Source organism: Hyphomicrobium zavarzinii ATCC 27496, assembly GCF_000383415.1.
In the GTDB taxonomy this organism is placed as follows: domain Bacteria; phylum Pseudomonadota; class Alphaproteobacteria; order Rhizobiales; family Hyphomicrobiaceae; genus Hyphomicrobium_C; species Hyphomicrobium_C zavarzinii.
In genome coordinates this window covers 599,348-714,690 of sequence record NZ_KB911256.1, presented here as the reverse complement: position 1 = coordinate 714,690, position 115,343 = coordinate 599,348, and the positions used below count along the sequence as shown (strand labels likewise).

Genomic DNA, 115,343 nt, shown 5'->3' with positions numbered 1-115,343 from the left:
CTGAGCGCGTGAGCGGGCAGTAGGCAGTAGGCAGTAGGCAGTAGGCAGTAGGCAGTAGGCAGTAGGCAGTAGGCAGTAGTGAAGGGCGGGATCAGCCCTTGTTCAAGAGCAGCGTGAGTCCGATCAGCGTCTCGCTGAAGAACTGGATCTCCACCATCTGCTTCGTATCTTTCACGATGATGTCCATGTTCGCGGAAAGCTCGGTGCCCTTGGTGCCCTTGACCGTGACGCGGAACCCGCGCGGCGTGACCTCGCCGTCCAGCACGCCGTTGACGTTGTACATCTGCTCAGTCCACTCGCCGCTGAGCTTGCCGTTGCTATGCGCGACGGTGCTCTTCACCTCGATCTTTCCGCTCCCGGAAGCGCAGCGGATCGTCTGCTTCAGCGTGTTGGCGTCGCCTTCGATGATGTAGGTGGCGCGGCATTTGACGTCTTCGTTGCGGCCGTCCTTGAAGCGCAGGCGGCCCGCACCGCCCCACCAGCCTTCGAGGCTCGCGAACGGCCCCACGGCTTGAGGCGCCGCGTCGACCGCGGGCGCCGTCGTGACGACGAGCGTCATCGCCAGCGCCGCAAGGCTTCCTCGCGCAAACCCGCGCCTGACCACTGCCCAAACGAGGTTCATGTGTCCTCTCAGAGAACTATCCGGCCGAATCCCTCGTCCAGGTTGCCGAGACGCTTCGCGCTTGCAACAGGCGGCGGTCAGCCGAACACAGAAATCTGACAGCGTGTGTCAGCAAGGCCGCAGCGCTCACGCGGGCGGTTTTCGGCCGGAAGCCGCCAGGAGGGACACAGCCCGGCTCTGTCAGAGGCCGAGCTTCGTCTTCAGGATCTCGTTCACGGCGGCGGGATTGGCCTTTCCGCCCGTGCTCTTCATGACCTGACCGACGAACCAGCCCAGCATGGAGGGCTTGGCCTTGGCCTGCTCCACCTTGTCGGGGTTGGCGGCGATGATCTCGTCCACAGCCTTCTCGATGGCGCCGGTGTCCGTCACCTGCTTCATGCCGCGCTTCTCGACGATCTCGGCGGGATCGCCGCCCTCGGTCCAGAGAATCTCGAACAGATCCTTGGCGATCTTGCCGGAGATGGTGCCGGCGGAGATGAGATCGACGAGGCCGCCGAGTTGCGCGGATGAGACCGGGCTGTGCTCTATGTCCTTGCCTTCCTTGTTCAGGCGGCCGAACAGCTCGTTGATGACCCAGTTCGCTGCGAGCTTGCCGTCGCGGCCCCTGGCGACCGCCTCGAAGTAATCGGCGTTGTCACGCTCGGCGACCAGCACACTCGCGTCGTAGGCAGAGAGCCCGTACTCCTTCACAAAGCGGGCGTGCTTCTGGTCCGGCAGCTCCGGCAGATGAGCGGCGAGATCGTCGACGTAGGACTGATCGAACTCGAGCGGCAGCAGGTCGGGATCCGGGAAGTAGCGATAGTCGTGCGCCTCTTCCTTCGAGCGCATGGAGCGCGTCTCGCCCTTGCCGGGGTCGAACAGGCGCGTCTCCTGGTCAACGGCGCCGCCGTCCTCGATGATGTCGATCTGCCTGCGGGCCTCGACCTCGACGGCCTGGCCGATGAAGCGGATCGAGTTCACGTTCTTGATCTCGCAGCGCGTGCCGAGCTTGTCGCCGGGCTTCCTGACCGACACGTTCACGTCGGCGCGAAGGTTGCCCTTCTCCATGTCGCCATCGCAGGTCCCGAGATAGCGCAGGATCGTGCGCAGCTTCGTGACATAGGCCTGCGCTTCCTTCGCGGACCTCAGGTCCGGCTTCGAGACGATCTCCATCAGGGCTACGCCCGAGCGGTTGAGATCGACGTAGGAGTAATCCGGGCTCTGGTCGTGGATCGACTTGCCAGCGTCCTGCTCGAGGTGCAGGCGCTCGATGCCGACGCGCTTCGTCTCGCCGTCGACGTCGATCTCGATCTCACCCTCGCCCACGATCGGCTGCTTGTACTGGCTGATCTGGTAGCCCTGGGGAAGGTCGGGATAGAAGTAGTTCTTGCGGTCGAAAACGCTTTTCAGGTTGATCTCGGCCTTGAGGCCGAGCCCCGTGCGAACGGCCTGTGCGATGCACTCCTCGTTGATGACGGGCAACATGCCGGGCATGGCCGCATCCACCAGGGAGACGTGGCTGTTCGGCTCGGCGCCGAAGGCCGTGGACGATCCGGAGAACAGCTTCGAGGCGGAGGCGACCTGGGCGTGCACCTCCATGCCGATCACGACCTCCCAATCGCCGGTCGCGCCCGCGATCAGGTTGCTCGCTTTGGATTTTCCGCCGCTCTTGGCCGCGTCCCGCATCTTGAATTTCTCCTCTCAGCGCGTCCCGCGGGCGCGCAGGCTATACGCGAGCGCCGCCCAGACCAGGCCGAATACGAATTGAAGCATGAAGATCGCCGCTTCGCCGCCGATGGCATGAATGGCGAAAACCCCGATCTGGCCGCCGATCCAATAGAGCGCGAAACCCGCGAGCGAGGCCGCGAAGGCGGCGACCGGCAGCTTCTGCCACTGATCCGCGCTGCGGCCCATGATCATGGCAACGGTGATCACCGCCGGGTTGGCCGCCGCCAGCAGGATCAACGTCATAGGGTCGAACGAGTTGATCGCAATCATTCCCGCGGCCCGCCGCTGCTCGCTTCCTGCTTGCGCAGCTTCTCTTCCTCGTACTGGACGAACCAGCCAATCATGTTGCGCCACTGAGCGCCGACCATGTCGATCATCTCGGCGGGCAGGCCGCGCTGGCGCGCCTGGGTCTTGACCTTGTCGATCACCTGCTGGATGCGCCAAGGCACACTGGCCTCACTCGGATCCTTCTTGAGCTGCCAAGCACGCTCGACGTAGCCGAAACGCTCTGCGATGAGATCGACCAGCGCGGCGTCGATGCGGTCGATCTCGGAGCGGACCTGACTCATGTCCGCGCATTCCCAGGGTCGCTTCGGATCCATCTCACTTGCCTCCCGGCTTCTTCTTGGCGCCTGAGCTCGGCGCGGCCCACCATCGATCGCCCACAGTGAAGCGTCCCGCCGCATCCTCGATCGCCTGCGCGGCCTGGAACAGCGTCGCCTCGTCGAACGGCTTGCCGATGAGCTGGAGCCCGAGCGGCGTTCCTTCCGAGGAGAGACCGGCCGGCACGGAGAGGCCCGGCAGGCCCGCCATGTTCACCGTCACCGTGAAGATGTCCTCGAGATACATGGCGATGGGATCGCCCGTCTTCTCGCCGAACGCGAAGGCAGGCGAAGGCGTCGTCGGCGTCAGCACGACGTCCACCTTGCTCCAGGCCTCGTCGAAATCGCGCTTGATCAAGGTGCGGATCTTCTGCGCCTTGAGGTAATAGGCGTCATAGTAGCCGGCCGAGAGCACGTAGGTGCCGATGAGGATGCGCCGGCGCACCTCCTTGCCGAAGCCTGCGGCGCGCGTGTTCTCGTACGTGTCGATCACATCCTTACCGGGCACGCGGAGGCCGTAGCGCACGCCGTCGTAGCGGGCGAGGTTCGACGACGCCTCGGCGGGCGCGACGATGTAATAGGCGGGCAGCGCGTACTTGGTGTGCGGCAGGCTGATCTCGTGAATGGTGGCACCGGCTGCCTTCAGCCATTCGATGCCGTCGCCCCAGAGCTTCTCGATCTCCTTCGACATGCCCTCGACGCGGTATTCCTTCGGCACGCCGACGCGCAGGCCCTTCACGCCCTTGGCAAGGGCCGCCTCGTAGTTCGGCACGGGCGCGTCCACCGAGGTCGTATCCTTGGGATCGTGCCCCGCCATGGAGCCCAGCATGATGGCGGCATCGCGCACGGTCTTGGCGATGGGACCGGCCTGATCGAGCGAGGAGGCGAAGGCCACGATGCCCCAGCGCGAGCAGCGGCCATAGGTGGGCTTTATGCCGACCGTTCCCGTGAGAGCCGCGGGCTGGCGAATGGAGCCGCCGGTATCGGTTGCGGTTGCCGCGAGGCAGAGGTTGGCCGCGACGGCCGCCGACGAGCCGCCCGACGAGCCGCCGGGCACGAGCTTGTCCGTCTTGCCGGTGCGCCGCCAGGGCGAGACCACGGGGCCGAAGGCGCTGGTCTCGTTGGACGAGCCCATGGCGAACTCGTCGTTGTTGAGCTTGCCGAGCATCACGGCGCCGGCATTCCAGAGATTGGCGCCGACGGTCGATTCATAGGTCGGCGTGAAGTCGCCCAGGATCCTGGAGCACGCGGTGGTACGGACGCCGTTGGTGCAAAAGAGATCCTTGTTGCCGAGGGGCAGGCCTTCGAGAGGGCGTGCCTCGCCCTTGGCAAGGCGCGCATCGGCTTCCTTGGCCTGAGCCAGAGCGTGCTCCGGCGTCGCCAGCACGTAGGCGTTCAACGCCGGATTTGCAGCCTCGATGGCCTCGATGTGGGCTTTCGTCAGCTCCGTTGCAGAAAACGATTTGGCTTTGAGGCCATCGCGCGCTTCCGCCAGCGTCAGGTCAGTGAGATCGCTCACAGTCTAGTTCCCTATATTGGCGTCGCAGCGCTTGTAGGTCTCGGGTGCTTCCTCGCGGTTGGAGTGAGACACCTCGAAGCCGTCCTCGTTCTCGTGCTTGGTGAAAACGTAGGTCTCGGGCGTGATAGACGCGCCTTCGCTGCAGATCATGAACGCGAGCCACGAGCTGCCCGGCTCGTGCTCGAACACCTTGGTGAACTCGCAGCCGCCTTCCCAGCTGTGAAAGCCTTCGGCATCGAGCAGCTCGGGCACGGTGCTGACGTTCTTCTCCGTGCCGGACTCGATCTTCCTCAGTTTCGCGCACTGCTCGTCAGTGGCGTACTGGCCAGTGAGAAAAGTAGCGCGATCTTTGGCTTCGGCAGCCGCCGTTGCGAAGACGGCAAGGGCGAGCGTGAGGAACAGTGTGCGGATTTTCATGTGCGGATCAGATCTCATCAGACCGAGCGGCCTCTCTCGGCCTCGGCGCGGGCTTTGTTGATGTGGTAGGAGCGGCGAGAGTAGTAGAGGCTCACGAGCCCGAAGAGGATCGAGAGCGGCGCGTTGACCTGCTCGGCCAACTCGCGGGCGCGGAGCAGATAGGCGGGGGTGTCGCTCACCGCCTGGGGCGAAAGCGAGCGAGCTCCGGTGCTGCCCTCCTCGCGGGGGACGGCGAGAACCAAGAGACCTGTCGCGATCAGAGCGACGGCGAGCAACGCAAATATCTTCGACATTTCCGAGTCTCCGCTTTGTTCTCCTGGGACGCGCGCGCCGGGAAGCGGCCGTTCCGCTATTCGACGACCTTCGGCACGACGAAATAGTGGTCATCGACCATCGGCGCGTTCTTCACGATCTGGTCGGCAATCTCGCCGTCGGTCACCCGATCCTCGCGCTTCTTGAGCTCCTGCGCCACGACCCGGGTCATGGGCTCGACGTTGGAGGTGTCGATCTCGTCTAACTGCTCTACCCAGTTCAAGATTCCGGACAATTCCCCCTCAAGGCTCTTGGCTTCCTCGTCGGTGATCTTGATGCGTGCCAGGCGCGCGATGCGCCGCACGGTCTTCTCGTCAACCTGCATGGGTTCCGCTCGAGTTATTCAAGGAACGGCGGCCGGGCAGCCGCGTGTTCCTCATAGCGGGCTCGCCCTATCCATGCAACATCGGCCGATCCCCGCCCGGCCGGGCCTGCTTCCGGTCAATCCCTAGTGCCGCTTGCGGTATTGGGACAGGAAGGGACCCAGAACATCCGAGGAATCGTCCGTCCAGGGCCTGAGCGTGGGCTCGGGAAGATTGCGCGCGCCGGGAATTGCCCGGAACTGATCCACAGCCTGCCAGCTCTTGCCGAACACCACCACGGTCGAGCCGGTCATCCGGTAGCCGTCGTCCGAAGAGTCCTCGATCACGAGGCCATGCAGCCCGCCGACCGTCGGCAGGGTGGCAGCGAGCACCTGCTCCAGATCGAGATACCGGTTGGAGATGTGCAGCACCACCACGCCATCCGGCTTGATCTTGGCGGCGTAGAGGCGCAGCGCCTCGGCCGTCAGCAGGTGCATGGGAATGGCGTCGGAGGAGAACGCGTCCACGATCAGGAGATCGTAGCTGTCGTCCTGCTCCCTGGCGAAGGTGAGGCGCGCGTCGCCCAGCACGATGTCCGCGTTCGGCTGGCAGTTGAGGAGGAAGGTGAACGACTTGGACTTGGCGATGCCGACGACCACCGGATCGATCTCAAAAAAGCGCCACTTCTCCCCCGATGCGGAGTGACAGGCGAGCGAGCCCGCGCCGAGACCGATGACACCGAAGCGGGCTTCCCGCTGGGTGATGGCGGCGAGCATCCCCGTAAGGCGCACCGCCGAGGCCATGGGGCCGCGGGCATGGTAGTACGTGGCGGGCGTGGTGCTGGCGACGACATTGCCAGCTTCATCGCGAATGCGTTGGGCGCCGTGCAGCGTGGTTCCGTGCTGAAGCACGTTGAACTGGCCATCGTCGGACTGGATCACCCTGTAGACGCCGAAATAGCTGCGCTGCGCCTCGCCCCGGTGCACGCCCGACGGCAGCAGCGTCACCACCAGATAGAGCCCCAACGCGATCGCCAGCAGATGCGGGGGATAGCGAACGAGGATGACTGCCAGCACCGCGAGCGCGGCCGCGATGCCGGCCGTGGATCCCCAGCCGCCGAATCCGATCTGATAGGTGTAGGCAACAGATGGCCCCCAGGCGATCAGCGCAGCAATGACAGCGACGACCACGAGCAGCAGCACCTGCGATTTACGGCTTTGCGTCGCGAGGTCGAGGGCGCCCGGCCGGCAGGCGAAGCTGAGGGCCAGCAGCAAGGGATATTCGAACACCTCGGGGAAGATCTGAGGCGCGATAAGGGCGGCAAACACGCCGCCAAGCACGCCGCCGAGCGACATCAACAGGTAGAATTCTGTCAGATGGCGGGCGTCGGGACGCGCCTCGTAGAGCGTGCGGTGGGCGACGAGTGTCGCGGTGACGAACGCCGCGATTCCGAAGCCTGCGGCGTAGAACCAGGTTTCCTTCTCCGTCTGCGCGAGTTGCAGCAGGGCCAGGACGACAGCCACGGCATGAAGAGCGAGCAGGAGCGGCCGCGGGATCAGCGCACGCTCGCGGAAGACGACGACGAAGGTCGCGAGATAAAGCGCGAGCGGAATGACCCAGATGAGCGGCGCGGATGCGACATCGGTCGCCACGTGCGTCGTGAAGGCAGTGAGCAGCGCGGACGGCACCAGCGCGAGGCCAACCCACGAAAGGCGGGTTCGCCACGTAGGCTCGGGACGCGCGGCTGCGACAGGCGCGGCCACCTCGACGTGCTGTCCCGCAGAGGGCACAGCTTTACGCACCATCACGAAGCACACGGCCAGCGCGACGACGAGGAAGGCAAAACCGAAGGCCCAGAGCGTCGCGAGCGCGCGGAGGCCGAAGGCCGGCTCGAACAGGAAGGGATAGCCGAGAAGCGCCAGCAGGCTTCCGAGATTCGATGCGGCATAGAGAAAATAGGGATCGGCGCTGTCGCTGCGGCCCGTTCTCGCGAACCAGGCCTGGAGCAGCGGCGCGTTGGCCGAAACCGCAACGAAAGGAAGGCCGATGGCGACGGCAAAAAGGCCGAGCTGCCAGAGGTACGGGTCACCCGCCGGCGGCTCCGACCATCCCGCCGGGATCGCGATCGGCAGGGAGAGGAAGGCGAGCGCCGAGATCGCGAGATGCACGAAGCCGGTTGATTGCGCGGGCACATGGCGCACCAGGAGATGCGCGTAACCGTAGCCGACCAGCAGGGCGCCCTGGAAAAACAGAAGTGCCACGGCCCACACCGACGGCGCGCCACCCAGAAGCGGCAGCACCATCTTGGCAAACATCGGCTGGATGGAGAAAAGCAGGAAAGCGGACAGGAACGTGGTCGCCGTGAAGATCCAGCGCACGCCCCACGCGGACTTGCCGGAGCTTTCGGGTTCAGAGCCGGCCGCGTGGCTTTCGGAAGCTGTCGTCACAATCCCTCCGGTCCGGTGTCCAGTCGCGGCGGACCATAGACGGGAAGCATCCGTCTGTCAGGGGGCGCGGCTGAACGGTCTTTCCTTACGGGAGGCTTACCGTTAACTGAAGCGATCGCAACCGCCGCCGCAGCGCCCCACCGCGCGCAGCACACTTCGAGGCTCATTCATGACCGATGACGGCAAACCCGCGCAGAGGGGCGTCACAGTAGGCGACGTCGAGGCTTTCGCGGATCTCATCGTGCCGGGGCGGCTAATCGGCATCGACGCGGGCACCAAGACGCTCGGCCTCGCATTGAGCGACGTGACGCGCACCATCGCGTCGGCGCTCGAAACGATCCGGCGCACGAAGTTCAGCGTGGACGTGAAGCGGCTGCTCGATCTTGCGAGCGAGCACGCGATTGCCGGTTTCGTGCTCGGGCTTCCGGCGAACCTGGATGGAAGCGAGGGCCCCCGCGCACAGGCGACACGGGCCTTCGCGCGCAATGTCAACGCGCTCTCGCCGCTTCCCATTCTGCTTTGGGATGAGCGCCTTACGACGGTGGAAGCCGAGCGCATGCTGATCGAGGCGGATACCAGCCGGAAGCGGCGCGCTGATGTGATCGACAAGCTCGCCGCCACGTTGATCCTGCAGGGCGCGCTCGACCGGATGCGGCGCATACCGCGCTGATCCGGCGCACTCATCCACTTCGGGGGGCCGCACCATCTCATGTTGGTCAAAGTCGGGTCGCACCTGCGCCGCAATACTTGCGGACAGTGTCACCCGAACCGGAGCCCGCGCGTGCTGCGGGCTGCTTTCCGGCTGGATGACCACCGATGCGCAGCAAAGCAAAGCCTTCGGACCTCTCCCTCGGCACTCCGTTGGCGGGCGTAGACCGCGACATCGACATGCTGGTGGACCGCTTCGACGCCGCGCGCCGCCGCAGCGTGCGCCGTCTCGTTTCAACCTCCCCCCGCCTGGCGGATCTCGCCATTTCGTTTCCCGCCGCCGTCTATGCGCTCGCAAGCCGGCAAGGGGCACAGCGGCGGCGGCAGAAAGCGCTTCAACTCACGATCGAAGGCGCGCCGCTTCGCGATGTCGCGGTAGCGCTCGATCTGCCGTTGTGGCTGCGGCGGCTTCCGCCGGAAGCCTTCGCGGGCCGTTTCGGCGCTCTCCCGCGCTCTGACCTCTTCGCGCGGCGTATCGCGAACCACCTTCCCACCTCCGCGGAAGACAGCGCGTTCTGGCTGAGGTCGGTCATCTTCGGCGTACAAGCTTGTGACGACTACTTTGCGCTGTGGCTCGCCCAGCAAGCCGTGTTCATGGAGCCCGCCGATCCCGCACATCTGTTCGGCCTGCTGGCTGCTTACGCGTGGTTTTCCAATTTCGACCAGTCGCGTGCGCACGGCCTCATCGTTGTTCCGTGGCGCCCGGAAATGGCCCTCGACACAGCGGCTTGCGCGGCAAAGAGCTGGCTCAACCGCATGCGTCTCGTGCTGCAACTCCGCAAGGGCGTGCTGACGGATCCGTGGCTCGAGCCGGGCGAAGCGCGCGGCTACACGTTCGTGCCGCTGCTCGATCACAGCGCCATCCTGGCGGAAGCACATGCCATGCAGAACTGTGCGGACCAGTATGCCGACCGTCTGGCTCGCGACAAATGCCGCCTTTTCTCGGTGCGCAGACGCGGCACAAGGATCGCTACGCTCGAGATCGGCCCGCACCCGAGAGAGGCCGGCGTGCTTGCAATCTCGCAACTGAAGGCCCGCCATAACCTGCCCGCCAGTACCGAAACCTGGCAAGCGTCGCACGCATGGCTCGGCTCACAGAAGGATCTCAAACGCATGACGAATGGCGCCGCGCCGGAGCGGCCATTCGATGCGGATGCCTGGAATGCTCTTATTGCGGCATATCGCCTGAGAAAAGACGGCGCACCTTGGCTTCCCGATCATCCGAGTAAAGAAACTTTTGCTGCGGTTGAAAGTGGCATCGCGGAACTCGCGCGGCGCGCAGGCATTACATCCTGGCTGTTTACTTGACGAAGTTCACATCGACGACGATGTCGCAAAACACTGCATTTGCAGTGCACGTGACCACTCGTCACGCAGACAAACATCTCGAACAATTGTCTTCGTGTGCCCATTCTTCGAAGCGACGTCCCAATGTGGGTACGGACAGACGTTCAATCAATAGCGAAAGGGACCGAAAGCTCCCTCACCTTTCGTCCTATTCAAGATGATATTCTGCGGGAGCATATTCAGGTTCGTGAGTTTCCAGGAACGTACGACGTGCACGACCGATCCTGCATCGCGCGGGATTTTCTGCATGTGAAGCTCCCCGTCGTCCTCGAATCCCACAACCCCAGCAAGAAGGACTGGCAAGGAAATGAAACACGATGCTGGAGACGACAAAATGTCGTCGGCACTGCACTTACTGCATCGAGCCGGGCAGTGTGCAGATGAAATGTTCGCCGTGAGCGTTGGCGAGGTGGGTCTCACGCCCCGCCAGTATGCGGTGATGACGGCAATTGCCAACAGCGAAGAACCGAGCCAGACGACGCTCGTCGAACGCACGGGTATCGACCGTTCGACGATGGCCGACATCGTGCGCCGCCTGACGTCGCGCGGTCTCGTTCAGCGCCGCCGCACGCGCCGCGACGCTCGCCGCTATGCCGTCCGCCTTACCGACAAGGGCGAAGGCGCGCTCCGTCTTGCCGAGCCGGCCGCGCGCTCCACCGACGAGCAGATCCTGTCTGCCCTCGCTCCCACCCAGCGCGACGCATTCCTGCGCTCGCTGACGCGCATCGTGCTCGCCGTCGAGCCGCAGAGCCCTTCGCGGGGTGGCCGGTAAGGCGTGCTTCGTCCGACGTGCGCGGCATCATCGGGGCCCGCGCACGCTGCCGGACCAAGAGCGGCGTCGAGGACGTGAGCCGCACGTTTCCAGCGCGTTTCGCGCATCCGGGCTTGCCGCCCGCATCGTCCTCTAGAGATTCAAAATTCTGAACTTTGCATCGGTCTCGGGTCCATGTGTCCTGGGACCGCGCAAGCGGGGGCAGGCTTCGTCAGACGCTGGCTCCCGGCCACCTTTCTCATCGGAAACCCGCTTCACACTTTTCCGGAAGCACGTGTTCACGCCCGTGCTTCTTGCCGGAAAACCGCTTCACACTTTTCCGGAAGCACGTGTTCACGCCCGTGCTTCTCGCCGGAAAACCGCTTCACACTTTTCCGGAAGCACGTGTTCACGCCCGTGCTTCTCGCCGGAAAACCGCTTCACACTTTTCCGGAAGCACTCTAGCTTTGCCCCACTTTTCAGGGGTGATACGGGGCGGGCACATTATGCTCAGACATGTCGGCGTCCTTTCGTTCGGCAGCGCCTTGCTGGCGTGCCTGGTGATGGCGGCTCCGGCTGCCTTCGCGGGCGGCGCTGGCGGCAACACCGTCCTGATCCCCCCGCCGCTCTCTACGACCGAAACCGCCACCGCGTATCTTCTGCCGACCATCGTGGGCTACCTGCTGGGGTCCATTCCCTTCGGGCTGCTGCTCACGCGCTTGGCCGGACTGGGCGACATCCGCTCCATCGGCTCCGGCAACATCGGTGCGACCAACGTATTGAGAACCGGCAACAAGGGGCTTGCCGCGCTGACGCTGCTGCTCGATGCGCTGAAGGGCACCGCCGCCGTTCTCCTGGGCTACCGGCTCGGCGCGCGGTTCGGGCTCGCGATTGACGGCGCGCTGCTTGCGGGCCTTGCCGCGTTCCTCGGCCATCTCTTTCCCGTCTGGCTCGGCTTCAAGGGCGGCAAGGGCGTCGCGACCTACATCGGTGTCGTGGGGGGCCTGTTGTGGCCCGGAGCGTTGATCTTCTGCGCAGTCTGGCTGCTCACGGCCTTTACGACGCGCTACTCCTCCCTTTCCGCGCTTGCCGCGAGCGTCATCACCCCACTCGCCTTGTTCGCGCTCGGCCATGTACCCGAGGCCCTGTTCGCGTTGCCGATGTCGCTGTTGCTCATCTGGAAACATTCGGCCAACATCAGCCGGCTTCTGAAGGGAGAGGAGCCCAAGATCGGTGCCAAAGCGTGATACGCCGACGCTCTTCACTCCCGCGCCGTTACCCGTCTCGCGGCTCGACGACGCGGAACGTCTCGCGTGTCTGCGCCTCATCCGCTCGAGCCAAGTCGGCCCGGTCACGTTTCGCGAGCTGATCAACCACTTCGGCGGCGCCGCAAATGCGCTCAAGGCGTTGCCGTCTTTCGCTCGGCGTGCGGGGCGAGCGGTCGAGATCTGCCCCGAGGAAGACGCCGTTGCCGAGCTTCGGGCTGCACGGAAAGTCGGTGCTCGTCCGGTGTTCACGATCGAACCCGGCTATCCGCCCGCGCTCGCCGCCGTCGATGCGCCCCCGCCGCTGCTCTACGTAAAGGGACGGCCGGAGCTGCTGGCTGCCCCGTGCGTCGCAATCGTCGGCTCGCGGCAGGCTTCGGCCGCCGGCACGAAGCTCTCCCGCCTCTTTGCACGGGAGCTCGCGGAGGGCGGCCTCGTCATCGTGTCAGGGCTTGCACGCGGCATCGACGCGGCCGCGCACGAGGCGAGCCTGGCCTACGGCACTGTTGCCGTGCTCGCGGGCGGCGTGGACATCATCTATCCGCCGGAGCACGAGACGCTTCAGGCCCGCATCGGAGAGGAAGGCTGCCTGCTGACAGAGCAGCCGCCGGGCTTCGTTCCCCGCGCCAAGGATTTCCCGCGCCGCAACCGGCTGATCTCCGGCATCTCGCTCGGCGTGATCGTCATCGAAGCGGCGCGGCGTTCGGGCACTCTGGTCACGGCACGCTTCGCGGGTGAGCAGGGCCGCGAGGTCTTCGCCGTGCCGGGACACCCTCTGGATCCCCGCGCAGAGGGCACGAACCAACTCCTCAAATCAGGTGCGACCCTCGTCACCGAGCCGCGTGACGTGCTCGATGTGCTGGCCCCTCAACTCGCACGACAACACAAGGGGTTGACGGAAGATCGCCTGGCCAGCTTCACCCCTGAACCCGCGCCCGAGCCTCAGACGACGCGCGCATCCGAGCCTGGAGATCGGGAACGCGAGCGGGTGCTGGCCGCACTCGGCCCCAACCCCATCGATATCGACGAGGTCGTTCGCGCGACGGCGCTTGACGCTCGGGAGGTGCGCATTGTCCTCATGGAACTGGATCTTGCCGGCGAAATTGCACGCCATGGTTCGCAAATGGTGTCACGGGCCGTCAGGTAGGCGCCCGTGTCTACCGCGCATCCTTGGCGCGCAACCGGGCTTCGGTATTGGCTAAATCGAGCAGTCCCGCCAAGGTTTCGAGCCTGTTGTTGCGCGCCATATCTCTCAACTCTATAATAAGATCAGCCATGTACTCAATCTGCGCTCTAATTTGAGATGCAGACCCTCCATTGGCGGGTATTTTTTCACTGTGGCTAATCTTCAACGGCGTTCCCCTACTTGCCGATCGTCTTCTGAATTTTAAGTTCCCGCGCGAGACGTCCAACACGTTAACGCAACTTTAGGGCGAATCAAGATCATTTTTATGCAATCTTAGATTTTATACAGGTTGCCTCTCCCGCCCGCCTTCGCCCCCTCCTCGCCTTGACACTCCGGCGTGCTGACCTCTAGAACCCCGGATCGTCTGGCACTCCACTCGTTACAGTGCCATCGACAGATCGCGCTGAGCCGCGCGGCCTCCCCCAAGCCCCTACTGGAGTTCAAATTTCTCATGAAGTTTCGTCCCCTGCACGATCGCGTCGTCGTCAAGCGCGTGGATAGCGAAACCAAGACCTCGGGCGGCATCATCATCCCCGATACCGCGACCGAAAAGCCCCAGCAGGGCGAGGTTCTGGCCGCCGGTCCGGGCACGCGCGACGAAACCGGCAAGCTCGTGCCGCTCGACATCAAGGCGGGCGACAAGGTGCTGTTCGGCAAGTGGAGCGGCACGGAGGTGAAGATCGACGGCACAGACGTCCTGATCCTCAAGGAAAGCGACATTCTCGGCGTGATCGAGAAGTAAGCGCGACGCCTGCGCAACCTCGACGGCAAGGGCCCCGAACACTCGCGGCCCGCCGTTCGTTTTCGGCCTTTTTCCGTTTCCCTCACATCGGAGCTTGCCATCATGGCTGCCAAAGACGTCCGCTTTTCCGCCGATGCCCGCGAGAAGATTCTGCGCGGTGTCGACATCCTTGCCAACGCCGTCAAAGTGACCCTCGGCCCCAAGGGCCGCAACGTCGTGATCGAGCGCAGCTTCGGCGCGCCGCGCACCACCAAGGACGGCGTCTCAGTCGCCAAGGAGATCGAGCTCGAGGACCGGCTCGAGAACATGGGCGCGCAGATGGTGCGCGAAGCCGCCCAGAAGACCAACGACCTTGCCGGTGACGGCACCACCACCGCTTGCGTGCTGACCCAGGCCATCGTGCGCGAAGGCCTCAAGGCGGTCGCTGCGGGCATGAACCCGATGGACCTGAAGCGCGGCATCGAGAAGGCCGTCGTGCAGGTGATCGAGGAGATCGGCAAGAAGTCGAAGAAGGTCAAGAACTCCGCCGAGATCGCGCAGGTCGGCACCATCTCCGCCAACGGCGAGAAGGCGATCGGCGAGATGATCGCGGAAGCGATGCAGAGGGTCGGCAACGAAGGCGTCATCACCGTCGAGGAGGCCAAGAGCCTCGAGACCGAGCTGGACGTCGTCGAGGGTATGCAGTTCGATCGCGGCTACCTCTCGCCCTACTTCATCACCAACGCCGACAAGATGATCGCGGAGCTGGACGACCCCTACATCCTCATCCACGAGAAGAAGCTGTCGAGCCTGCAGTCGCTGCTGCCGGTGCTCGAAGCCGTCGTTCAGACCGGCAAGCCGCTCCTCATCATCGCTGAAGAGGTCGAGGGTGAGGCGCTGGCCACGCTCGTCGTCAACAAGCTGCGCGGCGGCCTCAAGATCGCGGCCGTCAAGGCTCCGGGCTTCGGCGATCGCCGCAAGGCCATGCTGGAGGACATCGCCGTTCTCACCCGCGGCCAGACCATCAGCGAGGATCTCGGCATCAAGCTCGAGAACGTTACGCTCGACATGCTCGGCCGCGCCAAGCGCGTCTCGATCACGAAGGACAACACCGTGATCGTCGACGGCGCTGGAAAGAAGAAGGAGATCGAGGCCCGCGTCAGCCAGATCAAGGCGCAGATCGAGGAGACCTCGTCCGACTACGATCGCGAGAAGCTGCAGGAGCGCCTTGCGAAGCTTGCCGGCGGCGTGGCCGTCATCAAGGTCGGCGGCGCCACCGAGGTGGAAGTGAAGGAGCGCAAGGATCGCGTCGACGACGCGCTCAACGCGACCCGCGCGGCCGTCGAGGAAGGCGTGGTGCCGGGCGGCGGCGTGGCCCTTCTCAAGGCCACGAACGCCATCTCGGTCAAGGGTGACAACGACGACCAGACCGCGGGCATCGCCATCGTGAAGCGCGCGCTGCAGGCTCCGATCCGCCAGATCGCCGAGAACGCCGGCACCGAAGGCTCCATCGTCGTCGGCCGCGTGCTGGAGGGCAAGGGCGCCAACTTCGGCTACGACGCCCAGGCCGACGAGTACGGCGATCTGATCGAGAAGGGCATCATCGACCCGGCCAAGGTCGTGCGCACCGCTCTCCAGGATGCCGCGTCGATCGCGAGCCTCCTCATCACGACGGAAGCGGCCATTGCCGAAGCACCGAAGAAGGACGCGGCCCCCTCGGCTGGTCCGGTCGGCGGCGGCTTCGACATGTAAAGCGCACTCGCGCCACCTTACGGACAAAACGCCCGCGGAAGTTCGCTTCCGCGGGCGTTTTGCTGTCTGAGACATGTCAGGAAAACCAATCCTTAAGATCAGTTTTTCTTATCGTATTTATTCGACAATAATATTTGTTCTTATGTCATCGGTGCGCTACTTGTCTGGAACAACTCTAAACAGGCGAGTACATAATGAGGAAGCCAACGCCGACGACGCGCGCCGATGCGCCGGTCGCGGATATTCGGGATGTGCGGACCATGGCTCCGCTCCGCCCCTCCGCTTCCAGGACGATGGAACGCTCGATCGTCAGCGCCGCCAGCGCATCAGGGAGCACCACCGTCTAAAGCCCCCCGTGATGAGCTCGTCATGACCGCCGTCACCCTGCCACGGCAATATCGCCGAAGAGCCTTTGCCTAGACCCGCGCGAAGGACGGCAGCCTGGATTTCGCACCAACTCCAACAGACTTACCGGACACGATCGGAGAAAAACATGGACGCAAAAACGGATGACAAGGGCCCGGGCAAGTGCCCGGTGGCACACGGGGCTAGCCTCGCCTCAAGCACCGCGATGAGATCGAACCGGGACTGGTGGCCGAACCAGTTGAACCTCAAGATCCTCCATCAGCACTCCGCCCTCTCCGATCCCATGGGAGAGGCTTTCAACTACGCCGAGGAATTCCAGAAGCTCGACTACGAGGCCCTGAAGAAGGACCTTCGCGCGCTGATGACGGAGTCGCAGGACTGGTGGCCGGCTGACTTCGGCCACTACGGGCCCCTCTTCATCCGCATGGCCTGGCACAGCGCCGGCACCTACCGTACCGGCGACGGGCGTGGCGGCGCCGGTGCAGGCCAGCAGCGTTTCGCGCCGCTCAACAGCTGGCCGGACAACGTCAGCCTCGACAAGGCCCGGCGCCTGCTGTGGCCGCTCAAGCAGAAGTACGGCAAGAAGATCTCGTGGGCCGATCTCATGATCCTCGCGGGCAACGTCGCGCTGGAGTCGATGGGCTTCAAGACCTTCGGCTTCGCGGGCGGTCGCGCGGACGTGTGGGAGCCCGAGGAAGACGTCTATTGGGGCAGCGAAACCGCCTGGCTCGCGACCAGCGACAAACCCAACAGCCGCTATTCGGGCGACCGTGACCTCGAGAACCCGCTTGCCGCCGTGCAGATGGGCCTCATCTACGTCAACCCGGAAGGCCCCGACGGCAATCCGGACCCGATCGCAGCGGCCAAGGATATCCGCGAGACCTTCGCGCGCATGGCGATGAACGACGAGGAGACCGTCGCGCTCATCGCGGGCGGCCATACGTTTGGCAAGACCCATGGCGCGGCCGCGGCCTCCCATTGCGGCCCCGAGCCCGAGGCAGCCGGCCTTGAGGAGCAGGGCCTCGGCTGGAAGAACAGCTTCGGCACCGGCAAGGGCGGCGACACGATCACCAGCGGTCTCGAGGTCACCTGGACCACGACGCCGACGAAGTGGAGCAACAATTTCTTCTGGAACCTGTTCGGCTACGAATGGGAGCTGACGAAGAGCCCGGCTGGCGCGCATCAGTGGACGCCGAAGCATGGCATGGGCGCCAACACGGTGCCGGACGCGCACGACCCCTCGAAGCGTCATGCGCCGTCCATGCTGACCACGGACCTCTCGCTGCGCTTCGACCCGGCCTACGAGAAGATCTCGCGGCGCTTCTTCGAGAACCCGGATCAGTTCGCGGATGCCTTCGCGCGCGCCTGGTTCAAGCTCACCCACCGCGATATGGGGCCGCGTTCCCGTTATCTCGGCCCGGAGATTCCGGCGGAGGAACTGGTCTGGCAGGACCCCGTTCCTGCGGTCGACCACGCGCTGATCGATGCGAGCGACGTCTCCGCGCTCAAGGCGAAGATCCTCGCATCGGGCCTCTCGATCTCGGATCTCGTCTCGACGGCGTGGGCATCTGCCTCGACCTTCCGCGGTTCCGACAAGCGCGGCGGCGCGAACGGCGCTCGCATCCGTCTTGCTCCGCAGAAGGACTGGGAGGTCAACCAGCCCGCTCAGCTCGCAACCGTGCTGCAGAAGCTCGAAGCGATCCAGAAGGAGTTCAACGCCTCGCAGTCCGGCGGGAAGAAGGTCTCGCTCGCCGACCTGATCGTTCTCGGCGGCAACGCCGCAGTCGAGCAGGCCGCGAAGAAGGCCGGGCTCGCCGTCGACGTTCCGTTCACGCCCGGGCGCACCGATGCGTCGCAGGAGCAGACGGATGTCGACTCCTTCTCCGTGCTCGAGCCTATCGCGGACGGCTTCCGCAACTACCTCAAGGGCAAGTACACGGTCTCGGCGGAGGAGCTTCTGGTCGACAAGGCGCAGTTGCTGACGCTCACGGCTCCTGAGATGACGGTTCTCGTCGGCGGCCTGAGGGTGCTCGGCGCGAATGCCGGGAAGTCCACGCATGGCGTCTTCACCAAGCAGCCCGAGACGCTGACGAACGACTTCTTCGTCAACCTGCTCGACATGGCAACGGCGTGGCAGCCGGTTTCGGACGCCCGGGACCTTTACGAGGGACGCGACCGCGCGACGGGCGATCTCAAGTGGACGGGCACGCGCGTGGACCTGATCTTCGGCTCGCACTCCCAGCTTCGTGCGATTGCAGAGGTCTACGGCTCGGCCGATGCGAAGGACAAGTTCGTGAAGGACTTCGTGGCGGCGTGGAACAAGGTCATGAACGCCGACCGCTTCGATCTCGCCTGATCCCTGGCGAAAGACTCAACAAATGCGGAGCGGCGTTTCGAGATCGAAACGCCGCTCTTTTCTTTTGCGCCGCTTTCCACGCTGCGACGATTGCCCCCGATCGCGAGGCGCGACGGCGATGTCGCAATTCCGGGCGGATCTGATATGATGGCGTCGTCATTGGAAACGGGTGCCATGCCTTACGTCACCGTCCCGCCGCGGGACCTCAATCCAGGCTGTCTCATCGCAGGTGCTTAGCCCTGGCCGGGCCTTCGCGCGCCGAGGCCAGGGATACCCGTTCTCTCACCCCAATCTGAACATTACCGAGGCCGGGCCGCAACGCGCCCAGGCCCGATTGAGGTTGCCTATGACAAGCCTGCAATTGATCTCCAAAGACCACGTCTATCTCGAAACCCTGCTCCACGCGCAGCAGCGTGACACGCCGTTCTCCCAGCTCTTGAGGCGGAAGCTCGAAACGGCGGAGGTGGTGCTTCCCGAGTTGCTCGATCCCCAGACGGCCACCATCGACAGCCAGGTCACGTTCAGCGTCGGCGGGGGAAGCAGCGAGCATCGCGTGCTGACGCGCCAGGAGCAGGATCGCGCGCCGGGGCCGGCCGTGCCGCTTCCGGTCACGACGATGCGCGGCCTCGCACTGCTCGGACTCAAAGCGGGAGATATTTTCGCACTCAGGACGGAGAGCGGCATCATCGAGCCGTTGCGTCTCGAGAAGGTCATCCAGCCTTTGCAGTGGAGCCTCGGCCGCCAGAAGAAGGACAAGTCGGTCGTGGCGTTCCCGCCGCCGACGGCTGCGATGCGCCATCCGGCACCGACTACTGAGCCCGAGGATGACGATCCGGGCCCTCAGGCGGCCTGAGGCTGCTCCCTCGAGCCTTTTAGCGCCCTATTCGGCGGCGTCCTTGATGAAGCCGCCGGATTGGCGTGCCCAGAGGCTTGCGTAGATGCCACCTTTGCGAAGCAGTTCCGCGTGGGTTCCCTGCTCGACGATGCGGCCGCTGTCCATGATCACGAGGCGGTCCATGGCGGCGATGGTCGACAGACGGTGCGCGATGGCGATGACGGTCTTCCCCGCCATCAGCTCATCCAGGCTCTCCTGGATGGCGGCCTCGACCTCGCTGTCGAGGGCGCTCGTGGCCTCGTCGAGGATCAGGATCGGCGCGTTCTTCAAGAGCACGCGCGCAATCGCGATGCGCTGGCGCTGGCCACCCGAGAGCTTGACGCCGCGCTCACCCACTTGCGCGTGGTAGCCGGTGCGTCCGCGCATATCCTCAAGGCCAGCGATGAAGTCATGGGCATGGGCGCGCTTCGCCGCAGCGATGGCGTCGGCCTCCACCGCCTCGGGGCGGCCGTAGAGGATGTTTTCGAGCACCGAGCGGTGCAGGAGCGACGTGTCCTGCGTCACGAGGCCGATGTTGGCGCGCAGGCTTTGCTGCGTGACGCCCGCGATGTCCTGGCCGTCGATCATGATGCGACCGGCCTCCACGTCGTAGAAGCGCAGCAACAGGTTCACGAGCGTGGACTTGCCCGCGCCCGAGCGTCCGACGATGCCGACCTTCTCGCCCGGCGCGATCCTGAGCGTCACGTCCTCGATCACGCTTTTGGTCTTGCCGTAGTGGAAGCGGACGTGATCGAACTCGATCTCGCCCTTGCTCACGACGAGGTCCTTCGCACCCGGCCGATCGGTGACCTCGTAGTCGCGCGAAATGGTCTGCATGCCCTCGTGCACGATGCCGATGTTCTCGAACACGCCCGAGACGGTGAACAGGATCCATCCCGACATGGCGATGATACGGATCGCCAGCGTCATCGCCGCGGCGATGGCGCCTATGGTCACCGCATCGTTGCTCCAGAGCCAGAGCGCGAACCCTGAGACGGAAACGAGCAGCGCGCCGTTGAGCGCGTAGAGCACGAACTCCATCACCGTGAGGTTTCTGAGAGAGGCCTGATGGCGCCTCAGATGCTCCGCCATGGCCTCGCGCGCGTAGCCCTCCTCGCGCTCGGCGTGGGCAAAGAGCTTGACGGTCAGCACGTTCGTGAAGCTGTCGACGACACGTCCGGTCAGCCAGGAGCGGGCCTCGGAGGCCTCCGTCGAAAGCTTCTGGATGCGGGGTACGAACACGGCGACCACGACGACATAGAGCGCGAGCCAGACGAGAAGCGGCACGACGAGGCGCGCATCGGCCTCCCAGAAGATGTAGAGGGCGCCAAGCACGTGGATCGTCATGTACCAGATGGCATCGACCGCCTGGACCACGGACTCGCGAAGGGCGGGGCCCGTCTGCATGATCCGCGTCGCGATGCGGCCTGCGAAATCGTTCTGGAAGAAGGCCAGCGACTGGCGAAGGACGTAGGTGTGCGTCTGCCAGCGGATGCGCGTCGTCACAGCCGGGCTGATCATCTGGTTTTTCACCAGATCGTGGATCGTGGAGCAGGCCGGGCGGGCGATCAGGGCGATGAACGCCATGAACAGCAACGTGCTGCCGTGGTCGGCGAAAAATGCCCTCGGGTTGGCAGCGTCGCGCATCATGTCGACGAGGCTGCCGACGAACGCCATGAGCATCACCTCGATCAGAGAGCCGAGGAAGCCCACGACCAGCAGCACGGCGAAGGGCGGCCAAACCGGGCGGATGTAATGCCAATAGAAAGCCGCTATCTTCTCGGGCGGGCGGCTGCCATCGCCTGGGGCAAACGGGTCTATCCGGCTCTCAAACCAACGGAACATGGGCTCGTTCTTGTCTCTCTTTGCAATCCGTGAGCCCGCTGCCGCTGCAAGCGCCGCAAACCCCTTCTCGTTTCTTCTGGATCGCGCTATGCGCTAACCCGCTATCGTGCCGGAAACAAGGCACCCCTTCGTCCACCCGACGCCCCTGAGAGATGGGCGCCTCACCAGGAAAAGACAACCATGGCCGAGACGGCAAGCGACATCGAGGCCCGCAAATCGGCAGCCGAGGCTTGGTTTCAGCAGCTCCGCGACGAGATCTGCGCGCGCTTCGAGCAGCTCGAGACAGATCTTCCCGCCACCGCCCAGCTCGGGGGTGAGGCGCCCGGCCGCTTCGTGCAGACGCCGTGGTCGCGCAAGGACCATACCGGGGCGCCGGGCGGGGGCGGCAAAATGAGCGTGCTGAAGGGCCGCGTGTTCGAGAAGGTGGGCGTCCACACCTCAACCGTATTCGGTGAATTCGCGCCGGAGTTCCGCAAGCAAATTCCGGGCACGGAGGAAAACCCGCAGTTCTGGGCGTCCGGGATCTCGCTGATCGCGCATCCCCAGAACCCGAACGTGCCGGCCGTGCACATGAACACCCGCATGGTGGTGACGAGCAAGTGGTGGTTCGGCGGCGGCGCCGACCTGACGCCCGTGCTCGACCGGCGGCGGAAGGAGGACGACGCCGACAGCCTCGCCTTCCACGCCGCCATGTATGGCGCCTGCGCGGCACACGAGGCCATTGCGGACTATGAAAAGCTGCGCAAGTGGTGTGATGAGTACTTCTACCTGCCGCACCGCAAGGAGCCGCGCGGCATCGGCGGCATCTTCTACGACTACCTCACTCCCGAGGAGGACAAAGGCGGATGGGATGCCGCGTTCGCGTTCACACAGGACGTGGGCCGGGCGTTCCAGCGCGTCTATCCGATGCTCGTGCGCGGCAACTATTCGATGCCTTGGACGGAGGCGGACCGCGAGGAGCAGCTCATCCGGCGCGGCCGTTACGTGGAGTACAATCTGCTCTACGACCGCGGGACGGTGTTCGGTCTCAAGACCGGCGGCAACGTGGACAGCATTCTCTCGTCGCTGCCGCCTGTGGTGAAGTGGCCCTAGAAAGAATGTCTAGGGCGGCCCCTCCTCAGCGGCCCGACGCGACCTCACGCGAGACCTGACGGAATGCTTCCGCGAACTCGATAGCACCCGCGTTCGTGAGGTTCTGGTCCATGCGCTTATCCAGCGCGACCAGAAGCTCGGCGCTGGTCTTGTCGCGGACGATGGTGTTGCGGAAGTAGGCGCCGCGCTCGAAGAAATTAGGCGTGGGCGCATTGCGCGCCGCCGGGCGCATCATCTCGAGGCCGGTGCCGGGGCCGGCGAGGTTCATCAGCTCGATCTCGGCGCCCGTGAGCGCTGCGATGCCCGCTTTCTCCGCCATGTCCTTAAGACCGTGCAGCTTCACAACCTGCAACCAGGGGCCGATGTCGCCGTCGAGGTTGATAGCATGGATGCCCATGCCCTTGCGCGTGCGCGCGAAGGCGACGTGGGCATCCCAGCGATGGGGCACGGAGCGCGCCGACTTCAGCATTGTAGCGAGCTTGTCGTGCTTCTCGGCTAGCGCGCGGCGGCGGGCGGGATCATAGTTGCGGTCGCTCGCCATCGCCTTCAGGCGGGCGAGGAACTTGGGACCGTGCTTCACCAGCTCGTCCGTGGTGTTGGCGACGAGGAGCTGGGCGTAACCGATGGCCGTCGAGATCGGCGTTCCGGTCTTCTTGATGGGATGGATGCCCGAGACCATGTCGGCCGTTCCGAGGCCGCTCGTCTCGAGCGCGTATACGCGCACAACCTGATCGCCCGTCAGCCCGAGCGCGGTCGCCTCACGCGCATAGCGCAGTTTGAACTCCGCCTCGGGAATGCGCTCCGGAGTGAAGGCGTACTCCTCGCGGGCGAAGGCGAGGAACTCGGCGACGCCGGGCTTGGGCTTCGGCGGCTCCTTGTCCTTCTCCTTCTGATCCTGCTCCTGGAACGCGGCCCAGCGCTTGGCGAGCGCCGCAGGCAGCTCCGGGCCGTCGTACTTCGGCGGGAAGGTCTTGACGTAGTCGCGGCTCGTGATCTCCTCGCCGCGGCCCTTCTTGCCGCGCCTCAGAGCGCGCTTGTCCGTCACCTCACGCCAATAGGCATCGCTCTTGAAGTCATGCACGGCCTTGGCCGACAGATAGTCCTCGAACAGCTTGCGGTCTGGGGGAGACAGCGACTTCAGGAAAACTTCCTGGCTGCGCGGCGCAGCGACGGCATCGCCCGGCGCCATGAGGAGCCAAGCTCCCGCGATCGCCAGCAAAGCGGATAGAACGGGGCGCAGACCGCGCGCACACGCAGGACAAAAGGTCGGGGGGCTCATCATCCTCGAAACGCGCATCATCGCGTTGGATTCCTCCGAAAGGGGCGCGCGGCGCGCCGAATTGCTGAAGGCGATACTTGCGGACCTCTGCGTCCGGCCCTTCACGCCAGCACATGAACGAAACGCAGCACGCATCGGAGCGTAGGTCTGGTCCCGTGGCCCGGGATCGCGCTCCGTGGCCCGAGGCCGATAGCTCACTAACAAGATCTAGGGCGAACAGGTTTCCAGTTCGAAAATACTCTGATGGCACCAAAATGGGGCGTTAGCGTGAGAATGCGGCATTTACCTGCACCGCTTCTCACGATACGGCCGGCCGGGAGTTCGAAGCCTTGACCCGAGGGGAGCGTCATGGCCAGCCCCTTGAGGAGACTCATGTTTTGGCTCACGAGCTGCTAGGGTCCAAAGCAATGAATGAGTTGCCGGCCCGACGGCGATCCTGGAATAAACCCCAATGCTTCAATCGACGACCTCCGATTTTCATGTCTTTACGCCCGAAGGTTTCCGGGACCTGACGCAACGGGTGCTGAGCCCGCCTCCGGTGGCCTTTCTCGTGGCGGACGGCACCCTTGGGGAATCGCGGCGCGAACCCAGCGATTTCGACCTCAATCCCGAGCTTCTGCCCGAAGCGGCGGGGCCCGGCGTCGACGCCTTGCAGGCGGCGCGTCCGGCGGCCGTCCTCATTCCGGCGATCGCGCGACCCGAGATCACGCTCCTCTTCACGCAACGCACGGCCCATCTGACGGCGCACGCGGGGCAGATCGCTTTTCCCGGCGGCAAGACCGAGCCCTTCGACGTCGATCCGCTGGCAACGGCGCTGCGCGAGGCGCAGGAGGAGATCGGCCTCGATCCTGCGCTGGTCGAGCCTCTGGGGACTCTCGACCGCTATCTCACGGGGACAGGGTTTCGCATCACGCCCGTGATCGCGCTCGTGAGCGCGGAAGCCAAACTACGGCTCGACGAGAACGAGGTTGCCGATACCTTCGAGGTTCCTCTGCCATTCCTGATGAATCCGGGCAATTATCAGCGTCACACACGCACGATCGGCGGCCGCGAGCGGCATTTCTTCGCCGTTCCGTTCGGCGATCGCTTCATCTGGGGCGCGACTGCCGGTATCCTTCGCAACATGCGCGAGAGGCTCTTTGCACAATGATCCGAACGGTTATCGAGAACCTCCTGCTGTTCCTGCTGCCGACCCTGCTCTACGCGGCCTGGGTGCTGTTCTCGCGCTCCAAGGCCGAGACCGGTGACGAAACGGACGGGTCCCGGTCGTTCTCGGGCATTCTCGATGACGCTCCGCTCCTCTGGCTGTTCGCGAGCGGGGCCTTGCTCGTCATCGTCACGCTCGCGATCTTCGGGACGTCCTCGGGCGGCAAGCCCGGCCAGCACTACCAGCCCTCGATCATGAAGGACGGAAAGATCGTCCCGAGCCATATCGAGTGAGCATACGATGAGCAGCGACACGCGTGATCCCGTGCCCCCGAGCCTCGCGGGTGCTCCGTGGCTTTCGAGCGCAGGCACGCGGGCCGTGCTCGGCGCGCTCGAGCAGGGCGGATACGGCGCGCGCGTCGTGGGCGGAGCGATCCGCAACGCACTGCTCGGGAAGCCCGTGAAGGACGTCGACATCGCCACCACTGCGCTCCCCGACGACGTTATCCGGATCGCGGAAGCGGCCGGGCTCGGCGCCGTGCCGACCGGCTTGGCGCACGGCACTGTCACCGTCATTGCCCACCATCAGCCGATCGAGGTGACGACGCTCCGGCGGGACATCGAGACCTTCGGGCGAAAGGCGCGCGTCACGTTCACCACGGACTGGGCCGAGGACGCGCAGCGGCGCGACTTCACCATCAACGCGCTTTATTGCGACGCGAGCGGCACCGTTCACGATCCGCTTGGCGGATACGAGGACCTGCTCGCACGCCGCGTTCGCTTCATCGGCAATGCCGAGGACCGTATTCGCGAGGATTATCTGCGCATTCTGCGGTTCTTCCGCTTCACGGCCGAATATGCATCGGGCCGGCCCGACGCCGACGGCCTCGCCGCGTCGATCGCGCTCGCGTCCGGTCTCGATCAGCTTTCGGCCGAGCGCATCCGGGCAGAACTGCTTCGGCTGCTCGCGGCACCCCATGCGGTGGAAACTGTTGCCGTGATGGCGGACGCCGGTCTCGTGCAGAAGCTCGTCGGTGCGGAGGGCGACGTGCCGACGTTCGCCAAGCTTTGCGCTATCGAGGCCGGTCTTTCCCGCGACAACGATCCCGTGCTCGGGCTCGCGGCTCTCGCGCATCCGAGGCCGGGGCGAGTGCTTGCAGACTTAGCCGCAAGGCTTCGCCTCTCGAACGCGGAGGCGGACCGGCTCTCGCGGCTCGCTCTCCCTGAACCTGCCTTTCACCCAGACACGGCGGAGCGCGAGGCACGCGCCTATCTCTACCGGTTCGGTGTCGAGGCTTTTCGCGACGGCGTTCTTCTCGCGTGGGCACGGAGCGGAGCAGCCGCGGACGACTCCGGGTGGCGCGGACGCTTCGTGCTGCCGAACCGATGGCGGGTTCCCACGCTTCCGGTTCGCGGCGCGGACCTGCTGAAGGTGGGACTCTCCGAAGGTCCGGCCATCGGGCGCGTCGTGCGCGCGTTCGAAGACTGGTGGATCTCGGAAGATTTTCCGAAAGACGAGCTTCTGCTTGCGCGTGCGCTTTCCGACCTTGTCAAAGCGAATAGAACGTAGGCCGCAGGCCGCGGACTACTTCGCGCGCGGGCCCTGAAGGCGCAGCATGGCCTGCTCGATCTTGCGCCAGGTCACAGCCTGCTCCGCCGCACCCTGCTCCTCGAAGGTGCGGGCTTTCTGCGCGGCGTCGGCAATGGCCTTCGGGCCCTGCACTTCCATCAGCTTGCGCGCGTGCTCCTCGATCTCGATTGCGAGCATGGTGACCTCCCTTTGCTCGTTTCAGATCTCACTGACTTTGGCATGTGGGGCTCCTGCCCGCGATCGCAAGAGGGCCCAAGAACGTCAAAAGGCCGGAGCGGCGAACCGCTCCGGCCTTCATTCGCATCGCAGCGAGGCGTGAACTTCCTTAAATTAGAAGTCCATACCGCCCATGCCACCCATTCCGCCGCCGCCCATCGGCATGGCGGGCGCGTCCTTCTTGGGCTTGTCGGCAACCATCGCCTCGGTGGTGATCAGGAGGCCAGCGACAGAGGCCGCGTCCTGAAGCGCGCAACGGACGACCTTGGCGGGGTCGATGACGCCAGCCGACACGAGGTCGACGTACTCACCCGACTGAGCGTTGAAGCCGAAGTTGTACTTCGAGTTCTCGAGGATCTTGCCAACGACGACCGAGCCGTCCTCGCCCGCGTTCTGGAAGATCTGACGGGCCGGAGCCTGAAGAGCGCGGCGCACGATGTTGACGCCGACCTTCTGATCCTCGTCCTCGACCTTGAGCGCGTCGATGGCCTTGATCGAACGGAGCAGGGCCACGCCGCCGCCCGGAACGATGCCTTCCTCGACAGCCGCGCGGGTGGCGTGGAGCGCGTCGTCGACGCGGTCCTTCTTCTCCTTGACCTCGACCTCAGTGGCGCCGCCGACCTTGATGACGGCCACGCCGCCAGCGAGCTTGGCAAGGCGCTCCTGCAGCTTCTCGCGATCATAGTCAGACGAGGTCTCCTCGATCTGAGCCTTGATCTGCTTCACGCGGGCCTCGATGTCGGCCTTCTTGCCCGAGCCGTCGACAATGGTGGTGTTTTCCTTGTCGATCGACACGCGCTTGGCGCGGCCGAGCATGTCGAGCGTCACGGTCTCAAGCTTGATGCCGAGGTCCTCGGAGATCACGGTGCCGCCGGTGAGGATCGCGATGTCCTCGAGCATGGCCTTGCGGCGATCGCCGAAGCCCGGAGCCTTGACGGCCGCGACCTTGAGGCCGCCGCGCAGCTTGTTGACGACGAGCGTGGCAAGCGCCTCGCCCTCGACGTCCTCAGCGATGATGAGGAGCGGCTTGCCGGTCTGAACCACAGCCTCAAGCACGGGCAGCATGGCCTGGAGGCCCGAGAGCTTCTTCTCGTGGATGAGGATGTACGGGCTGTCGAGCTCCGCGATCATCTTGTCGGCGTTGGTGATGAAGTAGGGCGAGAGGTAGCCGCGATCGAACTGCATACCCTCGACGACGTCGAGCTCGGTCTCGAGGCTCTTCGACTCTTCGACGGTGATGACACCCTCGTTGCCGACCTTCTTCATGGCCTCGGCGATCTTGGCGCCGATCTCGGTGTCGCCGTTGGCGGAGATGGTGCCGACCTGGGCGATCTCGTCGTTGGAGGTGACCTTCTTCGCCTTGGCCTTGAGCTCGTCGACGACGGCCTGGACAGCGAGGTCGATGCCGCGCTTCAGGTCCATCGGGTTGGCGCCGGCTGCAACCGACTTGGCGCCTTCCTTGACGATCGCCTGAGCGAGAACGGTGGCGGTGGTGGTGCCGTCGCCAGCGAGATCAGCGGTCTTGGACGCGACCTCGCGCAGCATCTGCGCACCCATGTTCTCGAACTTGTCCTCGAGCTCGATCTCCTTGGCGACCGTCACGCCGTCCTTGGTGATGCGGGGGGCGCCGAAGCTCTTCTCGATCACGACGTTGCGGCCCTTGGGGCCGAGCGTCACCTTCACCGCGTTGGCGAGGATGTCGACACCGCGCAGCATGCGCTCGCGAGCGTCCTGCGAAAACTTTACGTCTTTAGCTGCCATCTTTGGCACTCCGTTAGAAATTTGGGGGGATTTCGATTAAGCAGCCTTCTTGGCCGACGACTTGCCTTCGAGAATGCCGAGGATGTCGCTCTCCTTCATGATGAGGAGATCCTCGCCGTCGATCTTGACCTCGGTGCCGGACCACTTGCCGAACAGAACGCGGTCACCGGGCTTCACCTCGAGGGCAACGATCTTGCCCTGGTCATCGCGGGCGCCAGGGCCGACAGCGACGACTTCGCCCTGCTGGGGCTTTTCCTTGGCCGTGTCGGGAATGATGATGCCGCCAGCGGTCTTGGTGTCCTCTTCGACGCGCTTCACGACAACGCGGTCATGCAAGGGACGGAACTTCATGGGTAAACCCTCATGATACGAAATTGTTGATATTGTGCAGAAATTCCGCGGACGGTCGGGTGTCGCCGCCTGGAAGGTTGCACGCGCCAGCGTCCTGTCAGGGAGGATCGCCCGTTGCGCAGCGCCTATATGAGGACGGGTACTAGCAGTGTCAAGCGGTGAGTGCTAAACGTTCTTTCGAGAGCCCTACCGGCGGTCCCCGCTTCGGCGTTTCCGGCCTGCTTGAGCCGGCAATGCGCGAGCCCTGGGTGGGGTGGATCAGATCCGAAATGGGCGCGGCCGAAGTATGGCCATCTCGCCTTGTCGGCGGAGTAAAAAATACCCGCGCTTTTTATGCTCCAACCCGTCCTTTATTTCGGAGTCCTTGTATCCGCAGCCAGCCCTGCCAAGGGGGTGGCCAATCCGAGAGCAACTCGACGGCTCCGCAATGTTCCTTATGCGTCCAATCGCCGCGAGGAGCCGCATTAAAAGCGACGCGCCGCCGACCTTCGAATGAGGTTACGGCGGCGCACGTTAAATCTCTTCTACGACCAAGAAAAATCAGACAGCGAAATCGGTGATTTTCGCACCCTTGCTCAGCTTTGCCACCAGCCAATTCGGCTTGCGGCCACGGCCGGTCCAGGTCTCGGAGCGGTTGTCGGGGTTCATGTACTTAACGGCGACGGCCTTGCCGCGGCCGCGCGCACCGAACAGCTCACCAACAGAAAAGCCCGCATTTTCAGCCAAAGACGCAATCTTGTGCTTCAGCTCGGAGCGCTCTCGATCCTTTGCCGCGTTCAGCGCCTTCTGCGCGCGCGCAATGTGATCCGTCAGCTCCTTCACCGACATCTTATCGTAGTTGATGCTTGCCATTAGTTACTCCGTTGATGCGTCGTCCAGGCCGCACAAAGGCTGTTCGATAGGCGCTTTATAGAGCGACAAATTCCGCTACGCATGCGAAATCTGCAAAATGGATAAAAAGCTGTCCTTGATGAAAGGGACGCCCACAAACTTTCGCAACTTGCGCGGGTGAGAAATACGTTGCGACCAAGCAGAGTGTTCTGCCGCATCGCAGTGCCGTTCAGTAAAAGATTTCCGGCGGTTTCGTCAAGGCGAAGAAGAATAGCAAACCGCTCTATTCGCTTCGCAGCGCATCAATCGGATTAAGATGGGCGGCACGCCGCGCCGGAAACAATCCGAAACATATTCCGGTTGCCGCCGCCGCGGCCATGGCGCCGCCGAGCACCGCCGGGGAGACGAGAACCGGCCAATCCGCCACGAAAGCGATGATGGTGGAGGCGGAAACGCCAATGGCCACGCCGATCAGCCCTCCCAACAGGCAAAGGGAAACGGCTTCGACCAGAAACTGGAGCAGGATATCCCGCCGGCGGCCTCCGACCGCCATTCTGAGGCCGATCTCGCGCGTGCGCTCCGTCACCGACACCAGCATGATATTCATGATGCCGATACCACCGACGATGAGCGAAATGACGGAGGTGGCGGCCAGCAGGTAGCTCATCGTGGTGAGCACCTCCGTTCTCGCCTTCATGGTTTCGGAGAGATTGCGGACAGAAAAGGTATTCTCGGCGCCACGCGTTGTTTTGCGGCGCTGCCGCAGCAGGTTTTCGATATCCTCCTGCGCGACGGCCAGATCGCTATCGGTGTCGATTTTCACATAGATCTGCCCGACCCTGTCGTTTTGAATCTGGCTCTTTCCGGAAATGCGGGCGCGGGCCGTCGAAATGGGAATGAGGACGATATCGTCCTGGTCGCGACCCATGGCCGATTGACCTTTGGACGTGAGAACGCCGACCACCTCGAAGGGAACGTTCTTGATGCGAACGGCCGCCCCGACCGGGTTCTCGCCGGCGAAGATCTCCTGGGCAACCGTCTTGCCGATGATCGCCACCTTGGCTCCGCTCCTGACGTCGTTCGCCTCGAGCTCGCGGCCGCTTTCCACCGGCCAGTCGCGAATGAAGCCATACTCCGCATGAACGCCGCTGATCGTCGTGGTCCAGTTGGTGTTGCCGCGCACGATAGGGGCGGTTTCGGTGATCTGGCCCGAGACGGCCACGACGCCCGGCACCTTGTCGCGGATGGCCGTCACGTCTCCCTCCGAGAGCGGGATATCGGTGCCGGCGCCCTGGGAGCGCCCGAGCACGCGGCTCGATCCCGGAAAAACCACCAGCATGTTGGTGCCGAGAGCCTTGATCTGGCGGTCCACCTCGCTGGATGCACCGGTGCCGACGGCCACCAGGATGATGACGGACGCCACGCCTATGACGATGCCGAGCGTGGTGAGCACGGAGCGCAGAAGATTGACGCGCAGCGCGTTGACGGCGATCAGCACCGAGTCCCACATGTTCATTGCGGCTGGCCTCCGGCTGGCGGAGGTGCGGCTGCGGTGATCGGCGTCTGCCGAACGTCGTCGATGATGCGGCCATCGCGAAACGTAATGCGCCGCCCGGCCCAGAGCGCGATCTCCGGCTCATGGGTGACAAGAACGACGGTGATGCCTTCTCGGTTCAGCGCCGTGAAGACCTGCATGATCTCTTCCGACGTCTTGGTGTCGAGGGCGCCGGTCGGCTCGTCGGCAAGCAGGATCTTCGGATTGTTTACGATGGCGCGCGCGATGGCGACGCGCTGCTGCTGGCCGCCTGAAAGCTGGCGTGGCGTGTGGTCCATGCGGCTTGCCAGCCCCACCTGCTCCAGCCGGCGGCGCGCCATCTCCTCCATGTTCTCGGGACGGGGGTGCGCGTAGAGAAGCGGCAGCATGACCTGTTTCAGTGCGCTGGTGCGCGGCAGCAAATTGAACTGCTGGAAAACGAAGCCGATCGAGCGGTTCCTGAGATCGGCAAGCTCGTCGGCGGAGAGGCTGCCGATGTCGCGTCCGTCGATCACGAGGTTTCCAGAGGTCGGCACGTCGAGCGCGCCGATGAGGTTCATCATGGTCGACTTGCCGGAGCCGGAGGGCCCCATGATCGCCACGAAATCTCCAGCCGCGATATCGAGCGACACCTTGTCGAGGGCAACGAGGTCCTGCTCTCCCACCCGATAGATCTTGCTCAGGTCGCGGGCCGAGATGAGGGGCGTTGCGGACGAAGCCCCCTCGCGCCCCGGGACCGATGACGGAGATCTTTCGATCACGGTCATGACTTCACGTCCCGGCCACGCAAGATGACGGGCTCGCCTTCCTTGAGATCGCCGCCCAGAACCTCGATGAACTGGTCGTCGGCAATGCCGGTGCGGATGTTGCGCCGCTCGGGCACTCCAGTCTTTCCGAGCACCCATACCGTTGCGAAGCGGGCAGTCTCGCGGCCGTCCTTCCAGCGCTGGAACTTGATGCGCTGATCCTCAGTCATCGTGGGGCCGAGCGCCTGCTCGATGCGCGCGGTCGCCTTCTGGCGGAACACGATCGGATCGCCGGGGCCGGACATGAGACCGCCGCCCTGGGCGCTGTCGCGCGTCTCCTGGCCGAGCTTGGCGAGTGCGTCCTTGACGGCCGTCTGCTGCTCGTCGGTCAGGCCGACCTCGGTGTTGAGGCGCTCCAGCATGCGGCCGGTGCGGTCTCCGCCGCCCGAACCGCGATTGGCGCCGCGGCCCTGCGTATCGGCACGGGGGATCTTGGGCTTGAAACGAAGCGCATCGTTCGAGACGCGCAGCACGCCATCGCGGGTGGCGGAAATGATCATAACGTTGGCCGTCATGCCGGGAAACAGCTTGCGGCCATCGTTGGCGGCTTCGATGATCACGGTATAGGTGACGACGCTGCTGATTTCGGTGGCGGCTAGGCGCACCTGGGTGACGCGGCCTTCGAACTGCCGATCGGGATAGGCGTCGACGGTGAACGTCGCTGCATTGCCTTCCGCGACGGCACCTACGTCGGCCTCGTTCACCTGGGCCTCGATGCGGATGCGGGAGAGATCCTGGGCGATCTTGAACAGCTCGGGCGCCTGCAGGCTCGCGGCAACCGTCTGGCCGGGATCGACGGTGCGGGAGATCACCGTGCCGTCGATGGGCGAGCGAATCTCCGCACGCTCGAGATCGATGGACGCCTGATCGAGGGCGGCCTTGCGCTGCTGGATGGTTGCGCGTGCGCTCGCGACCTGCGCCTCGGCCACGGCGATGTCCGCCTTCGCGACGTCGCGGTCACGCAACGCCGTCTCGTAGGTCAGCTGGGGCGACAGGCGCTTCTCGGCCAAGGCCTCCTGGCGCGCGACGTTCGTTTCCGCAGCCTGCAACACGGCCTTGGATTTCTGCATCGCCGCTTCCTGGTTCGCAAGCGCGGCCTCTGCGGCGGCGAGGTCTGCCTTGGCCTGCTCGACCTTCGCCGCGAACGTCTTGGAATCGAGCGTTGCCAGGATGTCGCCCGGCTTAACCTCGCTATTGAAATCGACCCGGACGTCGTCGACCTGCCCGGAGAGCTGCGAGCCGACGCTCACGGTCACGAGGGCGCGCACGGGACCGGAGGTGGAGACGATCTTGCGGATCTGTCCCTTGGAGGCAGGCACCGTATCGTAGACGATATTGCCGGCGGTGCGCGTGTTGAGGCCCAGCATCCATACAACGGCAAGACCGAGCGCGGCCACGGGGACCGCAAGGGTGAACAGGGAGCTGAAAGGTCTTTTCATCGCTTTGGCCGGTCCGACTGATATATGTGCCACTAGTCCTAGTGGAAGACGGACTGGGACGAAACTTCCGTCGCGCCCGCGGGGCTTTCTGCCGCTTTGCAGCCGCCGGGCCCAAAATCGCCACAACAATGAACCGCAGGTGAATGCGCCATTCAGAACCGGTTCAGCGGACGGGGGCTAACGTGCCCTTACCCTGAGATCCTATCTTCCCCGGCGTGATCCACGGGGGTGCACCGTTCAGGGTCGGTGCACCCCTATCTTTTTGGGCCCAACAGGGGCCTTCCGGTCCGCCGACCGTATTCTCCATGACAAAGCTTGAATGGAACCTCCTGAGCCGGTAGGCATTGGGCGAACTGAACGCCGCCAAAGGCTGGTCCGCTCCTTCTTCCCTGAATGGCGTGCCGGCCCCACGTCCTTACTTAATGTCGTGCTCCTTTTCGGACGCGCCCTAGACGGAGTATCCCGCCGTGACTTTCAAGCTCCCCGAACTTCCCTACGCGTATGATGCCCTGGCCCCCTATATGTCGGCCGAGACGCTGCAGTTCCATCACGACAAGCATCATCAGGCCTACGTGGACAACGGCAACAAGCTGATCGTCGGGTCGGGCCTTGAGGGCAAGTCGATCGAGGAGATCTGCAAGGCCGCTTATGACGGCAAGAACCAGCCGCTCGTGAACAACATTGGCCAGCACTACAATCACATCCACTTCTGGAAGTGGATGAAGAAGGGCGGCGGCGGCAACAAGCTTCCGGGCTCGATCCAGAAGCTGGTGGACGGCTACGGCGGCTTCGACAAGGTGCGCGCCGACTTCATCAACGCCGGCGTGACGCAGTTCGGCTCGGGCTGGGCCTGGCTCGCCATCAAGGATGGCAAGCTCGAAGTGACCAAGACGCCCAACGGCGAGAACCCGCTGATGCACGGCGCGCAGCCGATCCTCGGCGTCGACGTGTGGGAGCACAGCTATTACATCGACTATCGCAACGCGCGCCCGAAGTATCTCGAGGCCTGGTTCGACAATCTCGTCAACTGGGAGCACGTGGAAGAGCTGGCCGGCTAACGCGCAGGGCCGCTTCCTTCGTTCTGAAGCGCGGGACCCGAAAGGGCCCGCGCTTTTTCTTTGTCCGCTCAGCGGCGATGCCAGCCAGCAAGCGCGGAGACGAGGCTCTCACCTTGCGGAACCCGGATTTCGATCCCGAAGCGGCGATCCGGCAGCGCCACGGGCGCCGGCACGCCGTGATGATCGCGCAGGAGCGCCGAGATCCTCACCACGAGCTCATAAGGGCCGGCCGCGCGCGGCGTGACGAGCCACGCCCAGCGCCCAAAGGTCGCCGGATCACGAACGGACTGCGCGTATCTCGTACTGACGAATTGGGTGCGCTCGGACTGACGCTCGATCTCGAACGCGTCCGCATTGCCGTAGAGGCTGACTGACAAGGTCTCAACGCTCTGGCGGTCCTCGCCAGCGATGCCGCCGTGCCCGACCTCCGCCTGCATGAGGCCCGCGAGAATGTCTCGCCCCAGCGTCAGCTCGACCGTCGTGGGCACGCCCAGCCACATGGCCTCGGGGATATGGTAAACGAGCAGGCCGTTGTCGACCGCCTTCGCCAGATCCTCGGCCGTGACGACCGGAGCGGTGGGGCGATCCTGCGGCGCACGCGCGACAGGACGCTGCGGGGGAGCCGGATCGCGGACGCGCGGAGGCTCCAGCGCGAAATCTCGCCGCGGCACGACGGAGGCAAGATCCGCCTCGACCTCCGGCAGATCGAACAGAGGCCGGGCGCGCCGGGCCATGGCGGGCTCGACGATGGGCTTTGCGGCATAGCGATCGGAAGAGCCGCCGGCGGCGGTACGATCCGGCGCCTTCGGGAGAGGCGGCGGACGGGCGGAGGTACGCGGCTGCTCGGGCGCGTGCTGCGCGGGGGCGGCGGAGCGCCTTATCTGCTCGCGCTCGGCCATGTCGCGCAGAGACGAGGCCGCCGTGCTCAGCCGCGCGACAAGGCGCGCGATGCCATCGACATCGCGCGGGGCCAGCATATTGAGCTTGCGGAACATGAGCGGCAGCCGCGACGTCTCCAGATCGTCCGCGCGGACGGGGATCAGGAGATTGAGAGGCAGCGTCTCACGCGCAATTTCCGCCAGGCCGTTGCTCTGGGCGGAGGTTTCCGTCCAGACGACGATCACGGCCTCGAACTGCCTGAGACGCGAGGCGCGCTCCGGGCGCAGCGTGTCAGGCTCGCCATCGAACGAGACGAAGTGACCGCGCCCCATGAGCGCGGCTCCCAGGTCTCTGGCGACGCTTCCGTCTTTTGGCACATGACAGATGAGGATGCGTGCCATGTCTGTTTCCTCGAGCCTCGCAGCTTAAACGGCGTCTCGACGCCCTTGCTACGCAACCCACTCTCCTCGTTCGCGCAGCCTCTCTCTCAGCGGCTGCGGCCCGTAATCGACTTCACGATGATGTTCTTGATCGTGGTGGCGATGGTCCGCGATATCGAGCGCTGAAGATCCCGCCCGATCATCTCGCCCATGCCCTGACGCGGACGGCCCTTTCCGGTGCCGCCCGATCCGCTCGCGCCGCCGCCACCGAAGATGATGTCACCCCATCCTCCGCCGCTGCCGGCGCCGGCTTCCTCGGCCGTCTTGTCGGCGCGCTTGGTGAGGATCTCGTGCGCGCTCTCGCGATCGATCGCCTCCTCGTACTTGCCGTAGACTGGGCTGTACTCGACGACGCTCAGCCGCTCGTCGGCGGAGACGGGGCCGACGCGGCCTTCGGGCGGACGGATCAGCGTGCGCTGGACGATGGAGGGCTCACCCTTGTTTTCGAGAGTCGAGACCAGCGCCTCGCCGACCTTAAGCTCAAGGATCACGCGCTCGGTGTCGAGGGCGGGGTTCTTGCGGAACGTTTCGGCGGCTGCCCTCACCGCCTTCTGCTCCTGGGGCGTGAACGCGCGCAGTGCGTGCTGGACGCGGTTGCCGAGCTGGGCCGAAACCGAGTTCGGCACGTCGAGCGGGTTCTGGGTGATGAAATAGACGCCGACGCCCTTGGAACGAATGAGTCGCGCAATCTGCTCGATACGTTCGAGCAATGCCTTCGGCGCCTCGTTGAACAGCAGATGCGCCTCGTCGAAGAAGAAGACGAGCTTGGGCTTCGGCAGGTCGCCCGCCTCGGGCAGCGTCTGCCACAGCTTGGTCAGCATCCAGAGCAGGAACGTGGTGTAGAGGCGCGGCTTCTCCATCAGCTTGTCGGCCGCGAGAATGCTCACGACGCCGCGACCGTCGGGCGCGACGCGCATGAAATCCTTGATGTCGAGCGAGGGCTCGCCGAAGAACTGGTCGGCGCCCTGCTCCTCCAGCACCAGCAGGCGGCGCTGGATGGCGCCGACGGAGGTCGTCGCCACGTTGCCGTATTTCTGAACCAGCTCCTTCGAGCGCTCGGCGACATTCGAGATGATGGCGCGGAGATCCTTGAGGTCGAGGATCGGGATCTTCTCGTCGGCGGCCACGCGGAAGGCGATGTTGAGCACGCCTTCCTGCACCTCGTTGAGCTCCAGCATGCGCGACAGCAGGAGCGGACCCATGTCCAGCACGGTGGCGCGGATCGGATGGCCTTCCTTGCCGAACACGTCCCAGAAGATGGTGGGGTAGGCGCGCTGCTTCCAGTCGCCGTCGAGGCCCACCTCGGCTGCGCGCTTGACCAGGAAGTCCTTGGGCTCGCCGACGGCGGCCAAGCCCGAGAGGTCGCCTTTGATGTCGGCCGCAAAAACGGGAACGCCGGCGGCGGAAAACCCTTCCGCCAGAACCTGCAACGTTACCGTTTTACCGGTGCCGGTGGCGCCCGTGATGAGGCCGTGGCGGTTTGCGAAGCGCAACTCGAGGTATTCGGGCTTCGTGCTCTTGCCGATAAAGATCTTTCCGTCCGCAAGCACCGACTGGCTCATCCCGCTCTCCGAATTGACATCCGCGACCGGCGCAAACCCAACTTCAGCCAGAACGCCGGTCGGCCGACTCGGGTCCCTCTGCACCTTTGGCCCTCTTTGCATGGCTCTGGTCTCATTGCAAATTCAGTTGCATGAGCCTCCTCGTCAAGCTGGGGAAATTCCGTTGGCGCGGTTGCTCCGGGCACCGCAAGATCGCTAATTCAGGCGCGCCGAACCGTCGCGGTTTCGTCACAAAAACCGCTTTCTGCGTGCGCGCGCGAACGCTTTTCCCTATAGAAATCACGCAAGGAAGAGACCCCACCGCGGTGCTTCAGAAAAAACCCGCCCGATCAACGGAGGACCGAAATCCACATGACGGCCGCTAACCCTGCCCAGGGCGTTTCTGCAACACCCCTTGCGTCAGATTTCGAAGCAGCAACCCGCGAGCAGTGGCTGGCCCTCGTCGATAAGGCGATCAAGGGCGCCGATTTCGAGAAGAAGCTCGTAACGCGCACCGCCGACGGGATCAGGGTGGAGCCCATCTACGTGCGCAGCAACGGCGTTCCCGAGCTGCAGGCGGCGATCCCCGGCCAGGCGCCTTTCACACGCGGCGCGGCCTCCACCGTTCGCGGCCTCGGCTGGGAGATCCGCCAGCGGATCAGTGCGCTGGATCCCGCACGCGCCAACACGCAGATCCTCACCGAGCTCGAAGGCGGCAGCAACGGCATCCTGGTCGACGTCGAAGCCCCCGGGCAGACGGGCTGCCGCGTCAAGAGCGCGGCCGACATGACGACTCTCCTCTCGGGGATGCGCCTCGATCTCGCGCCGGTGGAGCTCAACGCCGGACTCGGGGCTCCCGATGCCGCCCGCCATCTGCTCGCATCGCTCTCCGGCCTCGGCATCCCTGCGCAATCGGCGCAGGTGCTTTTCGGTCTCGATCCGATTGGCTCGCTCGCCCGCTGGGGCGCGCTGCCCGTTTCCCTGGAGCAGGCGCTCGCCGATGCGATCGCGCTCGCGCGCGAAGCTGCCGCAAAGGCGCCGCTGTCGCGCACCGTGCGCGTGGACGCCACGATCTACCATGAAGCCGGGGCGACCGAGGCTTACGAACTCGCCGCGCTCGGCGCGACGCTCATCGCCTATCTCCGGGCGTTCGAGGCTGCCGGCGTTTCGCCGTCCGAGGCGCTCAAGCAAATCTCGTTCGCCGTCTCCGCCGATACCGACCTCTTCGCCACCGTCGCGAAGCTGCGCGCCGCGCGCCGCCTCATCTGGCGCATCGCGGACGCCTCGGGCGCAGGCGACGCGGCTGCCAACCTGCACATCGCGGCGCGCGCCTCGTTCCGCGTGATGGCGCAGCGCGATCCGTGGACCAACATGCTGCGCTCGACGCTCTGCTGCGCGGGCGCGGTGCTTGGCGGCGCGGACGCAATCACGGTTCTGCCGTTCACCGCCGCGCTCGGCGAAGCAGACGATTTCGCGCGGCGCTGCGCCCGCAATATCCAGATCGTGCTGCAGGAAGAGTCGTGGCTCGGCCGCGTGCTCGATCCGATGGGCGGCTCCTGGTACATCGAATCCCTCACGGACGAGGTGGCCAAGACGGCGTGGGGCCTGCTGCAGGAGATCGAGAGCAAGGGCGGTATCCTCGCCGCGCTCGAGCAGGGCTTTGTGCAGGACAAGATCGCGGCCGATGCCTCGGCGCGTGCCAAGGCAATCGCGACGGGCCGCTCCGATCTCACGGGCGTCTCGGCGTTCCCGCTGCTGGGCGACGACGGCGTGACCGTTGCGCCGCGCGAGGCGGCTTCGCCCGTCACGTGGAAGCAGGCCGTGCGCCCCCTCGCACCGCACCGCCTGGCTGAGCCGTTCGAGGCGCTGCGCGATGCCGCCGATGCCTACACCAAGCGCTCCGGCAAGACGCCGGTCGTGTTCCTGGCGAGCCTCGGCCAGGTGATCGACCACACGGCGCGCTCGACGTGGATCAAGAACTACCTGGCCGCGGGCGGTATCTCCGTTCTGACGACCGATGGCTATGCCTCGGCCGAGGAAGCCGCCAAGGCCTTCGCCGCCTCCGGCGCAACGACTGCCTGCATCTGCTCCTCCGACGCCCTCTACGCCGAGCACGCGGAGGCGACCGCCAAGGCGCTCAAGACCGCCGGGGCAAAGCTCGTGCTGATGGCCGGGCGGCCGGGCGACAAGGAAGCAGCGCTCAAGGCTGCGGGCGTCGACCAGTTCCTGTTCTCTGGCGCGGACGCCGTGCAGACCCTCACCGGCCTTCAGCAGAAGCTCGGCGTCACGTCATGAGCAGTCTCGAGGCAACGACGGCGCGGACATCCGGCGGCCGAGCGAAAGAAGGCGCGCTTCAGCGTCTCGCCGCGGCGGCCGTGGCCTCGCTCGCGGCTGGCGCGACCGGCCTCCTGCTCGTGTTCGGGCAGGGACTGTTCGAGCTTCCCGGGCTGATCCCCGCCGGGCTCGCCTATGCGCTCTTGCCCGGGATCCCGGCCCTGCTCGCAGGGCGCCACCTGCTCGGCGGGCGCCGCGGCCCAACCGGCTACGTTGTCCTCGGGGCGCTCGCCGCTGTCCTGTGGTTTGTGCCCTTCATGGGCGTTTTCGCGCCCTCCGACCTCGCTCTCGTCGCGGCGGCAATTGCCAGCATGAGCGTTTACCACGCGCTTTCGGGCGCGGCCGGCGGACTGGCGTTCTGGCTATTGGCCGGACGCGGCGCTCCTCTCGGCGAAACCCGAGGTTCAATCCTGCCGCCGACTTGATTAGACTTGTCGTCGCCCATTGCCCTACTGAGCCCAGCAAGAGATGGCTAAAGGTATGATCACCATTCCGGATTTCACCAAGATCGCGCTCGAAGGCACCCGCACGGCGGCTGGCCCGGCTGAAGCCGCCGGCGAAGGCGAGGTGTTCACGACGCCGGAAGGCATTCCGGTCAAGCAGGTCTATACCGAGGGCGACACGGCCGGACTCGACTTCCTCGACACCTGGCCGGGCATCGCGCCGTTCGTGCGCGGCCCCTACCCCACCATGTACGTCACCCAGCCGTGGACCATTCGCCAGTACGCGGGCTTCTCGACGGCCGAGGATTCGAACGCGTTCTACCGGCGCAACATCGCGGCCGGACAGAAGGGCCTGTCGGTCGCCTTCGATCTCGCGACGCACCGCGGCTACGATTCCGACCATCCCCGCGTGCGCGGCGACGTTGGCATGGCGGGCGTCGCCATCGACAGCATCTACGACATGCGCACGCTGTTCGACGGCATCCCGCTCTCGGAGATGACCGTCTCCATGACCATGAACGGCGCCGTGCTGCCGGTGCTGGCGCTTTTCATCGTGGCGGGCGAGGAGCAGGGCGTGCCCGCCTCTAAGCTCGCGGGCACCATCCAGAACGACATCCTCAAAGAGTTCATGGTGCGCAACACCTACATCTATCCGCCCGAGCCTTCGATGCGGATCGTGTCGGACATCTTCGCCTACACCTCGGCCAATATGCCGAAGTTCAACTCGATCTCGATCTCCGGCTATCACATGCAGGAAGCGGGCGCGACGGCGGACCTCGAGCTCGGCTACACCATCGCGGACGGCATCGAGTATGCGCGCGCGGGCGTTGCAGGCGGCCTCGACATCGACAAGTTCGCGCCGCGCCTTTCGTTCTTCTGGGCGATCGGCATGAACTACTTCATGGAGATCGCCAAGATGCGGGCCGCGCGTCTGCTCTGGGCGGAACTGATCAAGAAGGAGTTCGCGCCCAAGGATCAGCGCTCGCTTTCGCTCAGAACGCACTGCCAGACCTCTGGCTGGAGCCTGACCGCGCAGGACATCTTCAACAACGCGACGCGCACCTGCATCGAGGCCATGGCGGCGACGCAAGGCCACACGCAGTCGCTGCACACCAATGGCATCGACGAGGCGATCGCGCTGCCGACTGACTTCTCGGCGCGCATTGCCCGCAACACGCAGCTTCTCATCCAGCAGGAGAGCGGCACCACGCGGCCGATCGATCCGTGGGGCGGCAGCCACTTCATCGAGCGGCTCACCTACGAGCTGGCGCTCAAGGCCAAGAAGCACATCGACGAGGTGGAGAAGCTCGGCGGCATGGCGAAGGCCATCGCGGCGGGTATTCCCAAGATCCGCATCGAGGAAGCGGCCGCCCGCACGCAGGCGCGCATCGACAGTGGCAAGCAGACGATCGTCGGCGTCAACAAGCTGCTGACGACGGAAGACCTCAAGATCAACCTGCTCAAGGTCGACAACAACTCCGTGCGCGAGCAGCAGATCGCCAAGCTCAAGCGGCTGCGCGGCGAGCGCAACGAAGCCGAGGCGCAGGCGGCGCTGCAGGCGCTGACCAACGGCGCGGCAGGCAACGCGAACCTGCTCGACCTCTGCGTGAAGGCGGCGCGCGCCAAGGCGAGCGTCGGCGAGATGTCGGAAGCGATGGAGAAGGTGTTCACCCGGCATCGCGCAGAGGTTCGCGCCATCTCGGGCGTTTACAGATCGGAGGCGGGAGCCATGAACGACGATGTCGGCTCGGTGATCCAGATGGCGGCGGCATTCGAGAAGCTCGACGGGCGGCGCCCGCGCATTCTCATCGCCAAGATGGGCCAGGACGGCCACGACCGCGGCCAGAAGGTGATCGCCTCGGCGTTCGCCGATCTCGGCTTCGACGTCGATATCGGGCCGCTGTTCGCAACGCCCGACGAAGCCGCGCGCCAGGCCGTCGAGAACGACGTGCACGTGATCGGCGTCTCGACCATGACGGCGGGCCATCTGACGCTCGTGCCTGAGCTCAAGCGCGCCCTCGCCAAGGATGGACGCGAGGACATCATGGTGGTGGTGGGCGGCGTGATCCCGCCGCACGACTACGAAGAGCTTTATGCGGCGGGCGCGGAAGCCATCTTCGGCCCGGGCACCAACATCCCGAAGGCCGCCGCCGACCTCATCAACAAGCTCAACGAGAAGTACGGGTACACGAAGGCCGCGGCGGAGTAATCACCCTGCAGACCAGTCGCTGCCGCATAGTCCGGCAGCGGCGTCCTCATGATCGGCCGGCTGCGTTTTCGGCCTTTGGTGCAGGTGGCAATAAGGGTGGGGGCAACCTACGTCTAGGCTTTCGGGAGAGAAACGCCAAAACGGGGATACCCTTTACATGAAAGCCATCAAAGTCGGGCGGCCGCAGAACCTCGACCACCTGAAACTCGCCGAGATCGAGGACCCGGGGCAGCCGGGCGCGGGGCAGATCCGCGTCAGGCTCCACGCGAGCTCTCTCAATTATCACGACTACGCGGTCGCGGCCGGCGCCATTCCCGTGCCCGACGGGCGCATTCCGATGTCTGACGGCGCGGGCGTCGTCGAAGCTATCGGCGAAGGCGTGACCGAGTTCGCGGTCGGCGATCACGTCATCTCCGGCTTCTTTCCTCTCTGGCTGGACGGCACCGACCCGCACGGCAACTTTTCCTACGTTCCGGGTGACGGCATCGACGGCTATGCCCGCGAGGCCGTGGTGACGCCCTACCAGTGGTTCACGCACGCTCCCAAGGGCTGGAGCCACGCGGAGGCTGCCACGTTGCCGTGCGCGGGCCTGACGGCTTGGCGCGCGCTCGTGGTGGAAGGCGGCATCAAGGCCGGTGACAGCGTGCTGCTGCTCGGCACGGGCGGCGTCGCGATCATTGCGTTGCAGATGGCGAAGGCCATGGGCGCGACGGTGGCCATCACCTCCTCGTCGGATGCGAAGCTCGAGCGCGCGCGGTCACTCGGGGCGGATTTCACCGTCAACTACAAGTCCGATCCCGAGTGGGGCCGCACGGTGCGCAACTGGACCGGAAAGCGCGGCGTGGACCATGTGCTCGAGATCGGCGGGCCGGGCACGCTCGCGCAGTCGATCGTGGCGAGCCGCATCGGCGGACACATCTCGATGATCGGCATCCTGACCGGCGTGAAGGGCGAAGTGCCGACGCTCGCGCTGATGGCCAAGCAGATCAAGCTGCAGGGCATCATCGTGGGCAGCCGCCAGCATCAGCTCGACATGGTGCGCGGCCTCGATGCGACCGGCATCCGGCCGGTGATCGACAAGACGTTTCCGCTCGCGGGCCTCGCGGATGCCTTCCGTTACGAGGAGACGCAGCAGCACTTCGGCAAGATCTGCGTCGAGATCTAGCGGCCTGCCAAACGAGGACTACGGCGCTGTTGGCGTCTCAAGGTCAGAAATGAAAAACGCCGCGAAGCCCAAGCTTCGCGGCGTTTTGTTTGTGTGGCGGAGGAGCGTTCTACTCCTCCTTCTTCCTCGGCACGCTCGGGACAGCGCCGCCGGACGAACGGGAGGCCTTCTCCTTCTTGTCCTTCGGACCGGGAAGCGCCTTGCGGGGCGGCGTAGCCTCGACAAGGGCCGCTTCGGTCGGCTCGTCATCATCCTCGTCCTCGTCGTCCTTCGGACGCGGCTTCTTCGAGGGATCGGCTGGCACGACCTCGAGCGTGAGCTTGCTCTCCTCGCCCTTGCCTTGCACCAGCACCTTCACGGTGCCGCCATTCTCGAGCTTGCCGAACAGAAGCTCATCCGCCAGCGGCTTCTTGATGTGCTCCTGGATGACGCGGGCCAGCGGCCGGGCGCCGAACTTCTCGTCGTAGCCCTTCTCGCCGATCCACTTCTGGGCGCCTTCCGACAGCTCGATGGTGACGCCGCGATCCGCGAGTTGCGCCTCGAGCTGGAAGATGAACTTCTCGACCACCTTGGCGATGACCGACGGCGGGAGGCCGGCGAAGGGGATCACCGCATCGAGACGGTTGCGGAACTCGGGCGTGAACAGACGGTTCACGGCCTCTGTGTCCTCGCCCTCCCGCTTCTCGCGGTTGAAGCCCATCGGCGGGCGCGCCATGTCGCTCGCACCGGCGTTCGTCGTCATGATCAGGATGACGTTGCGGAAGTCCACCTGCTTGCCGTTGTGGTCGGTGAGCTTTCCGTGGTCCATCACCTGCAGCAGGATGTTGAACAGATCCGGATGCGCCTTCTCGATCTCGTCCAGCAGCAGCACGCTGTGCGGATGCTGGTCGATGCCGTCGGTCAGGAGACCGCCCTGATCGAAGCCAACGTAGCCGGGAGGCGCGCCGATGAGCCGCGAGACCGTGTGCTTCTCCATGTACTCCGACATGTCGAAGCGCAGCAACTCGACGCCCATGAGGGCGGCCAACTGCTTGGCGACCTCGGTCTTGCCAACGCCCGTGGGACCCGAGAACAGGTAGCAGCCGATGGGCTTCTCCGGCTCGCGAAGGCCCGCGCGTGCGAGCTTGATCGCGGCGGAGAGCGCCTCGATGGCGTTGTTCTGGCCGAACACGAGACGCTTCAGATCCTTCTCCAGGTTGGAGAGAACCTCGGCGTCCGACTTCGTCACGGTCTTGGGCGGGATGCGCGCCATGGTCGCGACGGTGGCTTCGACCTCCTTCACGGTGATCTTCTTCTTGCGCTTGGCTTCCGGCACCAGCATCTGCGAGGCACCCGTCTCGTCGATCACGTCGATCGCCTTGTCGGGCAGCTTGCGGTCGTGGATGTACTTCGCCGACAGCTCCACGGCGGCCTTGATGGCCTCGCCCGTGTAGCGGAGCTTGTGGAACTCCTCGAAGTAGGGCTTGAGGCCCTTCAGGATGGCGATCGAATCCTCGATCGTGGGCTCCTTCACGTCGATCTTCTGGAAGCGGCGGACGAGCGCGCGATCCTTCTCGAAGTGCTGGCGGTACTCCTTGTAGGTCGTCGAGCCGATGCAGCGCACCGTGCCCGACTGAAGCGCGGGCTTCAGCAGGTTCGAGGCATCCATCGCACCGCCCGACGTCGCGCCCGCACCGATGACGGTGTGGATCTCGTCGATGAACAGGATGGCGCCCGGATAGTTCTCGATCTCCTTCATCACCGCCTTCAGGCGCTCCTCGAAGTCGCCGCGATAGCGCGTGCCGGCGAGAAGGGCGCCCATGTCGAGGGCGAAGATGGTGGCGTGCTTCAGGACTTCCGGAACCTCGCCGCGCAGGATTTTGCGCGCAAGGCCCTCGGCGATGGCGGTCTTGCCGACGCCAGGATCGCCGACGAACAGCGGGTTGTTCTTCTGGCGGCGGCACAGCACCTGGATGGTGCGAAGCACCTCCTGCTCGCGTCCGATCAGAGGATCGATGCGGCCTTCCCGCGCCTTCTTGTTGAGATTGACGCAGTAGGTGTTGAGCGCATCCTGGCCGGGCTTCTTCTCCTCGCCCGCCTCGCTCGCCTGCTCGTCGTCCACGCCGCGCACTCCTCTCGGCTCCGTCATGCCAGCACGCTTGGCGATGCCGTGACTGATGTACTGAACTGCATCGAAGCGCGTCATCTCCTGCTCCTGCAGGAAGAACGCGGCATGACTTTCGCGTTCGGCAAAGATGGCGACGAGCACGTTGGCGCCCGTGACCTCCTCGCGTCCGGAAGATTGCACATGAACGACGGCGCGGTGGATCACGCGCTGGAAGCCGGTGGTCGGCTGCGCTTCGGCGGTGCCCTTGTGCACGAGGTTGCCAAGCTCGGTGTCGAGGTATTCGCTCACGCGGGCGCGGAGCTGGTCGAGGTCCACGTTGCACGCACGCATGACGGCCGCGGCGTCGCGGTCATCGATGAGGGCGGCGAGCAGATGCTCGAGCGTCGCGAATTCGTGGTTGCGCTCGTTGGCGAACTCGAGTGCGCGGTGCAGAGAGGATTCAAGGCTCTTCGAGAAGGATGGCACGTTCGACCTACTCTTTCTCCATGGTGCATTGTAGAGGATGGCCATGCTGGCGTGAGAAGTCCATAACCTGCGTCACCTTCGTCTCGGCGACCTCATAGGTGTAGACCCCACAAATGCCGACGCCCTTGTGATGCACGTGCAGCATGATGCGAGTCGCTTCCTCGCGCCCCTTGCTGAAATACTTCTCCAGCACGAGCACGACGAATTCCATCGGCGTGTAGTCGTCGTTGAGGATCAGAACTTTGTAGAGAGAGGGCTTCTTGGTCTTGGGCCGTGTCTTGGTGACGAGGCCCGTTTTGCCTTCCTCGCCTCCCCGATCGTTCCCGGCGCCGTTCTTGCCCGCCATTCTCAGTCCTAGTGTCATCATACCCGTCGTTTGATCGGTTCCGTGCCCCCGTGGGGGCGTCCCATGTTCGTCTCACTACATGTTACGCAGCTAGCTTGCGCCAGCAATGCCCTTCGCAACCTCCCGAGGGCGAGATGCAAGGTCCATGAAGCTGATCAAACCAATCGGGCGAAATGAAAGTAGGGTGCCTCGGCAAATAAAAAAGGCCCAGGGCTGAGCGCCTGGGCCTCTCATTTCGTCGCTGCGGAGCCGGAAACCGACGTCCATGAGCCGCCTTACCTGCCGTTCTGGAAGGCCTTCTCGACGGGCTTGTACGCGTCCTTGGCAATATTGGTGTACAGGCTGCCAATCTTAGTCATCTGATGGATGTAGTCGTCATAGGCGCGCTTGGCGAAGCTCGCCTGAATCTCGAAGGCCTGCTCGACGGACTTGGCCGCGGCGAGCTTCTCGAAGGTGGCCGTGCCATCCTCGAACGCGCGCTTGGAGTAGTCGGTGATCTCGGCGGCAATTGCCTGCCAGCCCTTGTTCCAATCGCCGAAAAACTTGAGGGCAGTGTCGACGTTGACCTGGCCGAACTTCTGGAAGTCCTGGAAATTGTTCGTCATTAGGATGCCTACTGCTGCTAATCGGTTGAAGAAGCCGCGATATTCGGCGGACGACGTCCTATTACGTTAGGCGCACCGCACCATTCTTTCAAGTCTTTTTGTTGCGTCGCAACATAAGGGCTAATCCGGTGGTAAGCGTGACCGAGACGTTAACTTTATCGAAGCAAGCCTCGGCTAGGTTGGCAGCCCATTCTATCCACGGGGGATTTTGCCCTGCCGTGGACGGAAGCCGGCCGTAAAGTGGCCCAGAAGAATAGGCATTGAGGCCCGGTTCAGATATGGTTGAGGCTCCGGCATCGCGCCGCGCCGGCTTCGACCTTTCGACAACGAGCGACACGGGAGAAGGGGGGCTCATTGGCGACTGTCGTCATCCGATCGATGCTCCTGCTGCTCGCCGTATGTGGACTGGCCGTCCTGCCGGCCGAGAGCGCTCGCGCCCAGAACAAGGCCGCGTCCATGGTGATCGATGCCAACACCGGAAAGGTGTTGCACGAGCAATTCGCCGACGCGCCCCGCCATCCGGCCTCGCTTACCAAGATGATGACGCTGTACATGGTGTTCAGCGAGATCGAAGCGGGCCGTCTCAGCTACGACACCAAGATCAAGGTCAGTACCAAGGCCGCCGGCGTGGCGCCGTCCAAGCTCGAGCTGGAAGCGGGCGACGAGATCGAGGTGCTCGACGCGGTCAAGGCGCTCATCACGAAATCCGCCAACGACATGGCGGTTGCTCTTGCCGAACATATCGGCGGCAACGAGGTGGCCTTCTCGCGCATGATGACAGAGCGGGCGCGGCAGATCGGCATGCGCTCGACGCTGTTCTTCAACGCCTCGGGCCTGCCGGACCCCCGTCAGATCACGACGGCGCGCGACATGCTCACGCTGGCGCTCAGGCTTCAGGACGATTTTCCGAAGCACTACCGGCTGTTCTCGCTCACGTCCTTCACCTACCGCGGCAAGACCTATCGCTCGCACAACACGCTGATGCACGGCTTCCCCGGCATGGACGGCATCAAGACCGGCTACACGCGTGCCTCTGGCTTCAATCTCGTCTCCTCAGTGAAGACAGACAACAAGCACATCGTGGCTGCCGTGTTCGGCGGCAAGACCGCAGCGGCCCGCAATGCGCATATGCGCATGCTGCTTTACCGGGCGCTCGAGGGCGCCTCGACGGAGCGCACGCGCAAGGGCTCGCAGATGCTCGTCGCGTCGGCTCGTCCCGTGATCAAGCAGACCGCGGTCGAAACGATGGACGTCGCGTGGTCGACCGAAACCAAGTCCACGGAAACCAAGGCGCCCAAGAAAGCCGCCGAGAAGCCAGTGAAGCCCCCGGCCAAGGCCGCCGCGAAGGTGCCTCCGCCCACCCCTGCAGTTCGCCCGGCCCCGCCTCAGGTCGCAGCCGAGCGTAGCGCGCCGCCCGCTGGGCGAGACCAGATCGCGCAGGTGCTCTCCAACAGCGCCCCGCCTTCGGCGCCGCCCGGAAACGGCGGAACCGTAGTGGCCGCCGCGCAGCCGCTCGCCTCCCCGCCGCGCCTCGATCTCGAGGCCCTGCGTGAGGCGATGTCCGAGGAGAACGAACCCCAGGGCGACGCGTCCGCAACGGCGGCGGCCCCGCCCGTCCAAGCGTCTGCCGCGCCCGGCCCGCAGGACATCGCGAGCCTGATCCGCAATTCCATCGTCGAAGGGGCGCCCACTGCGCGCACGCTTCCCAACCCGCAGGCCGACGCAGCGACCGCGCGGCCGCCGTCCACGCTCGACTCGCAGGCAAGTGCGCTCACGGCCGCCTATCGTGCGCCGGCCCAGGACACGGGATCTCTGCGGGTTGCCGATGCCGGTCGCACCGCTTCTCCGCCTCCGGGGCTTCCACCCTCTCATCTCCAGGGGCCTCAGGCCGCGCGCGCTCCCGCTGGGTCTGCCTATGAGATCCAGATCGGCGCCTACAGCACGGCAGTCGAAGCGCAGACGAAACTCGAAGCCGTGCGCACGCGCGCAAACGCCCTGCTGCAAGGGCACACGGGCGTCACCATTCCCGTGCAGCGCGCGGACCGCCAGATGTACCGGGCGCGTTTCGTGAACTTCAACGAGCAAGCCGCGTCCAACACCTGCCTCGAGCTGCGGCGGCTTGCCATCGACTGCTTCGTGATGAAAGCGGAGTAGCGGGCGCCGTGGACAGCGTGCTGGTGCAGAGTTGGCTTTCGACAGCCGGTATCGCCATCGATCTTATGGGTTTCGTGCTGCTGCTGCGCGAGTGGTGGCTCGCCTTCTTCCATGAAACCGCGACGCTCGAATACGAGAAGCAGCGCTCGTGGGAGCGCTCGCTGCGCCATCATCACCATACGCATGCGTCCGAGCAGCTCCGGTCGCACCTCGATGCCTCGGCTCGCATTCACGACGAGATGGCCGAGCGCAGCGCCCGCGACCGGCATGTGGCGACCTTGAGGTCCCGCAAGCAGGTGTTCGTGCTGGCTACCGCGCTGATCGTGCTCGGCTCCTTGCTGCAGCTCGCAGGCGCGCTGCCGGGGCCGATCTTCTCCCGCCTTCTGCCGTGATCGCGCTCAGGAGCGCTGGTTGAGCAGCACGTCCTTGGCCTCGTTCACCTGAGCGGCGAGATACGTCGAGCCGCCGCGATCGGGATGGAGCTTCAGCATCAGATCGCGATGAGCCCGGCGGATCTCCTCGTCGCTCGCGCCTGGAGCGATACCCAGGATCTCGTAAGCCTCGGCGGGCTGCATGCGCCCGTCGTGGTCGCGCATGGCGCGCTCGCCCCGCGAGACGTCCTCTCGCCAGGTCGGATGAATGCGATCGAGATAAGCTTCCAGAAGCTGAGCGGACTGGGGATCGACGAAGCGGCAATCGTGCCAGAGAAGGGCGACCTCGGCGGGCTTCAAGCTGTCGAGGTCACGGCCGGTGAACAGGCCCTTCAGCACCTTTCCCGACATGGCGCCGCTATCGTGATCGAGCTCCATGGCGAGGTGCTCGGTCGTCACTTTCGACATCTGCCCCGACGACTTGGTGGAGGAGCCGCCGCCCCAGCGCGGGGTCTGGCCGTTCCATCCAAGGAGCCACGAGCCAAGCATGCCGAGCAGAGCCGCGGGCCCCGCCATCCCGCGCACCAGCAAGATCGTCGCCGCGCCGAGGGCCAGCGCGCCGCCAGCCAAACGCATCTGGCGCGCCATGACCGCCGGATTGGCGCGGGTGAAGCCTCCGACCGCCAGCAGCGCCAGGACGAGGGCGGCAAGGCCGAGTAGAAAAAACTGCATCAGCGCATCACTCTCGGCAAAGTCTCATCCGGTCTCTGTCTGAACCGGCGCATCTCGTAGACGGATCCGGTCACTTCCATCCGACGCAACCCTGGCAGATTTCGGTCGCGGCCGCGCCGTATCCGATCAATCGCACGCGAGAATCTTGGCCTCAACAAGGATTTAGCGGCCCATCTGTCCGAGGAGGCGGCGGGCGCCCTCTCCTTCCGGCCGCCCGAGCAGGGCCTGGAGGGCCTTCTGGCCGCCCGCCGCGTAGACGGCAACGGCCGTCAGCAATGCGCGCAGCTCGGCCGCCGAGCCAGGCCCGAAGCGGCAGTGCGCGCCTTTTGTCAGGCGGGCAATCTCCCTGAACGCGCGCGTGGCGTTCGCGTCGTCGCCTTCCTGGAACAGGAAGGCCGGGACGCCGAGCAACGCCAGTTCGCCTGCGCGCCCTGCCAGATCATCGATGGATTCCTCGACCGCGTCTCCAACGTAAACGAGGGCGCTGATCTTGGCCTTCTCCGACTCGCGGCGTGCGTGCGCCAGCACTTTGCCGATCTGGGTGAAGCCGCCGTGGCAGGCGACCTGACGCATGAGGCCCGCGAGCGCATCCGCATTCGAGACCCAGCGCGAGGCGCGCGCTTCTCCGGCGCCGCGGAAATACATGAGCTGCACTTCGAGCGAGCCGATCTCCTTCACCGCACGGAACATCTCGGACTGGAGCGCCAGCGCCATGTCCCAGGTGGGCGCACGGCTCATGGTGGCATCCATCGCGAACAGGAGGCGGCCGCGGGCCGCTCCGCTGGCGGGGCCGAGGGCCTTCACCTTGGCCACGAAGGCGGCCACCTCGGCGCTGGTGGCGGAGGCAGGTGCGCGGGCGGCACCGGCTTCATTGGCCGGCGCTTTTCCCTGCTTGATGTCAGGTCCTTGCTTGATGTCAGGCGTTTTGGTTTCGCGCGTCATGGCCTCGCGTCGCCGGCTCCCTGGATCGGACACTCCACCTTAACATGGAGCACCGTGCACGGCGCGACAATGGCCCGGGCCGCGAGATCCGCTCTAGTCGCTGCTCGCGACGCCGTCCGTGAGGAGGCCGACGTTGCCGCCCGTCGCGGTGATGTCGGTCGTGCGGACGCGCTCGGCGGCGAAGCGCACCAGATAGTTCGGGCCGCCCGCTTTGGGGCCGGTGCCGGAGAGGCCCTCGCCGCCGAACGGCTGGACTCCCGGCACGGCGCCGATCTGATTGCGGTTGACGTAGAGGTTGCCGACGCGCGCGTGCTCGGCCACGTAATCGGCCACGTTGCCAATGCGGCTGTGAAGACCCAGCGTCAGGCCGTATCCCGTCGCGTTGATGGCCTCGACCACCTTCGGCAAATGGCCGCCTGCGAAGCGGACCACATGCAGGATGGGACCGAATACCTCGCGTTCGAGAAGCCCCATGCGCTCGATCTCGTAGCAGGCGGGCGTAACGTAGGTGCCGGCGCGGCAGTCGTTAGGCAGCCGCAGGTCGATCAGCTCGCGGCCGTCGCGCTGCATGCGGACCTTGTGGGCTTCGAGCGTATCCTGAGCCGCCTCGTCGATCACGGGGCCGACGTCGGTCGCGTAATCGAAGGGATCGCCGACATCGAGCGCCTCGATGGCGCCTGTCAACATGCGGAGCGTCCGGGTCGCGATCTCCTCCTGCACGAAGATCACGCGCAGCGCGGAGCAGCGCTGGCCGGCGCTGTCGAAGGCGGAGCGGACGGCATCGCGCACCACCTGCTCGGGAAGCGCACTCGAATCCGCGATCATCGCGTTGAGGCCGCCGGTCTCGGCGATGAAGGGAACGATGTCGCCACGGCGCTCGGAAAGCGCCTTCTGGATGGCCCAGGCGGTGTCGTTGCCGCCAGTGAAGGCCACGCCCTTGATCTTCGGCGATTTGACGAGAGCAGCGCCCACAGCGCCGCTTCCGGTGAGAAGGTGCAGCACGTCCCTCGGGACGCCCGCCTCATGCAGGATGCGCACGGCAAGCGTGGCCGTGATCGGCGTCTGCTCGGCAGGCTTTGCGAGCACGGGATTGCCGGCTGCGAGCGCGGCGGCGATCTGGCCGACGAAGATGGCGAGCGGGAAATTCCACGGCGCGATGCAGGCGAAGGGGCCGCGGCCGTGCAGATCGAGGGTGTTGCTCTCGCCCGTCGGTCCCTTGAGGGATACGGGCACGCTCATGAGACGGCGGGCCTCGACCGCATAGTAGCGGAGCAGGTCGGCGGCTTCGCGCACCTCGGCCAGGGCCGCGGGCAGCGTTTTGCCGGCCTCGCGCACGAGCACCGCCATGAGGCGGGCGCGGTCGCGCTCGATCATGTCGGCAGCGAGGTCGAGAATTTTCGCGCGTTGAGGCCCGCCGAGCTTGTTCCAGCCGTGGGCCGCCCGCTCGGCGCTCGCGAGCGCGGTATCGACGTCGCGGGGCGTCGCGATGCGAACGCTGCCCAGGCGCTCGCGCCTGTCGTGCGGGCACGTCAGCAAGGCCGCCTGCGGGCCGCCGATCGTCTCCACGCCGTCGACGATGGGACCGGCGTCGAACGGGTGGACGAGCGCCGCCTCCATGTCCGCCACAAGCGCCCTGCGCGCGGTGCGGTCCGTCAGCGCCACGCCGAACGAGTTCTTGCGCTCCGGCCAATAGATGTCGCGCGGGCGCGGCAGTGGTTTCGCGGTGCCGGGATCCTGGCGCTCCCGCTCGGCGATCTCCACGGGATCGCGGATGATCTGGGCGATGGGCGCTTCGTCGTCCGCCAGACGATTGACGAACGATGTGTTGGCGCCGTTCTCGAGAAGGCGGCGGACGAGATAGGACAAGAGGTCCTCATGCTCGCCCACGGGCGCGTAGATGCGGCACGGGTGGATGAGCTTGCCGGGCGCGGAGACTTCCTCGTAGAGCGCCTCCCCCATGCCATGCAGGCGCTGGAACTCGAAGGCCGTCTGCCCGGCCGCGACCACGGCCGCGGCAACGGTGTGGGCGTTGTGGGTCGCAAACTGCGGATAGAAGGCTTTGGAATCCGACAGGACGAGCCGCATGCAGGCGAGATAGGAGACGTCCGTATGCAGCTTGCGGGTGAACACGGGATAGTCGGCGAGGCCGCGCTCCTGCGCCCATTTGATCTCGCTGTCCCAGTAGGCGCCCTTCACGAGGCGGAGCGGGATGCGCTTTCCACCCGCTTCCGACAGCCGGCGCAGCCAGCGGATAGTGGGGATCGCGCGCTTTCCGTAAGCCTGAACCGCGAGACCGAGCCCGGTCCAGCGCTCGAGGGCCGGATCGGTGTAGGCGCGCGCGAAGAGGTCGAGCATCAGCTCGTGGCGATCCTGCTCCTCCGCGTCGATGGTGACGGCGAGGCCGCGTGCTTCCGCCGCCCTCAGCAAGGCGAGAAGACGCGGGTAAAGCTCGTCTGCGAGGCGGGCTTCCTTGCCGGGCTCGTAACGGGGATGGAGCGCCGAAAGCTTCACCGAAAGGCCCGGGCGCGCGATCAGCGCATCGGGATGGGAAAGCGGATTGGGACCGGCTGCTTCCCCCACGGCCTCGATGGCGCCCATGTAGCGCTCGAAATAGCGCTCGGCATCCTTCGCCGTCTTCGCCGCCTCGCCCAGCATGTCGTAGGAGAAGCGGAAGCCGCGCGCCTCGTAGGGCGCCGAGCGGGACAAGGCATCGCGAATGGAACGGCCCAGCACGAACTGGTCGCCGAGCACCTTGACCGCCTGGCGCACCGCCTGCCGGATGACGGGCTCGCCCGAGCGCGCGGCGAGGCGCTTCAGGGCCTCCCACGGATTGGAGCCGCGGGCCTCCCGAAGCTTCACGAGACGGCCGGTGAGCATGAGCGCCCAGGTCGACGCGTTGACGAGCGTGCTGTCGGAATGCCCGCGATGGCGCTCCCACTGGCCGCCCGCGATCTTCTCGGCGATGAAGCGATCGGCGGTTTCGGAATCGGGAATGCGCAGCAAAGCCTCGGCGAGGCACATCAGGATGATGCCTTCCTCGCTCGAAAGCCCGTACTCGCGCATGAAGGCGTCGATGCCGCCGTGGTTGGCGACACCGGCGCGCGCAGCCGTGACAAGCGTGCGCGCGATCTCGGAGACGCGGCGGCGCTCCTCGTCTGTGAAGACGGCGCGCTCCACCAGACCGCCTACGAGGCGCGTCTCGTCCGAAAGGTAATGGGCCGCGATCTCATCGCGCGGCGGAACCTGGACCTCGCCGGCGGTTGTACCAGCGAACTCGGATTTTCTCAGCGCGACCATGAAGTCCCCTCTTCTCGACGGGAGCACACCTGATTCTTCCGGCCATTGCACTGTAGCAGATGGAACTTGGCTGTGAGTTGTACAACGCCCCCGTGCCTCTGCGGCCCCGGATGATGCGGTATTTTCCGGGCCTCGGCCGCCCGATTGCCCGCTCGACCGATCTCCGTGATCGCCCCCTCATGTTGCGGCGCGGAATGCCTGATCCTGCAATTTCTTAAATTTATATGATCCATCAGTTGTTTACGACTTGAAGATAAGATGACACCGCAAGCCAGGGAGGCTTCGTGAAAAACCGGGACGAGTTCTCGGGCGCCGTCGGCAAAGTCCTACCTGAGGATCCTGCGCCGGCTTCCGGCGCCCCCACAAAACGCCGTCGTGTCTGGAGCGGAAAGATCCACCGGGTCTATTTCGTCCTGGCGGCCATCGATCTCCTCGTCATGGTCGCGAGCCTGTCGCTCGCCCATCACGGCAACACACTGCTCTATGGGGCCGTCCAATCCACGCTGACGCGCAATGCGCTACTCGCCAACATCGACGAGCTGCGCACGCTCGCAGGCCGCGTCAGCGCTCCCGGCAACGACGTGTTCCAGAGCAAGGAGCCCACCCGCGAGGCAGCCCAGCTCAAATCGGCCATCACGGAGACGCGTCACCACATCGACAGCCTGCTGACCGGGCTCGCGAATAACGACGAGGAATGGCTGCTCGCCCAGCAGCGCGTCCACATCCGGAAGATCGACGATCTCATCCTGGGGCTCGCCGTCCAGGCGAGAAGCGTGCTCGGCGCGTACCAGGCCGGCGACATCGATACTGCGCTCGCGCGCAGCGCGCGGCTCAACCAGCAACTCCGTTACGTTCATTTCACCATCGGCAAGGCCGCAGAGGCCATGCGCAAAGCCGAAGCCTCCGAGAAGGTCTCGCGCCTCGAGATTTCGCATGAGCTGAGCTACATCGAGGCGATGCTGGCTATCATCGTGCTCTCCGTGGTCGGCTGCGTCACCATCTACGGAAACCGGCTCGCGCGCCTGTTCCAGGCTCAGAACGACGAGCTCGCCAGCTTCAACGATGCGCTCGAAGCGCGCGTTGCGGACCGCACGGCAGAGCTCGCAGCCGCGAACGTACGAACCCAGGCTCTCAATTCCGAGCTTGCCCTCAAGGTGCGAGAGCTTCGCGATGCGCAGGCGGAGATGATCCGAAAGGATGAGCTCATCCTTCAGAACGCTCGGTTCGACGCCGCTTTGCAGCACATGCCGATCGGCATGTCTTGGTTCGATTCCGAGAGCCGCCTCGTAACCTGTAACCGGGCCTACCTGGAGGTTTACGGATTCGCTCCCGAGATGGCACAGGCTGGAAGCTCTATCGACGCACACTTCAGAGCCATCAAGGGGCTTATCCCACGCAACGAAGATCCGCGCCGCGCCGAGCTGCTCGACGAGCACCTGACGCAGCACCGCGTGGAGATGGACTCGGGCGGGCGATGGACCACCGAGAGCGAGCTTTCCGAAAGCAAGATCGTGCGGGTCACCTCAGGCCCAATCCCCAACGGCGGATGGATCTTCATCCATGAGGACATCACGGACGAGCGCCGCCGTGCCGCCAAGATCGAGCATTTGAGCGGGCACGATTCCCTCACCGACCTGCCGAACCGCATGTTGCTGCGCGCGCAGCTCGACAGGCTTCTCGCGTCGCTCCCGGCGCATGGGCATGTCTGCGTGCATCACCTGGACCTCGCCCGCTTCAAGGACGTGAACGACACGTTCGGCCATGTGGTGGGCGACGAGGTGATCCGTCAGGTCGCTGATCGCCTTCGTGCATGTATCGGCGACGGCGACATGGTGTTCCGCATCGGCGGCGACGAGTTCGTGCTGCTGCAGACCGTACACAACACCGCCGAGGACGCTCCGCGCCTTGCGAACCGCATCCTGGAAGTGGTCGGAGAGCCGTTCGAGATCGGCGGGCAAATCGTGAAGATCGACGGAAGCGTCGGCTTCGCCATCGCACCCGAGGATGGAAACACGACCGAGTTGCTGGCCCGTCATTCGGACGTCGCGCTGCGCGGGGCGAAATGCGAGGGGCCGGGCCATTGGAAGGCGTTCGAGGCCGGCATGGAAGAGCGGCTGCGCGAGCGGCGGGGGCTCGAAAGAGACCTGCGCGCGGCCCTCAGCAACGGCGAGCTCGAAGTGCACTACCAGCCGATCCTCGGCGCGACGACACGCAGGATCTGCGGCGCGGAAGCGCTGCTGCGCTGGCGCCATCCGACGCGCGGCATGGTCTCGCCCGCGGAGTTCATTCCGGTGGCCGAAGAGAGCGGCCTCATCGGCGACATCGGCGCCTGGGTTTTGAGGACCGCTTGCGCGCAGGCCGCAAACTGGCCGACGGGCATGCGGATCAGCGTCAACCTTTCGCCGCTGCAATTCAAGAAGGGCGGCCTCGTCTCGCTGGTCGCGGACACACTGGCCGAGACCGGCCTCGCCCCTGGTTGCCTCGAACTCGAACTTACCGAAACCGCGCTTCTCTCCGACGGGGACCAGACGGTGGACGTGCTTCAGCAGATCCGCGCACAGGGCGTGCGCATCGCGCTCGACGATTTCGGAACGGGATACTCCTCTCTCGCCTATCTTCGCCGCTTCCCGTTCGACAAGATCAAGATCGACCGCTGCTTCATCTCCGACCTCAGCGACGAGCGCGACGATGCGGTGGCGTTCGTGCGGGCGATCTGCGCGCTCGGTCAGGCGCTCAACCTTACCATCACGGCCGAGGGCGTGGAGACGGAGGAACAGCTCACCGCCGTGGCGCGAGAGGGCTGCTCCGAGATCCAGGGATACATCTTCAGCCCGCCGGTGCGCGCCGATGTGCTCGGCGAGCTCATTCGCGGCCCGAGCGGCCCCCTGCCCGGCATGCCGCAGTCTTTGCGGGACACGTTCAAGCTTTCGGCCACCTCCATCCTGCCCTTCGAAAAGACCTCCGCACAGACCTCTTGACGCGGAGGCCGGCGCGGCGTCACCTCCCGCAGCCCCGGGCAGCCTTCTTCTCTGACGGGGAGGCGAGGTAGGTCTTGAAAGTAGTCCGGACAATCACAGATTTGCGGGCCGAAATCGCACGGTGGCGCTCGGCCGGGGAAACGGTGGCACTGGTGCCCACCATGGGCGCGCTCCACGCCGGGCATATCGCGCTCGTGGCAGCGGGCCTCGCGATCGCCGACCGCGTCGTCGTCTCGATCTTCGTCAATCCCACTCAGTTCGCCCCGCATGAGGATCTTGCCCGCTATCCGCGGGATGAAGCGGGCGACGTATCCAAGCTGGCGGGGGCGGGCGCCCATCTCGTCTGGGCGCCTTCGGTCGCGGACATGTACCCGGAGGGCTTTGCGACGCAGATCGTGGCGGGAGGCGCGGCCCTTCCGCTCGAAGGAGCGTTCCGGCCGCATCACTTCGGCGGCGTGGCCACCGTCGTCTGTAAGCTCGTCTCGGCGGTGACGCCCAACGTCGCGCTGTTCGGCGAAAAGGATTTCCAGCAGCTCGCGGTTATCCGCCAGATGGTGCGCGATCTCGCGCTGCCGGTCACGATCCAAGGCGTGCCGACCGTGCGGGAGGAGGACGGCCTCGCGCTCTCCTCGCGCAACGCCTATCTTTCAGACGACGAGCGCTATATCGCGCCCATGCTTCACAAGGTCATCTCCGAGGTGGCGCGCGGGCGCGACCCGCAGGACGCGGGCAACGCCCTGCTCGCCGCGGGCTTTTCCAAGATCGACTACATCGAGGTGCGGGACGCCGAGACGCTTGCGCCCTTTGCGCCCGGCTCCGGGCGGCCCGGGCGGGTGCTCGCGGCCGTCTGGCTCGGAAAAACCCGGCTGATCGACAACGTGGCGATCTAGTTCGGCTTCAGAGTGCGGCGGGCTTCGGGCTTCGCGTCGCGAGCCAGAGACCCGAGGCGATCAAGCCGATGCCGAGCGCGTGGTAAGCCTCGAGCCGCTCGCCGAGAAGCAAGACGGCGAGCAGGATTCCGAACACCGGAATGAGGTGCACGGTAAGCCCTGCCGTATTGGCGCCGACCAGCTCCACGGTGCGGTTGAAGGCCATATACGCCAAAATGGAGGCGCATACGGCCACATAGCCGATCGCCATCAACGATCCCGGACTCGCAGGCATCGGGCCGACGAGGACGGTTTCGGCAACGTAGAAAGGCAGGAGCAGCATCGCGCCGAGGCCGAAGCTCGCGAAGGCGAAGCTGAACCCATGCACGGCGGGGCGCAGGCGCAGAAGCGCCGTGTAAATTGCGTAGCTCACCACGGCGGCCAGCATCCAGAGATCGCCGGGCCGGAAGTCGAGATGGGCGAGAATGGCGGGATCGCCGTGCGCGGTCAGCACCAGCGTTCCGGCCAGCGACACCAGGATGCCGAAGGCCTGGAGAGGGCTCACCCGATCGCGGAAGATCAAATAGGTGGCGAGCACGACGACGATCGGCATCGCCGTCTGGAGCATGACGATGTTGATTGCGGTGGTCGTGTGGGCCGCCATGTAGAGGAAGGTATTGAATACGCTAATGCCCAGCGTGGTGAGCAGCAGCATGATCGGCCAGCTTGCCAGCATCATGGGGACATCGCGGCGCAGATGGCGCCAGGCGAGCGGCAAGATGACAATCGCGGCGACCGTCCAGCGCCAGAATGCCAGCCCGATCGGCGGCACCTCGCCCGCGATGGAGCGCGCAACGATGGCGTTTCCGGCCCAGAACAGGCCGGGCAGAAGCATGAGGAAGCGCGGCTCGTCCGCAAGGACGTGCACCCACTTGGCCAAGGCGGACGAACCGCCCTCAGCTTCTTTCGCCATCGTCTATTTTCCCGTATTGCAGTCGGCGCCTGCCGGATCGGACCGGCAGGTGATAGCAGGATCGGTGGAGGTGCTCCAAAATATTGGAACATGGCCGTCGGGCGGCCTTTCAGCGCACCAAATCTCACGAGCACCGCACTTTAGCCACTCAAATACTTGAGAAAATGCGTTTCACTGTGGCCCCTTGGCATGCCTATCTTGCCAATCCACAGCGCTCCGTGCCACCTGTCGCGGCAAGCGACGACCATCGTAGATTCGGGCTCCGCGCTCACATCCGTCCTGCGTACAGCCGCCGGGCCACGCCTTCGAGAGGCAGGGGTGACAGCGCATGGCCCAATCATTTCGTGATCTGTTTTCGAGCCTTACGCAAAGCATGACCGACAAGACCAACCGCGCCCGCAAGACCACCGACGCGTCCGAGAACTATACGGCCGCCGACATCGAAGTGCTGGAGGGGCTCGAGCCTGTCCGGCGGCGGCCAGGCATGTACATCGGCGGCACGGACGAGAAGGCGCTGCATCACCTGTTCGCCGAAGTGATCGACAACTCCATGGACGAGGCCGTCGCCGGTCATGCGGACTGGATCGACGTGCGGCTCGATGCCGACGGGTTCCTTTCGGTGGCCGACAACGGCCGCGGCATCCCGGTCGATCCGCATCCCAAGTTCAAGAACAAGAGCGCGCTCGAAGTCATCATGTGCACGCTGCACGCGGGCGGCAAGTTCGAAGGCAAGGCCTACAACACCTCGGGCGGCTTGCATGGCGTCGGCGTTTCGGTCGTCAATGCACTCTCCGATACGTGCGAAGTGGAAGTGGCGCGCGGCCAGCAGCTCTATCGCATGGTGTTCTCGCGCGGCATTCCGCAGACGAAGCTCGAAAAGCTCGGACCGGTGATGAACCGGCGCGGCACGAAGGTGCGCTTCCATCCGGACGAGACCATCTTCGGCAAGGGCGCGCATTTCAAGCCGGCGCGCCTGTTCAAGATGGCGCGCTCGAAGGCCTATCTCTTCGGCGGCGTGAAGATCCGCTGGAGCTGCGATCCCGCTCTCATCAAAGACGATACGCCGTCCGAAGCGGAGTTCCACTTCCCGGGCGGTCTCAAGGACTATCTGGCGTCCGAGATCGCAGGGCAGACGCTCGTCACCAAGGATCTGTTCGCGGGCTCGATAGAGCGCGAGGGCAAGCACGGCTCGGTCGAATGGGCGGTGGCCTGGATTTCCGACGAGGACGGCTTCTGCCGCTCCTACTGCAACACCATTCCCACGGCCGAGGGCGGCACCCACGAGAACGGCTTCCGCTCCGCGCTCTCCAAGAGCCTGCGCGAGTTCGGCGATCGCGTCGGTAACCGCAAGGCCGCGCAGATCACGGCCGAGGACGTGATGGGAACGGCGGCGGCGATGCTGTCGGTGTTTATCCGCGAGCCCGAGTTCCAGGGCCAGACCAAGGACAAGCTGGCCACGCAGGAGGCGAGCCGCATCGTCGAATCCGCGGTGAAAGACGCGTTCGACCACTGGCTGACGGACAGCCCGCAGCAGGCGACGCGCCTGCTCGAATGGTCCATCGACCAGGCGGAGGAGCGGCTCAAGCGGCGCCGCGAGAAGGAAGTCGGCCGGCAATCGGCCACGCGCAAGCTGCGCCTTCCCGGCAAGCTCGCGGACTGCTCCATCCAGCAGGCGGCCGGCACCGAGATCTTCATCGTCGAGGGCGACTCGGCCGGCGGCTCGGCCAAGAGCGCGCGCGTGCGTGAGACACAAGCCATCCTGCCGCTCAGGGGCAAGATCCTGAACGTCGCCAACGCGTCATCGGCCAAGCTTGCGCAGAACCAGTTGCTTGCCGATCTCATCCAAGCGCTCGGCGTCGGAACGGGCAGCAAGTACCGCGACGACGATCTGCGCTACGAGCGCGTGATCGTGATGACGGACGCCGACGTGGACGGCGCGCACATCGCCTCGCTGCTGATCACCTTCTTCTACCAGGAGATGCCGGAGCTGATCGAGAACGGGCACCTCTATCTGGCGGTGCCGCCGCTTTACAAGCTCACACACGGTGCGAAGTCCGTCTACGCGACGACGGAAGCGCAGCGTGACGCGCTTCTGAAGAAGGAATTCGCCGCCAACGCGAAGGTCGAGATCAGCCGCTTCAAAGGCCTCGGCGAGATGAATGCGCAGCAGCTCAAAGAAACGACCATGGATCCCAAGAACCGCACGCTCCTCAAGGTGGAGATCGGCGAGGGAGACAGGAGCGCAATTTCGGACGCCGTCAATGCGCTGATGGGCTCGAAGCCGGAGGCGCGGTTCCGCTTCATTCAGGAGCGGGCTGCTTTCGCTACCGACCTCGATATCTAACTCGTTATCTAAAGAGAGCAGCCGGCGCGCCGCACTCGCATCGTTCAAAAGAGAAGGGGACGTTCCGCGGAACGTCCCCTTCGCCGTTTGGACCAAAGCGCTCTAGTCGAGCACGCCAGCCAGGGCGTAGTGGCTGATCTTGTCGCGGTTGGCAATCAGCTCGTCGACGCTCGGCTCAAGGCGCATCGCGCGGCCGATGGCGATCTTCGTCGCCTCGTAGTTGGTGCGATAGAGATCCTTCTTGTCGAGGTTCGGATCTTCGGCGCAACGCGGATCGAGCCAAACGGTGATGATCATGCAGATGTCGTTCGCGATCTCGCGGGGAATGGTGCCTTCCTTCAGACAATCGACGATCGCATCGCCGATCGCGGCCTGCACGACGCCGCCGAACAGCTCGATGTAGGCCGCACCCGAGATGGTGACCTTCGAGGTCATGATGGCCGACGGGCGAACCATCTGGTTCAGGTCGCGAATGACAAAGAAGCGGGTGTGGCCGACCGCCTGCCCCATCATCGTGGCGAAGGCCGTTCCGACCGGACCCTTGACCGAGCCGATGACAACCTCAGGCATGGCATCGGTGGCCTGCCCTTCCTTCGCCAGAACGGTGGCTTCGCCCGTGCGGAACCAGATTTCCATAGTGTGATCCTCTCGATATGTTCATGCGCCATCTATGCGTGTGGCGCGCGTACTAAGGGGCTTCGATCCGCGATGCGCAACAAGATTTGTGGCGTTTCCGGATCGAGAACAGCGGCCGGACCGCTTTGCGCGGAAATCGGCATTTGCGCCGATCCTGCGCGCTTGATTGGGCGCGCAGACACGGGGGATTGTAGAGCGGCAGGAAACACGATCCTGCGCGCTCTGCCAAGATCAGCCACCGTCCGACGGATCGCGTCCGAGCACGATACGGGTTCGTGTGGCGATTGCGATGCGAACCTCGTCCGGCTGCTCCGCAACCGCTGACGAAATGGCGCGAAGCGAGTGGCGCGTGCGATGCAATTGATCCACGAGCGACAGGATGACGGGCAGGCTCTCGTGCTCGAGTCCCATGCGGTAATGGAGATCGCAGACGAGCGCGATGCGCGCTTCATCCACGTCGTCGAAGACGAAGGCGTCGGCCTCCCGATGTGGCGTCACGAGCCCAAGCTCGATCCACCTGCGGAGCACGCTGGCTTCCAGGCACTTCATGCGCGCGATGAGTTGCTGCTCGCTGATCATGAGCGGTCTCCGCGTTTCTGCCTCGGGTTCTGCGGGTGCTTTGCTTCCCAGTCCGCCATGAACGCCGCGAGCTCGTCGTCGGGGTTCTCAGGCGGCACGACCACGAGCTCGATCAGGTGATCGCCCCGCGCGCCGGACTTGTCCCGCCGCACGCCCTTGTTGCGGAGGCGCAGGGTCGTGCCGGACTTGGCGCGCTTCGGCACTTTCACATCTACGGGGCCGTCGACCGTGTCGACACGCACGCTGCCTCCGTTCAACGCCTCGCCGAGGGAAATGGGAACCTCGGAGCGGATATCGTTGCCATCGCGGCGGAACTCAGGATGAGGGAGAACGTGGATCTCGACGTAGGCGTCACCGGGTGCTGCGCCTTCGGAGCCTGCCCTGCCCTGTCCCTTGAGGCGCAGGGTCTGGCCTTCGCGGATGCCGGCCGGGATCTCGATATCGAGCGTCTTGCCGTCCGGCATTCCGATGGTCTTGCGCGCACCGTTGACGGCGTCGAGGAAATCGACGGGCAGCGTATAGTGGACATCGCTCGGGGGCTCGCGGAAGCGCGCGCCGCGCGAGCGGAACAGGTCGGCGAACAGATCGTCGGCGTCGAACGCATCGCCCGCACCACCCGACGTCGCGCGGCCGCCGTAGCGCATATTCGGATCGGCTTCCGCATAATCGCGATAGTAGCGGCGCTCCGGCTTTTCCGCGCCGCTTTCGTCGATCTCTCCGGCATCGAAGCGCTTGCGCTTCTCGGGGTCGCCGAGAATGTCGTTCGCGGCGGAGATTTCCTTGAAGCGGCGCTCGGCCTCCGCATTGCCGGGATTGAGGTCCGGATGCGTTTCCTTGGCGAGCTTGCGATACGCGCTTCTGATCTCCTCGGCCGTGGCAGTCTTGCTCACGCCTAGGGTCTTGTAGGGATCGGCCATTTTTTGACGCCTCTCAGTCGGCCCGATCCTACTCCCGAACGGAGGCCGGATGCATCCCAATCTGCAGGGTCGCGGTAAACGAGGCGCTTATCCTGCCGGGCGATTTTGTCCCTAGGCCGACAATGCGGCGGCTTCTCCCTCCGGACGCGCTTCCAGGGTTTCGAGCCAGCTCAGCAAGCCGTCGGCTGCGGCCTTCCAGTCGGGGTCGAGCATAAGCGTGTGCGAGAGGCCATCGAGAACCTGCGCGTCGGCGCCATACCAGATCGCGGTGGCCCAAAGGTCCTCGCGCCGGATGAAACGGTCCTCGCTGCCGCCCATGACGAGCATGCGGGGCGCCTGCCAGGGCATAGGCGCGAAGGGACGCATGCCTTGCAGCTCGAAGCCGACCAGCGGGCTCTCGCCGCCGCCTCTCTCGGCGAAGCGCGCGAACGCACCGGCGTCGATGCGGTTCGAGAACAGGCCGTCGCGCAGCACGTCGAGATCCGTCTGAAGCACACCCGACGTGAACATGACTGATAATTCGCGCCACAGCTTCGGCCGCGCCCACATCATGGCGATGTTCGCCGCCATCAATCCCCCCGGCGGAACGGAGGCCAGCAAGGCGGCGCCCGAGAAGCTCGCTCCGGAGCGTATGGCATGCTGCACGACCGCGCCGCCCATGGAATGGCCGACCGCGACCACCGGCCTTCCGAGCGACGTGGACACCTCCATGAGATCGGCGGTGTAGTCGGAAAGGGTTGCCGTGGCGAGGCGATCACGCCCGCAACTCGCGCCATGTCCGCGGAGGCTCATGGCGTGCACGTTGTAGCCGGCTTCCGCCAGATACGGCATGAAGTTCGGTTGCCAGATCCAGGCACCGACGAAGATGCCGTGCACGAGGACGACGTCGACGTTGCGCGCGCGGCCGCGGCCCGGCGTGGATAAGACTTCGAGTGTCATGCCGTCTCCGCCTTTATGTGGAGCTTGCAGTTTCTCGTCATCGCAAACCCCGTTGCAACCGCCACGGCGTCGCAGAGTTCCTGCTTCAGATTGACAGGCTGCGTGAGCGGTCTTATCGGGTACGGCCATGAACACCGGTCCGATCCGCACCCGCGCGTATTATCTGCCGTCCCCATAGGAGCGGCACGGATCGATTGTGTTCGAAACGATGCCGCCGCCAAGGCGGCATTCGTTTTTTGTGGCCTTGGCGGCCTTGCTGCCAGGAGCCCTCATGTCACCGTCCTCGATTTCCTCCGAGAGAAAAGCTTCGCCGTCGCGCCTCAACCTGCGCGCCCGCCCCCGTGACAAAACCGTCGGTTTGATCGGCTTCGGCGCGTTCGGGCGGCTGATCTTTCCGCTGCTCGCCGCGCATTTCGGCAAGGTGGTGGTGCACGATCCAAGCCCGGCGCCCGGCGTTGCGAGCGTGATGTTCGCGGGGCTCGGGGACGCGGCTCGCGCCGACGTGGTGGTGCTTGCCGCGCCCGTGCAGGAGATGCGCGCCATCGCGCATGCCATCGCTCCGCACCTGAAGGAGGGCGCACTTGTGCTGGACGTCGGCTCGGTGAAGTGTCTTCCCGCCGCGGCTCTGGCCGAGGAGCTGCCGGCTGGCGTTTCCATCGTCGGCACGCATCCCCTGTTCGGCCCGCAGAGCGCAGCCGATGGCGTTCACGGTCACAAGATCGTGCTCTGCCCGGTGCGCGGCGCTGGTCTCGGAGATGTCCGATCCTGGCTACGCAGCCTCGGTCTCAGGGTGCTCGTCCGGACACCCGAGCAACACGACCGCGAGATGGCGGTCGCGCAAGGACTGACGCACATGATCGGAAAGCTGATCGCAGACATGGGCGTGGTTCCATCGATCACGACGCCGAGCTTCGATCATCTGCTCGCCGCCGCACGGATGGTGAGCAGCGACGCCGCCGCCGTGTTCACGGCTATCCAGCGCGACAATCCGTTCGTGGCGGAGGTTCAGGACCGCTTCTTCGCGCTCGCGGAGACGATGCGGGGCAGCTTCGCGACTGGCGCTACACAGGGTACGGCCTCAGCCCTGCCCGCGCTTGCGCGCCCAATAGATCGCGAAGATGGCGATCCAGAACAGCAGAGCGGCCACGTCCATAAGAGTCGAAAGCTCGCGCAGGCTGCGGTGCCAAGGCTGATCGGGCGGGCCGACGAGTGTCAGGAGGCCGGCGACCGCGCCGACGGCCAAGCAAAGCCCGACGCCCACCCAAGCAATTCTCACGGCACGCCGCGTCATTGGCAAAGCCTCCCTGGCCTGGCGCTCTCGCCCGAAGACAATCTCAGTCTATCATGATCGGGCGTCGGACGGTATCGCCATGGACGCGCCAATTCCCGTCGTTTCCAGCATGCCGATATCTCACGTGCGGGCACTAGCCGGGGCGGGCGGCTCCACGCGCCTGCGGCGAGGAAAGTTCAGCTAAGTTCCGGCAATCACCGTACCCGTGAAACTGCTCCCCGATAACGGGAGTCTCCGGGAGTGCACCTTGCTCCGCCTCAAATTCGCCTGCTCCAATTCCGACAGCCTCAAAGCTCCAGGACGAGGCATGGATCAAGCAGGAAGGCGAGCATATGTCTGATATCGGACAATCCGCAGGACGCGTCGCGCGCAGCCCCGCATTCAAGTTCTTCCTGATCTCCTTTCTCGTTCTTCTGCTCCTCATTCCCCTCCTCATGGTGATCGCGCTCGTCTCCGATCGCGAGGGGCGCTCCAGGTCCGTGATGAGCGACATCGCGCGCACCTGGGGTGGCGTGCAGACGCTGACGGGACCCTATCTCGTGGTGCCTTACAGCGTGCGCGTCGAGACGAGAGACGGCGACAAAATCGTGCAGCAGACGCAAGAGCGCCGGGCGGTGTTTCTGCCGGAGGAGCTGACCATCACCGGCAACGGCAAGTCCAACGTGCTCACGCGCTCCATCTTCGACGTGAACGTCTACACCGCATCGCTTCGCATCGAGGGCCGCTTCGGCGCGCCGGATGTGGCCGATGTCGATCCCAACGCGATTTCCATCCGCTGGAAGGATGCCATCTTCGCGCTCGCCTTGAGCGACGTCGCAGGCCTCAAGGAGGCGGCGACGCTCAAGGTCAATGACCGCGAGACGCTGCCGTTCGCGCCGAGCCTCGGCATACCCGGCAACTACCTCAGCGGTATTCATGCGAAGCTCGACGACGCGGCCTCCGTGATCGAGGGGGAAAGCGCGGCGAAGGCATTTTCCTTCCAGGCCGATCTCGTGTTCACCGGATCGTCCTCACTCTCCTTCACGCCGGCTGCGCGCGAGACGCGCGTGGAGCTGTCCTCCGACTGGCCGCACCCGAGCTTCATGGGCGCGTTCCTGCCGGTCGAGCGCGAGGTCGGGCAAAGCGGGTTTTCCGCGAAATGGCGCGTGCCGCACCTCGCCCGCAGCGTGCCCAACCAGTGGACGACGACGGACGGCGGCGTGGACCGGTTTCTCCAGTACCAGTTTGGCGTGACGTTCTATCAGCCGGTCGACTTCTACGGCCTCGTCAATCGCGCCGTGAAATACGGACTCTTGTTCCTCGCTGTGGGATTCATCGGCGTGTTCGTTCTCGAGCTCATGTCGCACAAGCGCGTGCATGCCGTGCAGTATCTCTTCGTCGGCCTCGCGATGGTGTTCTTCTACGTGCTCCTGCTCTCGCTGGCCGAGCATCTCGGCTTCACGGCGGCGTATCTCATCGCCTCGCTCGCGACCGGCGGGATGCTCTCGATCTATGTGGGCAAGTCGCTCGAAAGCGGGCGCAGCGGGCTCATCATGGCCGCGCTTTTCGCGCTGCTCTACGGACTTCTCTATCTCATCCTGCGGCTCGAGGACTATGCGCTGCTGGCTGGCGCCGCGCTCGGCTTCGCTGCGCTTACCGCCGTGATGTTCACAACACTGAAGGTTGACTGGTCCGGGCTCGGCACCATCAGTGCACGCCCCATAAACGCATCCAAAGGGCGCGACGACGAGATGATATGATCTCCCTGCTGGCGCCGTTCCGATTCGCTGCGTGTGAGGACTGCTTGCTCATCACCAGCACGAGGGAGCATCGGAATGCTGTCAGTACCATGACAAAACTACAGGGGAGACCGCGATGAACATCAAAGCACTTTTGGCCGAGTTCATCGGTACATTCATGCTTACGGGCGCCGTTCTCGGTGCCGCGTTCTATTCATTTGGGGCACCTTCCGGCGCGGCCGGAATTGTTGGCGTCGCCCTTTCGATCGGCATTACCGTGTTCGCGACCGCGCGTGCGATCGGACACATCTCCGGCGGACACTATAATCCCGCCGTTACGCTGGGGCTCGTCGCAGGCGGCCGCTTTTCCGTCGCAAGCGCAATTCCCTACATCGTGGCGCAGTGCCTCGGCGCGATCGCCGTCACCGCGGTTTTCTCGGCGATCGGCAATGCTCCGGCCTCCTATGCAGCCAACGGCTATGGCGATCTCTCGATGATCAAGGCGGGGCTCTGGAGCGTATTTCTCATTGAGGTTGTGCTCACCGCGTTCTTTCTCATCGTCATCATGGGGTCCACCCGGCCGGGTGCGCCCGCTGGTTTTGCGCCACTTTCCATCGGTCTTGCGCTCACCGCCATTCATTTGATGTCCATTCCGGTCTCGAACACCTCCGTCAATCCGGCGCGCAGCCTTGGGCCGGCGCTGTTCGCGGGCGGAGAGTATTTGAGCCAGATCTGGGTATTCTGGGCCGCACCCATCGCGGGCGCGGTGATCGGCGCTGTCATCTACCGTTTCATGGACGAGTAGGCAGGGCTCCGCCCGGCAAGATTAAAATGCTTTGAAAAAGCGTCATAATCAGCGGCCGCCGTGCATTCCGGCGGCCGTTTGTTTTGAGCCGATCACAGTTTAGTTTTCAGTGCGACTTTTCAGCACCAAGAAAGTCCCTGTTTTTTCTTGATTTTTATGGGTGCCTATGCCAGCTAAGCGTTGGCTCGGGCGCAGGGGCTTCGATCTCATTTGTCCCTTTTCGAGCCCCCAATTCTTGTATTTGCCCGCTTGCGGCATCCGCCATTCCCCTGCGCTCTCGTCGCCTTGAAGCTGCTCCCGGAGACCCTCGTCGGTCATCTTTCCGGCTGTTTGCGCTCGGGGCCCTGAGATCGATCTATGGAGACGTATTTTTTTGGAAACGAAGACGTTCGCTGAGCTCGGGCTCAGCCAGAAAGTCCAGGCTGCCATCGCGACAGCCGGCTATGCCACACCCACACCCATTCAGACCGCAGCCATTCCCGTTGCAGTAACAGGGCGCGACGTGCTCGGCATCGCGCAGACCGGCACCGGCAAGACGGCCTCGTTCGTGCTGCCGATGATCACGCGTCTGGAAACGGGCCGCGCACGAGCGCGGATGCCGCGCTCGCTGATCCTCGCGCCCACGCGCGAGCTTGCCGCGCAGGTTGCGCAAAGCTTCGAGAAGTACGGCATCAATCACAAGCTCGACGTAGCGCTGCTCATCGGCGGCGTATCGATGGACGATCAGGTGCGCAAGCTCGATCGCGGTGTCGACGTGCTGATTGCGACGCCGGGCCGCCTGCTCGATCACTTCCAGCGCGGCCGCCTCATGCTGATGGGCGTCGACATTCTCGTGATCGACGAAGCCGACCGCATGCTCGACATGGGCTTCATTCCCGACATCGAGAAGATCTGCAATCTGCTGCCGCCGAAGCGCCAGACGCTGTTCTTCTCGGCAACGATGCCGCCGGAGATCACGCGTCTCGTCAACCAGTTCCTGCGCGATCCGGAGCGGATCGAGGTGGCGCGTCCCGCCACCACCGCAAAGACCATCACGCAGAGCTTCCGCTTTACGGGCGAGAGCGAGGACTGGGTGAAGCGCGAGATCCTGCGCGAGATGATCCGCGGGGAGACCGTGAAGAACGCGATCATCTTCTGCAATCGCAAGCGCGATGTGGCAATCCTGCTCAAGTCGCTTCTGAAGCACGGTTTCAATGCCGGCGCTCTGCATGGCGACATGGACCAGAAGAGCCGCATGGAAACGCTCGACAAGTTCCGCAACGGCGACATCAACATCCTGGCTGCGAGCGACGTGGCCGCGCGCGGCCTCGACATTCCCGACGTCTCGCACGTCTTCAACTTCGACCTGCCGTGGCAGTCCGACGACTACGTGCACCGCATCGGCCGCACGGGCCGTGCGGGACGCGAGGGCACGGCGCAGTCGATCGTCACGCCCGACGAGCTCAAGAGCTTCAAGGACATCGAGAAGATCATCGGCGACGATATCGTCTGGATCGGCGAGCCTCCCTCCGAGCAGGACTTCGCAGACGCCGGCAAGCGCCGCCGGGGACGCGGTGGCCGCGGCGGGCGGGCAGGTGCGCAGCGCGACAGCGGACGCGCGAACGGCAGCGAGCGGCACGAAGGCCGCGGCGAGCGCCGCTCCTCTCCGTCTCAGGCCCGCGGTGAGCGGCGTGCGCCGCAGGCACCGGGTCTGGGCGATCAGCCGCAGGTCCCCTCGGAGACCAGCGCAGCCAAGCCGCAGCGGGAAGGCGGGCGCGATCAGCGCCGCGGCGAAGGCCGCCGGGATGGTGCACGGCCCCAGCAGCAAGCACGGCCGCAGCGTAGCGATAGCGCAAAGCCCGAGGCACGCCGCGAGCGCGAGGAGCAGCCGCGCACAAGCCCGCAGACTGCGCAACGCGCCAAGCCGCGTGTGGCTGAAGCAGAGGTCTCCAAGGCCGCGGTGAGCGCGTTCGCCGGAAACGTGCCGGCGTTCCTGAGGCGTCCTCCGCGCCCGGTCAAAGCAGCCACGGAATAGGCTCCCCTTGAGGTGCCCGACATCGGGACGCCGCTCCATTGCGGCGTCTCGAGGCTTGGCCAAGCGTACATTTTGCTGCACTGCTCTGGATCAGCGCAGGCATAAAAATCGCTGCATTTTTTGTTTATCGCGCAGCACCTTGCCAGGCTCACGGGTGCGTCCGCCCGATTCCTTATTTCGCACACGCGCAGCCGCATTGCACAAAGTCGAGTCAAGTAAATTTTGCGACGCAACATCAACTAGCTGTGGACATCGCGGCTTCTGCCTAATTTGCAGGCGCTCCCAGCGCTACTGTGACAGGGCATTGGAGGCCAAAACCATGCGTGAACATCGGCTCACCACCTCTTCCACCGGCCCTCGGGCCGCGGGCTGCCGGGTACGCGAATTGGACTACGTTCCGGCTCCTGACCTGATCGAGGCCGCCCAGCTTCGCCGCCTCGCTAGCACCGTGCTCGCTAAATCCCCGGACGACCTCGCCGCACTCGCGGAGACTAACCCCCTCCTGGTGTGGGAGTGGATCGACGCCTTCCGTAAGGAAAGGCTCGCAGCCGAGGCCGAGGCACGGTATTGGTCGGCCGCGGCCGCCGCTCTTTCGACGGCCACGCCGGAGGCGGTTCGCACGGCCGCGGAATAGCAGCCGGCCGAGGCTCACTTCAGCACCCAGCGGCGCCCTTATGTCGAACGTCGAGATTTGCCGCTGGGACGGGCTTGAGCCGGGGCCGGCACGCGACAGCCGGATCGCCGAGCTCGATCAGGTGTTCTTCTCCTCGAGCGCCACGCAATCTTTCCCCAGCGACGAAGCGAAAGCCGCGTTTCGCGAGCGCTGGCTCGGCCGCTATCTTCGCCATTTCCCCCACTATGCTCTGCTGGCGCTCGACGGCAGCAAGCGTCTCGTCGGCTACGTGATCGGCAGCATGGAGGATCCCGCACGCGATCCCCTGTTCTCCGATCTCACATTCCTCAGCCACTTTCGCGCGCTCACCCAGCGCTATCCGGCGCATCTTCACGTCAACCTGGATGCCGCCTGGCGCAGCCGCGGCATCGGCCAGCGGCTTGTAGAAGCCTTCGCCGACGAGGCGCGCGTCGCGGGCGCCCCCGGTCTCCATGTCGTGACGGCGCGCGGCATGCGCAATGTCGGGTTTTATGAGCGCAATGGGTTCCTGGAGCGCGGGACGGCCTCGATCGAGGGTCGCGAATTGCTGCTGCTCGGACGCGATCTCATCGCCAACCCTTGAGAAGTGCTGCAACTCTCTGGCATACTTCACAAAAGTTGCCTCAACATCTGCAGGACCGATGAGCGCGCCCGTATCGCAGCCTTCCGACGCGAGACCGTCCGGCAATGCCCGCGCGGTGGTTCTTGAAGACGTGCAGAAGTGGTTCGGCGACTTCCACGTGCTGAAAGACATCTCGCTCGAGGTGGCCGAGGGCGAGAAGATCGTGATCTGCGGTCCTTCGGGCTCGGGCAAATCCACTCTGATCCGCTGCCTCAACGGTCTCGAAACGCACGATGGCGGAAGGATCGTCGTCGACGGCACCGTGCTCACGCGCGATCTCAAGACGCTCGAAACCATCCGCTCCGAAGTCGGCATGGTGTTCCAGAGCTTCAACCTGTTTCCGCATCTCTCCGTGCTCGACAATCTCTGCCTCGCGCCCCAGTGGGTGCGCGGGATGAAGCGTGCCGAGGCCGAGAAGGCGGCGCTCGCCCTGCTCGACCGGGTGCGCATCGCGGATCAAGCCAACAAGTATCCGAGCCAGCTTTCGGGCGGGCAGCAGCAGCGCGTCGCCATCGCGCGTGCGCTCGCCATGAACCCGCGCATCATGCTGTTCGACGAGCCGACCTCCGCGCTCGATCCCGAGATGGTCAAAGAGGTGCTCGACGTGATGATCGAGCTGGCGCGACAGGGCATGACGATGCTGGTGGTGACGCACGAGATGGGCTTTGCGCGCGCGGTGGCCGACCGGGTGGTGTTCATGGACCGGGGCGAGATCGTGGAGGCGGGGCCGCCGGAGGTGTTGTTCGAAGCGCCGCGCCATGAACGCACGCGCCTGTTCCTCTCCCAGATCCTCGAGCACTGACATGCGCGAACGCTCTCTTCTTCTAGGCCTTCTCGCTCTGCTCTCCGCGACTATCTGCGGGGCGGGCTTCGCTGCCGCGCAGTCCGCTACGCTCGATGCGGTGCGTGCGCGGGGGCATCTCGTGTGCGGCGTCAATACAGGGCTCGCGGGCTTCAGCGCTCCCAACGACCGGGGCGACTGGACCGGCATCGACATCGACTTCTGCCGTGCCGTGGCGGCCGCCATCTTCAGAGACGGAAACCGGGTGCGCTTCGTGCCGCTCAACGCCAAGGAGCGGTTCACGGCGCTGCAATCGGGCGAGGTGGACGTGCTGTCGCGCAATACCACCTGGACCATGAGCCGCGACACGTCGCTAGGGCTCAATTTCACCGGCGTGCTCTACTACGACGGCCAGGCGTTCATGACGCGCAAGTCGCTCGGGCTGCATTCGGTGAGCGACCTCAAGGGCGCGAGCATCTGCGTGCAATCCGGCACCACGAACGAGCTCAACCTCGCCGACTTCTTCTCGACGAGGGGGCTCGACTACCGGCCCGTGGTGTTCGAGCGGCTGGTGGAGGTGCTCGGTGCCTACAGCAGCGGGCGATGCGACGCCTTCACCACCGACAGCTCGCAGCTCGTCTCGGAGCGCACGCGGCTGCCCGACCCCGACTCTCATGAAATGCTGCCGGACCTCATCTCCAAGGAGCCTCTGGGGCCCGTCGTGCGGCAGGGCGATGCGGGCTGGTCCAATATCGTGCGCTGGACGCTGTTCGTGCTCGTCAACGCCGAGGAGCTCGGCGTGACGCAGGCCAACGTGGAGGAGATGCGCACGACAGCCAATCCCGAGATCCGCCGGATGCTCGGGACAGAGGGCGAATACGGCAAGGGCATCGGCCTCGACAACGATTGGGCCGTTTCCATCCTGAAGGCCGTGGGCAACTACGGCGAGTGCTTCGAGCGCAATCTCGGCGAAAGCTCGCCGCTCAAAATCGCGCGCGGGCGCAACGCGCTCTGGAAGGACGGCGGGCTGATGTATGCCCCGCCGATCCGCTGAGGCAGGCGATGGCGGATCTCCTCACTCGCCTCACCGACCGGAAAGCATGGACTCGCGCGGTGTATGATCCGCAGGTGCGTGCCGTCGTATTCCAGGCGCTTCTGGTTCTCGTGCTCGCGCTCGTCGCAACCGAGATCGTGCTCAACACGGCTGCCAACCTCAAGAAGCAGAACATCGCCTCCGGCTTCGATTTCCTGACGAGGACAGCGGGCTTCGACGTCTCCCAATCGCTCCTGCCCTACACGAGCAAAAGCACCTACGGGCAGGCGTTCCTGGTAGGGCTCACCAACACGTTATTGGTGGCGGCGCTCGGCGTCGTGCTCGCGACCGCCCTCGGCTTCGTGCTCGGCATCGCACGGCTCTCGCCCAACTGGCTCGCCTCGAAGCTGGCGCTCGCCTACGTGGAGCTGGTGCGCAACGTGCCGCTGCTGCTCCAGCTTCTCATCTGGTACGTGGCGGTGCTGCGCGCCTTTCCGGCGCCCGGCGACGCGCTCGCCCTTCCGTTCGGCGCCTATCTCGACAAGCGCGGGCTGCATCTGCCGCACATCGCGCTCGCGCATGGCGGATGGCTCGCGCTTTCGATCCTCGCAGCTCTCGCGTTGGCGTGGTGGCTGAAGCGGCGCGCGAAACAGGATCAGAAGAGCGGGCCGGCGCACTCTCCCTCGCTCCGCTCCGCCGGATGGGTTCTGGCCGGGCTCGTGCCGGTCATCGTACTCATCTGGTCGAGCCTCGGCGCGACGGTGCGCTATCCCGTGCTCGGCCGTTTCAACTACGAAGGCGGACTTTCGATCGAGCCCGAATTTCTTGCGCTTCTGATCGGTCTTACGACGTACACCGCGGCCTTCATCGCGGAGATCGTGCGGGCGGGACTTTCCGGCGTGCCGCGTGGCCAGCGTGAAGCCGCCGCCGCACTCGGCCTCAGCCGGCGGCAGGCGCTGCGTCTGGTGATCCTTCCGCAAGCCCTGCGCATCATCATTCCGCCGCTCACCAACCAGTACCTGAACCTCACCAAGAACTCGTCGCTCGCCGTCGCAATCGGTTATCCCGACCTCGTCTCGGTGTTCTCCGGCACGGTTCTCAATCAGACCGGACAGGCGGTGGAGGTGATCCTGATCACCATGGCGGTCTATTTGCTCATCAGCCTCGCGACGGCGCTGGCGATGAACGCATTCAACGCCCGAACTGCGTGGGCCGAGCGATGACGCAGGAAAGCTCCTCCTCGAAACTCTCGCCTCACGCCGCGCGGCGCGGCGATCCCCAGCGCGCGTTTCTGGACTGGGCGCGGGAGGCGCTGTTTCCGTCGCCGGGGCAGGCGCTCGTCAGCCTCGCGCTCATCGTTCTCGCCGGATGGATCGCCTTCGCGTTCCTCGAATGGGCGGTCTTCAACGCCGTGTTCAGCGGAAGCGACGGCGGCGCCTGCCGCGCGGCGCCCTTGGGGGCGTGCTGGCCCTTCATCACGCACAAGATGGGGCTGTTCCTCTACGGGCGCTATCCGGATGCGGAGCTTTGGCGCGTCAATCTCACTTACGTACTTGCGCTTGCGGGCCTCGTGCCACTGATGGTGCCGGGCGTGCCGTACAAGCTCGCCCTCTCTCTCTACATGCTGCTGGTGTTTCCGGTGATCGCGTTCATCCTGCTCAGCGGCGGCGTGCTCGGACTCCCCTACGTCGACACCGCACTGTGGGGCGGGCTGCTGCTGACGCTCGTCATCGCGAGCGTGGGTATCGCGGCCTCGTTCCCTCTCGGCATCCTGCTCGCGCTCGCGCGGCGCTCGGACCTGCCGATCGTGCGCTGGTCGGCGATCGGCTACATCGAGCTGGTGCGGGGGGTGCCGCTTGTCACAGTTCTGTTCATGGCCTCTGTCATGCTGCCGCTGTTTCTGCCGCCGGACGTGACGATCGACAAGCTTCTGCGCGCGCTGGTGGGCGTGGCCCTGTTCTCGGCCGCCTATCTCGCGGAGGTGATTCGCGGTGGGCTGCAGGCGATTCCGCGCGGGCAATACGAAGCCGCCGATGCGCTCGGTCTCGGCTATTGGAAGAAAATGGGGCTCATCATTCTGCCCCAGGCCATTCGGCTGGTGATTCCCGGCCTGGTGAACTCGTTCATATCCTTGTTCAAGGATACGAGCCTTGTACTCATCATCGGACTTTTCGATCTTATCGGAATTGTTGAGCAATCCGTTCAAGCTGATGCGAAATGGTTCTCTCCGCAAACAGCCGCAACCGGGTATTTCTTTGCAGGCGCGGTGTTTTGGATATTCTGTTTTGCAATGTCACGATACTCATCATCTCTAGAACGAAAGCTCGCTTCCCGCGTGCGTTCCTGAGACTTGCGTATCTTCCCCGTGTTCGAACCGGCATGACAAAACCGGCCTGCTGGTATAAGGATTAGCCGCCATCAAAACAAAATCAGGTGGCGTGAAGCTGGGGGAATATCCATGTTTCTACCTACAGAATACGTCTGGCTGGAGCCTGTGCTCATCGCCGCCGGTGTGGTCTTCGTTGTAGGCCTGATCGGCAATGTGCTCTCCTTCTCGAGCCGTTTCTTGAACGCTCTCGTCACGGCAATTGTCTTCGCCGTGATCTTCGGATCGCTCACGTTTCTCGCGAAGGCCGAAGTTCAATCGATTCCGGCGCAGTTCCTGCCGGCCGAATATGCTTGGCTCGAGCCCGTGCTCATCGCATCCGCCGTTGTGTTCGTCGTGGACTTCATCGGCAACATTCTGTCGTTCTCCAACCGCTTCGTGAATGCGCTCGTCACGGCGATCGTCTTTGCTGTGATTTTCGGATCGCTCACCTTCATCGCGCATCGCGAGGGCGTGGCAGTGCCCACCATCACTGTCCCGACACCCGATGCGGCGCCTGCTCCGGCACCCGCACCCTAGCAGGGGCGCACAGCCTGGAATTCGAGAGGGCGGCCTTCGGGCCGCCCTTTTTCGTTTCGTGCCGTCTCAGCCGCGGAAAAGCGCGGCCACGTGCTCGCCGATCGCAAGCGAGGAGGTGAGGCCCGGGCTTTCGATGCCGTAGAGAGCGACGAGGCGCGCAATGCCGTGCTCGCGCTCACCATGGATCGCGAAGTCCGCCGCTGGCTCGCCGTTGCGATAGATCTTGGGCCTTATACCGACATAGCCCGGCGCGAGGGCGCCATCCGGAAGGCCGGGCCAGTAGCGGCGGATCTCGCGCTCGAAACACGCGAGCCGTTCTCCACCCTGGCCATCGAATGACGTATCCTCAGCCGCACCAGACCGACCGCACCATTCGAGATCGGGACCGAACTTGGCGCGGCCCGCCACATCCAGCGTCAGATGCAGACCGAGCCAGGCGGCCTCGGGCAACGGATAGACGAGGTGGCAGAAGGGAACGCGCCCTTCGAGGACATAGTAATGGCCGCGTGCGGGATAGGTCTCGGGCGGCTGGTAGCGAGAGCCCGCAACCAGCATCCTTCCGAGCTTCGTCGCGCCGAGGCCTGCGGCGATCACCAGATTGCGCGCCGTAAGCGTCATGGGCTGGCCCGCGCTGAGTGCCTCGATCTCGAAGAGGCCATCGCTCCTCGCCGACAGGTGCCGGACCTCAGTGTTGAGAACAACATCGCCGCCGCCTGCGCGGAGGTGGCCCTCGAGCGCGACCATGAGAGCGTGGCTATCGATCACGCCGGTCGAGGGCGAGAACAGCGCGGCGACGGCCGACACTTCCGGTTCGAGCGAGCGGACGTCCGCTTCGCCAAGACGCACGACGTCAGCCACGCCGTTGGCTTCGGCCGTGCGCGACAATGCGTCGAGACGCGCGAGCTCGCCCTTGCCCGTGGCCACCACGAGCTTGCCGTAGCGGACGTGAGGAACGCCGTTCTCCACGGCGAAGGCATAGAGTAGATCTCTCCCTGCGGTGCACAGCTTGGCGCGGAGACTACCGGAGGGATAGTAGAGCCCCGCGTGGATGACCTCGCTCGACCGGCCCGATGTTTCCCGCCCGATCCCATCATGCCGCTCCAGCACCATGACCTCGTGCCCGGCGCTGGCCAGGGCGCGGGCGATCGCCAATCCGACGACGCCGGCTCCGATCACAGCCGTCTCGATGTCCGGTAGCGTCTCGTGCCGTCTTGCAGGGGGGAAATTCACACTGTTCTCTTATGATTCTCTCTCGTGGAACACGCTTTTAATTCATCATCTTACTCTGCTTTATTCACAAGTTATCCACAGGCGTTCACCATATTTGGGGACGACTTGAACAAAAATGGAACATAGCGGGGCGACTCAGCTAATTTATTTCGCCCTCCGTTTTTTCTTACTCCGGCCGCACAAAAAAAGCGCACGCCGACTTTCCGTCGGCGCACGCCACATGTTCGGCAGATCCTGGAAGGCTCAGATGCCTGGAGCAGCGTCGGGTGGAGGGGGCGGCAGCGTATCGTCGCTCGCCGCCGGGGCCGTGCCGCGATCAGGCCGGACCAAGCCAGCCAGCGGATCGTCCGTGCGGCGCGACTTGCCTTCGAAAAAGGCGCCCTGCTCGATGGCCATGGTCTGATGGTAGATATCGCCTTCGACGTGGCTCGAACTCTGGAGCAACACGCGGCGGCCGCGGACGGTGCCCAGCAGGTGGCCGCGGATGACGCATTCCTCGGCGATGACGCCGCCGGTCACGCGTGCGCGCTCTCCGATTACGATATGGGTGCCGTAGATATCGCCCTGCACCTCGCCCTCGATCTGCACCTCACCCTTGGAGGTGAGATTGCCCTGGATCACGAGATCCGGTCCGATGACGGAGGCCGTGGACGGCCCGCCCGGCCGGAACGAAGCCCCGTTAGGGCGCGCACCGAGGGACGACGGAGAGGACGTATTCGGGACAGCGAGGTTTGTCATGGCCGGCTGAGGGAGCTGGGGTCTAGCGCTATCGTTTTCCGGCTTCCGGAATTGGGGCAGCATCCGTTGAATCTCCGCGGTTACGCTCTACCTTGCGCGAATTTTCTGATCGCCATTTTTGGCTTTGTGGTGTGGCTCGGCTTTTGACCGGCGCCCCAGGCGACATGTTTTCTGCAACGATCGCCCGGCGTCCTCCCGCACAATGTCGACTAGCACGATTTCATGCAGTGGTCACCCTCCGCAAGTGCCTGAATGTCGTCCACACAAAGCTTCAACAGACAATTTCTTGAGCAGGCGGCAGTGTGGCGCGGGGTCTTTGCATCGAGCAGGTTGTACTCCGGTTCGCGCGAACGCGGAGACGCCAATCGATTTGAGGTTACCGCGCCACGGGATGGCCGCATTCCATGCCGGTCGCGGCCCGCGGCCCCTAGTTTTTCGCGCGCTTGGGTTTCTTCGTCTCGCCGCCCGCGCCGCGTGCCCATTCAAGAACCTCCGCGGCGTGACCGCGCGGCGAAACCTTGCGCCAGATGCGCGCAATGTGACCCTTGGGTGAAATCGCGAAGGTGGCGCGCTCCACTCCCATGTACTTGCGTCCGTACATCGATTTCTCGACCCATACGCCATAGGCTTCGGCAACCGTCTTCTCCTCGTCGGAGGCGAGGAGAAGGGCCAGCTCGTGCTTGCATATGAACTTGTCGTGGCTCTTGGGGCTGTCCGGCGAGATGCCGATCACGGTCACGCCGGCACGCGCAAACTCGGGGGCGAGATCGGAGAACTCCTTGGCCTCGATCGTGCACCCCTCGGTGTTGTCCTTGGGATAGAAATAGAGCACCACGGGGCCGCCCCGGAAGGCCTTGAGCACAAGCCTTTTTCCTCCATCCGCCGGAAGATCGAACTCGGGGGCCAAATCGCCCTCTTTCAACATGTCTCGTGCCTTTCTTTTGTCGCTTTTGGTGAGCCACATCGCAGCCTTGGGTGGCGGGGGCTCAGAGTTCATCGGACCGGGATCGGGGATCCGGGGATATCTTGCTCCTCCAATCATGCTCGCATGGTTTTTCGGCCCAGGTCCACAGCTCGGCTTCACGATCCCAAGATTGTCCGGGACCGTGCTTGTCCAAGCGCAAGGCGCCGCACGCAAACGGGCTTGATATGACCCGCAGGAGCCAGCAAAACCTTCGCGCGATGCGCTGAGCGCCTCGCAGCCCACAACGGGAGAAACTCCAGCCTCGTCCCGGGCCGGATGCGCATTCCGGGATTACACAGTCCATCGGCTCGCCTCATGGTTCTGCGCGACCCTGATGGAGCCTCTCTCAACCTCGTCCGCCGGAGAACGTTTGGGGATGACGACACAACGCTCCGGCAGTCCTCGGCCCAAGACGGCCCCTCCGAGAGCCCCCGGCGAGCCGCCCTACGTGAGCACGCGCCGGCAACGCGCTCCGCGCCCGCGTAGCGCCGCCCTCCAGCGCCTGCTGCGAGGGTTGCATCTTCTCGCGCTGATCGTCGGCCCGGTGGTGCTGCTGTCGCTGGCGGCGGCGGGTATCGGGTATGTGCGGCTGCTGCACGGCCCCATCTCGCTCAAGTCATTCAGTGAGCGGATCGAATCCAGCATCAACGCGGAGCTGGATGGCTTCAAGACCGACATCGACGATGCGGTGATCACGCTTTCCGACGACTACAGGGTGGAGCTCCGGCTCATCAACCTGCGCATCAACGAGGCGGACGGAGACCTCGTGGCGTCGGCGCCGCTGGCTGCCGTGGAGCTCAACAAATCCGCGCTGTGGCAGCTCGATGCGGCGCCCGAGCGGGTCTATCTCATCGAGCCGCGCCTCGCCGTGATCTACACCGAGGCGCAAGGCTTCTCGCTCAGCATCGCCAACACGCCCGCGGCCTCCCCGGACGGGATCGCGCCCGACCGCCCGTCGACACCGCTCGCGCCCTCCTCCACTCCGCCGCCTGCGCAGAGCGGGGGAAGCGCTGCGCAGCCGCTGCCGCCTTCCTTCCACCGCATCGACCTCGCGCGCATTCTTTCTGAAAGCTCCGCTCGCGCCCGGCGCGGCGGCGCAGCGACATCCCGGCTGAGGGAGTTCGGCGTTCGCAACGCCCTCGTCTCCGTCAGCTACAAAGGCGAGATCAGCGACATCAACGTCGTCGAGGCGTCGGTCGATCTCGAGCACATGAAGCGGCGCAGCGTGATCTCGGGAACGGCGACGGTTGCCTCTCCGAAGGGCCCCTGGTCGCTCAGCTTCCGGACCGAGGAGACCGACCGGCGCAACGCGCTCAAGGTCACCACCACGGTGCACGACTTCGTGCCGAGCACGTTCGCCAATATTTCTCCGGCGCTCAGCCTGCTCGACATGTTCGACATGCCGGTCTCGGGACAGCTGACCCTCGCTCTCTCAAGCGGGGGCGATCTCAAGTCCGCCGATCTCGGCCTCGACGTGGGGCGCGGCTTCGTCAGGCTGCCCTCACTCTCCAATACGCCGCTTCTGCTCGACGGCGGGCGGCTCGTCATGCTCTATGACGCCGAGCAGCGCCGTCTCAGCCTGGCGCCTTCGTCGCTGGACTGGGGCGGCAGCCGCATCACGGTCGAGGGAGCGCTGTCGAGCGACCCGGCCGCGGCGGGCGACCCACAGTGGCATTTCGGGCTTCAATCGATCGACGGCGTGCTCGCGGCCGAGGAGTTCGGCGTGGCGCCGATCCCGATCGACAGCTTCAAGGCCACAGGGCGCATCATCCCGAGCGAAGGCCTGCTGCAGCTTTCCGAGCTCTCGCTCAAGGCCGGCGGAGGCGAGGTGACGGCGAACGGCGACATCATCAGCGGCGCCGATAGCCGGAGCACGCGCGTGGAGGCGGCGCTGACGCCAATGCCGCTCTCGACGCTGAAGGCCATGTGGCCGCGCGCTGCCGCTCCCACTGCCCGCTCCTGGGTGGGCACGCAGGTGGACAAGGCCGATCTCAAGGCGGCCTCTCTCAAGATCCTTTCCGGCAAGTTCCTGCAGAACGCCGCGGCATCGGACAACACCCTGCCGCCCACCGCGGGCGAGCGGCTCTCCGCCAGCATCGAGATCAGCAATCTGCGCATGGTGCCCCTGCCGCGCAGCCTGCCGATCGAAGCGGGGCAGGCTCTCATCCGTCTCGAGAACAGCTCGCTCGAGGTCACGGTGCCGGATGCGGCCATCATCGCAAGCCCCACCCAGCAGCTTCCCCTCAAGGGTGTGCGCCTCACGGTGGTGGATGTGACGCACGAGGCGCCGATCGCAGAGCTGGCGCTGAAATCGCAAACGTCGCTTGCGACGCTGATCGAGACGCTCAACCGAAGCCAGCTCAACCTGGCCGGCCAGGGGCCGCTGCCTATCGAGGGCGTGAACGGAAAGGTCGACGGCGAGATCAAGATCTCCATGCCGCTGGTCAGCGGTGCCAGCGTCGTGAAGGCCGAAGGCAAGGCGCGGATCAGCGATCTCAAGGGAAAGAGCAAGGAGCACAGTCTCGACCTGCAGGGCGGCACCATCGACATCAACGTCTCCGACATCGGCGTGATCGCCAAGGGCGACCTGATCATCAACGGCGTGCTCGCGAAGCTCCAGATGCATCGCATCCTCGACGCGCCGCCGGACATGCAGCCGCCGCTGCGGATTTCAGCAACGCTGGACAACTCCGACCGCACGCAACTCGGCCTCGACGTCAACCATCTGGTGCAGGGCGACGTGGCCGTCGAGGTTACCGTGGCGCACAAGCCGGACGACGCGCCGGCCATCCATCTGCGCGCCGATCTCACAAACGCGGAGCTTCTGTTCGACGATCTCGCGTGGCGCAAGGTGCCGGGGCGCATCGCCTCGCTCGAATTCGATGTGGCGAGTTCCGCGCCGGGTACGATCGATCTCAAGAACTTCCGGCTCGTCGGCGACAACATCGCGATCGACGGCTGGCTGACCGTGGACGACAAACGCGAGGTCAGCGAGTTCTATTTCCCGAATTTCTCCATCAACGTCGTGTCGCGTCTCGAGGTTCGGGGAAAGATCAACTCCAAGCGTATCTGGACGATCTCGGCGAAGGGCTCGACGTTCGACGCCAAGGATCTGTTCCGCTCGCTGCTCGCGCTCGGCAACACGACAGACACGGAGATCAAGCCGCTGCATCCGGCGGCGGGCGTGGATTTCACGGCCGAGGTTGACACGGTGCTCGGGCATTCGGACGTCTCGCTGCGCGGCTACAAGATCAAGCTCTCGGAGCGCGACGACCAGATCGTCTCGCTCGATGCGCAGGGAACGCTGGATGGCGGAAAGCCGCTCGTTGCGGTGATGAAGCCCGGCGGGCCGCGCAAGCTCTACGCCGAAAGCACCGACGCGGGGCAAGCCTTCAAGCTGATCGGCTTCTATCCCAACATCCAGGGCGGGCGGCTCAAGCTCGAGGTCAATCTCGAAGCGCGCGGCGCGGCCGAGAAGAGCGGCGTGCTGTGGATCGAGGACTTCCGCGTTCTCGGCGACCCGATCGTTTCCGAGGTGTATTCGAGCGTCGAGGGCAACAGCGGGGCGGCGGACGGCGGCAAGAGGAAGCGCGCCGTCGAGCGCGAGGTGTTCGAGTTCCAGCGCATGAAGGTGCCGTTCTCCGTGGGCCACGGGCAGTTCGTGCTGGATGACTCCTATATTCGCGGGCCGCTGCTCGGCGCCTCCATTCGCGGCAAGGTCGACTACAATGCGCAGCGGGTCAATCTCGGCGGAACCTACGTTCCCTTGCAGGGCATCAACGCCGCCGTGTGCGACATCCCGCTCGTGGGGCCGCTGGTTGCGGGCTTCGACTGCCAGGGCGTGTTCGGCATCACCTATGCCATTCAGGGCTCGATGAGCCAGCCGCAGGTGCTCGTCAATCCGCTGTCGATGTTCACGCCCGGCATCCTGCGCGGCATCATGGAGATGACAAGCCCCAACCCGCAGGTGCAGCCGCTGCGCGAGGAGCAGCGCGCACCGGTCGAGAACCGGGTTCGCGCATCGAGCTCGTCCGCCCGCACCGAGGGCGGGAAGAAAGATGGGATCGACGGCTGGTCGTCTGAGACCACGCCGAGCGGTGGCCAGAAGCAGGGCACGAAGAAGAAGCAACCCTGAGCGCCTCGCCTTGTGTGGATAGACGCGGGCGTATCTGGACCCCGGCCTTCGCCGGGGTGACGTCGGACTTTGCTTGCGCCCGCTCGGTTCTCACCCGCCATGCAGAGGCCACGCCGAGCGGCGCACCTCTCGCAAATCAGGAACAAGACCGGCGAAGAGGCCGCGACGCGACGGACTTAGGCGGGCTTCAGCAGTACGTGCTTCTTCTTACCGAGGGACAGCTTGATGACGCCGTCGGGCGTCAGATCGGCTTCCGACAGCTTGGCCTTCTCGTCGGTGACGACCGTGTCGTTGACCTTGAGACCGCCGCTCTTGATCTGACGGCGCGCCTCGCTGGTGGACGCTACGAGCCCGGCCTCCACGAACTGGCTCAGAAGACCGACTGTGGCCTTGAGATCCGCGAGATTGATGGTGACGGTCGGCAGGCCCGCGGCGGTCGCGCCCTGCTCGAAGGTCTGCTTCGCGGTGAGTGCCGCGGCCTCCGCGTTCTCGCGGCCGTGGATGAGCGCCGTCGCCTCGGTGGCCAGCACCTTCTTGGCCTCGTTGATCTCGGCGCCGCCGAGGGCTGCGAGCTTCGCGATCTCGTCGAGCGGCAGAAGCGTGAAGAGCTTCAGGAAGCGGCCAACGTCGGCGTCCTCGGTGTTGCGCCAGTATTGCCAGTAGTCATAGGCTGAAAGCTGCGCCTCGTTGAGCCAGACGGCGCCGGAGGCGGTCTTGCCCATCTTCGCGCCTGAGGCAGTCGTGAGCAGCGGGCAGGTCAACGCGTAGAGCTGATGCTCGAGGCCCATGCGGCGGCCGAGATCGACACCGGTTACGATGTTGCCCCACTGGTCCGAGCCGCCCATCTGCAGGTTGCAGCCGAAACGGCGCGCGAGAGCCACGAAGTCGTAGGCCTGCAGCAGCATGTAGTTGAACTCGATGAACGACAGCTCCTGCTCGCGCTCGAGGCGGAGCTTGGCGCTGTCCATCGTCAACATGCGGTTCACCGAGAAATGGCGGCCGACATCGCGCAGGAACTCGATGTAGTTGAGCGGCGCGAGCCACTCGGCGTTGTCGAGCATCGCCGCGTCCTTCGGGCCGTCGCCGAACGCGAGGAAGCGGGCGAAGACCTTCTTGATGCTGTCCTTGTTGGCGTCGATCTCCTCGATGGTCCGCATCACGCGGGTCTCGTCCTTGCCGGAGGGATCGCCGATGCGCGTGGTGCCGCCGCCCATCAGGGCGATCGGCTTTCCGGCGCCGGACTTCTGCAACCAGTGCAGCATCATGATCGACAGCAGGTGACCGATGTGCAGGGACGGCGCGGTGCAGTCGTAGCCAACATATGCGACCACCTTTCCGGCGCGGGCGAGAGCGTCGATGCCTTGCGCGTCGGAGGTCTGATGGATAAAGCCTCGGTCGGTAAGGATGTTCAGAAAATCTGATTGGAAATTCGACATGTTGGACTGCGAGGACCTTTTGTTCGCCGCCGGCTTGGTCGCCCGCCCATCGCGAGATCGGGCGATCTCGGGGGCCGGACCGGGTCAACCCGGGGTCGCGGTTTCGGCAGGACCATGCATGAGGAGGGGCGCGTGAGCAAGCGAGAGGGTGAGGTCTGGCGCGCTTTGGGGCTGATGAGCGGCACCTCGCTCGACGGAATCGACGTCGCGGTTATCGAAACCGACGGGGAGAAGATCTACGGCCGGAGCCACGCGGCCACCTATCCCTATTCGGAGGCCTTCCGGGAAAAGCTGCGCGCGGGGCTGGCAGAAGCCGCCACGCTCACGGACCGCGGGGCGCGCCCCGGGCGCCTCCGGATGCTGGAGCAGTACCTCACGGAGCTGCACGCCGAAGCGATCTCGCACTACCTCACGGACCATGAAATCGCGCCCGAGAGCATCGACCTCGTGGGCTTCCATGGGCAGACCGTGTTGCATCGGCCGGAAGCTCGGCTCACGGTGCAGCTCGGCGACGGCGCGTTGCTCGCGCGGCTCGCCGGGCGTCCGGTGGTCTACGACCTGCGCGCGGCCGATGTGGCGGCGGGCGGACAGGGCGCCCCCCTTGCCCCCGTCTATCACCGGGCGCTGGCCGCCGACATTGCCGAGCGGCCCGTCGCGGTTCTCAATCTCGGCGGCGTTGCCAACATCACCTGGATCGGGCGCGACGGAACGCTGATCGCGTTCGACACCGGCCCTGCCTCGGCGATGATCGACGACTGGGTGCAGACGAAGCTCGGCAAGCCGTTCGATGCGGATGGGCGGATCGCGGCAGGAGGCGCGGTGCACGAGTCCATCGTGGCGGACTATCTGCGTCATCCCCACTTCGCCGAGTTGCCGCCGAAGTCTCTCGACCGCAATGCCTTCAGCCTCGATGCCGTCGCGCACCTGTCTCCCGAGGACGGCGCCGCCACGCTCGCGGCATTCACGGCCGCCTCCATCGCGCAGTCGCTTTCGCACCTGCCCGAGCCGCCGCAACTGCTGGTGATCTCGGGCGGAGGACGGCGCAACGACACGATGGTCGCCATGATCGCGCAGCGAACCGGAATCGACATCCAGCACGCCGAGGACTTCGGGATCGACGGCGACGGGGTGGAGGCGGAGGCGTGGGCCTTTCTGGCCGTGCGGAGCGCACTCGGCCTTCCGATCACGTTTCCGGGCACCACGGGCGTATCCGGGCCGCTGACCGGCGGCGTGCGGGCGGACCCGGCCTAGGCAAAACGGGCCTTTGGGCGCCTTCCCCTCCGCGTTGCATGGCCTTGCATGGTTGACGCGGATCAGGCCATGCTCGGCCCGTTCAGGACGGGTTTGTTTTCTGCAGACACTGGGGGATCGGCGCGATGAGCGGCCTGTTGGCACTCTTAGACGACGTTGTGGCTTTGGCGAAGGTCGCGGCGGTGACGCTCGACGATGCCGTGGGACAGGCGGCCAAGGTCGGCACCAAGGCGGCCGGCGTGGTGATCGACGACGCGGCTGTCACCCCGCGTTACGTCACGGGCTTTGCCGCCAAGCGCGAGCTGCCGATCATCGGGCGGATCGCACTCGGCTCGCTCAAGAACAAGCTCGTCTTCCTGCTTCCGGCGGCGCTGCTGCTCTCGGTTTTCCTGCCGTCAGCCATCACGCCGCTGCTGATGCTCGGCGGCCTCTATCTTGCCTACGAAGGCTTCGAGAAGGTGCTGCATTGGGTGACGGGCCCGTCCGGCACCCACGCAGCGGTCGAGAAGGTCGCCGCGCTCGACGACAAGGCGCTCGAGGAGCAGAAGATTGCGGGCGCGATCCGCACCGACTTCATCCTTTCCGCCGAGATCATGGCCATCGCGCTCGCCAACATCACGGTGCCGGATCTGGTGACGAAGGCGATCGTTCTCGCCGCCGTCGCGATCCTGATCACGGGCGCGGTGTACGGCGCGGTTGCGCTGATCGTGAAGGCTGACGACTTCGGCGTGGCCCTCGCCCGCCGCAACGGCTTCCTCTCCGGTCCCGTGGGGCGCGCGCTGGTATACGGCATGCCGCCGTTCCTGCAGGTGCTGAGTGTGGTCGGCACGCTCGCCATGCTGTGGGTCGGCGGCGGCATTCTGGTGCACGGGCTTCAGGAGTATGGCGTCAGCGAGCCCGAGCACTGGCTGCACGCTCTATCCGAGGGCGTCGGCTCCGTCATTCCGGTGGCCAGCGGCGTATTCGCGTGGCTCGCCAGCGCGACCGGGGCAGCCATCATCGGCCTCGTCGCGGGCGCGCTCACGGCGATCGTCGTGAAGATCGTCAGCGTGCCTTTCGCAGGCTCGAATGCCTGACCGGGGCTCGTGCGCCGCTCACTCGTTTCGCTGGGACGGCGCCGCGGCGCCGTCCACGAACAGCGACGCCACCACGAGCAGGAAGAACATGATGTGGCCCATGATCTCGAGGTTTTCCTCGAACAGATCATTGGTGATGCCGGCCGGCAGCAGCGAATCCCAGATCCGCCGATCGAAGGTCTTGCTGACGGCATACGTCCACAGCATCGACATCAGGATGGTCACGACCACCTTGTTGGAGATGAAGGGCTCCAGGCGATCGCGCGCAAAGGAGGCCCATCCGATCAGCAGGACGATGGCGATATAGAAGCCGGTGTTGGTGCCCTGGAAGTGCAGCTCCCGCAGGAAGAGGGCCAGCGCGAACAGGGCCAGCCACTTGTAGTAGACGCGGGGTCTCGTGGCGGCGAGCCCTGCCGCGATCACCAGCGGAACGGCCAGGATGATCGGAGAGGTTATCTCCGCCGTCTCTTTCGAGAGATAGGGGGCGACGGCCGGCAATGTGTTGAGCAGATAGATCACCACCGCGCCGAGCGCGGGAACCAGCAGAACCCAGGGTGGCGTCGTCCGCAGAATTCGAGCCGCGGTCTCCGTATGCCAGGCAATCTGGCCGCCTGCTCGTCCCAGCATGACCCCTCCGTCGATCGGCTACACGCCGCCGCCAGTTGGCCGCGCAGCATGCGGAGCGTCAAGCTCTCGTGACGGATCATTGACTTACAAATCCGTACAGGATTCTGCAGACTGGAGGACAGGCGGCTCTCGATCCTCGACGACATATCGCCGTTTCCGGCGCAGGCTCACACCGGCATTACCGCCGCCACCACCACGACATCCAGCGCATCCAGACAGTCCACGGCCACATCATCGAGCGGGCCGCAGCGTGGGTTTCTTCCACCGGATCCGCAGGCGGGGCTGTCCGGCGCAGAAGAAACCATCCGGCAAGGAAGCCGCCGATGTGCGCCCACCAGGCGATGCCGCCCGCGCCCGACGGCAACGCGAGCGAGCCCGCCGCCTGCATGATCTGGGTGAGGAACCAGAGACCGGCGAAGGCGAGCGCGGGCATCATGAAGAAGATCGGAATGAAGGCGATGGGCTGGAGGATGTTCACCCACGCGTAAGGAAAGCGGCGCGCATAAGCGGCGATCACGCCTGCGATCGCGCCGGACGCTCCGAGGGTGGGCACCGCCGAGGAGAAATTGAAAATGACATGCACGACCGCGGCCGCAATGCCGGAGAGCAGATAGAGCAGCACGAAGCGGCCGGAGCCGAGCCGGTCCTCCAGCGCGGGGCCGAAGACCCAGAGCGTCCAGAGATTGGACGCGATGTGGAGGATGCCGCCATGCAGGAACATGCTGGTGATGACGGGCGTGAGGTCGAAGCGGGCGACGCCGTGCGTCTCGGCCCATGCGCTACCCGTATAGCGCGCGGGCACCAGTGCGTAGTGGGTGAGGAACGTCTCCGCAGCCTGCTGAGACAGGCTCATCTGGTAGAGAAACGCCGCTACGCAGAGCCCGACGATGGAGAGTGTCGCCCAGGGGCGGGCCGTGTAGGGGATGGTGTTGTTCGTCGGGATCACGAGCGGCCTCGGAGAGCAGCGAAACGCATGATGCGCCCGATGCTATCCGAAGGGAACTCGCGCGCCAACGCGGCGCAGTGTGCGCAGCTTTCGGCGGTGGCGCGGATGTAAGGGCGACTACTCGTCGTCGCCGTCTTCGACCTCAGCGACGCCGCTGCTCGCTTCCTCGCGCTCACGCTCACGCTCGCGCTCGCGGGCTGCCTCGCGCTCCTTCTCGCGCTCCTTCTGGCTCTCGCGGTCGGCGAGGGCCTTCGCAAGGCGCATGTCGAGATAGCCGCCGACGACCGTCTCCAGCTCCTCGGTCTTGTTCTCGAAGAAGTGGTTCGCGCCGGGGATGATCTCGTGGTCGATCTTGATGCCACGCTGCGTCTTGAGCTTGCCGGTGAGCTCCGCCACCGAGTTCGAAGGCACGACGCGATCCTTGTCGCCGTTGACCATCAGGCCGGAAGACGGACAGGGAGCGAGAAACGAGAAGTCATAGAGGTTCGACGGCGGCGCCACGCAGATGAAACCGTCCACCTCGGGCCGGCGCATCAGGAGCTGCATCGCGATCCAGGTGCCGAACGAGACGCCCGCGATCCAGCAGTACTTCGCGTCGGGCTTCACGGTCTGGAGCCAGTCGAGCGCGGAGGCTGCATCGGCAAGCTCGCCGGGGCCGCCATCCCAGAAGCCCTGACTGCGGCCGACGCCGCGGAAATTGAAGCGGAGGACCGAAAAGCCCCGCTGCGCGAACGTGTAATACAGGCTGTAGACGACCTGATTGTTCATCGTCCCGCCGAACTGCGGATGGGGATGCAGGATGAGCGCGATGGGGCTATCGCTGGCCGGCTCGTGGTGGTAGCGGGCCTCGATACGGCCCGCAGGCCCATTAATGATCAGCTCGGGCATAGGTCCTGCTCGCTATTTTAGCTCTATTTAGAAGGGGTTGCTGGGGTCTGAAGGGCGCCCATTGGCCTGCGACAACGCGTGTTATCCAAAGTTCACGACATCGTGCCCAAGAGAATGCTTGATTTCCCCGCTCGGAATTTTCATATTCCGCTTACAATTTAGAACAGTTCGAAAGTGTGCCGTCGTCGGCTCAGTTTTCGACTGCACCCAGCGCGTCGCGTCTCCTTAGCACACGTGGGGTGGTTGGTTGCAAGCGGTATGCGCCGTATCGCGGCGCGTTCAAGGTTGGTGGAGCCGATGGAACTCAACACACGAGGCCGTTACGCAGTGATGGCCATGGCCGATCTCGCCAAGCACGGCAACGGCGGCTCGGTGCCGCTTTCGGCCGTCGCTCAGCGCCAACAGATCTCGCTCGACTATCTGGAGCAGCTTTTCCTGAAGCTCCGCCGCGCGGGGCTCGTGGAAAGTCTGCGCGGCCGGCACGGAGGCTACAAGCTCGGGCGTCCGGCCGCCGACATCTACGTGGCGGAGATCATGAACGCCGTGGAGGAAGGCACGCGCATGACGCGCTGCTTCGGCGAGCAGGCTGCGGGCTGCCTGGGCGAGAGCCGCTGCCTGACGCACAATCTCTGGACCGCACTCGGCGACCAGATCGAAACGTTTCTCGCGAGCGTAAGCCTCAACGACGTGGTGGACGGCATGTCGCGCTTTGCTGCGCCACGCGCGCCTTCACGCGCAACCGCCGTCGCCGCTCTCGAAACCGGATTGGAGAGACCCGCGCAGTGACCTCGGCGCGCACATACCTCGACTACAACGCATCGGCCCCGCTGAGGCCCGAAGCCCGCGCGGCCGTGATCGCGTCTCTCGATCAGTTCGGCAACGCCTCCTCCGTGCATGTGGAGGGCCAGCGCGCCCGGGCCCTGATCGATGATGCGCGCGAAGCCGTTGCGCGGCTGGTCAATGCCAAGCCGGCCGAGGTGGTGTTCACGAGCGGGGCGACGGAAGCAAACACCTGGGCGCTTTCCGGACCCTGGAAGGCGATCGCGCTTGCCGGCATCGAGCACGACTCGGTGCGTGCGCCCGCCGCGCAGATCGCGGCCTCACGCGGCGCATCGGTCATCGACGTGCCGGTCTCGGCGGACGGCATTGCCGACTACAAGGCGGCCAAGCTCATCCCCGGCACCCTTCTCGCGTTGCAGCTCGCCAACAACGAGACGGGCGTTCTGCAGGACGTGACGAAAGCGGCCCTGTGGGCGCTCGAAAACGGCGTGCACATCCACACGGACGCGGTGCAGGCTCCAGGCCGCATCGCCATCGATTTCTGCACGCTGGGCGCGACGACGATGAGCCTTTCGGCGCATAAGATCGGCGGACCGAAGGGGGTTGGCGCGCTGGTGATCAGCGGGAGTACGCCGCTGCCGCCGCTGTTCGCGGGAGGCGGCCAGGAGGGCCGGCGGCGCGCGGGCACGGAGAACGTCGCTGCGATCGCAGGCTTCGGCGCGGCGGCACGGGCGGCGCTGACGGACCTCGAAGATGCGTCGCGCCTCACCGCACTCAGAGATACGCTCGAACGCGAGGTGCTGCGGGCGACGCCCGGGGCGGTGGTGATCGGCGCGGGGGCTCCCCGCCTGCCGAACACATCCTCGATCGCGCTTCCGGGTATCTCCGCTGAAACCCTCGTCATCAAGCTTGACCTAATGGGTTTGGCGGTGAGCGCGGGTGCGGCATGCTCATCGGGCAAGGTGGGACAGAGCCACGTGCTCTCGGCGATGGGGCTTCCGCCCGAAATCGCGGGCAGCGCGATCCGGGTCAGCCTCGGACCCGGGTCTACGGAGAAGGATATCGCGGCGTTCATCGCCGCATGGAAACGGATTCACGGCGGCGCATCGCTTGCGGCCTAGATAGGCCGCTCAGGCAGACCGCTTAGATTAGGCCCATGAGTGACCTCATGGGTTTCGAGCTTCGAAGATACGGCGCGGCCTCGGCGGGCCGCACGCAATTGGGTGGATGGAATGGCAGCAGTTCAAGAGACGATCGACCAGGTCAAGAAGATCGATGTCGATCAGTACAAGTACGGCTTCGAGACCAAGATCGAGTCGATCAAGGCGCCGAAGGGCCTCAACGAGGACATCGTCCGCTTCATCTCGGAGCGGAAGGGCGAGCCCCAGTGGATGCTCGACTGGCGGCTCGAGGCCTACGCGCGCTGGCGGAACATGACCGAACCTACCTGGGCGAAGGTCAGCTATCCGAAGATCGACTTCGAGAACCTCTACTACTACTCGGCTCCCAAGGGCACGGAAGGCCCGAAGAGCCTCGACGAGGTCGATCCGGAGCTGATCCGCACCTACGAGAAGCTCGGCATCCCGCTCAAGGAGCGTGAGATCCTGGCTGGCGTGCAGGGTGCGCGCGTGGCCGTAGACGCCGTGTTCGACAGCGTGTCTGTCGTGACGACCTTCAAGGAAGAGCTTGCCAAGGCCGGTGTCATCTTCTGCCCGATCTCGGAAGCCATCCGCGAGCATCCGGAGCTGGTGAAGAAGTACCTCGGCTCGGTTGTGCCGCAGGGCGACAACTTCTACGCCGCCCTCAACTCGGCCGTGTTCTCCGATGGCTCGTTCGTCTACGTGCCGGAGGGTGTGCGCTGCCCGATGGAGCTTTCGACGTACTTCCGCATCAACGAGCGCAACACGGGCCAGTTCGAGCGCACGCTCATCATCGCCGACAAGGGCTCGCACGTCTCCTACCTCGAAGGCTGCACGGCGCCGACGCGCGACGAGAACCAGCTTCATGCTGCGGTTGTGGAACTGATCGCGCTGGACGATGCCGAGATCAAGTACTCGACCGTGCAGAACTGGTATCCCGGCGACAAGGACGGCAAGGGCGGCGTCTATAACTTCGTGACCAAGCGCGGCGACTGCCGCGGCCACAGCTCGAAGATCTCCTGGACGCAGGTGGAGACCGGATCGGCGATCACCTGGAAGTATCCCTCGTGCATCCTGCGCGGCGACAACAGCCGCGGCGAGTTCTACTCGATCGCGATCTCGAACGGGCGCCAGCAGGTGGACAGCGGAACGAAGATGATCCACCTCGGCAAGAACTCGTCCTCCCGCATCATCTCGAAGGGCATCGCGGCCGGGCACTCGCAGAACACCTATCGCGGGCTCGTCTCGGCGCATCGCAAGGCAACGGGCGCGCGCAACTTCACCAACTGCGACTCGCTGCTCATCGGCGACAAGTGCGGGGCACATACCGTGCCCTACATCGAGGCCAAGAACTCGAGCGCGCATTTCGAGCACGAGGCGACCACGTCCAAGATCTCCGAGGACATGCTGTTCTACTGCATGCAGCGCGGACTCTCTCAGGAAGAAGCGGTGGCGCTCGTCGTGAACGGGTTCGTGCGCGACGTGCTTCAGCAGCTCCCGATGGAGTTCATGGCCGAGACGCAGAAGCTGATCGGCGTCTCGCTCGAAGGCAGCGTGGGATAACGGCGCGACGACACGAGACCGGAATTTACGGCCGACGGCAGGCCGAACAGAAGTGACTGAGGTAAGAAGAATGCTCGAGATCAAGAACCTGCATGTGAAGCTCGAAGACGAGGACAAGGAGATCCTCAAGGGACTCTCGCTTACCGTGCCGAAGGGCGAGGTGCACGCCATCATGGGCCCGAACGGCTCCGGCAAATCGACGCTTGCGCACGTGCTTGCCGGACGCGACGGCTACGAGGTGACGAGCGGCGAACTCAACTGGAACGGTGAGAGCCTGATCGACATGGAGCCGGACGAGCGCGCCGCCAAGGGCGTGTTCCTCGCGTTCCAGTATCCGATGGAGATTCCGGGCGTCGCGGGGCTCACGTTCCTGCGGACGGCCGCAAACGCCGTGCGCAAGAAGCGGGGCGAAGCCGAGCTTTCCACACCCGATTTCATGAAGCTCGTGCGCAGCAAGGCGGAGACGCTCAAGATCGACACGGAGATGCTGAAGCGTCCCGTGAACGTCGGCTTCTCGGGCGGCGAGAAGAAGCGCGCCGAGATCCTGCAGATGGCGGTTCTCGAGCCTACGCTCTGCGTGCTCGACGAAACGGACAGCGGCCTCGACATCGACGCGCTCAAGATCGTCTCCGACGGCGTCAACGCGCTGCGCAGCCCCGACCGCGCGATGCTCGTGATCACGCACTATCAGCGCCTCCTCAACTACATCGTTCCCGATCGCGTGCACGTGCTCGCGAACGGCAAGATCCAGGCGTCGGGCGGCAAGGAGCTAGCTCTCGAACTCGAGAAGGCCGGCTATGCGGCTTACCAGGGCAAGGCGGCGTGACGATGAGCGTGGCCCAACCCATCAAGGCTCAGACCACGGGGCGACCCATGACTGTGCAAGTTCTCAAGACGAAGGCGGAGACCTCGCTCGTCGAGGCTTTCGCGGCCGTCGAAGCGCACCTGCCGGGCGGCGACTGGCTGCGCCAGCTTCGCCGTGCCGCGATCGGTGCGTTCCAGGCCGAGGGGCTGCCGCACCGGCGCGTCGAGGAATGGAAATTCACGGATCTGCGCGCGCTGATGCGAGAGGCGTTTCCGCTTGCTAAGGCCGCGGCCGGCGCGGCGCCGGCGCTCGACGCCGTCGCCAAGAACGCGCTGCCGGGAGCCGACCTTTCGAAGTCCGCCGTGCTGTTCGTTGATGGCGCGGGCGTCGCGGAGCGCGGCATTTCCGAGGTCTCGGAAGCGGCTAGTCCCTTCCTCACCAAGCTCATCGATCATCCGCCGGCCTGGCTCGAAAGCGAGGTCTCGGAGGTGAGCGGGCATGTGGGCGACGGCGCGCTGGCGCTCAACACCGCCCTGTTCTCGGACGGGGCCGTGCTCGACATCGCCGACGGCCGCGAGATCGAGACGCCGATCGCGCTTCTCTTCTCCGATGCCGACACCACGCCCCGCACGGTCGTCACCCGTAACGTGGTGCGCGTCGGCAAGGGCGCGAAGGTCGTTCTCGTCGAATGCCATGTGGTTTCCGAGGGGCCGCGTCAGGCGAATACGCTCACGCAGCTCGTCGTCGGTGACGAGGCGGAGGTCGTGCACGTCAAGCTCGTCATCTCGCGCGCCGGTTCGATCCATTTGGGGCGCACGGTCGCGCGGCTCGGCAAGTCGTCGAGCTACCGGCCGTTCCAGCTCGTGGCTGGAGACGGCGTGGTGCGCAACGATCTCTCGGTGACGTTCGGTGGCCAGCACGCCACGTTCGATCTCGGCGGAGCGCTGCTCACGAACGGCAACGGGCACGCCGATACGACGCTGGTCGTCGATCACGCTGTGCCCCATTGCACGAGCCGCGAGCTCATCAAGTGCGTGCTCGCCGACCAGTCGCGCGGGGTGTTCCAGGGCAAGGTGATCGTGCGCCCGGACGCACAGAAGACCGACGGCAAGCAGATGGCGCAGGCGCTCATGCTTTCGCCGGATGCGGAATTCGACAGCAAGCCGGAGCTCGAAATCTACGCCGACGACGTGGTCTGCGGCCACGGCACAACGTCGGCCGAGATCGATCCCGAGCTGATCTTCTATCTCCGCTCGCGAGGCATTCCGCTGGCGGAAGCGCAGGCGATGCTCGTCGAAAGCTTCATCGGCGAGGCCATCGACAAGGCGGAGCCGGACGTGGTGCAGGATGCGTTTCGTACCCTTGCGCGCCAATGGCTCGCCGGACACGCGCGGCCGCTCAAGAGCTAGCGCCGATCGCCAGGAGAAGGACGACACGATGACAACGGCTACGCGCGATCAGCCCCATCCGACCCGCGCCAACACCGCGTTCTTCGACGTAGAGCGGGTGCGCACGGACTTCCCGATCCTCTATCGGGACATCTACGGGAAGCCGCTCGTCTATCTCGACAACGGCGCGTCGGCGCAGAAGCCGCTGCCGGTGATCGAGGCGATGGATCACGCCTATCGCTTCGAGTACGCCAACGTTCATCGTGGCCTTCATTTTCTCTCCAACACGGCGACGCAGCGGTTCGAGGAAGCGCGCGAAACCGTGCGCCGCTTCCTCAACGCGCCCTCGACCGAAGAGATCATCTTCACGCGCAACGCGACGGGCGCCATCAATCTCGTCGCCTCCTCGTTCGGCGCGCTCGAGATCGGCGAAGGCGACGAGATCGTGCTCTCCATCATGGAGCATCATTCGAACATCGTGCCCTGGCACTTCCATCGGGAGCGCAAGGGCGCGGTGCTCAAGTGGGCCCCGATCTCGGATACGGGCGAGTTCCTGATCGACGAGTTCGAGCGCCTGCTCACGGCGCGCACGAAGATCGTGGCGCTCACTCACATGTCCAACGTGCTCGGCACCGTCGTGCCGATCAAGGAGGTCATCGAAATCGCGCACGCGCGCGGCATTCCGGTGCTGGTGGATGGAAGCCAGGCGGCCGTGCACATGCCGATCGACGTGCAGGACTTGGACGCGGACTTCTACGTGTTCACCGGGCACAAGACGTATGGCCCTTCCGGCATCGGCGTGCTCTACGGCAAGAAGAAGTATCTCGACATGATGCCCCCCTACGAAGGCGGCGGCGACATGATCGAGGTGGTCGAGGTGGACCGTGTCACCTATGCCAAGCCTCCGCACCGCTTCGAGGCGGGAACACCGGCCATCGTCGAGGCTGTGGGTCTCGGCGCCGCGCTCTCCTACATGATGCAGGTGGGCCGCGACCGGATCGCGCGACACGAGGCCGAGATCGGCGCCTATGCAGCCGAGCTGCTCTCCGACATTCCAGGCCTCACCATTCACGGCACGGCCAAGGACAAGGGCGCGATCGTCTCCTTCTCGATCGACGGGCTGCATCCGCACGACATCGCCACCATCATCGACCGGTCGGGAATCGCGGTGCGGGCCGGCCACCATTGCGCCCAGCCGCTGATGGAGCGGCTCGGGGTGTCGGCGACCTGCCGAGCCTCCTTCGCAATGTACAACACCCGGCAGGAAGTGGACGCGCTGGCCGCTGCCTTGCGGCGGGCCAAAGACTTCTTTGCGTGACGAGCGAGTGAGGCACAGGAAATGAGCGAGCTCGAGACACAGGATACGACGACGCCGGCCGAGGCGAGCGTGCCGGAGACCACCGCTCCGGCCGAGGTCTCCGCCTTGCCGCCGGAAGAGCTGGACAGGCTGACGACCGATATCGTGGCTGCCCTCAAGACCGTCTACGATCCCGAGATTCCGGCCGACATCTACGAGCTGGGGCTGATCTACAAGATCGACATCAACGACGACCGGGAGGTCGCGATCGAGATGACGCTCACGGCGCCGGGATGCCCGGTTGCAGGTGAAATGCCGATCTGGGTCGAGGACGCCGTCAACGCCGTTCCCGGCGTCAGCGGAACGAAGGTGAAGCTCACGTTCGATCCGCCCTGGGATCAAAGCCGCATGTCGGACGAGGCGCGGCTGGCACTGAATATGTTCTAAACATTCCAGGAATCGGCGGATCGCCGCCGGGCCTGCCGGGCGCCCATCTCGTAAATTGATCCATGTCACGCTATATTGGGATCGTGTGACCATCCAAAGCGGATGTTGACCTCCGGAAGCACGGGCGAACCAGGACGCGCGCACAGATGACCGACCAGACCACTTCAGCCCCCCGCCGGCCCCGGCCGAAGGTGATGACGCTGACGCCTCGCGCCGCCGAGCGCGTACGGGCGATCATGGCCTCGAAGGGACCCGACGTCGCGGGTCTCAAGATCGGGATCAAGAAGGGCGGCTGCGCGGGCATGGAATACACGATGAGCTGGACCGACACCGTCGGAAAGTTCGACGAGACCGTCGAGCAGGACGGTGCGCGTGTCATCATCGATCCGCAGGCCGTCCTCTACCTGCTCGGCACCGAGATGGACTACAAGACCGACAAGCTCTCGGCCACGTTCGTTTTCAACAACCCGAACCAGAAGGGCGCCTGCGGCTGCGGCGAGAGCGTGAACCTCGTGCCGGCCGGAAAGTCCGAGCTCGAAGCCCTCAACGACTGAGCGGCCTGCGCAAGAGCCCAGGGTTAGCTATCCGTTTCCTCCCGTCGCCTTTTGCAACGCGCCCTGTCAGTTCCGGCGCGCGATGCTCTGTTTCGACCTCAAACACGACAGTACACGTCAGGAAATATATTCATTTTCTGCATGTATCTGGGGGGCTCTTCGCTCCATTCGGACCCCACCAGTATGCGTGTTCTCTCCTGCCTGACGACCGAGCACAACCTGCTGCTCGTCACCCTCGCTGCGTTGATCTGCACCCTCGGTGCCTGGACCTCTCTCAACCTTCTCGGCAAAGCGAGGGGCGGACATGGAGGCACGGCAAAGGCGTGGGTTTTCTTCGGGGCCGTGGCCGCAGGCTCGAGCGTGTGGTGCACGCATTTCGTGGCGATGCTCGCGTTCGAGCCGCAGACACCCGTCAGCTATGAAGCAGGACTGACCGCCCTCTCGCTTATCCTCGTGATCTTCACGAGCACGATCGCCTTCCTCGTCGCCTCGATGAACGTCCCGTTCGCTGCAAGCCTCGGTGGCGCGGCGTTCGGTGGCGGCGTCGCCGTGATGCATTACGTGGGAATGGCAGCATTCTCGGTCGACGCAACCATTCTCTGGAACTCCGGATATTTCACGGCCTCCCTCGCCTGGTCGATCGTGGTCTCGGCGCTGGCATTCCAAAGCGTTGCGTCCGCCAACCCGTCATGGGCGCGCTACGGGGCACCCGGCCTTCTCGTGGGCTCCGTCGTCGGCCTCCATTTCACCGGAATGGCAGCCATGACGATCCTGCCTTTCGCGCCCTCCGATGCGGCGGCGACAAGCAGCGAAGCCCGCGAGATGCTGGCGTTCGCCGTGACGGGCGTTGCCGTGCTCGTGATGGGTATCGTCTGGGTCAGCAATTTCGTGGATCGCGCAGTGCGCGAGCAAGCCGCCCAGCGGCTCCGGCATCTGGCCGGAAGCTCGGCCGATGGCATGATCATCACGCAGAACGACGAGATCATCGAGGCAAACGCCGCGTTCGAAGCGCTGAGCGGCTTCGCGCGCGACGACCTGATCGGTCAGCCTGTCTCGACCGTAGGGTTCCGGGTGGACACGCTCGTCGAGGGTGCCGTCGTGCGCACCACGCTGCAGGCCGCCTGCGGCGACAGCGTCGCGGTCGAAATTGCGGCTCACACGGAAAGCGGCGAGCAGGGTTTGCGCGTCTACGCCTTGCGTGACATCCGGCCCCGCCTCGAGCAGGAACGGCGCATCGCCAATCTCGCGCGGACCGACGCGCTCACCGGGCTGCCCAACCGCGCCTCGTTCCTCGATCATCTCGACCATATCATCGCCGACTGCGAGGTGGGTTCGTCGCTTGCCTTGCTCGCGATCGACCTCAACCGCTTCAAGGAGGTGAATGACCTTCAAGGCCACGCGGCGGGCGACATCGTGCTTCGGGTGCTTTCGGAGCGCATGCGCGGCGTGCTTCGCGAGCGGGAATACCTCGCGCGCCTCGGCGGCGACGAATTCGTGGCGACCTGCCGCGTCTCCGGCCGCGACGATGCGCTCGATCTCGCGGTGCGGCTCGAGAAGCAACTGTTCTCGACCGTGCAGATCGATCACGTGGAGGCCGTTTGCGGCGCCAGCATCGGCATCGCCCTTTATCCCGATCACGCGCCGAACGCGACCACGCTCATGAACAACGCCGATCTGGCGATGTATCGCGCGAAGGGATCGCCCATCGACAACATCTGCTTCTACGCGGAGGAGATGGACGAAGCGTTGCGCGTGAGACGCCGCATGATCAGCGATCTGCGCGAAGCCTTGCCGCGCGGGGAACTGGAGCTGCGCTATCAGGTTCAGGTCGACATCACGACCGAGCGGAGCGTCGGCTATGAAGCGCTTCTGCGCTGGCGTCACCCGGAGCGCGGCTACGTGTCTCCCACCGAGTTCATCCCGCTCGCGGAGGAAACCGGCCTCATTCTCCCGATAGGAGAATGGGTTTTGCGGATGGCCTGCGCGGAAGCTGCGACCTGGGACGAGCCGGATACGATCGCGGTCAATCTTTCCGCGATCCAGCTGCATCAGATCGAGCTGCCCGACATCGTGGAGCAGATCCTGATCGAGACGGGCCTGCCTCCCTCGCGGCTCGAACTGGAGACGACCGAGACGTCGCTGATGAAGGATCCGCAGCGTGCGATCCACGTTCTGAAAAGGCTCAAGGAGCTCGGGATCTCCATCGCGATGGACGATTTCGGCACCGGCTATTCCTCGCTCTCGACGCTGCGCGCGTTCGACTTCGACAAGATCAAGCTGGACAAGACGTTCGTTGACGGCATCGACAAGGATGCGCAGGCGCGGGCGGTGATGCTTGCCGTTCTGGCACTCGGCAATGCACTCTCCATCCCCGTTCTCGCGGAAGGCGTGGAGACCAAGGAGCAGGTAGATTTCCTCAAGAGCCGCGGCTGCGACAAGGTGCAGGGCTATTTCTTCGGGCGCCCGGTGCCCGCCGTCGAAAGGAAGAAGGCCGTGGCTTGAGGGCCGCGGCTCATCCGGACCCGTTTCCTATATCGCGACCTGGGTCCCGACCTCGACCACACGGTCTGTCGGGATCTGGAAGTATGTGGTGGCGTCCTCAGCGGTGCGCGCGAGCCAGATGAACAGGCGCTCCTGCCACCGCGGCATCTCGGATCTCGTGGTCGGCCGCAGCGAGCGGCGTGAGAGGAAGAAGGACGTCGCCCCCACGTCGAGATTCAGATCCTTGCGCCGGCAGCTTTCCATGATCTTCGGAATGCTGGGCGTTTCCATGAAGCCGTATGACGCGACCACCCGGATGAAAGTCTCGTTCGAGCGATCGATCTCCACACGCTCGTGGCGAGGCACGCGGGGCGTATCCTCAGTGCGGATCGAAAGCACCAGGTTCCGTTCATGCAGCACACGGTTGTGCTTCAAGTTGTGCATGAGCGCGGTCGGTGCCGCATTCACATCGGACGACAGGAAGACGGCAGTGCCCGGAACGCGCGTCGGGGGCTTGGCTTCGAGCTTGCGCACGAGCCAGTCGAGATCGGCCTCGTTGCGGCGCGTGATCTTGGCGAGGATGGCGTAACCCCGCACCCAGGTGAACATGATGAGGCTCAGGACACCCGCGATGGCGAGCGGAACCCAGGCGCCTTCGAACAGCTTCAGGATATTTGCGGCAAAGAACGTCTGCTCGATGATCAGAAGCGGGATCATCAGGATGGCCGCCTTCCACACCGGCCAGCGCCAGTACTTCCAGACTACGAAGAACGCCATCATCGTGTCGATGACGAGGGCCGCGGTAACGGAGACGCCGTAGGCGGTGGCGAGGTGCGAGGAGCTCTTGAACATCAGCACGGCGACCACGACGCCGAGCAGCAGAAGCCAGTTGACGCGCGGGAGGTAGATCTGCCCCGCCATGCTCTCTGACGTGTGGCGGATCGCGAAGCGTGGCAGGAGGCCGAGCTGAATGGCCTGGCGGGCGAGCGAGAACGCGCCCGTGATCACCGCCTGGCTCGCGACCACGGTGGCGGTCGTCGCGAGTATGACCATGGGCACCAGCGCCCACTCGGGGTAGAGGCGATAGAACGGGTTTTCGAGCGCCGTCGCATCGGAGAGCACGAGTGCACCCTGGCCCAGATAGTTCAGCATCAGGGAGGGAAACACGAAACCGAGCCACGCGGTCTGGATCGGCTTGCGGCCGAAATGGCCGAGATCGGTGTAAAGGGCTTCCGCACCCGTGACCGCCAGGAAGACGAGGCCCAGAACGGTGAGGCCCAGCATGCCGTGGGTCGCCATGAAGCGGACGCCGTGCCACGGATTGAGGGCGGAGAACACGATCGGGTTGTCGAAAATGTGCAGCAGCCCGCCGATGGCGAGCGAGAGGAACCAGACGATGGTGAGGGGGCCGAAGAACTGGGCGACGCGGGCCGTGCCGTGGCTCTGAACCGCGAAGAGCCCGACGATCACCACGAGGGCGATCGGAACGATCAGATTGTGGAAGGCGGGCGAGACGAGCGCGAGGCCTTCGACCGCCGAGAGCACAGAGATGGCGGGGGTGATGACCGCGTCGCCGTAAAAGAACGAGGCGCCGGCGATGCCGAGCCCCAACAGCAGGGGCGAGCTTCGTTTGGCGACCGATTGGCCCAGCGCCATCAGAGCGAACGTGCCGCCCTCGCCCTTGTTGTCGGCGCGCAGGAGCACGATCACGTACTTCAGCGTGACGATCAGGATCAGCGCCCAGAATATGAGCGACAGCACGCCGAACACCGCTTCCGAGTTGGCCGGGCTTCCGCCGCTGGCCGCGCGGACCGCCTCGCGGAAGGCATAAAGGGGGCTTGTACCGATATCGCCGTAGACAACGCCGACTGATCCGACGACGAGCGTCCAGAAATGGCGATCGTGCGAAGTTTCGCCGGACTCGCCACCAACCTCGGTGGCCTTAGGGCGTGCCACGATCAGGCCTCTTATTGCTGCCGCTGCTTTCGCAGCAAATTTCGGCGCTTATACGCCTGTTCGAGCAGGCTCGTAAGCGGTCAAATTCGCAGGGCGGAGCGTGGTTCCGTCTTGACAGCGGCAAAGGCGAGTTGCAGTCGCACCCGTTTTACGGGGCTTTGGGCCAGTTGTCGCGGATCCAACGGGACAGGCCCTCCTCCGCGATCTCGGCTCCGGAAACAGCCAGACGGGCTCGCTCATTTGGCCAATTCGGTAAGGGCGGCCCGATAGGTCTTCATCGCCTTACGAGCTGCAACCCCTTCTCCATGTCGGGAACGTAGCGCGAGATCTTGAGACCGTCCGGCCCCTCGGTGACGAGCACGTGGTCGCCCTGGGAAAGCCCGAGGCGCGCCAGCAGCTCCTTCGGCAGGATGAGCCCCGTCGAGTTGCCGATCTTCTTGATTTCGAGCTTCATGGCGGCGGCTCCGCATTGCGTTATACAAATTGTACAACACAGGCAGAGGGCCGTTGTACGGATTGTAAAACGCCCGCCGCCCCGCAACCCCTGGATGACCGCCTCGAGGGCGGCCATCGTGTTGAGGGGGCAAGAAATCGGCAGCCATCAGGCGGTGGCGCGGTCCATGGCCTCCAACTCGTCGATCATGCCCTCGATCACCTTGAGCCCCTTCGACCAGAAGGACGGATCGGTGGCGTCGAGGCCGAACGGGGCCAACAGCTCCGAGTGGTGCTTCGAGCCGCCCGCCTTCAGGAGATCGAAGTATTTGGTGACGAAGCCGGGGTGGGCCTCCCGGTAAAGGCCATAGAGCGAGTTCACGAGGCAATCGCCGAACGCGTAGGCGTAAACGTAGAACGGCGAGTTGATGAAGTGGGGGATGTAGGCCCAATAGACCTCGTAGCCCGGCTTGAGGTCGATCGCCGGTCCCAGGCTCTCGCTCTGCACCTCCATCCAGTAGGCATTCAGCTCGTCGCTCGTAAGCTCACCCTTGCGGCGTCCCTCATGGACCTTGCGCTCGAACAGGTAGAACGCGATCTGCCGGACGACGGTGTTCAGCATGTCCTCGACCTTGCCGGCGATCATCGCTTTCTTCTCGCGCGGGCTCTTGGTCTCGGCGAGGAGCGCGCGGAAGGTCAGCATCTCGCCGAACACCGACGCGGTCTCCGCGAGCGTGAGCGGGGTCGGCGCGAGCAGCGCGCCCTGGTCGCGGGCCAGCATCTGGTGGACGCCGTGGCCCAGCTCGTGCGCGAGCGTCATCACGTCCCGCGGCTTGCCCTGGTAGTTCATGAGCACGTAGGGGTGCACCGAGGGAACGGTTGCGGCAGAGAACGCGCCTTGCGTTTTGCCTTCACGCAGCGGCGCGTCGATCCAGCGCTTGTCAAAGAACTGTTTCGCGACGTTCGCCATATCGGGCGCGAAGGCGCCGTAAGCCTTGAGCACGATTCCCTCGGCTTCCGCCCAGGTGAAGATCTGCTCCGGTTTGTCGGGGAGCGGGGCGTTGCGGTCCCAGTGCGAGAGCCGGTCCATGCCGAGCCACTTGGCCTTCATGGCGTAGTAGCGATGCGACAGGCGCGGGTAGGCTTCCCGCACGCTCTCGACTAGCGCGTCCACGACCGGCGCCTCGACGCGGTTGGCAAGGTGGCGGCTGTCGGCCACATCCTTGAAGCCGCGCCAGCGGTCGGAAATCTCCTTGTCCTTGGCCAGCGTGTTGGTGATCAGGGTGAAGAGGCGGATGTTGTCCTTGAACACCTTCGAAAGTGCCTCCGCCGCTGCGCGGCGGCGCGGCTCGGCCGGGTTCGAAAGCAGGTTCAGCGTCGCTTCGAGCGCCAGGGGTGCGGGTTCTCCCTCCACATCGAAGCGAAGGCCGGTCATCGTCTCGCTGAACAGACGGTTGAACGCGCCGCGTCCAGTCTGGCCTTTCTCCGTGAAAAGCTGCTCGAGCTTCTCGTCGAGCTGATAGGGCTTTTCCTTGCGCAGATCCTCGAGCCAGGGCTTGTAACGGGCGAGCGCGGGATGCGTCACCGCCTGGGCGAGCGCCGCCTCCTCGATCTGATTGAGCTCCAGCTCGACGAAGATGAGATCGGTCGAGATTTTCGTGAGCTTCTCGGAGATGTCTCCATAGAACTTGGCACGGGCGGGATCCGCCTGGTTGGCGGCATAGAGAAGGCCTGCGAACGAGCCGAGCTTGCCCATCAGATCGGAAAGCTGCTCGTAGGAAGAAATGGCGTCCGCCAGCTTGGCGCCGTCGCCCGCGAGCGCGACGAGCTTGCCTTGATAAGCGTCCTTGATGCGCTTTGCCTCTGCAGCCGCCCGATCGATGTCGCGGGTCACCGACGGATCGTCCATTCCCTTGTAGAGATCCGAAAGGTCCCACTCGGGGATGGGGCCGAGATCGCGCTCCTCCGTCGGGGTCGATCCGCTCTGGGCCTTTGCCCGGGCGATATCAGAGAACAGCGGGGCGCGCGTGGTCGGCGTCATCAGTAGCTCCAGTGAATATGGGAGAAAGCAATCCTTAATCTGCGGGCTCTCGCCCCCGGTTTCAAGCGGCAAAGGTGAAGTGTCTGGGCTCCTCCGCGGGTGAAAAGCGTCAACCTGAGGCCACAGGCGGGCAAAAAAGTTTCAAGGTGAGCATAGCCGAAAGAGCTTGTTTACCGTTGTCGGGCAATCATTCGCTCGAGTTGAGTTGCTGATCGATCCGCGCGCGGCTGTGTTAGCGCGTGGGGCGAGGCCGGCAGTGTTCCAGTTCGTGTTGTGTACGAGTGCTTCATGGCAAAGCGTGTTCTTATTGTCGACGATGATCCCGCCCAGCGCCGCATCCTCGAAGAAACGGTCAAACGGTTCGGCTTCGAGACCCGCTCCACGAATTCCGGCGAGCAGGCGCTCGAAGTGCTCGAAGGCCCCGAGCGGGGCACCATCTCCCTCGTCCTTCTGGATCTCGTCATGCCCGGCATCGGCGGCATGGCCGTTCTCGAACGGCTGAAGGGCAAAGCCTCGCCTCCCGTCATCGTGCTCACCGCCAACGGCTCGGTGGATGCCGCGATCAGCGCGATCCGTCTCGGCGCCGTGGACTTCGTGATCAAGCCCGCCTCTCCGGAGCGGCTCGAAGTCTCCATGAAGAGCGCGATGAAGATCGAAGCGCTTTCCGAAGAGATCTCGCGGATCAAGAAGAAGACGGACGGCACGCTGACGTTCGACGATCTCATCATCCGCGGCGAAGGCATGCAGCGCGTGATCGCGCTCGGCAAACGCGCGGCCACCTCCACCATTCCGGTCCTGATCGAAGGCGAGAGCGGCGTCGGCAAGGAGCTGATCGCACGCGCCATCCAGGGCGAGAGCGAGCGGGCGGGACGGCCCTTCGTCACCGTCAACTGCGGCGCGATCCCCGAGAACCTGGTGGAGAGCATCCTGTTCGGCCACGAGAAGGGTGCGTTCACCGGCGCCGTCGAGAGGCGCGTCGGAAAGTTCCAGGAAGCCGACGGCGGCACGCTGTTCCTCGACGAGATCGGCGAGCTGCCGCTCGATGCGCAGGTAAAGCTGCTGCGCGCGCTTCAGGAAGGCGAGATCGATCCGGTCGGCGCGAAGAAGCCCATCAAGGTCAACTTCCGCCTCGTGTCCGCCACCAACCGCGACATGATCCAGCTCGTGAAGGACGGCAAGTTCCGCGAAGATCTCTATTACCGACTCAACGTGTTCCCCATCTGGGTGCCGCCGCTACGCGAGCGCCGCGAGGACATTCCCGAGCTTGCTCAGCATTTCCTCGCCCGCTTCGGCGCGGAGGAAGGCAAGCGCGTCGGTGGCTTCACCGACGAGGCGATGCGGATGCTGATGGCCTACGACTGGCCGGGCAACGTGCGCCAGCTCGAGAACGCGATTTTCCGCGCGGTCGTCCTGGCCGATGGCGCTGAGCTTTCTGTGGCCGAGTTCCCGCAGATCGCAACGCAGGTCGAAGGCTTCACCGCCGAGATCCCGCCCGCTCCGGCCGGCTTGCAGAAGCCGCCGGCCTACACGGGCCCCGCGCTGCTCGGCGCGGAGGACACCATTCCGCAGACCGTCGAAGTGCGCCCCTCGGGCGGCCCTTCGGCGCTCGGCATTCCCGCGGTGACCGAGAGCGGCGAGATCCGCGCGCTCGAAGACATCGAGGCCGACATGATCCGCCTCGCGCTCGGGCGCTATCGCGGCCACATGACGGAAGTGGCGAAGCGCCTCAAGATCGGCCGCTCGACGCTCTACCGGAAGATGCAGGAGTACGGCCTCGAGCCGCGCGTGAACTAGAAGGTCGCGCAAAAACGCTCGGAAGATCGATCGATGGCCGGGCTCGTCCCGGCCATTTTTGCGACGAGGCTGCCGGACGACATTGATCAGCCGGCCTCCATTTCCTCCTCTTCGATGTTCGGCCGGCGTGGCAGGATGGCGGAGCGGCGCGGCCCCCGTGATCACAATTCCACAACAGTAGACGGGCAAAAGTTCGCCTGCGTGCGGGACGCGGGCCCTCCCAGCTTCTCAAGGCTTAGTGCCTCGGCTAGACCATGATTGCATCCGAACCTATCGGTCCGGCGCATCGGTCATGGTTGCTGCTTAGGTGTCGAGCGTGATCGCGCGTCCTGATTTTTACAGCGCGGCCACGAGGAATTGCCATGCGTCACCGGTTGAGGGGCATCGCCCCGTCCTGCGTTCTGCTGCTTGCGGCGTCCGTGCTGCCGGCAACCGCCTTCGCAGATCCAGTCGCAGCGCCTGACGCCGCACCACCCGCGGCCCCGATCACGGCAGCGCCCACGCAACCGGCCGACGCCACGGCTGCGCCCGTCACCGCAGCACCTGCCGCGCAACCTGCTCCTCCCGCCTCGCCCGCTCCTGAGCAGGCGGCGACGCCCGCGCCTACGAAACCGCAGCTCGGCGCACTGGTCCGCGCGGCTCTCGACACACTTCCCAAGACCGCGACCGAGGCCGAGCGGCAGGATGCGCTCGCACTCAAGGATTTCTATCTCGCGCGCAATGACGCGCCGCTTTGGATCGCGGATGGCTCCTTGAACGATCGCGCCGTGCTCGTGATCGCCGAAATCAAGAAGGCCAACGACTGGGGGCTCGACGCCTCGGCGTTCGCGTTGCCGGATGTCGGCGGAACGCTGACCGAGGAGAGCGCTGCCGACGCCGAGCGCAAGCTCTCCGTCGCCGCCCTCACCTACGCGCGCCACGCGCGCGGTGGCCGCATTACCGAGCCCGCCAAACAGCTTTCGTCCTACCTGGACCGCACGCCGCAACTCCTCGATCCCAAGGCCGTGCTTGCGGACCTTGCCGGATCGACGCCGCCCGATGCGACGCTGAGAGGGTTCCACCCGAAGCATCCGCAGTTCGAAAAGCTGCGCCAGAAGTATCTCGAGCTTCTGAAGTCGGCGAGCACGGCGGACGCCATCGTCCGCCTGCCGAAAGGACCGGCACTCTCGCCGGGGCAAACTCATCCGCATGTCGCGCTGCTCCGCCAGCGGCTCAAGGTGCCCGCTCCGGCGGGCACTGCCGAGCAGCCCGCAGATGAGGCCTTTTACGACGACGCGCTCGCAACCGCCGTCAAAGCCTTCCAGACCGAGAATGGCCTCGCGCCCGACGGCATCGTGGGCGCGGGCTCGCGCGCCGCGCTCAACGACATCGACGTGCCGAACCCGGATCGCGTGCGCGCGAACATGGAGCTATGGCGCTGGATGCCCGAGGATCTCGGCGCCACGCACGTGTGGGTGAACATCCCGGAGTTCATGTTCGAGTTCGTGCGGGATGGAAAAGTGGTGCACGAAGAGCGAGTGATCACGGGCCTCGTCGACAAACAGACGCCGGTGTTCTCGGCGGTCATGGACACGGTCACCATTCATCCGCGCTGGAACGTGCCGGACTCGATCAAAGTGCGGGAGCTCTATCCGAGCCTGGCGCGGGGCGGCACCTATTTCCAGAAGCAGGGCCTGCGCATGACGCGCAACGGCAAGCCGGTCGATCCTTATTATGTCGACTGGGGCTCTGCGGACATTCGCCAATTCGACGTGCATCAGCCGCCGGGCGCCGCGAACGTGCTCGGCCAGTTCAAGTTCACGTTCCACAACAAGCATATCGTCTACATGCACGACACGCCGACGAAGCACCTCTTCAACCAGGCGACCCGTGCCTACAGCCATGGCTGCATCCGCGTGCGTAACCCCGCGCGGTTCGCGGAGGTGGTGCTGGAGTTCGACAAGGGCTGGACGCCGGACCAGGTCGCCTCCCTCGTCAACGCCGACCCGGTCGAAAACCCGATCGTGCTCGAGAAGAAGATCCCCGTGCACACGGCCTACTTCACGCAATGGGTGAACGACGCAGGCGAGCTCGTAAGCTTCAAGGACGTCTACGGTCACGAGCAGCGCGTCATTCTCGCGCTCGAAGGGCGCTTCAATGCCATCGCGCGCGGCCCGGATCACCTGGCGCCCGTCACCTATGCGAAATCGCAGTACGCGGGCGGCGGCAACCCGCTCGAAACGTTCTTCAACAACGTATTCGGCGGCTTCTGAGCATTAGTCTCGCTCCTTAACCCTCCCCTGCGTCTTACTGGCGGCGCGGGGCGTCTTGCCCTTTTTATGCCGCGGGCGAGCCCTCTTGATCGCGCATTCCGAGGTTACCAACCGTTAAGCAACGGGGCGTAAGCGTTAACCTTGGCATTCTCGATGGGGGAATTCTGTTGGGCGTAAAGGCGGGACTCTCCACCTGCCGGTATCTGGGCTTCGGCGCGGCCGCACTCGTGGCCGCCGCCTCGCAGGCCACGCTGGCGCATGCCGGTGACGATCGCACCATCTCCTTCTTCCACATCCACACCAAGGAAACGCTCACCGTCCAGTACAAGAAGGACGGCCGCTTCGTTCCCGCCGCGCTCGAAAAGATCAACTGGATCATGCGCGACTGGCGGGAGAACAAATCCATCCAGATGGACCCCAACACGGTCGACATCATCTGGGAGATGCACCGGGAGCTGGGCTCTCAGCAGCCTGTCAGCATCATCTGCGGCTATCGCTCGCGCGGCACCAACGAGATGCTGCGCAAGACGCGCGGCGGACAGGCGAGCCAGAGCCAGCACATCACCGGCAAGGCGATCGACATCGCGTTTCCGGACGTACCCGTGAAGCGGATGCGCTACTCGGCCATGATCCGTGAGCGCGGTGGCGTCGGCTACTATCCGACCTCCGGCATTCCTTTCGTGCATGTGGACACAGCGCGCGTGCGCCACTGGCCGCGCATGGTGCGCGACGAGCTGGCGCTGCTGTTCCCGTCCGGTCATTCGAAGCACGAGCCATCTGACGGCCGTCCCATCACACCTGCCGACGTGCGCGCCGCACGCGAGCGGCGCAAGGATCTCGCGCAAGAAGTTGCGCAATTCTACGCCCTGCGGGACAGCCCCAAGGCGGCTGTGCAGGTAGCGGATGCTTCATCTGTGACCAACCCGGCTCCAGTGCCTCCGCGCCCGGCGCGGGCGGTTCGCCCGCCTGCTCCGCATCAACGCATGGCCGTCGGCGCGCCGATGCCGCCGCCTTCCGAGACCGCGCCTGAGACGATGCGCTCGGTGGCCCTCACCTCCGATCGGACAGCGGGCGAGAGCAAGGGCGTGATCGCCAAGGCTGTCGCCGAGACGGCTGCTCAGGACGTGAAGCCCAAACTCGTAAGTGCGCCGAAGCCCGTCGACCGGCCGTCGACGTTCGTCGCCAAGCTGCCCGATGCCGACCGCTCACGCCTCGACATGCTGGTCCAGCTCGCCTCAATCGAGGAGACGGCTGCGCTGGCGCCCGCCGCAAAGAGCGCATCCCTGATCACGGGCTCCACGCCGATGCGCGCCTCGATGACGCCGGACTGGCCGTTCCCGAAGCGAGCCGTCGCCAACGAGCCCGCACCGAAAGCGGCTCCTGCCGCGGCGCATCCCTTCGGAGAGGGCTCAACCGACTGGCGGAGCGGCTGGACGGCTGCACCTGAATATGACGAAGACCATCCGGACGAGCTTTCCTACCGGCCTTTCGCGCTCGCCCCGCTGCTGACGGAAACCGCCTCGTTCGACGATCCGGCGCTGCAGACGCTCGTGCATCCGGACGTGCCGATGACGCTCGAAATGCTGGATGACGAGGGCACCGTGCTGCCGATGCGGTTCGGCGCGGGCCAATTGCAGACGGCGATGGCGTGGGCGCAGGAGTTCAGCGGTAGCGCCGTGCACCTCGAGTCGATGGCGGCTGCCCCTGAGCCGCAGCCAGCAGCCCCTCAGCTCGTCTCGCGGGCGGTCAAGACCCTGCCGCGGTGATTGGCTTGCGGGAGCGGCTTCCTCCCAGCGCGATTGCCAGAGGACCCTCTTTCCAGGCTTTGGTGACGAGGCGCCCCAGCTCCTCGAAATCCTGCGTTCGCGGAGACGTGGACCGCCACACGAGGCCGATGGTGCGCGAGGGCTCGGGATCTACGAACCGCACGAGCGTGATGTCGCGTCCGCGCTCCTCGATGCCCACGGCCATCTCAGGAAGCAGCGTGATGCCGTAGCCCGCCGAGACCATCTCGACGATGGTGGCGAGGCTCGAGGCGCCGAAGGTGTTCACCGCATCCACCTGCTGGAGGCTGCAATAGGTGAGTGCCTGATCGCGCAGGCAATGTCCTTCCTCGAGCAACAGAAGGCGCTCGTGCTCGATCAGCTCCTTGGTTGCGCGCACGCGGCCGGAGAGCTTCCGGTCCTTGGGCACGGCGAGGAGAAACTTGTCCTCGAACAGCTTGCGATTGGTGAGATCCGTATGCTTGAGCGGCAGCGCGAGCAGCAGCACGTCGAGCTTGCCTTCGAGCAGCTCGTCGGTCAGCACCTGGGTCTGCGTCTCGCGGACATGCAGCTCCAGATCCGGATAGGCCTCGCGCAGCAGGGGCAGCAGTGGCGGCAGCATGTAGGGCGCGACCGAGGGGATGACGCCGAGCCGGAGCGTGCCGGCGAGCACGCGGTTGGCGTGCTGGGCGTAGGCCACGAGATCGCGAACGTCTCCCAGGATGCGCGCGCAGCGAGCGGCGATCTCGATACCCTTGCCGGTGAGCTGCACGCCCGAGCGCGTCCGCTCGACCAGGATCAGGCCGAGGTTCTGCTCGAGCTCGTGGATCTGCATGGAAAGGGCTGGCTGCGTGACCGCGCACGCATCCGCCGCGCGGCCGAAATGAAGCTCCCGCGCGAGCGCATCGAAATAGCGTAACTGCTTGATAGTGACCTGCGTCATAAGACAGCCTGATCAGGGGAGAAACAAATAACGATTAGCCCTGATATCGGCAGCGGTCTATGGTCGCAGCGAACAAACGATCGTGATCGTTCCGCGATTTCGCGGCGATCCGGGAAACAGTTCCCGAATACGGCAGGTGAAGCTCCGGCTTCCACTCGTCGTTAGCGTCTCGGGCCGTGCGCCGAAGCGGCCCGAGACGTTTTTTATTTTCACGTCACACCACGGATGGCCGATCTGCCCGCGGACGAGCTACTCCGCCGCGATCATGCGGTCGGCAGCTGCCTCCGCACCGGCCGAGACCGGTCCATTCAGCATTCCGAGAGCGTGCATGTAGACCTCGAGCAGGCTTTCTTCTTCCTGCCGCTCGGTCTGGCTCTTCTTGCGCAGGCGAACGATCTGCCGAAGGATCTTCACGTCGAAGCCCACGCCCTTGGCCTCGAGATACTTGTCGCGGATGTCGCCGGAGAGAGCCTTCTTCTCCTCTTCGAGCCGCTCGATGCTTTCGATGATCTGGCGAAGCTGATTCTGTGCCGAAGCCTGAAGCGTCGTCATTACTACCCCCAACAAATACGGATATCCGATCCCTCTTCGCGCTCCGCCGTTTGCGGATGCGATCTTGAGCCGAGGCTAGAACTCGGATGGGACAGGGGCAAGGCGAGGCGCTTTCTCATCCAGAGATAATTTCCTGTGGATGAGGCTCCTAGTTTTTGTTCTTCGTGGTGTGGGCGCTGCTCTTCTCGAACGCGGCAAGGGCCTGCGGGGAGGCTTCGGTCTGGTGGCGCTTCTGCCATTCGGCATACGGCATGCCGTAGATGATCTCGCGCGCTTCATCCTTCGACACGATCATGCCTTTGTCGGCTGCCGCCTCCTGATACCAGTTGGCGAGACAGTTCCGGCAGAAACCCGCGAGATTCATGAGGTCGATGTTCTGCACATCCGCGCGCTCGCGCAGGTGCGCGACAAGACGGCGAAACGCAGCGGCCTCAAGCTCGATGGTGGTTCTTGGATCGCGTGTCATCTGTTGTTCCTCATCCGGCTCCGAGGCCGATCGCGGTATCTCAATCGGTGTGAGACCCGAAATGTTTCACCCGCTTGAGATCGGGATCGCCATCCCGACCTGCAAGGATGCGCTGCATCACGGACGCCAGGCGATCCGCCCACTCTCTCTGGCCGCTCTCCGTCGCGATCAAGTCCTGGCGAACCTCGACGATGGCGTGGGAAAGCCCGCGCGAGGTTCCGTGGCGCCACATGCAGTCGCCCTTGAGGCGGCCCGAGTAGGGCTCGTTGTCGCCGATGACGAAGGCAGCGTCCGCGCGCAAGCCCTCGATCAACGGCCCGGCAAGCCTCGGATCCTTGTCCCAGAGGATGGCGCCATGCCAGGGCCGCGGCTTTCCGCGCCACTGCGGCGTGAAGCTGTGCATCGAGAGCAGCACCGGGGCGATGCCGGACGCCAACGCGCGATCGAGAAGGGCGCCGATGGCCTCGTGATAGGGGCGATAGAAGCGCATGATCCGCTTTTCGCGCTCGCCGTCGCTCAACGTGCGGTTTCCAGGAACGATGGCGCCGTCCGAGAGACGCATGATGAGCGTGGGATCGTCCTCGCCCCGGTTGCAGTCGATCAGCAGGCGGGAAAAGCGCGTCAGCACGGCGGGGGCCCCGAGTTTGTCGGCCAGCCGCTCCGTCACCGCGCGTGCCCCGATGTCATAGGCGATATGGCGCTCGAGCTCGGACGGCGGCAGGCCAAGACTGCCGTACTCCCCGGGAAGGGCATTGTCGGCGTGGTCGCACAGCACGATCAGCCCCGCGTCCAGGGAGCCCGGACGGCGGACGAACGCTTCGGCGGTTTCCGCCTCGATGGTGACGCTGGCGGCGGGCGCTGTCTCGGGTCGCATCGGCACCTTAATCTTGTATCGGCCTCGTTATTTCGCCGTTTCGGCTTTTCCCCCCGGGGGCTTGCGAAAATTCGCGTCCCGGCCTTCAATGGCGCAGCGCTCGTGGGGGTGCCGTCAGCCGTGCACTCCTCAAAGCTGCCCGCTTTCATTGCCAACGTTTCGCCCTCCCATCAAGGCTCGGCCAGTGTCGTGATCCCACGTACAGGCCGGCATCCCGTGAAACCATGAATCTGAGAGCATTCCTTTCGCCGCTTGCAGCGGCCCTGTTGCTGGCGATGCTCCCGCGGCCGGCGCTGGCAGACCTCAAGTTCTGCAATGCCACGCAGAGCCGGGTCGGCGTCTCGATCGGCTACCAGGACCCGGAAGGCTGGGCGACCGAGGGGTGGTGGAACATCGCGTCGCAGTCTTGCGAAACGCTCTTGAAAGGGGCAGTACCGAGCCGGTTTATCTACGTCCACGCCGTGGATTACGACCGCGGGGGGGAATGGGCGGGCACGAACTTCATGTGCACAGCCGATAAGACGTTCGCCATCCGGGGGGTGCAGGATTGCCCCAAACGCGGATATAAGCGCACGGGATTTTTCGAAGTCGATACGGGAGAGGCGCAAGAGTGGACGGTTCGCCTCACCGATCCAGACGATAAAGAGGCGGACGGGAAATGAGACGTAATCGGCGGGTCAAGATTGTTGCGACGCTTGGACCCGCGTCGTCCGCGCCCGACGTTCTCGAGCGTCTCTTCATTGCGGGAGCGGACGTTTTTCGCATCAACATGAGCCACACGAGCGCGGAGACGGCCCACACGCTGGTGCGCTCCATCCGTGACGTGGCCGCGAAGCATCGCTGCTCGATCGGCGTGCTGTGCGATCTGCAGGGCCCCAAGTTCCGCCTCGGCGAGTTCGTCGACGGGCGGGCGCTGGTCAAGGCTGGCGAGCATTTCCGCTTCGATCAGACCGGCGTGCCGGGCACCTCTCAGCGCGTGAGCCTGCCGCACCCCGCGATCTTCGATGCCGTGCGGCCCGGGCACATGCTGCTCATCGACGACGGCAAATTGCGCATGCGCGTGGCCGACGTGGACGGCAAGAGCATGGTGGCCGAAGTGGTGACCGGCGGCATCCTTTCGAGCCGCAAGGGCATCAGCATGCCCGACACCGTGCTGCCCATCAGCTCGCTTACGGACAAGGATCGCAAGGATCTCGACATCGCGCTGAAGCTCGGCGCCGACTGGATCGCGCTGTCGTTCGTGCAGCGTGCCGAGGACATCATCGAAGCCAAGCGCATCATCGACGGGCGGGCCGCGGTGCTCGCCAAGATCGAGAAGCCCTCGGCCATTGAGGACATCGACGACATCATCGCGGCCGGTGACGGCTTCATGGTGGCGCGCGGCGACCTGGGCGTCGAAATGCCCGTCGAGCGCGTTCCGGGCCTTCAGAAGCAGATCACCCGCAAGGCGCGTGCCGCCGGCAAGCCGATCGTAGTCGCGACCCAGATGCTGGAGAGCATGACGTCGTCGCCGATGCCGACACGCGCCGAGGTCTCCGACGTCGCGACCGCCGTCTTCGACGGCGCGGACGCGATCATGCTGTCGGGCGAATCCGCCGTTGGCCAGTACCCGGTCGAGACCATCGAGATGATGGCGCGCATCGCCCACGAGGTGGAGAACGACGCGAGCTACGACGCTTTCGTGCACGCCATCGAGTTTCCGCCGATGCCGACGGGCGCCGACGCTATCGCGGCCGCCGCGCACGCGATCTCCGAGACGGTCAAGGTGGCGGCCATCCTCTGCTACACCGCGACGGGCTCGACCGCGCTTCGCGTCGCCCGCGAACGGCCCAACCTGCCCGTGATCGGCCTCACGCCGATCGCGCGCACGGCCCAGCGCCTCGCGCTCGTCTGGGGCATCGAGACGGTGCTCACCGGCGATCCCGAGGATCTCGCCGACATGGTGCGCAAGGCGACGCGCATCGCCTACGAGGGCGGGTTCGTGAAGCCGGGCCAGGGTGTGGTCATCACGTGCGGTGTGCCGCTCGGCTCGCCCGGCGCGACCAACATGATCCGCCTCGCGTTCGTGGACGAGCACGGCCTTCCGGACGGCCACAGCCCGGATTACGTGCCGACAGGCGGCAAGGTGCCTGTGGAACGGCGCACCCCGCCCAAGATCACGTCCTGACGCGCTGCGCTTTTCGTTAGCGAAACCGATGAGTCACGCTTCGGACTGATAGGGTCCGAAGCGATCATG

98 protein-coding genes (1 of these 98 cut by a window edge) are annotated in these 115,343 nt (G+C 64.9%); 52 read left to right on the top strand and 46 right to left on the bottom strand.

Annotated elements, in window-relative coordinates; genetic code table 11:
- Positions 1-12, top strand: partial view of a tRNA (cytidine(34)-2'-O)-methyltransferase gene (locus F812_RS0107360; protein ID WP_026867929.1) — the end only. 459 nt of this gene lie to the left of the window's left edge; 12 of the gene's 471 nt are visible here — the last part of the coding sequence; its start codon lies off the left edge, out of view; its stop codon occupies positions 10-12.
- 79 nt (positions 13-91) lie between these two features.
- Here the strand turns inward: F812_RS0107360 and F812_RS0107355 are convergent, their stop codons facing one another.
- The 9 genes from F812_RS0107355 to F812_RS0107315 form a co-directional block, all read right to left on the bottom strand.
- Positions 92-622, bottom strand: coding sequence for a hypothetical protein (locus F812_RS0107355; protein ID WP_020085320.1), 531 nt, complete (start codon positions 620-622; stop codon positions 92-94).
- Positions 623-802: 180 nt separating this feature from the next.
- A complete protein-coding gene (gene gatB, locus F812_RS0107350; RefSeq protein WP_020085319.1) occupies positions 803-2,287 on the bottom strand; it encodes an Asp-tRNA(Asn)/Glu-tRNA(Gln) amidotransferase subunit GatB in 1,485 nt (494 codons plus the stop codon).
- A gap of 15 nt (positions 2,288-2,302) precedes the next feature.
- On the bottom strand, positions 2,303-2,599 hold the full coding sequence (locus F812_RS0107345) for a hypothetical protein (RefSeq protein ID WP_020085318.1): 297 nt from the start codon (positions 2,597-2,599) through the stop codon (positions 2,303-2,305).
- Positions 2,596-2,898 (bottom strand): chorismate mutase, encoded by a 303-nt coding sequence (locus F812_RS0107340; protein ID WP_245257638.1) that lies wholly within the window; start codon positions 2,896-2,898, stop codon positions 2,596-2,598. Before F812_RS0107340 ends, F812_RS0107345 begins: the two co-directional genes overlap by 4 nt.
- 34 nt (positions 2,899-2,932) lie before the next feature.
- Positions 2,933-4,450: an Asp-tRNA(Asn)/Glu-tRNA(Gln) amidotransferase subunit GatA gene (gatA, locus tag F812_RS0107335; RefSeq protein WP_020085316.1), complete on the bottom strand. Its 1,518-nt coding sequence runs from the start codon at positions 4,448-4,450 to the stop codon at positions 2,933-2,935.
- 3 nt (positions 4,451-4,453) lie between these two features.
- Complete coding sequence (locus F812_RS25345) at positions 4,454-4,867, bottom strand: hypothetical protein (RefSeq protein ID WP_020085315.1); 414 nt, start codon at positions 4,865-4,867, stop codon at positions 4,454-4,456.
- Positions 4,868-4,884: 17 nt separating this feature from the next.
- Positions 4,885-5,160 (bottom strand): hypothetical protein, encoded by a 276-nt coding sequence (locus F812_RS0107325; protein ID WP_020085314.1) that lies wholly within the window; start codon positions 5,158-5,160, stop codon positions 4,885-4,887.
- A gap of 56 nt (positions 5,161-5,216) precedes the next feature.
- Positions 5,217-5,504, bottom strand: coding sequence for an Asp-tRNA(Asn)/Glu-tRNA(Gln) amidotransferase subunit GatC (gene gatC, locus F812_RS0107320; RefSeq protein ID WP_020085313.1), 288 nt, complete (start codon positions 5,502-5,504; stop codon positions 5,217-5,219).
- A 123-nt stretch (positions 5,505-5,627) separates the two neighbouring features.
- The gene (locus F812_RS0107315) at positions 5,628-7,928 is read right to left on the bottom strand and encodes a fused MFS/spermidine synthase (RefSeq protein WP_020085312.1); all 2,301 of its coding nucleotides are present in this window, start codon (positions 7,926-7,928) and stop codon (positions 5,628-5,630) included.
- Positions 7,929-8,097: 169 nt separating this feature from the next.
- Here F812_RS0107315 and ruvX point away from each other — a divergent pair, with 169 nt between their 5' ends.
- From ruvX to F812_RS0107265, 9 genes are all read left to right on the top strand, one after another.
- A complete protein-coding gene (ruvX, locus tag F812_RS0107310; RefSeq protein ID WP_020085311.1) occupies positions 8,098-8,598 on the top strand; it encodes a Holliday junction resolvase RuvX in 501 nt (166 codons plus the stop codon).
- 146 nt (positions 8,599-8,744) lie between these two features.
- Positions 8,745-9,944, top strand: a complete 1,200-nt coding sequence (locus F812_RS23000; RefSeq protein WP_020085310.1) for a PcfJ domain-containing protein — start codon at positions 8,745-8,747, stop codon at positions 9,942-9,944.
- Between the two features lie 424 nt (positions 9,945-10,368).
- The gene (locus F812_RS22995) at positions 10,369-10,755 is read left to right on the top strand and encodes a MarR family winged helix-turn-helix transcriptional regulator (RefSeq protein WP_020085309.1); all 387 of its coding nucleotides are present in this window, start codon (positions 10,369-10,371) and stop codon (positions 10,753-10,755) included.
- Between the two features lie 485 nt (positions 10,756-11,240).
- Complete coding sequence (gene plsY / locus F812_RS0107295; protein WP_020085308.1) at positions 11,241-11,981, top strand: glycerol-3-phosphate 1-O-acyltransferase PlsY; 741 nt, start codon at positions 11,241-11,243, stop codon at positions 11,979-11,981.
- Positions 11,968-13,146 (top strand): DNA-processing protein DprA, encoded by a 1,179-nt coding sequence (gene dprA / locus F812_RS0107290; RefSeq protein ID WP_020085307.1) that lies wholly within the window; start codon positions 11,968-11,970, stop codon positions 13,144-13,146. Before plsY ends, dprA begins: the two co-directional genes overlap by 14 nt.
- A gap of 490 nt (positions 13,147-13,636) precedes the next feature.
- Positions 13,637-13,927 carry a co-chaperone GroES gene (locus F812_RS0107280; protein WP_020085305.1) on the top strand — a complete coding sequence of 97 codons (291 nt, stop codon included), beginning with the start codon at positions 13,637-13,639 and terminating at the stop codon, positions 13,925-13,927.
- Positions 13,928-14,029: 102 nt separating this feature from the next.
- Positions 14,030-15,658 carry a chaperonin GroEL gene (groL, locus tag F812_RS0107275; protein ID WP_020085304.1) on the top strand — a complete coding sequence of 543 codons (1,629 nt, stop codon included), beginning with the start codon at positions 14,030-14,032 and terminating at the stop codon, positions 15,656-15,658.
- A gap of 493 nt (positions 15,659-16,151) precedes the next feature.
- Positions 16,152-18,380 (top strand): catalase/peroxidase HPI, encoded by a 2,229-nt coding sequence (katG, locus tag F812_RS0107270; protein ID WP_020085303.1) that lies wholly within the window; start codon positions 16,152-16,154, stop codon positions 18,378-18,380.
- A gap of 346 nt (positions 18,381-18,726) precedes the next feature.
- Entirely contained in the window at positions 18,727-19,233 is a 507-nt protein-coding gene (locus F812_RS0107265; protein WP_020085302.1) for a GreA/GreB family elongation factor, read from the top strand.
- Positions 19,234-19,260: 27 nt separating this feature from the next.
- On the opposite strand, the gene F812_RS0107260 is transcribed toward F812_RS0107265, so the two are convergent.
- Positions 19,261-21,099: an ABC transporter ATP-binding protein gene (locus tag F812_RS0107260; RefSeq protein ID WP_020085301.1), complete on the bottom strand. Its 1,839-nt coding sequence runs from the start codon at positions 21,097-21,099 to the stop codon at positions 19,261-19,263.
- 180 nt (positions 21,100-21,279) lie between these two features.
- Between F812_RS0107260 and hemF the strand changes: the two genes are divergently transcribed.
- Entirely contained in the window at positions 21,280-22,191 is a 912-nt protein-coding gene (gene hemF / locus F812_RS0107255) for an oxygen-dependent coproporphyrinogen oxidase (RefSeq protein ID WP_020085300.1), read from the top strand.
- Positions 22,192-22,216: 25 nt separating this feature from the next.
- Here hemF and F812_RS22990 read toward each other — a convergent pair whose 3' ends face one another.
- The gene (locus tag F812_RS22990; RefSeq protein WP_020085299.1) at positions 22,217-23,380 is read right to left on the bottom strand and encodes a hypothetical protein; all 1,164 of its coding nucleotides are present in this window, start codon (positions 23,378-23,380) and stop codon (positions 22,217-22,219) included.
- Between the two features lie 541 nt (positions 23,381-23,921).
- Here F812_RS22990 and F812_RS22985 point away from each other — a divergent pair.
- The 3 genes from F812_RS22985 to F812_RS0107235 are packed head-to-tail and all read left to right on the top strand — an operon-like array spanning position 23,922 to position 26,186.
- Positions 23,922-24,620, top strand: coding sequence for a CoA pyrophosphatase (locus F812_RS22985; RefSeq protein ID WP_020085298.1), 699 nt, complete (start codon positions 23,922-23,924; stop codon positions 24,618-24,620).
- Positions 24,617-24,910: a DUF6111 family protein gene (locus F812_RS22980; RefSeq protein ID WP_020085297.1), complete on the top strand. Its 294-nt coding sequence runs from the start codon at positions 24,617-24,619 to the stop codon at positions 24,908-24,910. The genes F812_RS22985 and F812_RS22980 overlap by 4 nt, the downstream gene beginning before the upstream one ends.
- A 7-nt stretch (positions 24,911-24,917) precedes the next feature.
- Positions 24,918-26,186: a CCA tRNA nucleotidyltransferase gene (locus F812_RS0107235; protein ID WP_020085296.1), complete on the top strand. Its 1,269-nt coding sequence runs from the start codon at positions 24,918-24,920 to the stop codon at positions 26,184-26,186.
- A 15-nt stretch (positions 26,187-26,201) separates the two neighbouring features.
- Here F812_RS0107235 and F812_RS0107230 read toward each other — a convergent pair whose 3' ends face one another.
- The 7 genes from F812_RS0107230 to F812_RS0107195 form a co-directional block, all read right to left on the bottom strand.
- Entirely contained in the window at positions 26,202-26,384 is a 183-nt protein-coding gene (locus F812_RS0107230) for a hypothetical protein (RefSeq protein WP_020085295.1), read from the bottom strand.
- A gap of 153 nt (positions 26,385-26,537) precedes the next feature.
- On the bottom strand, positions 26,538-28,184 hold the full coding sequence (gene groL, locus F812_RS0107225; protein WP_020085294.1) for a chaperonin GroEL: 1,647 nt from the start codon (positions 28,182-28,184) through the stop codon (positions 26,538-26,540).
- A gap of 36 nt (positions 28,185-28,220) precedes the next feature.
- On the bottom strand, positions 28,221-28,535 hold the full coding sequence (groES, locus tag F812_RS0107220; protein WP_020085293.1) for a co-chaperone GroES: 315 nt from the start codon (positions 28,533-28,535) through the stop codon (positions 28,221-28,223).
- 540 nt (positions 28,536-29,075) lie between these two features.
- A complete protein-coding gene (locus F812_RS0107210) occupies positions 29,076-29,387 on the bottom strand; it encodes an H-NS histone family protein (protein ID WP_020085292.1) in 312 nt (103 codons plus the stop codon).
- Positions 29,388-29,649: 262 nt separating this feature from the next.
- Positions 29,650-30,882 carry an ABC transporter permease gene (locus F812_RS0107205; RefSeq protein WP_020085291.1) on the bottom strand — a complete coding sequence of 411 codons (1,233 nt, stop codon included), beginning with the start codon at positions 30,880-30,882 and terminating at the stop codon, positions 29,650-29,652.
- Positions 30,879-31,667, bottom strand: a complete 789-nt coding sequence (locus tag F812_RS0107200) for an ABC transporter ATP-binding protein (RefSeq protein WP_020085290.1) — start codon at positions 31,665-31,667, stop codon at positions 30,879-30,881. The genes F812_RS0107205 and F812_RS0107200 overlap by 4 nt, the downstream gene beginning before the upstream one ends.
- The gene (locus F812_RS0107195; protein WP_020085289.1) at positions 31,664-33,145 is read right to left on the bottom strand and encodes an efflux RND transporter periplasmic adaptor subunit; all 1,482 of its coding nucleotides are present in this window, start codon (positions 33,143-33,145) and stop codon (positions 31,664-31,666) included. The genes F812_RS0107200 and F812_RS0107195 overlap by 4 nt, the downstream gene beginning before the upstream one ends.
- Before the next feature lie 467 nt (positions 33,146-33,612).
- On the opposite strand from F812_RS0107195, the gene F812_RS0107190 reads away from it, so the two are divergent.
- On the top strand, positions 33,613-34,203 hold the full coding sequence (locus F812_RS0107190) for a superoxide dismutase (protein WP_026867925.1): 591 nt from the start codon (positions 33,613-33,615) through the stop codon (positions 34,201-34,203).
- Positions 34,204-34,271: 68 nt separating this feature from the next.
- On the opposite strand, the gene F812_RS0107185 is transcribed toward F812_RS0107190, so the two are convergent.
- Positions 34,272-35,483, bottom strand: a complete 1,212-nt coding sequence (locus tag F812_RS0107185) for a hypothetical protein (RefSeq protein WP_026867924.1) — start codon at positions 35,481-35,483, stop codon at positions 34,272-34,274.
- An 86-nt stretch (positions 35,484-35,569) separates the two neighbouring features.
- Positions 35,570-37,084, bottom strand: coding sequence for a helicase HerA-like domain-containing protein (locus tag F812_RS0107180; protein WP_020085287.1), 1,515 nt, complete (start codon positions 37,082-37,084; stop codon positions 35,570-35,572).
- Between the two features lie 351 nt (positions 37,085-37,435).
- On the opposite strand from F812_RS0107180, the gene F812_RS0107175 reads away from it, so the two are divergent.
- From F812_RS0107175 to F812_RS0107160, 4 genes are all read left to right on the top strand, one after another.
- The gene (locus F812_RS0107175; protein WP_020085286.1) at positions 37,436-39,358 is read left to right on the top strand and encodes a methylmalonyl-CoA mutase family protein; all 1,923 of its coding nucleotides are present in this window, start codon (positions 37,436-37,438) and stop codon (positions 39,356-39,358) included.
- On the top strand, positions 39,355-39,822 hold the full coding sequence (locus F812_RS0107170; RefSeq protein WP_020085285.1) for a hypothetical protein: 468 nt from the start codon (positions 39,355-39,357) through the stop codon (positions 39,820-39,822). The genes F812_RS0107175 and F812_RS0107170 overlap by 4 nt, the downstream gene beginning before the upstream one ends.
- Before the next feature lie 55 nt (positions 39,823-39,877).
- On the top strand, positions 39,878-42,049 hold the full coding sequence (gene scpA, locus F812_RS0107165) for a methylmalonyl-CoA mutase (RefSeq protein WP_020085284.1): 2,172 nt from the start codon (positions 39,878-39,880) through the stop codon (positions 42,047-42,049).
- A 157-nt stretch (positions 42,050-42,206) separates the two neighbouring features.
- A complete protein-coding gene (locus F812_RS0107160) occupies positions 42,207-43,214 on the top strand; it encodes a zinc-dependent alcohol dehydrogenase family protein (protein WP_020085283.1) in 1,008 nt (335 codons plus the stop codon).
- Positions 43,215-43,323: 109 nt separating this feature from the next.
- Here F812_RS0107160 and clpA read toward each other — a convergent pair whose 3' ends face one another.
- The 3 genes from clpA to F812_RS0107145 form a co-directional block, all read right to left on the bottom strand.
- Positions 43,324-45,786, bottom strand: coding sequence for an ATP-dependent Clp protease ATP-binding subunit ClpA (gene clpA / locus F812_RS0107155; protein WP_020085282.1), 2,463 nt, complete (start codon positions 45,784-45,786; stop codon positions 43,324-43,326).
- Between the two features lie 7 nt (positions 45,787-45,793).
- Positions 45,794-46,132, bottom strand: coding sequence for an ATP-dependent Clp protease adapter ClpS (clpS, locus tag F812_RS0107150; protein ID WP_020085281.1), 339 nt, complete (start codon positions 46,130-46,132; stop codon positions 45,794-45,796).
- A gap of 275 nt (positions 46,133-46,407) precedes the next feature.
- Positions 46,408-46,737, bottom strand: a complete 330-nt coding sequence (locus F812_RS0107145) for a phasin family protein (protein ID WP_020085280.1) — start codon at positions 46,735-46,737, stop codon at positions 46,408-46,410.
- A 354-nt stretch (positions 46,738-47,091) separates the two neighbouring features.
- Here F812_RS0107145 and F812_RS0107140 point away from each other — a divergent pair, with 354 nt between their 5' ends.
- Entirely contained in the window at positions 47,092-48,891 is a 1,800-nt protein-coding gene (locus F812_RS0107140; protein WP_156827294.1) for a D-alanyl-D-alanine carboxypeptidase, read from the top strand.
- A gap of 8 nt (positions 48,892-48,899) precedes the next feature.
- Entirely contained in the window at positions 48,900-49,283 is a 384-nt protein-coding gene (locus F812_RS0107135; RefSeq protein WP_020085278.1) for a hypothetical protein, read from the top strand.
- A 6-nt stretch (positions 49,284-49,289) separates the two neighbouring features.
- On the opposite strand, the gene F812_RS0107130 is transcribed toward F812_RS0107135, so the two are convergent.
- The 3 genes from F812_RS0107130 to putA form a co-directional block, all read right to left on the bottom strand.
- Positions 49,290-49,994 carry a DnaJ domain-containing protein gene (locus tag F812_RS0107130; RefSeq protein ID WP_020085277.1) on the bottom strand — a complete coding sequence of 235 codons (705 nt, stop codon included), beginning with the start codon at positions 49,992-49,994 and terminating at the stop codon, positions 49,290-49,292.
- A 162-nt stretch (positions 49,995-50,156) separates the two neighbouring features.
- Entirely contained in the window at positions 50,157-50,936 is a 780-nt protein-coding gene (locus tag F812_RS0107125) for a hypothetical protein (protein WP_020085276.1), read from the bottom strand.
- 93 nt (positions 50,937-51,029) lie between these two features.
- Positions 51,030-54,233, bottom strand: coding sequence for a bifunctional proline dehydrogenase/L-glutamate gamma-semialdehyde dehydrogenase PutA (gene putA, locus F812_RS0107120; protein ID WP_020085275.1), 3,204 nt, complete (start codon positions 54,231-54,233; stop codon positions 51,030-51,032).
- Positions 54,234-54,517: 284 nt separating this feature from the next.
- Here putA and F812_RS25340 point away from each other — a divergent pair, with 284 nt between their 5' ends.
- Both F812_RS25340 and panC read left to right on the top strand, forming a co-directional pair.
- Complete coding sequence (locus tag F812_RS25340) at positions 54,518-57,211, top strand: putative bifunctional diguanylate cyclase/phosphodiesterase (protein ID WP_020085274.1); 2,694 nt, start codon at positions 54,518-54,520, stop codon at positions 57,209-57,211.
- Positions 57,212-57,285: 74 nt separating this feature from the next.
- On the top strand, positions 57,286-58,101 hold the full coding sequence (gene panC / locus F812_RS0107110) for a pantoate--beta-alanine ligase (protein WP_026867920.1): 816 nt from the start codon (positions 57,286-57,288) through the stop codon (positions 58,099-58,101).
- A 7-nt stretch (positions 58,102-58,108) separates the two neighbouring features.
- Here the strand turns inward: panC and F812_RS0107105 are convergent, their stop codons facing one another.
- Entirely contained in the window at positions 58,109-59,053 is a 945-nt protein-coding gene (locus F812_RS0107105; RefSeq protein WP_020085272.1) for a DMT family transporter, read from the bottom strand.
- 328 nt (positions 59,054-59,381) lie between these two features.
- On the opposite strand from F812_RS0107105, the gene parE reads away from it, so the two are divergent.
- Positions 59,382-61,397, top strand: a complete 2,016-nt coding sequence (parE, locus tag F812_RS0107100; RefSeq protein WP_020085271.1) for a DNA topoisomerase IV subunit B — start codon at positions 59,382-59,384, stop codon at positions 61,395-61,397.
- Positions 61,398-61,499: 102 nt separating this feature from the next.
- Here the strand turns inward: parE and F812_RS0107095 are convergent, their stop codons facing one another.
- The 4 genes from F812_RS0107095 to F812_RS22960 all read right to left on the bottom strand — a co-directional run bounded on the left by F812_RS0107095 (position 61,500) and on the right by F812_RS22960 (position 64,468).
- Positions 61,500-62,033 (bottom strand): formaldehyde-activating enzyme, encoded by a 534-nt coding sequence (locus F812_RS0107095; RefSeq protein WP_020085270.1) that lies wholly within the window; start codon positions 62,031-62,033, stop codon positions 61,500-61,502.
- Between the two features lie 231 nt (positions 62,034-62,264).
- Positions 62,265-62,612 carry a chaperone modulator CbpM gene (locus F812_RS22965; RefSeq protein ID WP_020085269.1) on the bottom strand — a complete coding sequence of 116 codons (348 nt, stop codon included), beginning with the start codon at positions 62,610-62,612 and terminating at the stop codon, positions 62,265-62,267.
- Positions 62,609-63,529 carry a DnaJ C-terminal domain-containing protein gene (locus tag F812_RS0107085; protein ID WP_020085268.1) on the bottom strand — a complete coding sequence of 307 codons (921 nt, stop codon included), beginning with the start codon at positions 63,527-63,529 and terminating at the stop codon, positions 62,609-62,611. Before F812_RS0107085 ends, F812_RS22965 begins: the two co-directional genes overlap by 4 nt.
- Before the next feature lie 111 nt (positions 63,530-63,640).
- The gene (locus tag F812_RS22960) at positions 63,641-64,468 is read right to left on the bottom strand and encodes an alpha/beta hydrolase (RefSeq protein ID WP_020085267.1); all 828 of its coding nucleotides are present in this window, start codon (positions 64,466-64,468) and stop codon (positions 63,641-63,643) included.
- A gap of 271 nt (positions 64,469-64,739) precedes the next feature.
- On the opposite strand from F812_RS22960, the gene F812_RS22955 reads away from it, so the two are divergent.
- From F812_RS22955 to F812_RS0107060, 3 genes are all read left to right on the top strand, one after another.
- Positions 64,740-65,816, top strand: a complete 1,077-nt coding sequence (locus F812_RS22955; RefSeq protein WP_020085265.1) for a prephenate dehydrogenase — start codon at positions 64,740-64,742, stop codon at positions 65,814-65,816.
- A 275-nt stretch (positions 65,817-66,091) separates the two neighbouring features.
- On the top strand, positions 66,092-67,498 hold the full coding sequence (gene creD, locus F812_RS22950) for a cell envelope integrity protein CreD (RefSeq protein WP_020085264.1): 1,407 nt from the start codon (positions 66,092-66,094) through the stop codon (positions 67,496-67,498).
- A gap of 115 nt (positions 67,499-67,613) precedes the next feature.
- Positions 67,614-68,282 (top strand): aquaporin, encoded by a 669-nt coding sequence (locus F812_RS0107060; protein WP_020085263.1) that lies wholly within the window; start codon positions 67,614-67,616, stop codon positions 68,280-68,282.
- A gap of 99 nt (positions 68,283-68,381) precedes the next feature.
- On the opposite strand, the gene F812_RS26790 is transcribed toward F812_RS0107060, so the two are convergent.
- Entirely contained in the window at positions 68,382-68,600 is a 219-nt protein-coding gene (locus tag F812_RS26790) for a hypothetical protein (protein WP_020665368.1), read from the bottom strand.
- A 55-nt stretch (positions 68,601-68,655) separates the two neighbouring features.
- Between F812_RS26790 and F812_RS0107050 the strand changes: the two genes are divergently transcribed.
- From F812_RS0107050 to F812_RS26970, 8 genes are all read left to right on the top strand, one after another.
- Positions 68,656-70,296 (top strand): DEAD/DEAH box helicase, encoded by a 1,641-nt coding sequence (locus F812_RS0107050; RefSeq protein ID WP_020085262.1) that lies wholly within the window; start codon positions 68,656-68,658, stop codon positions 70,294-70,296.
- 319 nt (positions 70,297-70,615) lie between these two features.
- The gene (locus F812_RS0107045) at positions 70,616-70,930 is read left to right on the top strand and encodes a hypothetical protein (protein WP_020085261.1); all 315 of its coding nucleotides are present in this window, start codon (positions 70,616-70,618) and stop codon (positions 70,928-70,930) included.
- A gap of 40 nt (positions 70,931-70,970) precedes the next feature.
- Positions 70,971-71,531, top strand: a complete 561-nt coding sequence (locus F812_RS0107040; RefSeq protein ID WP_020085260.1) for a GNAT family N-acetyltransferase — start codon at positions 70,971-70,973, stop codon at positions 71,529-71,531.
- Between the two features lie 58 nt (positions 71,532-71,589).
- A complete protein-coding gene (locus F812_RS0107035; RefSeq protein ID WP_020085259.1) occupies positions 71,590-72,372 on the top strand; it encodes an amino acid ABC transporter ATP-binding protein in 783 nt (260 codons plus the stop codon).
- Between the two features lies 1 nt (position 72,373).
- Entirely contained in the window at positions 72,374-73,405 is a 1,032-nt protein-coding gene (locus tag F812_RS0107030; protein WP_020085258.1) for an amino acid ABC transporter substrate-binding protein, read from the top strand.
- A complete protein-coding gene (locus tag F812_RS0107025) occupies positions 73,363-74,607 on the top strand; it encodes an amino acid ABC transporter permease (RefSeq protein WP_342446744.1) in 1,245 nt (414 codons plus the stop codon). Before F812_RS0107030 ends, F812_RS0107025 begins: the two co-directional genes overlap by 43 nt.
- Positions 74,604-75,731 carry an ABC transporter permease subunit gene (locus tag F812_RS0107020; RefSeq protein WP_020085256.1) on the top strand — a complete coding sequence of 376 codons (1,128 nt, stop codon included), beginning with the start codon at positions 74,604-74,606 and terminating at the stop codon, positions 75,729-75,731. Before F812_RS0107025 ends, F812_RS0107020 begins: the two co-directional genes overlap by 4 nt.
- 111 nt (positions 75,732-75,842) lie before the next feature.
- Entirely contained in the window at positions 75,843-76,289 is a 447-nt protein-coding gene (locus F812_RS26970) for a hypothetical protein (protein WP_020085255.1), read from the top strand.
- Positions 76,290-76,355: 66 nt separating this feature from the next.
- On the opposite strand, the gene F812_RS0107010 is transcribed toward F812_RS26970, so the two are convergent.
- The 3 genes from F812_RS0107010 to F812_RS22940 form a co-directional block, all read right to left on the bottom strand.
- On the bottom strand, positions 76,356-77,519 hold the full coding sequence (locus F812_RS0107010; protein WP_156827292.1) for an NAD(P)/FAD-dependent oxidoreductase: 1,164 nt from the start codon (positions 77,517-77,519) through the stop codon (positions 76,356-76,358).
- Between the two features lie 243 nt (positions 77,520-77,762).
- Positions 77,763-78,257, bottom strand: coding sequence for a bactofilin family protein (locus F812_RS22945; protein WP_020085253.1), 495 nt, complete (start codon positions 78,255-78,257; stop codon positions 77,763-77,765).
- A gap of 427 nt (positions 78,258-78,684) precedes the next feature.
- A complete protein-coding gene (locus tag F812_RS22940; RefSeq protein WP_051113786.1) occupies positions 78,685-79,182 on the bottom strand; it encodes a peroxiredoxin in 498 nt (165 codons plus the stop codon).
- A gap of 415 nt (positions 79,183-79,597) precedes the next feature.
- Between F812_RS22940 and F812_RS22935 the strand changes: the two genes are divergently transcribed.
- Positions 79,598-83,356, top strand: a complete 3,759-nt coding sequence (locus tag F812_RS22935) for a YhdP family protein (protein ID WP_198011148.1) — start codon at positions 79,598-79,600, stop codon at positions 83,354-83,356.
- A gap of 176 nt (positions 83,357-83,532) precedes the next feature.
- On the opposite strand, the gene tyrS is transcribed toward F812_RS22935, so the two are convergent.
- A complete protein-coding gene (tyrS, locus tag F812_RS0106990; RefSeq protein WP_020085250.1) occupies positions 83,533-84,792 on the bottom strand; it encodes a tyrosine--tRNA ligase in 1,260 nt (419 codons plus the stop codon).
- 132 nt (positions 84,793-84,924) lie between these two features.
- Here tyrS and F812_RS0106985 point away from each other — a divergent pair, with 132 nt between their 5' ends.
- Positions 84,925-86,043 carry an anhydro-N-acetylmuramic acid kinase gene (locus F812_RS0106985; RefSeq protein WP_342446741.1) on the top strand — a complete coding sequence of 373 codons (1,119 nt, stop codon included), beginning with the start codon at positions 84,925-84,927 and terminating at the stop codon, positions 86,041-86,043.
- 125 nt (positions 86,044-86,168) lie between these two features.
- Positions 86,169-87,119, top strand: coding sequence for a DUF808 domain-containing protein (locus F812_RS0106980; protein ID WP_040497931.1), 951 nt, complete (start codon positions 86,169-86,171; stop codon positions 87,117-87,119).
- A gap of 18 nt (positions 87,120-87,137) precedes the next feature.
- Here F812_RS0106980 and F812_RS0106975 read toward each other — a convergent pair whose 3' ends face one another.
- The 3 genes from F812_RS0106975 to F812_RS0106960 form a co-directional block, all read right to left on the bottom strand.
- Entirely contained in the window at positions 87,138-87,746 is a 609-nt protein-coding gene (locus F812_RS0106975) for a hypothetical protein (RefSeq protein WP_020085247.1), read from the bottom strand.
- A gap of 178 nt (positions 87,747-87,924) precedes the next feature.
- Positions 87,925-88,692, bottom strand: coding sequence for a rhomboid family intramembrane serine protease (locus tag F812_RS22930; RefSeq protein WP_020085246.1), 768 nt, complete (start codon positions 88,690-88,692; stop codon positions 87,925-87,927).
- 117 nt (positions 88,693-88,809) lie between these two features.
- Complete coding sequence (locus tag F812_RS0106960) at positions 88,810-89,580, bottom strand: alpha/beta hydrolase (protein WP_020085245.1); 771 nt, start codon at positions 89,578-89,580, stop codon at positions 88,810-88,812.
- A gap of 297 nt (positions 89,581-89,877) precedes the next feature.
- Between F812_RS0106960 and F812_RS0106955 the strand changes: the two genes are divergently transcribed.
- The 9 genes from F812_RS0106955 (at position 89,878) to F812_RS0106915 (ending at position 100,055) form a co-directional block, all read left to right on the top strand.
- The gene (locus tag F812_RS0106955; RefSeq protein ID WP_040497930.1) at positions 89,878-90,366 is read left to right on the top strand and encodes an Rrf2 family transcriptional regulator; all 489 of its coding nucleotides are present in this window, start codon (positions 89,878-89,880) and stop codon (positions 90,364-90,366) included.
- Positions 90,363-91,481, top strand: coding sequence for a cysteine desulfurase family protein (locus F812_RS0106950; protein WP_020085243.1), 1,119 nt, complete (start codon positions 90,363-90,365; stop codon positions 91,479-91,481). The genes F812_RS0106955 and F812_RS0106950 overlap by 4 nt, the downstream gene beginning before the upstream one ends.
- A gap of 111 nt (positions 91,482-91,592) precedes the next feature.
- The gene (gene sufB, locus F812_RS0106945; protein ID WP_020085242.1) at positions 91,593-93,062 is read left to right on the top strand and encodes a Fe-S cluster assembly protein SufB; all 1,470 of its coding nucleotides are present in this window, start codon (positions 91,593-91,595) and stop codon (positions 93,060-93,062) included.
- A 70-nt stretch (positions 93,063-93,132) separates the two neighbouring features.
- A complete protein-coding gene (gene sufC, locus F812_RS0106940; protein ID WP_020085241.1) occupies positions 93,133-93,888 on the top strand; it encodes a Fe-S cluster assembly ATPase SufC in 756 nt (251 codons plus the stop codon).
- Between the two features lie 47 nt (positions 93,889-93,935).
- Positions 93,936-95,276, top strand: coding sequence for a Fe-S cluster assembly protein SufD (gene sufD / locus F812_RS0106935; protein WP_026867916.1), 1,341 nt, complete (start codon positions 93,936-93,938; stop codon positions 95,274-95,276).
- 28 nt (positions 95,277-95,304) lie between these two features.
- On the top strand, positions 95,305-96,573 hold the full coding sequence (locus F812_RS0106930) for a cysteine desulfurase (RefSeq protein WP_051113785.1): 1,269 nt from the start codon (positions 95,305-95,307) through the stop codon (positions 96,571-96,573).
- A 21-nt stretch (positions 96,574-96,594) separates the two neighbouring features.
- Complete coding sequence (locus F812_RS0106925; protein WP_020085238.1) at positions 96,595-96,999, top strand: SUF system Fe-S cluster assembly protein; 405 nt, start codon at positions 96,595-96,597, stop codon at positions 96,997-96,999.
- 146 nt (positions 97,000-97,145) lie between these two features.
- Positions 97,146-97,553 (top strand): HesB/IscA family protein, encoded by a 408-nt coding sequence (locus F812_RS0106920; RefSeq protein ID WP_245257637.1) that lies wholly within the window; start codon positions 97,146-97,148, stop codon positions 97,551-97,553.
- 183 nt (positions 97,554-97,736) lie between these two features.
- The gene (locus F812_RS0106915; protein WP_026867914.1) at positions 97,737-100,055 is read left to right on the top strand and encodes a bifunctional diguanylate cyclase/phosphodiesterase; all 2,319 of its coding nucleotides are present in this window, start codon (positions 97,737-97,739) and stop codon (positions 100,053-100,055) included.
- Positions 100,056-100,082: 27 nt separating this feature from the next.
- Here F812_RS0106915 and F812_RS0106910 read toward each other — a convergent pair whose 3' ends face one another.
- From F812_RS0106910 to F812_RS0106900, 3 genes are all read right to left on the bottom strand, one after another.
- On the bottom strand, positions 100,083-101,996 hold the full coding sequence (locus F812_RS0106910) for a potassium transporter Kup (protein WP_420537149.1): 1,914 nt from the start codon (positions 101,994-101,996) through the stop codon (positions 100,083-100,085).
- Positions 101,997-102,264: 268 nt separating this feature from the next.
- A complete protein-coding gene (locus tag F812_RS0106905; RefSeq protein WP_020085234.1) occupies positions 102,265-102,444 on the bottom strand; it encodes an AbrB/MazE/SpoVT family DNA-binding domain-containing protein in 180 nt (59 codons plus the stop codon).
- A gap of 147 nt (positions 102,445-102,591) precedes the next feature.
- Positions 102,592-104,463, bottom strand: a complete 1,872-nt coding sequence (locus tag F812_RS0106900) for a M3 family oligoendopeptidase (RefSeq protein ID WP_020085233.1) — start codon at positions 104,461-104,463, stop codon at positions 102,592-102,594.
- A gap of 288 nt (positions 104,464-104,751) precedes the next feature.
- Between F812_RS0106900 and F812_RS0106895 the strand changes: the two genes are divergently transcribed.
- The 3 genes from F812_RS0106895 (at position 104,752) to F812_RS22920 (ending at position 110,275) form a co-directional block, all read left to right on the top strand.
- Complete coding sequence (locus F812_RS0106895; RefSeq protein ID WP_026867913.1) at positions 104,752-106,257, top strand: sigma-54-dependent transcriptional regulator; 1,506 nt, start codon at positions 104,752-104,754, stop codon at positions 106,255-106,257.
- 362 nt (positions 106,258-106,619) lie between these two features.
- On the top strand, positions 106,620-108,509 hold the full coding sequence (locus F812_RS22925) for a L,D-transpeptidase family protein (protein WP_020085231.1): 1,890 nt from the start codon (positions 106,620-106,622) through the stop codon (positions 108,507-108,509).
- Positions 108,510-108,676: 167 nt separating this feature from the next.
- Entirely contained in the window at positions 108,677-110,275 is a 1,599-nt protein-coding gene (locus tag F812_RS22920) for a peptidoglycan L,D-endopeptidase MepK (RefSeq protein WP_020085230.1), read from the top strand.
- Here F812_RS22920 and F812_RS22915 read toward each other — a convergent pair.
- From F812_RS22915 to F812_RS0106865, 4 genes are all read right to left on the bottom strand, one after another.
- Positions 110,256-111,215, bottom strand: coding sequence for a LysR substrate-binding domain-containing protein (locus tag F812_RS22915; RefSeq protein WP_020085229.1), 960 nt, complete (start codon positions 111,213-111,215; stop codon positions 110,256-110,258). The genes F812_RS22920 and F812_RS22915 overlap by 20 nt on opposite strands.
- A 249-nt stretch (positions 111,216-111,464) precedes the next feature.
- Positions 111,465-111,767: a DUF2312 domain-containing protein gene (locus F812_RS0106875; protein ID WP_020085228.1), complete on the bottom strand. Its 303-nt coding sequence runs from the start codon at positions 111,765-111,767 to the stop codon at positions 111,465-111,467.
- A gap of 148 nt (positions 111,768-111,915) precedes the next feature.
- Positions 111,916-112,233, bottom strand: a complete 318-nt coding sequence (locus F812_RS0106870) for a DUF1244 domain-containing protein (RefSeq protein ID WP_020085227.1) — start codon at positions 112,231-112,233, stop codon at positions 111,916-111,918.
- Between the two features lie 40 nt (positions 112,234-112,273).
- A complete protein-coding gene (locus F812_RS0106865; RefSeq protein WP_020085226.1) occupies positions 112,274-113,107 on the bottom strand; it encodes an N-formylglutamate amidohydrolase in 834 nt (277 codons plus the stop codon).
- 224 nt (positions 113,108-113,331) lie between these two features.
- Here F812_RS0106865 and F812_RS0106860 point away from each other — a divergent pair, with 224 nt between their 5' ends.
- Together F812_RS0106860 and pyk are read left to right on the top strand one after the other, a co-directional pair.
- Entirely contained in the window at positions 113,332-113,769 is a 438-nt protein-coding gene (locus F812_RS0106860) for a DUF1036 domain-containing protein (RefSeq protein WP_020085225.1), read from the top strand.
- Positions 113,766-115,274, top strand: coding sequence for a pyruvate kinase (gene pyk / locus F812_RS0106855; protein WP_020085224.1), 1,509 nt, complete (start codon positions 113,766-113,768; stop codon positions 115,272-115,274). The genes F812_RS0106860 and pyk overlap by 4 nt, the downstream gene beginning before the upstream one ends.
- Positions 115,275-115,343: the final 69 nt, after the last annotated feature.

Coding starts and splice junctions, on each gene's coding strand:
- F812_RS0107355 (WP_020085320.1), bottom strand. CDS start 622: ATGAACCTCGTTTGGGCAGTGGTCAGGCGCGGGTTTGCGCGAGGAAGC.
- gatB (WP_020085319.1), bottom strand. CDS start 2,287: ATGCGGGACGCGGCCAAGAGCGGCGGAAAATCCAAAGCGAGCAACCTG.
- F812_RS0107345 (WP_020085318.1), bottom strand. CDS start 2,599: ATGATTGCGATCAACTCGTTCGACCCTATGACGTTGATCCTGCTGGCG.
- F812_RS0107340 (WP_245257638.1), bottom strand. CDS start 2,898: ATGAGTCAGGTCCGCTCCGAGATCGACCGCATCGACGCCGCGCTGGTC.
- F812_RS25345 (WP_020085315.1), bottom strand. CDS start 4,867: ATGAAAATCCGCACACTGTTCCTCACGCTCGCCCTTGCCGTCTTCGCA.
- F812_RS0107325 (WP_020085314.1), bottom strand. CDS start 5,160: ATGTCGAAGATATTTGCGTTGCTCGCCGTCGCTCTGATCGCGACAGGT.
- gatC (WP_020085313.1), bottom strand. CDS start 5,504: ATGCAGGTTGACGAGAAGACCGTGCGGCGCATCGCGCGCCTGGCACGC.
- ruvX (WP_020085311.1), top strand. CDS start 8,098: ATGACCGATGACGGCAAACCCGCGCAGAGGGGCGTCACAGTAGGCGAC.
- F812_RS23000 (WP_020085310.1), top strand. CDS start 8,745: ATGCGCAGCAAAGCAAAGCCTTCGGACCTCTCCCTCGGCACTCCGTTG.
- F812_RS22995 (WP_020085309.1), top strand. CDS start 10,369: ATGTTCGCCGTGAGCGTTGGCGAGGTGGGTCTCACGCCCCGCCAGTAT.
- plsY (WP_020085308.1), top strand. CDS start 11,241: ATGCTCAGACATGTCGGCGTCCTTTCGTTCGGCAGCGCCTTGCTGGCG.
- F812_RS0107280 (WP_020085305.1), top strand. CDS start 13,637: ATGAAGTTTCGTCCCCTGCACGATCGCGTCGTCGTCAAGCGCGTGGAT.
- groL (WP_020085304.1), top strand. CDS start 14,030: ATGGCTGCCAAAGACGTCCGCTTTTCCGCCGATGCCCGCGAGAAGATT.
- katG (WP_020085303.1), top strand. CDS start 16,152: ATGGACGCAAAAACGGATGACAAGGGCCCGGGCAAGTGCCCGGTGGCA.
- F812_RS0107265 (WP_020085302.1), top strand. CDS start 18,727: ATGACAAGCCTGCAATTGATCTCCAAAGACCACGTCTATCTCGAAACC.
- F812_RS0107260 (WP_020085301.1), bottom strand. CDS start 21,099: ATGTTCCGTTGGTTTGAGAGCCGGATAGACCCGTTTGCCCCAGGCGAT.
- hemF (WP_020085300.1), top strand. CDS start 21,280: ATGGCCGAGACGGCAAGCGACATCGAGGCCCGCAAATCGGCAGCCGAG.
- F812_RS22990 (WP_020085299.1), bottom strand. CDS start 23,380: ATGGCGCCGGGCGATGCCGTCGCTGCGCCGCGCAGCCAGGAAGTTTTC.
- F812_RS22985 (WP_020085298.1), top strand. CDS start 23,922: ATGCTTCAATCGACGACCTCCGATTTTCATGTCTTTACGCCCGAAGGT.
- F812_RS22980 (WP_020085297.1), top strand. CDS start 24,617: ATGATCCGAACGGTTATCGAGAACCTCCTGCTGTTCCTGCTGCCGACC.
- F812_RS0107235 (WP_020085296.1), top strand. CDS start 24,918: ATGAGCAGCGACACGCGTGATCCCGTGCCCCCGAGCCTCGCGGGTGCT.
- F812_RS0107230 (WP_020085295.1), bottom strand. CDS start 26,384: ATGCTCGCAATCGAGATCGAGGAGCACGCGCGCAAGCTGATGGAAGTG.
- groL (WP_020085294.1), bottom strand. CDS start 28,184: ATGGCAGCTAAAGACGTAAAGTTTTCGCAGGACGCTCGCGAGCGCATG.
- groES (WP_020085293.1), bottom strand. CDS start 28,535: ATGAAGTTCCGTCCCTTGCATGACCGCGTTGTCGTGAAGCGCGTCGAA.
- F812_RS0107210 (WP_020085292.1), bottom strand. CDS start 29,387: ATGGCAAGCATCAACTACGATAAGATGTCGGTGAAGGAGCTGACGGAT.
- F812_RS0107205 (WP_020085291.1), bottom strand. CDS start 30,882: ATGAACATGTGGGACTCGGTGCTGATCGCCGTCAACGCGCTGCGCGTC.
- F812_RS0107200 (WP_020085290.1), bottom strand. CDS start 31,667: ATGACCGTGATCGAAAGATCTCCGTCATCGGTCCCGGGGCGCGAGGGG.
- F812_RS0107195 (WP_020085289.1), bottom strand. CDS start 33,145: ATGAAAAGACCTTTCAGCTCCCTGTTCACCCTTGCGGTCCCCGTGGCC.
- F812_RS0107185 (WP_026867924.1), bottom strand. CDS start 35,483: ATGGCACGCATCCTCATCTGTCATGTGCCAAAAGACGGAAGCGTCGCC.
- F812_RS0107180 (WP_020085287.1), bottom strand. CDS start 37,084: ATGAGCCAGTCGGTGCTTGCGGACGGAAAGATCTTTATCGGCAAGAGC.
- F812_RS0107175 (WP_020085286.1), top strand. CDS start 37,436: ATGACGGCCGCTAACCCTGCCCAGGGCGTTTCTGCAACACCCCTTGCG.
- F812_RS0107170 (WP_020085285.1), top strand. CDS start 39,355: ATGAGCAGTCTCGAGGCAACGACGGCGCGGACATCCGGCGGCCGAGCG.
- scpA (WP_020085284.1), top strand. CDS start 39,878: ATGATCACCATTCCGGATTTCACCAAGATCGCGCTCGAAGGCACCCGC.
- F812_RS0107160 (WP_020085283.1), top strand. CDS start 42,207: ATGAAAGCCATCAAAGTCGGGCGGCCGCAGAACCTCGACCACCTGAAA.
- clpS (WP_020085281.1), bottom strand. CDS start 46,132: ATGGCGGGCAAGAACGGCGCCGGGAACGATCGGGGAGGCGAGGAAGGC.
- F812_RS0107145 (WP_020085280.1), bottom strand. CDS start 46,737: ATGACGAACAATTTCCAGGACTTCCAGAAGTTCGGCCAGGTCAACGTC.
- F812_RS0107130 (WP_020085277.1), bottom strand. CDS start 49,994: ATGCAGTTTTTTCTACTCGGCCTTGCCGCCCTCGTCCTGGCGCTGCTG.
- F812_RS0107125 (WP_020085276.1), bottom strand. CDS start 50,936: ATGACGCGCGAAACCAAAACGCCTGACATCAAGCAAGGACCTGACATC.
- putA (WP_020085275.1), bottom strand. CDS start 54,233: ATGGTCGCGCTGAGAAAATCCGAGTTCGCTGGTACAACCGCCGGCGAG.
- F812_RS0107105 (WP_020085272.1), bottom strand. CDS start 59,053: ATGGCGAAAGAAGCTGAGGGCGGTTCGTCCGCCTTGGCCAAGTGGGTG.
- parE (WP_020085271.1), top strand. CDS start 59,382: ATGGCCCAATCATTTCGTGATCTGTTTTCGAGCCTTACGCAAAGCATG.
- F812_RS0107095 (WP_020085270.1), bottom strand. CDS start 62,033: ATGGAAATCTGGTTCCGCACGGGCGAAGCCACCGTTCTGGCGAAGGAA.
- F812_RS22965 (WP_020085269.1), bottom strand. CDS start 62,612: ATGATCAGCGAGCAGCAACTCATCGCGCGCATGAAGTGCCTGGAAGCC.
- F812_RS0107085 (WP_020085268.1), bottom strand. CDS start 63,529: ATGGCCGATCCCTACAAGACCCTAGGCGTGAGCAAGACTGCCACGGCC.
- F812_RS22960 (WP_020085267.1), bottom strand. CDS start 64,468: ATGACACTCGAAGTCTTATCCACGCCGGGCCGCGGCCGCGCGCGCAAC.
- F812_RS22955 (WP_020085265.1), top strand. CDS start 64,740: ATGTCACCGTCCTCGATTTCCTCCGAGAGAAAAGCTTCGCCGTCGCGC.
- creD (WP_020085264.1), top strand. CDS start 66,092: ATGTCTGATATCGGACAATCCGCAGGACGCGTCGCGCGCAGCCCCGCA.
- F812_RS0107060 (WP_020085263.1), top strand. CDS start 67,614: ATGAACATCAAAGCACTTTTGGCCGAGTTCATCGGTACATTCATGCTT.
- F812_RS26790 (WP_020665368.1), bottom strand. CDS start 68,600: ATGACCGACGAGGGTCTCCGGGAGCAGCTTCAAGGCGACGAGAGCGCA.
- F812_RS0107045 (WP_020085261.1), top strand. CDS start 70,616: ATGCGTGAACATCGGCTCACCACCTCTTCCACCGGCCCTCGGGCCGCG.
- F812_RS0107040 (WP_020085260.1), top strand. CDS start 70,971: ATGTCGAACGTCGAGATTTGCCGCTGGGACGGGCTTGAGCCGGGGCCG.
- F812_RS0107035 (WP_020085259.1), top strand. CDS start 71,590: ATGAGCGCGCCCGTATCGCAGCCTTCCGACGCGAGACCGTCCGGCAAT.
- F812_RS0107030 (WP_020085258.1), top strand. CDS start 72,374: ATGCGCGAACGCTCTCTTCTTCTAGGCCTTCTCGCTCTGCTCTCCGCG.
- F812_RS0107020 (WP_020085256.1), top strand. CDS start 74,604: ATGACGCAGGAAAGCTCCTCCTCGAAACTCTCGCCTCACGCCGCGCGG.
- F812_RS26970 (WP_020085255.1), top strand. CDS start 75,843: ATGTTTCTACCTACAGAATACGTCTGGCTGGAGCCTGTGCTCATCGCC.
- F812_RS22945 (WP_020085253.1), bottom strand. CDS start 78,257: ATGACAAACCTCGCTGTCCCGAATACGTCCTCTCCGTCGTCCCTCGGT.
- F812_RS22940 (WP_051113786.1), bottom strand. CDS start 79,182: ATGTTGAAAGAGGGCGATTTGGCCCCCGAGTTCGATCTTCCGGCGGAT.
- F812_RS22935 (WP_198011148.1), top strand. CDS start 79,598: ATGACGACACAACGCTCCGGCAGTCCTCGGCCCAAGACGGCCCCTCCG.
- tyrS (WP_020085250.1), bottom strand. CDS start 84,792: ATGTCGAATTTCCAATCAGATTTTCTGAACATCCTTACCGACCGAGGC.
- F812_RS0106980 (WP_040497931.1), top strand. CDS start 86,169: ATGAGCGGCCTGTTGGCACTCTTAGACGACGTTGTGGCTTTGGCGAAG.
- F812_RS0106975 (WP_020085247.1), bottom strand. CDS start 87,746: ATGCTGGGACGAGCAGGCGGCCAGATTGCCTGGCATACGGAGACCGCG.
- F812_RS0106960 (WP_020085245.1), bottom strand. CDS start 89,580: ATGCCCGAGCTGATCATTAATGGGCCTGCGGGCCGTATCGAGGCCCGC.
- F812_RS0106955 (WP_040497930.1), top strand. CDS start 89,878: ATGGAACTCAACACACGAGGCCGTTACGCAGTGATGGCCATGGCCGAT.
- sufB (WP_020085242.1), top strand. CDS start 91,593: ATGGCAGCAGTTCAAGAGACGATCGACCAGGTCAAGAAGATCGATGTC.
- sufC (WP_020085241.1), top strand. CDS start 93,133: ATGCTCGAGATCAAGAACCTGCATGTGAAGCTCGAAGACGAGGACAAG.
- sufD (WP_026867916.1), top strand. CDS start 93,936: ATGACTGTGCAAGTTCTCAAGACGAAGGCGGAGACCTCGCTCGTCGAG.
- F812_RS0106930 (WP_051113785.1), top strand. CDS start 95,305: ATGACAACGGCTACGCGCGATCAGCCCCATCCGACCCGCGCCAACACC.
- F812_RS0106925 (WP_020085238.1), top strand. CDS start 96,595: ATGAGCGAGCTCGAGACACAGGATACGACGACGCCGGCCGAGGCGAGC.
- F812_RS0106920 (WP_245257637.1), top strand. CDS start 97,146: ATGACCGACCAGACCACTTCAGCCCCCCGCCGGCCCCGGCCGAAGGTG.
- F812_RS0106915 (WP_026867914.1), top strand. CDS start 97,737: ATGCGTGTTCTCTCCTGCCTGACGACCGAGCACAACCTGCTGCTCGTC.
- F812_RS0106905 (WP_020085234.1), bottom strand. CDS start 102,444: ATGAAGCTCGAAATCAAGAAGATCGGCAACTCGACGGGGCTCATCCTG.
- F812_RS0106900 (WP_020085233.1), bottom strand. CDS start 104,463: ATGACGCCGACCACGCGCGCCCCGCTGTTCTCTGATATCGCCCGGGCA.
- F812_RS0106895 (WP_026867913.1), top strand. CDS start 104,752: ATGGCAAAGCGTGTTCTTATTGTCGACGATGATCCCGCCCAGCGCCGC.
- F812_RS22925 (WP_020085231.1), top strand. CDS start 106,620: ATGCGTCACCGGTTGAGGGGCATCGCCCCGTCCTGCGTTCTGCTGCTT.
- F812_RS22915 (WP_020085229.1), bottom strand. CDS start 111,215: ATGACGCAGGTCACTATCAAGCAGTTACGCTATTTCGATGCGCTCGCG.
- F812_RS0106875 (WP_020085228.1), bottom strand. CDS start 111,767: ATGACGACGCTTCAGGCTTCGGCACAGAATCAGCTTCGCCAGATCATC.
- F812_RS0106870 (WP_020085227.1), bottom strand. CDS start 112,233: ATGACACGCGATCCAAGAACCACCATCGAGCTTGAGGCCGCTGCGTTT.
- F812_RS0106865 (WP_020085226.1), bottom strand. CDS start 113,107: ATGCGACCCGAGACAGCGCCCGCCGCCAGCGTCACCATCGAGGCGGAA.
- F812_RS0106860 (WP_020085225.1), top strand. CDS start 113,332: ATGAATCTGAGAGCATTCCTTTCGCCGCTTGCAGCGGCCCTGTTGCTG.
- pyk (WP_020085224.1), top strand. CDS start 113,766: ATGAGACGTAATCGGCGGGTCAAGATTGTTGCGACGCTTGGACCCGCG.